We start from the raw sequence: 113,995 nt of genomic DNA on the forward strand, positions 1-113,995 counted from the left end.
CTGGAGTTGCTCCAAATATAGACTTTATAAGAGATTCTGGTATTGAAATAGGACGCGGTATAAAAGTGAATCGTTACCTAGAAACTAATGCAGAAGGTGTTTACGCTATTGGTGATTGTGCCGAGCAACATGAAGGTATTGATCAACGTCGCCCTATTGAAGCTGTTTGGTATACTGGCCGTATGATGGGAGAAACCTTAGCACAAACTATTTGCGATAATAAAACACAATATAAACCTGGCCATTGGTTTAACTCTGCCAAGTTTATCGATATAGAGTACCAAACCTATGGTTGGGTTTGGGCGCAAGCCAAAGACCATGAATCTCGTTTTTATTGGGAACATGAAGATGGAAAAAAATGTATTCATATTAATTACGATAAAACAACTCGAGAATTTATTGGTATTAACAATTTCGGAATACGAATGCGTCACGAATTTTTCGACAAGATTTTAAATGAAAAGCACACGGTAGATTATGTTTTAGAACATTTAGCCGATGCTAATTTCGATCCTGAATTTTATAAACTTCACGAAAAGGAAATCGTTGCAAAATTCAACCAAGAAAACAATACTAACATTCAATTAAAAAAGAAAAGCTGGAAACGTATTTTTAGCAAAGCATAAGATATGAAAGCAATAAAACAAACCGGTTTAGTCCTTTTTCTATTAGGACTTGCCATATTTATAGGATCTATTTTCACAGGTTCTTTCAGTTTAAAACAAGCTGAGCTTGATACTTTTTTAAAGGAGAAAAACTATAAAAGCAGCATTATTGGACCAGAATTACAAAAAGCACTTGTAACCTCCGAGGGTTTAAATATTTTTCAATTTTCTAGTCGTGTTATAAATGCATACAAGGTTTCTAATGCTCATTATGATGATCTTATTAAAAAATATGATGCTGAAAAAAATTGGGACGAAAAAGGAAAACAATTTCAATATAAAATTTCGGGTAAACCGCATAGCTTAAGTTTTTCTCTCGCAAAAACAGCAGGTAAAGGCCCTGTTCCAGATAACACAGGACTTATGTGGTTTTTAACGTTTGGGTTAGCCATTATTGGAGCTCTTATGTTTATGCTTCCTGATATTATTTTATTAGGAAAACCAGGCATTAAAAACAACGGTATCTTTTTAAACGCGGCTACAAACCGCGGCTGGATTGGTTGGTTTGCTTTTATCTTTTTAGTTACATTCTACATTCTACTTTATTTCTTTCCAGACTATATTGTAAACTGGGTATATTTAGTAGACCCTATTAGCAAATCTATAAGCGGAAATCCTGCAAGTCAATGGTTTTTATATGGCTTTTTATACTGTACAGTAATGTCGGTAATGGCTGTTAGAATGTACATAAAATACCGCCATAACAAATATCAAATATTAAGAACGACTTCGGTTTTATTCTTCCAAATTGTATTTGCTTTCTTAATTCCAGAAATTTTAGTTCGTTTCGAGAAACCTTGGTACGATTTTAAAAATGCTTTCCCTTTAGATTACGATTTTTTCTTCAGATGGAATTTAGACGAACTTCTTGCTAGTGGTGCCTTTGGTTTATTCATTTTAGTTTGGGGTGTTGTTTTAACTATTGTTGTTGTACCAGTTATGGTTTATTTCTTCGGAAAAAGATGGTATTGTTCTTGGGTTTGTGGTTGCGGTGGTTTGGCTGAAACTTTAGGAGATCCATACAGACAACTTTCTAGTAAAACATTACTTTCATGGAGAATGGAGCGTATTATAATTCACTCTGTACTTGTTTTTGTTCTCGTGATGACAGGTTTTGCTTTATACACTTTCTTTTCAGGCTCTGGAGAAGTGCTAGGTATTAAAACACAAACTATACAAGATATTTATGGCTTTTTAATAGGCTCTATTTTTGCCGGTGTTATTGGTACAGGCTTCTACCCTATTTTCGGTAACCGCGTTTGGTGTCGTTTTGGATGTCCGTTAGCTGCATATTTAGGTTTTGTACAACGTTTTAAATCTAGATTTAGAATTACTACAAATGGAGGACAATGTATTTCTTGTGGAAACTGTTCTACTTATTGCGAGCAAGGTATTGATGTTAGAGCTTATGCTCAAAAAGGAGAAAATATTGTACGCTCTAGTTGTGTAGGTTGTGGAGTTTGTTCTGCTGTTTGCCCAAGAGGTGTTTTAAAATTAGAAAACGGACCAGAAGAAGGACGTATTAACCCAACAGATGTTTTACTTGGTAACGATGTTGACTTAATGGATTTAGTAAATAAAAAATAATGAAATATATCTGCTACCTGCTTTTAGTTTCTATGTCTTTCAATAAGTCTGACAATGAAACTTATGTAAAAACATTTTACGAAAACGGAAGTTTAGAATCTGAAGGCTGGGTTAAGCAGGATAAAAAAGAAGATTATTGGAAGTTTTACTACGATAATGGTCAAATTAAAAAAGAAGGTCATTTTTCAAACAGTAATCCTATAGAATATTGGTATTTTTACGCCCCAAATGGATTAAAAGAAAGCGAAGGCCACTTTGTTAACGGAAAAAAAACAAATTGGTGGGTGTTTTATGACCATTCAGGACAGGTTAACCACAAGTGTCAACTTAAATTTAATCAGAAAAATGGGTATTGCTTAAAGTATAAAAACGGCGATATTATTTCTGCTAGCAAATACAATGCTGGTAAAAAAATTAAAGAATGGTACAACCTAAAAGATTTTAAAAAAGAAAACAACCTACTTAATTTAAGATGACCCAAATAAAAGTCATAATTCCTGCATACAACGAAGCAGATTCCATTACACACGTTATTAAAGCCATTCCTGAAATTGTTGACGAAATTATTGTGGTAAGCAATAACTCTACCGATGATACAGAAATTAATGCAAAAAATGCAGGTGCCACCGTTTTAAAAGAAACAAACAAAGGCTATGGATATGCTTGTTTAAAAGGCATGACGTATATTGCGAACCAAACTAATAAACCAGACATTATTGTGTTTTTAGATGGTGATTATAGCGATTACCCCGAAGAACTCACTAAAATAGTTACACCTATAATTAATGATAATTTAGATTTTGTTATTGGAGCACGTGTAAAAGAATTAAGAGAAGTTGGGTCTATGACTATGCCACAAGTTTTCGGAAATTGGCTCGCAACAACCTTAATGAGTTTGTTTTTCAATGCAAAATTTACTGACCTTGGTCCATTTAGAGCCATTAAATATGATAAGCTACTGGCGCTTAACATGGAAGACAAAACCTATGGCTGGACAGTAGAGATGCAATTAAAGGTTTTAAAGCAAAAACTATCATACATTGAAATACCTGTTAATTATAGAAACAGAATAGGCGTTTCAAAAGTGTCTGGCACGGTAAAAGGTGCTATATTTGCAGGCGTAAAAATCTTGGGATGGATTTTTAAATACAGTATAAAAAAATGATTTTAGAGAGCATAATAATTACAATTTACACCATTGCATTACTACTTATTTTAATGTACGCATTGGCACAACTCAACCTACTGTTCAATTACTTATCGGCGAAAAGAAAAACCGATACTTCTGTGAAATTCGATTTATCTAATCCAGATGAAATTCCGTTTGTTACTATACAACTTCCTGTTTACAATGAAATGTATGTTATGCAGCGCCTACTGGATAATATAGCAAAAATTGACTATCCAAATAATAAATTAGAAATTCAGGTTTTAGATGATTCTACAGATGAAACCATAGAAACCACTAGAGCACAAGTAGAAGCACTTAAAATAACAGGATTAGATATTAAGCACATTACCAGAACTAATAGAGTTGGGTTTAAGGCAGGTGCTTTAAAGGAAGGTCTAGAAATTGCTAAAGGTGAATTTATTGCCATTTTCGATTCTGATTTTCTTCCTAAAAAAGACTGGTTAAAACAAACTGTTCCCTATTTTAAAGACTCTGAAATTGGTGTTGTTCAAACCCGTTGGGGACATATCAACAGGAATTACTCTATACTTACAAAAATTCAAGCCTTTGCTCTAGATGCACATTTTACTCTAGAACAAGTTGGACGAAACAGTAAAGGACATTTTATAAATTTTAACGGTACTGCAGGTTTATGGCGTAAAGCTTGTATTCTCGATGCTGGAAACTGGGAAGGCGATACTCTAACCGAAGATCTAGATTTAAGCTACCGTGCGCAACTTAAAAACTGGAAATTTAAGTATTTAGAAGATGTAGAAACTCCTGCAGAACTTCCGGTTGTTATTAGTGCCGCACGTTCGCAACAATTTAGATGGAATAAAGGTGGTGCGGAAAATTTCAAAAAAATGAAATGGCGCGTTCTTAAAAACAAAAACATTTCAACTAAAACAAAAATACACGGCTTGTTGCATTTACTAAACAGCACCATGTTTTTAAATATTTTATTGGTTGCTATTTTAAGTATTCCAATGCTTTACATAAAGAATGAATACGCACACTTAAAAACGTATTTTATTGTAATGAGTTTCTTTGTAATAAGCACATTAATATTTTTTATCTGCTACTGGGTAATGTATAAAAACATCTATGGTGGTGGCGTAAAAAATTTCGTTAATTATATCGGGATGTTCTTTGTGTTTTTCTCAATAGCTATGGGCTTTTCGCTACATAATACTATTGCTGTAATTGAGGGACACATAGGTAAGAAAAGTGAATTTGTACGCACACCAAAATTCAACATTAGTAAGTTTAAAGATAACTTAAAAACAAACCAATACATCAAGAAAACAGTATCTATAAACGTGATTTTTGAAGGTTTACTGATGGCTTATTTCGCTTTTGGTATGTATAGCGCCTTTATTGTTGGAGACCAAGGTGGCGATTTCGGGCTCTTCCCGTTTCACCTTATGTTATTTTTAGGCTTCGGATTTGTATTTATAAAATCGTTAGTATCAAAAGTTTAATTTGAAGCTTTAGTTGAAATTTTATAGCAATAAACCTTTCCTATAAAAAGAAATTCCAAACTACACCAAAACGTATTGAGAAATCACGATACGGATAATTAGGTGCCGAATAATAATTGTATCCGGTAAAGGCTGCATTAAAATGCTCTGCTTTTAAGAAGATTCGCGTTTGACGTATTCTAGCATTTAAGAAGAAATCTAACCTAGGAAACTCCCCTATCTGTTGGTCGTTTTGGATATAAAACTCTGCTAAAACAGGATCGTAAGCATTCATGTTATACTTTGTGAAATAATTTAAAGTAATACCTGTTTGCAAATACATAGCCTTTTTAAACAAATGACTAGAATAATACAATGTGTTACGCATATTTAGTTCTGGTACATTTAAAACACCTTCCCCATTTGTTACGTTTTGATACATAAAAGTATTATTCAGTGCAAATTTCCCCACTCTAATTTCTTTATCAAGTTTAACTCTTAAATAGTTTATAGTCCCGCCGTATTGTGTTGGAGCAACTAGCTGAGATGTTTCATCTAAATGAAAATAAGCATAATCTGTAATTGTAGAATAATCGATACTTAGGTTTAATATTTTATCGGATTTTAATTCGAAGGCCAACTGTTGAGTTTCAGTATTATTAAAGTTATTCCTCCAATTGTAATTTAAATAATCACTTTGATACAGTAAGAAGTTAAAATTAGGTGCTTTTGAACTGTGATTAAGAGAAGCGATGGCTTGGATATCATCATTTAATTTGAAGCTAGCCTGTCCTTTTAAAAAGTTACCATCGAAATCACCTGAAACATTAAGTCCAAATTCACCAAGTAAATCGAAACCTCTGTATTGTTTATGATACTTTCCGCCAGCTGAAAGAACATCTCCTTTAATTCTGTTGATAATAGTAGTTCCTTCTAAAATTACAATTTTATCATAACCATAATTAAAATTATCGTATCCTAAATTAAACTGTAAATCACCAATAATATTATTACTGTAATTTAATTGAAATTGATTATAAAAATGCTCTAATGTAGCACGATCTTTTAAACTAGAACTTTTAAAAGCATCTCCAAAAATTTCTGTTTCAGCACTAGTTTGGCTGTATTCAAAATACTTATCTTCAAAAGAAATAACCTGACCTAAACTTAAATTATTTCGAGATAAAGAATCTTTTTGATTAATAAAAGCATAATTATGTTCCAAATGAAAACGTTTTGCTTTTAGAATACTTTCAGCATTTTCAAAATTTACATCTAGAATAGAGCGATCTATAAACTCTTCGTCACCAGACTCAAAAAACTCAACACTTTCATCTTCAAGTCCACCATTTTCTTCATTAAACAAATCTTGAGTTACAATATGGCCTCGTGCATGATATCTATTATTTTCTGAAGTATAGTTTGATGTAAGCCTAAAGTTTCCCGTACTCGTCACTATATGTTGATATTTACCAATAGAACGCATGCCTTTATAAGCAATTGATAAATTAAAACGCGGACTTGTATTTACAGTAAAAAAGGCATCGAGAAGTTGTCCTTGCTCAAAGGCCGTTTTGTACATTAACTCGGTTAACGGTGTTGGTACGCGGTAGTAATTAATATCTTCAATTTCCATGAAATTAAAATGCCTAGCACGTGCGCCTAAATTTGGCACTAAATCGGTGTTTTTAAAATTATAAGTTAAGCTATTATAGGTTTGACCTAAATTTGAAAAGGCTATTAAACCGAAATTATCTTTTCGTAAATAATTGAATTTATATTCTTTTTTTATAGATAGCGTTGTATCTACGAATGTTGTATCGTTTTCGTGAGAGATGATAAGATAGTCCTGAATTTTCGGTTTCTCTTCTTTTTCATCTTTTCCTTTTGTACGCTTTGTGTTTTTACCTTCAGAATTTAAACTGTCTTGTTTTTTTAAATTAACAGTTTGACCTTTCGGTAATTCACGTGGTGAATCTTGAGCGCTTACCATGTTAAACACGAGCAAAAAAAGGAATGACAGAATTATTTTATTCATAAATACAAAAATCTTGCTTTGGTTTTACTTTTACAAATATTACCGTTGCAAATGTAAAGACAAAATATGATAACGCTGAAAAATGCTGAGAATTATTTATTACTTCTTTTTTATTGGGTTTAGCAAAAAAAAACTCTAAGCTAAAATTTAGCTTAGAGTTTTTTGATTTGAAATTATATGGCTAATTAAAACGTCCAATAATCAATTTTGTAGGCAGGATTATCAGCATTTATTAAACCAAACGTTCTATTAGAAAAGTTTTGATAAGTTCCTGAATTAACGGTGTAATAACCTTTTTCAGAACCTACCATAACATCTAATAGCGGTTGGAGAATAGCGGTAAAGAAATCAGGGGCATTGGTATCTCCTGTAAAAGCAAACTTCACGATACCAGTGCTTTCATCATAAGTAAATGATAAATCATAAAAAACATTACCGTAATTAGTTCTAACATCAATGTATGGAATTCCTCCGGTATTCAGTTCCCATAATATAATGTTAGTAATTTCAAGCCCAGGCAAAGCACTATTAGCAATATCATTTGAAAAATTCTCATAAAAAGTATTAAATGGAGAACTATGCTTAAACATTTCGGCCAAATTAAATACACCAGCCTCATCTCGAATACCAAAAGCATAAGAATCTAATGGAGTAACAGGCTCATTTCCATAACCTATTTTTGCTGTAATCCCATTGCTTGTAGAAACATACTCGAAACCAGAAGTTTCGTCTAAAACAAAGGTTTCGAAAACAGCTCCATCAACTTCTAATGCAGGACTTATAATTAAACCTTCCTCTGTAAATGCAATCCCAAAATTTTCATCAGAAATAGAACCATCCTCATTTATTATTGTAGGATTAGCAAAAAGTGTAACGCTGTCATAATTTAAAGCGTATTCTTTTAAAGTAGTTCCGTCTATACTCATAAACGGGAATGATGTTACAGCATTACCATTTACAAAAGCCTCTCTACTAGCTAAAGATTTTTCAACACTAGCTGTACTTTCTGGTTCAAAATCAGAAAAACCAGTTGGAGTAAACACTAAATAACCAGTGTCTCTATTTCTAACATCTCTAAAAGAGAGTACGCCATCTTCATTACCGAAATATTGAAACACAGAGGTTCCTTTAAAACCTGTCCCAATGGCTCCTTCAAGCTCAGGATTACTTACTTTTTGAATATGATTACGCGTTGTAAATACCAATTCATTTGTTGTGCCATAACGTACATCATAGGACGAAGATTCTATAGCTGTATCAGAATCAAAATCTGAAGTCATATCTACGCTTCCATCTGCATTAAACTTCATGTAAAATGTAAATCCTCCAAACTCATCATTTTTGGTAAAATAAGTTCCTTTATAGCCGTTCTGTTCTGATGTTAACAAGTTTAACAACTCACTATTTTGTCCCGCAATTCTTTCAGCTGGCGATTCTGAAAACAATTCTCCTTCATCATCATTATTACATGAAACAATCGAGAAAAACACTAAACAGATTAGCCAATAATTTTTAAATATTTTTTTCATAATTTTTTAATTTACTAATTCTTGAGTTGCTGTATCCATTATAGCTTGTAATTCATAAATATCTATATCAAAATTAGTTTGATAATAATCTACAACCATAGCTTCCTTTTGTCTAATTATTGCTTTGGATTCCTCATTGGAAATACTTTCTACAATAGCATCAAAATCTTCCTTTGAGTTTGTTAACATTTCAGAAACCATTTCCACAAAATCTTCTCCCTCTTGACTTGAACCGTAGGCCGTAATATAACCTAACTCTCTAGCTTCAGCATCTGTTCTATTAAACCATTGCGCTGTGTAATCTGCAGGGTTTATTTGACCATAAGCTACATCAAACGGAATATTTTGATTTAAAATATGCCCGTATTCATGTTGTACTGTTTTTAGAGGTTGTTTAATGCTATTAATATCTGTGAAATCTAAAAAGTCGATATTAAACAATGTTATTTTTGTTCCAGCCTCTGCAACACCTAAGGTAATTGTTGGACTGTTAGGATTATAATTAAAACTACCTACCAAAGTAAACTGACGAGGTGCAATTTTCTTAATAAAATTTGTTCCTCCAACTTGTGTATAAGGCTCAATCCATGCTTTTTGCAAAGCTTCTGCAACTGGCCTAACACTAGCATCTAAAGGAGGGTGTAAATACCTATCAATATCAGTATCATTAATATCCCATTTATAAAGCACCTCTATATTATAAGGCGTTACAAAACTACTTCTAAGCCACACGTCTAAATCGTTTAAAATAGGCGTACTTGTATCTATTTGACTTGCTCCAACACCATCTGAACTCTCTGCACATGACGTTGAAAAAGTCAAACCTACAGATGCTAATGCTATATATATATATTTTTTCATTTCCGTATTATTATTTATAATTTATATAATTACCTTGGATTTTGTTGTATACCAAAAGATTGCGCCGCTTCTGGAATTTGTACAACTCTTCTATTATCTCCTTTTGGTAAAGTGTATACATTCCCAAATATATCTTCATGATCTACAACCATATTAAGTCTTTTTATATCAAACCAACGTAAACCTTCGTTATAAAAAACAGTTCTTTTAATACTTAATACACAGTTTACAAAGGCTAATGCATCTGTTGGTATGGTGTAAAACGGTGTAAATAAATCTGCATCGGTAACTTCAAATCGTTCTTGCACATTATCAACACTTAATTCATCAAAATCAGCTAAATAACCTGCTGTTTTTACTGAGTAAGACATATTTATATCTTCAGTAGCTTTTTCCAAATTACCCAACATAGCGTAAGCTTCTGCTCTATTTAACAATGCCTCGTCTGTAGATAATAAAACATACGCAACATAAGTATCTCCAGTTCCTGCTGCTTGATTTATAACTTTAAAATATTCTTGAAACTTTGGTATATTATAAAATAAATCACCACTTCCAAAAACACTATATGACCAAGGTTGTCCCGTACCATTCGTGCCAGGAAAAACCTCATCTCGCTTATCACTATTTAATTGATATCTAGCAGAAAAATGATACCTATTATAAAGTGATTCTGCAGAAACTAATAAAAGATTAGCTGGCTCGAAGTTTGAAGACGTGTATAATGCCGTTTGTTCCGAATAGGTTGCAGGTCTGTAATTATTTGGCCAATCTCTTAAGGCTCCTACTCCTCCAGAGCCAATAGCTATGGTACTTTGAGTAATTACTTTTTCCCATTCTCCTATTTGCAAATAAAATCTAGAAGCAAAAGCACTTGCTGCTTTTGTTGTAAAATGATATGCTGATATAGTATAATTATCCTCTATTAAAGGTAAACCTTCTTCAAGATCTTTCTTTATATTATCATATACGCTCTCAACCGTACCTCTTTCATATTCTCCTAAAAGTACATTTTCTGGTTCGGTAACATACGGAATACCTATACTAGAAGCCGCCGTTGTTGGATCATACGCTTTCGAAAATATATTAACTAACATATAATGCGCATAAGCTCTACAAACTAAAGCTTCTCCTTTTAAATAATTTAATTCGGCTCCACCACCAAGTTCTTCTATGGATAGTAAAGCTTGGTTTGCTTGCGCAATAGCTTTGTAAGCACTATTCCAATAATTAGTAGGCGAATCTATATCCGTATTATTTACATCATCCCAAAAGAACATACGTTCATTAAGTGTTGTAGCAAAATCGATACCAGTATCTGCACTTGGGCCTTTATCTCCAGCGTTATCAGACATAGGTTCTAAAAAAGGGACATATGCACCTTCAGGATAAGCTCCTACTAACAATTCCGAAATTTTCTCTGCAGAATTTATTGTTGTTCTATTGTCTGGCGATTCATCTAGAATATCACTACATGAAGTTACCATTAAAAGCGTCACAAAAACAACGCCTATATTATATTTTATATTTCTCATAGTATATTATTATTATTAAAATCCAACGTTAAGTGAAAAAGTAAACATTTTAGAAATTGGGTAAGCAACACCACCTGATCTAAAGAACTCAGGATCTTGACCCCCTAATTTTGAATCTGAATAAATTAAAAATGGATTTGTGCTTTGTAAACTCATTCTAACATTAGAAAGGCCTAAACGTTCTGTTACTGGTTTATCCAAAGTATATCCCAATGATATATTTTTCATTCTAATAAAACCACCATCTGCAACTCGTTCCGTAGAATAGTTATAAGCATTATATGCTCTTTCTAATTCATTACTACCGTAAGATTGTATTAAACTAGAAGACGCTATTGTTGGAACATTAGTAATATTCTCATCTCCAGGAGCAATCCATCTATTAACAAACTCTCTTGGAAATACATCTAAATCATCGTACTCTGAGTCATAAGCTGCGTTTAGTCTAACTTTATTACCGTCAGAAAAAGATACAAAGAAACTAAAATCCCAATTCTTATAAGTGAAGTTATTTGCTAAACCACCTGAAAGGTTTGGTTCTGTTCCACCTTCATATTGCAAATAATCTAAAACGTTATCAGTGTCTTGAAAGTCTATTAAATCGTAAGGTTTAGAAGGATCAAAATCTGGATCTTCCGTTAAAAATGTTGGCAACCCCCATTCGTTTAAACCTTCAAATTTAAAAGAAAACAATGAACCTTTTGGATATCCAACAGCATTCCCTCGTCCTGTTCCTGTTACTAAATCGAATACATTTGCTTCTTGTTTTAAAGAAGTAACTTCTTGATTAAATTTAGAGATATTAAACCCTGTTTTCCATCTAAAATTATCCGTATCAACATTCACCGTATTCAACTGAAATTCAACACCGTTGGTTGTCATTTCTGAATTATTCCCTAGCTTTATCGACTCTCCACCAATACCTGTTGTTCTAATTAAATCTATTAAATCTTTACCTTTTCTAAAATAGGCATCAAAATTCATCATGATTCTATTATTAAAGAAACCAATATCTAAACCTAAGTTTAGCTCTAAAGTTTTTTCCCAAGTTAACTCCGTATTTTGTAAATCTTCTATATTAATATAGTTTTCACGATCATCATTATAATTCCTATCTGTAATCTGATTTCTAAAAACAGCTAAATTATTGGTAGCATTATTAGCCAACAGAGCTACTAGACCATAACTAGGTCTAAACGCTAAACTAGAAATAACATCAGATTTTTTAATAAAATCTTCTTTATCAACATTCCATTTACCACCTATTGTATATGTTGGTAACCATCTAGAATCTGAAGATTTCCCTGCTCTATTAGACCCTTCGTAATTCCCGGTAAGATTTAATACATATTTTTTTTCAAAATCGTATGTTACATTAGCAAAAAATGAAACCTCACGCTGTCTTGTTTCTGAAGAAGAAAAGTATGGATTACCTTCTAAAATTGCTTTTTTCAAAATATCTGGATCTGTAAAAACAGTACCACCTCTATCAAACTGATAACCGTAACCTGTATTTTTACTTTCACTTCTATCTGCATAGCGATACTCTTGACCTCCATAAACTCTTAAACCATGAGCATCATCTTTAAATCTTTTTGTCCAATCCAAAGTATTTCTAAAAGTATAAGTAACTAAGGTGTTTTTTGAGGTTATTAAAAGCCCCCCAACCGGAAGAACAACTCTTGCTGGTTCATTTGGTGTGTCTGGATCTGAAAACAAGAATGTATTTTGATCTCGAACAATAGTAGTTTCGTCTGATCTATATGCTGCAGCAACATTTGAATTTTCCGTAATTGAATGTTCATTATTTGATGTAGCATAACGCGACGACCCTAAGAAATTATAGGTTAAATTATCATTGATTTTATACTCTGCCTGGCCTTGAAATTTAATATCGGAAACATTAATTTCAATACCATTGTTACCTAATTCATCAATAATATTAAATGGTGCCCAGTTATATCTTGAATACTCCAACTCACCATCGTCATTTCTGGGACGTAACGCTCTACTTGTATTTAAAGCATAACTAAATGGATTAATATCAAAATCTCTTGTATAAGAACCACTAACTAAATCTTCTTCTCTAGCAAAAGTACCCGGAGCCAATTGATTTCTAATAGAACCTTGTATTTGCGTTGTTATCTTTAACTTATCATCACTTAAGTAATACGTATTTCTTAAATTACCAGTAATTCTACGAACACGATCCGCTATAGACCACCCGCCATCTGTATAATATCCTAAAGAAGCATAAGTTGTTGAATTTTCTCCACCACCAGAAAAACTTAAACCATGAGTTTGAGTTGGTGCAGCATTAAACAATGTTTTAAACCAATCATGATTAGCTAATTCATATTGTTGTAAAAATTTTGCTCTCGCCTCAGGTGTGTTTTGTAATTGATACTGTCCTGTACTTTCGTCATAATTATTGATAGCTCTGTACATAATATTATATATACCACCATAACGACCTTGAAAAGAAGAAGGTAAGTCTAAAAACCCTTTAGATTCCATTTCTCTATAAACAGAAACAGTTTCTTGAGAATTTAATAAATCATAATTAGCATATTTAGGAACAGCTCTAACCGCATATTCTGACGTATAATTAAATGTAGGCTTTTGATTTTTTTTACCAGATTTAGTTGTAATTACAACAACTCCATTTAAAGCTCTTGCTCCATATAAAGCAGTTGCTGAAGCATCTTTTAAAATTTCAAAACTTTCTACATCTGATGCATTTAAACCAGCAACGGCAGAACTTAATAGTGTACTAGCATCTCCCGAAACTAAATCTGAGACACTCAAGCTAACAATTTCTTCTTGCAGAACACCATCAATAATCCAGATTGGCTTAGTATCTCCCAAAATAGAAGACGATCCACGAATAGTAATTCGAGGTGCAGCTCCAAAAGTACCAGTAACATTTTGCACACTTACACCTGCTGCTCTACCCTCTAAAGCTCTAGAAATATCGGCAACACCATCGAGCTTAATATCTTTCGCTTTAATAGTTTGTGAGGCCCCTGTAAAAAGCTCTCGCTTCACGTTTTGATATCCCGTGATAACCACTGTATCTAAACTTTCCACATCTTCTGTCATTACAACATTAATGATACTAGCATCTTGTACTGTAATAAACTTTGTTGTTAAGCCAACAAAGCTCATTTTTAATACTTCACCAGCTTTAGCCATAATAGCATAGTTCCCATCAAAATCCGAAACAACTCCACGACTACTACCTTTAACTATAACAGTAACTCCCGCTACAGGAACTCCATTTGTGTCAGTAATTAAACCTGAAATTGTTTTTTGTTGAGCATAAGAGAACTGATTTGAAAACACTATAAATAGCATTAGCAAACATGTCAATTTTAATTTCATAAAATAAATATTTGAGTTAGTCAATCACAAACATCTTAATATAATCTTAAAAAAACAAAGAAATATGTTAAAATCTTACCAAAAACTTAACGTTTAGTGTTATTTATAAATTAGATATCTATAATTTATGAAATATTGAAACCACTGCTCAAATAATAACAAAATATTATCAATGCCACAAAACCTAATTTTTTAGTGTTTTATTTCTCTATATCAATAAACAAAAGTTCATACTTTTGGAACAAAAAGAATATGCTTTTAGCAAATCACTCAAACATCATTTTAGAATGTGGCACAGACGAAGCTGGACGAGGCTGTTTAGCCGGGCCAGTTACTGCAGCCGCAGTAATTTTACCCAAGAATTTTAAAAACATCATTTTAAACGATTCTAAACAGCTTAGTGAGAGAAAGCGTGATATTTTAAAACCTATTATAGAAGCACAAGCGTTAACCTTTGCTGTTGCTCATGTTTTTCAAGAAGAAATTGATATTATTAATATATTGAATGCTTCCATTTTAGCCATGCACAAATCTATTAAACAACTTGAGCCACAGCCTGAATTTATAATTGTTGATGGTAATAGATTTAAACCTTTTAAAGATATTCCCTTTGAAACTATAATTAAAGGAGATGGTAAATATTTAAGCATTGCCGCTGCATCGGTATTAGCAAAAACCTCTCGCGATTTATATATGAACAAAATTCATGAAGAATTCCCAATGTATAATTGGAAACAAAATAAAGGCTACCCTACTAAAGAGCATCGACGAGCTATTAAGGAGTTTGGAATTACAAAATATCACAGAAAAACATTTCGTCTTTTACCAGAAGAGTTACAACCTAATACTTAACTTTATAACCACAAATAAATTCAATTTAACATTTCTAATTAGCACTTTTTTAATATTATAAAACCGAAAAATCGTAGGTTTGTAAAAATTAATTCATTCCATGCGATTTTTTTCAATAACCCTTTTACTATTTATAACCTTAAGCTGTACCAACACTAAAAAGAAGCGTACAGACTTAATAGATTTTATCCCAGAAAACAGTCAGGTTATTATAAAGGCGAGAAATGTGGAAAGTTTACAAAACAGCATAAATAATAATGAGTTAATCCAGCAGTTTTCAAAATCTAAATATTATCAGAATTTAGAAAGTAAATTCGAAAACTTGTCTGTTTTAAAATCAAACAGTCCTATACTAATTTGCTTTTCAAAAGAAAAAAACGATAGTTTAAACTATACGCTTATTACAAAATATCATGACAGTTTATTTATTACAGACTCTTTACCCAATTATAAAGAAGAGATACTTACTTTAAAAAACAATAGCATTTTACAAAGTACCCTTAATGAAAATGTATTTTTTAGTACCGTTATTGATAGTGTTTTTATTGCTTCTTCCTCTAAAAAAACAATTAAAAATACTTTTAACGACTTTACTCTAAATAAAGAACAACAAAGAATTTATAAAAGCACAGACGAGGAAAACTTATCAATAATTATAAAAGCTGACACAAACATCTTAAAGTCTTTATTTATTGAAGATTCAATTAAACTTAAAACCTTTACTAATTACTTAGCTTTAGACACCGAACTTAGCCAAAATTCACTATATTTTAATGGTATAACGAAAGCTACAGATTCTACTAAGAGTTTAATTAATGCTTTTAAAAATACGGTTCCGCAGGTGAATCAAATTCAAGACATCACCCCAAGTAATATTGATGCTTTTATTAGTTTTTCCTTTAATGATTTTAAAGTTTTTAAAAATAACTTAGCTCTTTTTAGAAAACAAGATTCTATTATTACTTCAACTCCTTTATTTGATGAAGTTAATGAAGTTGGAGTAATTTATGAAGAAAAAAATCGAGCTATAATATTAAATTCTTCTGATATTATAGCCACCAAAGATGCCCTGCTAGCAGAGCAAAATATAACAGAAACCTATCGAGATGTTTCTATTTACAACTTTAGTAACCCCGATTTATTTACAAAAATATTCTCGCCTTTAATTTCTACTAATCAAGCCAAATTATATTGCACTTTAGATCACTTTTTTATTTTTGCTGAAGACTCTGAAATGCTTCAAAATATTATTTCAAACTATCAAAACAAAACTACATTAAGCACTAGAAATTACTTCAAAGATATACAGAATGAATTAAGCGATGCAGCTTCCATTTTAATGGTTATTAATTCAAATAGTTTAGAAAATATTATAAAAAAGAATATAACCGAGGATTTAAATTTAAATCTAGAACCTTATAAAACATCGGCATTACAATTTATATATGATAATAATTTTGCACATGTAAACGGTATCATTAAAACAAACAAAGCTAAAGCTGCAGAACAATCGGTTTCCGAAGAATTCAACATAAAACTCGATGCAGATCTATTAAATACACCGCAATTTGTTACAAACCACATTACAAAACAAAAGGACATTGTAGTTCAGGATGTTAAAAATAATTTATATTTAATTTCTAACAGTGGAAAAATTCAGTGGAAAAAACAATTAAAAGGACCAGTCTTAGGTAAAATTGAACAAATTGATATTTATAAAAACGGAAGATTGCAACTAGCTTTTGCAACACCAAATCGTGTTTATCTTTTAGATAGAAAAGGAAAAGATGTTACTCAATTTCCAATAAAATTTAATGATGCTATTACGCAACCTCTTTCGGTTTTTGATTATGACAAAAACAAACGCTATCGCTTACTAGTTACTCAAAGTGAAAATGTTTTAATGTACGATACTAAAGGAAAAGTTGTAAAAGGGTTTAAATTTAAATCGGCACAAAACACCATCATTTCTCAGCCTCAACATTTTAGAATAGGAAACAAAGACTATATTACAATTAAAACTTTAGATAAACTTTTAATATTAGACAGAGTTGGAAAAACTCGTGTTACTCCAAAAACAAAACTGTCATTTTCTGCCAAACCTATTTACATGTATCTTAGTAAATTTACAACCACCACTAATAAAGGCGACCTAATAAGCATTGATACAAAAGGCAACACGACAACAAAAAACATAAACTTATCAGCCCAACACAATATAGCGACAACCAGTAAAACATTGGTTTATCAATCGGAAAATAAATTAACGATTAGAAATAAAACTATAAATTTAGATTACGGAAATTATGCCGATGCAGAAATATTTTATTTAAACAATAAAATCTACGTATCCGTAACCGATATACAATCTCAAAAAACATATTTATTTGATAGCCAGGCTAAATTATTACCTAACTTTCCTGTGTATGCAAATTCTAAAATAGACTTCGCGAACAGTGATAAAGACCAAAATTTAGAATTTGTAACTAAAGGAGATTCTAATTCTGTCTTACTTTATCAAATTAATTAGCCAATTCTTTTAGTTTAAGACTCAAACTATTCTACCTAAAAAACACACTCATGATTACAAGAAAAAATGCCGAAATTTCAAAATTCATCATACATAAAGTTGGTAATAAATTTAACGATACTAAAAACGCCTTTTCGGATAAAGTCGTTGAGTTTGACGAAGCAAGTTACGAGCTCATGTTACCATTTCTACTTCGACCCTTTGGAAGTCTAGTACAGAGTTACCGTTTTAACCACCATGCAAATATTACCTTAAACGAAATAAACAGTTACAGTTCTCAAATGTTTAATGATGAAGAAGCCTTTGTAGAAGTTTCTAAACACATTGTAACACACTTATACGAACAATCTAGTTCGGCACAAATAAAAACAGGGGACGTTCTAGTTGTGATGTTTGAAGGGATAGAATTTAGAGATATCACCACAAATGCTATTGGTATTTTTAAAATTGAAAGTAAAGTAAACTTCTTTCAAACCTATTTAGAAAACAATAATTATGACGTTTTAGTACAAAACGGAATAAGCTCCAAAAAGGTTGACAAAGGCTGCTTAATCTTAAATCAATCTGATGGTGAAGGCAATATTATTTTAACCGTAGACAACAACAGTTACGATGCTGCATATTGGCTTAATCACTTTTTAAACATTAAATATGCCGATGATGCTAACAACCATACCCAACAATATATTGAGCTTTGCAAAGAGTTTTCTACCGAGGTTTTAAAACCGAATTATGGTGCGAAAGAACAAAATAGTTTTATAGCAAAATCTATCGACTTTTTTAAAGAAAACGAAATAGTAAGTGTTGATCGTTTTAAAGATGAATTATTTGAAGAGGATAAACATAAAAAAGAATTCGATACCTTTAAAAAAGAATTTGAAGGCGAACAAAGTTATATTATAAGAAACCAATTTGATGTTGCCGAAGCAGTAGTTACCAAAGAAAAACGAAAAATAAAAACCGATATTAAACTAGATACTAACATACAAATTAAACTAGATATTGATGCGCCCGATGCCTCGGAAGAATATCTGGAACGTGGTTATGATGAAGAAAAAAAGATGCACTATTACAAAGTGTTTTTTAATGAAGAAACATAGATTACAGTTAAAATTAACCAATAAAAAAGTGGCTTTCCTAAAAAGAAAAGCCACTTTTTTATTGATATCAACTTAAGGTTTTAACGTTATTACATACGTTCTGGAACTTGAATTCCTAATAATAAGAATGCATTTTTTATAGTATTTGCAACAGTGTTTGATAGTTGTACTCTTAATTGCTTTTCGATATCATTATCCGCTCCTAAAATAGATACATTTTGGTAAAATGAATTAAATTCTTTCACCAAATCGTATGTGTAATTAGCAATTAAAGCAGGACTGTGTTGCTCTGCAGCATTTTGTATAATCTCTGGAAATAATTGTAATTGCTTAATTAATTCTTTTTCTTTTGGATGTAAATCTGTACTTTTTAAATCTGTTTTTTCTAAATCTGCTTTTCTTAGAATAGATTGAATTCTTGCATACGTATATTGAATAAATGGCCCTGTATTTCCTTGAAAATCAATAGATTCTTTTGGATCGAATAAAATACGTTTTTTTGGATCTACTTTTAAAATATGATATTTTAATGCACCCAGACCTATTATTTTATAAAGTTCTTCTTTTTCAGTTTCAGAATAACCATCAAGCTTTCCTAATTCTTCAGAAATTTCACCAGCCGTTTTAGCCATTTCTTCAACTAATTCATCAGCATCAACAACAGTTCCTTCACGGCTTTTCATTTTTCCGCTAGGTAAATCCACCATACCATAACTTAAATGATATAGATTATCTGCCCAATCGAATCCTAGTTTCTTCAGAATTAAAAACAACACTTTAAAATGATAATCTTGTTCGTTTCCTACGGTGTAAACCATACCTCCAACATCAGGAAAATCCTTTATACGTTGTATAGCTGTCCCGATATCTTGAGTCATGTAGACTGCTGTACCGTCCGATCGCTGTACTATTTTTTTATCAAGACCATCCTCGGTTAAATCACACCAAACCGATCCATCTTCCTCTTTTACAAAAACACCTGACTTAAGGCCTTGCTCTACAAATTCTTTCCCTAATAAATAGGTGTTACTTTCGTAATATAAGGTATCAAAATCGACGCCTAAGTTTTTATAGGTTACATTAAAACCTTCGTAAACCCAGCTATTCATTTCTTTCCAAAGCTCAACGACTTCCTCATCACCAGCTTCCCATTTTAAAAGCATACTTTGCGCTTCAATCAAAATTGGAGCATTCTTTTTTGCATCTTCTTCAGAGCTTCCGTTAGAAATTAACTCTTGAATTTCTTTTTTATATTCTTGGTCGAATTTAACGTAGTAGTTTCCTACCAATTTATCACCTTTTAACCCCGTAGATTGAGGAGTTTCACCTTCGCCAAACTTCTGCCAAGCCAACATACTTTTACAAATATGGATACCTCGATCGTTTATAATTTGAGTTTTATATACTTTTTTACCCGAAGCCTTTAAAATTTCGGCAACACTATACCCTAAAAGATTGTTTCTTACGTGACCTAAATGAAGTGGTTTATTTGTGTTAGGTGAAGAATACTCTACCATAACCGCTTTTTCATCTTCTTTTAAAGAAACCAAACCATAAGTTGTTTCCCCTTTTATATTATTGAAAAAATCGATGAAATACGAATCGCTAATTTCAATATTCAAAAAGCCTTTAACAACATTAAAAGCCTTTACATTACTAATATTATCTACCAAATAGTTACCGATAGTTTCACCTATTTGCACAGGATTTCCTTTTACAAAACGTAACATAGGAAATACAACAACCGTAATATCGCCAGCAAATTCTTTTCTTGTTGCTTGAAATTCTACGGTTTCTAATTCTACTTTATATGAAGATAAAACGGCTTGTTTTACTTGATTTGATAAGGTTTCTTGAAGATTCATGTATTGTAACTTTAAGTGCGCAAAGATAAAATTTTATTTATGCTTAATTATAAAAACTTAGCTTAATATATAAAAGTAAATACTCTGGTTTTTACAATTAAAAAATAGATTGTTTTGTAGCCATATACCTCTGTTAACAAGAGCTATACTATATCACGTTAGAATGTTACGATACCGTGCTAACATGTATTTCATCAGTCTTTATGGCTTTTTACCTATTCGTCGAATATTTGATAAAAAACAATACGTATTTCATCTAATATATCGGTAATAAACCCTGAAAATTAGATTATAAACACAGTTTTCACAAATTTAGCAACATAATGCTATTTGAAACAAAAAATAAATTAATTTTTAAGAACACCTAACTAACAGTTTACTAAAAGTTAAAACAAATATAACCACTCTCATTTCTATCAGGCTATATTGTTTATAACTCAAAGTGTTGTGACGTTTTATGAAAAAAATAATCACGTCTTTTCTATTTTTAACTATCTTTCTTGGTTACGCTCAAACTAAAGAAATAGACAGTCTGTTTATTGAACTCGCTTTTCAAAAACAAGACTCGACTAAAGTTGTACCATATTTACATTTAATTAAATCGCTGTATGCTTTAAAAGAGTATGATAGAGCAATGAAATATGTTCAAGCTAGTGAAAAGTTATCTTATTCCTTCAATTACAAAAAAGGTATTGCAGAAACAACATTTTACAAAGCACTTTACTATGCAGAAAAAAACGATTATATAAATGCGATAAGTGCTTTTGCAAAAGCAAAAAGTTTATTTACGGAACAACATGATGATATTGCCATTGCCAATATCAATAATAATATTGGGGTAATAGAAAGCGAGCGTGGTAACTTTACTAAAGGTATAGAACACTCCTTAGCAGCAATAAAAGTTCTAGAACAAAGTAACTTGAAAAAAGAACTTTGCTTAGCATACACTAATTTAGCCGATACTTACTACAAAATTAATAATCAAGAAGCAGCTATTAATTACAATTTAAAAGCTCTAACATTCCAAGAGCAATTAAAAGATTCAACAGAGATAAACAATACATATAAACGCCTTTCTAATCTTTATTATAATGAAAGCAACCATAAAAAATCTATTTATTATTTTGAAAAATCACTAAATATTAATAGTATCTCAGATACCTTACGCGCGTCGATATACCCTAAATTAGGTGGTGAATATTTAGCAACTAAAAACTACGCTAAAGCCACGAAATACTTAGTTAAAGGCTATAATTTAAACAGAAAAAGTAACAATAAAAAAAATTTACTAACTGTACTAAATAATCTTGGTGATTTAAATTTACAGAAAAACCGTTTAAAAACGGCCAAAAAACAACTTATTGAAGCTGGCGAAATCGCAAAAGAATTAAATAATAAACCAGAACTACTTAAGCAATACAAATTAATGAAAGCTGTTGATTCTACTCAACGGAATTTCTATAATGCTTTTATCTGGCAAGGTAAATATTATGAATTAAAATCAGAGTTAGAATTACCTATTGAAGTTATAAATGCTCCTGTAATCAATTCTGCCTCTATAGATTTAAATTCTGAGTTTAATAAATTAGAGAGTCCTAGTCTAGCAAAAGGAATAACAACACCTAATAATGAGGAAACTGGAAGTAGATTAAAATTTAATCACTATAATTTCATTGTTTATTTTTTAATATTTTCACTTTGTATCTCTATTTTTATTCTAGTAATTCTATACATTAAACGTAATAATAATATTAAAATAATTGCAGATCTAGAAGAAAAAAAGAGCTCACTTGAATTAGAAAACACAGCATTTTTAGAAGAAACGCAAAATCTTGAAAATGTAATCAATGTAAAAGATAAATTATTTTCTATTATCTCACACGATTTAAAAGATTCCCTTTCATCCATAACAGGTTTTATAAACTTACTTAAAGACGGTTCTTTAACAAAAGAAGAGTTCGATACTTTAATTCCTGAGCTAAGTGAGAATGCAAATAATGCATCACTATTGCTTTTTAATTTATTGAATTGGTCTAAATCTCAAATGCAATCACTAGAACCGAAGCCCTCTCTATTTGATGTCCAAGAAGTATTTAAAGATAAAGTACAACTTGTTGAACAACGAATGGAAAAGAAAGGTATTACTTTAATGAATAATTCACTCCGTGATTTTGCTTTTGCAGATAGAAGTATGTTTGAAATAGTGATACAAAACTTATTAGCAAACGCACTTAAATTTTGCAAAAAAGGCGATGTAATAAGCATAACAAACCATATAAACAATGGAAGTTGCATCGTGAGTATTGCTGATACAGGCATAGGCATACCAGAAGCAAACATCAATAAACTTTTTACAAGCACACCTTTTACAACCTCTGGAACAAATAATGAAAAAGGTACTGGTTTAGGCTTACCTATTTGTAAAGAGCTTATTGAACTTAACAATGGTAAAATTTGGGTAGAAAGTATGGTAAACGTAGGTAGTACTTTTTATATTCAGCTTCCTAAATCAAAACCTTTAGAATAAGCTTAAGCTTTTGGCAAAAATACTTCGGCCATCATACAGCGTGCACTTCCTCCTCCACAAAATTCAATAGTACTTAATGAGCTCGACAATATTTTATTATGCTGCTCTAAGCTCTTTATTTGCTGCTTTGTTAAACTATCATAAGCTGCTTGGCTCATAATTAAATAAGCTTCATTATTGTTACCTTTAACTTGCAGCATATTTCCAGCGAAATTATTAACCTGAGCTTCGGTAATATCTATAATGGCCTTCCCATCATCTTTTAAATGTTTAATTACATTTTTACGTTCCTTTTTATCATCAATACTGCTTAAACAAATTACAGCAAAAGTTTCTCCAACACACATCATAACGTTGGTATGATAAATAGCTTTCCTTTTTCCTTCAACAGTTTGATTCGCATTAAAAATAACAGGAAAAAACTCAAAGTCTTCACAGAATTCTATAAATAAATCTTCGTCGGCTCTTGGGGATAACGCACAATAAGCCTTACGATTTACACGATCTAGAATTACACTTCCTGTTCCTTCTAAAAAAACATCTTCATCTTCCGCTGTTGTATAATCTATAACGTTATTTATTACAAATCCATTTTCTTCGAGAGTTTCCAAAATATCTTCACGACGCTCTACACGACGATTTTCGGCAAACATAGGATATAAACCTACATTCCCATTTTCGTGAAATGACACCCAGTTATTAGGGAAAATAGAATCTGGTGTATCGGTATCCTCGGTATCATTAACTACGATTACGTTTACTCCAATGTTTGTTAATTTATCAACATAAATATCGAATTCCTGCTGAGCTTTTGCATTAACCGTTTTAGGTAAAGTATTTTCTAAATCCTTTTGGTAATAATTATTTACAGCCGTTTGTTCATTCATCCTAAAATTAATCGGACGAATCATTAAAATAGTATTTGTAGTCTGTTGCATTTAAACATTTATTTTAACACAAAATTACTTATTTTTAAGGTGAAGTATCATAACTTTAAATAAAATAATAAAAACACCTCTTTTTAAATTTAATAAAGACATGAAATATTGAATGCTCATATTATTATCAACCTACAGCTTATTTGGGCAAAACATGCAAGGAACAATTGTAGATTCTGATACTAATGCACCTTTAGAAAATGTAACTGTTTATTTTAAAAAAATAAAAAAAGGAACAAACACAAATACAAAAGGCGAGTTTATTTTAAAGTTAGACTCTAAATTAAATGCTTCAGATACCATTTTTATCTCAATGATTGGTTACCACTCCAAAACCACGACTTCTTCTGAATTAAAAAAAACTGATTTCAAAATTCGTATTTTAAAAAAAACTGAACAGCTCAACAAAATTGTTGTATCATCTAATCAAAAATTAAAAACCTACATTTCATATAAAAAATTAGCACCTTTAAAAAGAGGGATTCATTCTTTTGGTTCGGAATTAATTGATAATAAAATATACCTTATTGCTGGTGATGCATCATATATTGAAGATAATCAAAAAAAAGCCCTTCTTGAAATGCAAATGAGAGCGCAAGCAACATTTTCCGACCTATTAAGAAGGATAAGTTCAAGTCCTAATCCTACTTACGAAACTTATAAAGGTGAGCTGCAAGTTTATGATCTTAAAACAAATTCTTGGAAAAGAAAAGAATTAAAGTTCAAAAAGCGAGCCTACCATAATATCAACTATTTTAATAACAACATTTATGTTTTAGGAGGAAAAGGATTATCTGCAAACAAAAAGAAGGAGTATTTAAATAATATCATAGAGATTTACGATATTAAAAATGACAGTATAATTATTGATAAAACAAACCCACATCAAGCCATTAACTTTGCGTCTTTTAGTTATAATAATAACCTTATAGTTATGGGAGGTTCAGTTAAAATGAATAAAAGAGGTGAAAAGATTTATACTGATAAATCTCATATTTACAACGTAGATACTGGCTATTGGTATGAACTGAAAAATATGACCAAGGCTAAAGAAGTAAAAGGTGTTTTAATTGAAAATATAATTTACTTAATTGGTGGTTTTAACGGTAAACCACTAACAGAAATAGAAACCTATAATATTACCACTGGAACATGGACTACTGAAGGTGATTTATTTAGTGGCTTGAAGAATCCTGCATTAGCATACTCAAATAATATGATATATATTTTTGAAAAATCTAAGCTATTAACATACAATATTATTACAAAAACGCTGAATGAATATAATATCAACCTAAAATTAGAAGCTTCAAGAATTCATTATTACAAAAACAAACTATATGTTGTTGGTGGTTATATTATAAACGACTATTCTAAATCACCATCCTCAAATTTATACAGTATTGATATTAACGAGTTTGAAACAACTAAAATTATTAACTCGAAAATATTTAGCCAAAATTTAATCTCTAATTAATGGCATTGTAGTACAACGTAATAAGCCTTCTTGCTTACTTATTTCAGCATACGAAACCTCTTCTACTGTAAAACCCTCACTACGTAACCAAGCGTTTAAACGTGTGAAATTCTTATCAGAAATAATAACATCTTCTGAAATAGAGAACACATTACTATTCATTTGATACATTTCATCTTTCGTTATTTCGAAAACCTTGTCCTTTCCGAAGAAATCAACTAACCATTCGTATTCCTTTTCAACTAAAAAACCGTTTTTATGGATTATTGCTTTATCTTTTCCTATAGGTTGGAAGCAACAATCTAGATGAAGTGCATTTTCTTTAGCGACAGTGTTCGATTTTCGAAGCTCAAAAGACTTTACTATTTTCTCTGGAAACAATTCTTGAATGGCAATAACAGCGTCCATATTTGTACGCGCGGTTATTAAATCTGGATAATCTTCACCAGAGTATGTACCAATAAAAATATAATCGTTCCACGGCATCACATCACCACCCTCAACATGGCAATCTTCTGGTAGAATAATTCTATTATTTACATCTATTTGATCGCAGATATATTGAATAGCTTCTACCTCTTCTTCTCTATCTGGTAAAATATTAGCTCTAATTATCTTATCTTCAATTACAAAAGCGATGTCCCGAGAAAATATCTGGTTACAATCCTTAATAACTTTTGGCCGGTAAACCTTGACTTCATATTTCTTAAAAACTTCTGCAACTTCATCCAATTCAGAAATCATATCAACTTCTTTAGGATAAGTACCTGCCAATACATGTTCCACACTTTTAGGGTCGTAGCAATCTTCTACAGCCGGAACTGATCCATTACTTTCTGCTATACCTAAAATAACGGCACGCAGTCTTGACGTTTCGTTTTTAACATTTAATTTTATCATTCGGTAAATATAAAAAAAGCTCCATAACAATTAAGTTATGAAGCTTTTTTTATTTTTTAAAAGATGTTATTTTATCTTTTTTCTACAGGAACAAAACTTCTTAAAGTTTTACCTACATATAATTGTCTTGGACGTCCTATTGGCTCTTTGTTTAAACGCATTTCACGCCATTGAGCAATCCAACCTGGTAAGCGTCCTAAAGCGAACATTACAGTAAACATATCTGTTGGGATACCCATAGCTCTATAGATAATTCCTGAATAGAAATCAACGTTAGGATATAAATTTCTATCAACAAAGTACTTATCTTCTAAAGCTTCTTTTTCAAGACCTTTTGCAATAGACAAGATAGGATCATCGACACCTAAATCATCTAAAACTTCATCGGCAGCTATTTTAATAATTTTTGCACGTGGATCAAAGTTTTTATAAACACGATGCCCAAAGCCCATTAGACGAAAAGGATCATTTTTATCTTTAGCTTTTGCCATGTATTTTTTAGTATCTCCATCATCAGCTTTTATAGCTTCCAGCATTTCTAAAACGGCTTGATTAGCACCACCATGGAGTGGTCCCCATAATGCAGAAATACCAGCAGAAATTGATGCAAATAATCCGGCATGCGATGAACCAACAATTCTAACCGTAGATGTAGAACAGTTTTGCTCGTGATCTGCATGTAAAATTAATAGTTTATCTAAAGCATTAATTAAAACTTCATCATGTACATACTCTTCATTAGGTTGTTTAAACATCATTTTAAGAATGTTTTCCACGTACCCTAAATTCTTGTCACCATAATCAAGCGGTAAGCCACTCTTTTTACGCATGGTCCATGCTACTAATACAGGAAATTTACCTAATATTTTCACGATGGTATGATACAAATCTTCTTCGGAATCAACATTAACTGAACTTGGATTAAAAGCTGTTAACGCACTCGTTAAAGATGATAAAACACCCATTGGGTGTGCAGATTTTGGGAAAGCGTCTAAAATTTTATGAACGTCCTCATCAACTATTGAGTTTTTCTTGATATCATCATGAAACTTTTCAAGTTGCTCTTTATTTGGAAGTTCTCCAAAAATTAGAAGAAAAGCAACCTCTAAAAAATCAGCTTTTTCAGCTAATTCTTCGATAGAATAACCTCTGTAACGCAAAATACCTTTTTCGCCATCTAAAAATGTTATAGCACTTTCACACGATCCTGTATTCTTAAAACCTGGATCTAAGGTGGTTACACCACCTGTTACGCTTCTAAACGTTTTAATATCCATGGCTACTTCATCTTCCGTTCCTGTAATTAAAGGAAACTCGTGTTTTTTGCCGTTTATTTCTAGTATAGCTTTATTTGACATAGTTTTATAAAAAAATTTAATTTAAGTTGGGCTAATTTACAAAATATCTGCTTATTTATTTTAGAATATCGCAAACCATTTCGTCATTTTAAGAATTATTAACAACAATAGTCAATAAAAAAGCGATTATTAAAAAAATAATCGCTTTTGATATATAAACTTAAAAAATGTGGTTTATTTTACTTTGAATGCATTTTCTTGAGGAAAATGAGCTACTTCACCCAATTCTTCTTCAATACGAAGTAATTGATTGTATTTAGCCATACGATCACTACGTGAAGCAGATCCTGTTTTAATTTGACCACAATTAAGCGCTACTGCTAAATCTGCAATAGTTGTATCTTCAGTTTCTCCAGAACGGTGAGACATTACAGTTGTATAACCAGCATTTTTAGCCATGTTTACAGCAGCAATAGTTTCAGTTAAAGAACCAATTTGGTTTACTTTAATCAAGATTGAATTAGCAATACCTTCTTTGATACCACGAGCTAAACGCTCTACGTTAGTTACAAATAAATCATCACCAACTAATTGTACTTTATCTCCAATTAATTCAGTAAGGTATTTAGTTCCTTCCCAATCGTTTTCATCCATTCCGTCTTCAATAGAAATAATTGGATACTTAGCAGCCAATTCAGCTAAATATTCAGCTTGTTCTTTTGAAGTTCTAATCATACCTTTATCTCCTTCGAATTTAGTATAATCATATTTTCCATCAACAAAAAATTCTGCAGAAGCACAATCTAAAGCAATTTTTACTTCGTCACCAAATTTATAACCTGCATTTTCAACAGCTTTTGCAATAGTTTCTAAAGCATCTTCTGTTCCGCCTGGTAAATTAGGAGCAAAACCACCTTCATCACCAACAGCAGTACTTAAATCTCTATCGTGTAATACTTTTTTAAGGTTATGGAAAATTTCAGTTCCCATTTGCATAGCATGTGTAAAGTTTTTAGCTTTAACAGGCATGATCATAAATTCTTGAAACGCAATTGGAGCATCACTATGAGAACCACCGTTAATAATGTTCATCATTGGTAATGGTAACGTATTAGCAGAAACACCACCTACGTAACGGTATAAAGGTAAACCTAACTCACCAGCTGCAGCTTTAGCAACCGCTAAAGACACACCTAAAATAGCATTGGCACCTAATTTTGATTTGTTTGGAGTTCCGTCCAACTCAATCATCATCTTATCGATTAGATTTTGTTCGAATACAGAAACACCTAATAATTCTTGAGCAATAATAGAATTAACATTGTCAACGGCTTTTAAAACACCTTTGCCCATGTATGCATTACCACCATCTCTTAATTCAACGGCTTCATGCTCTCCTGTAGATGCGCCAGATGGCACAGCAGCTCTTCCTAAAACATCGTTTTCTGTTACAACATCTACTTCAACAGTAGGATTTCCTCTAGAATCAAAAATTTGTCTAGCATGGATATTAATTATTATGCTCATAATTTTGTTTTTTTAGTCTTATTATTACTTCAAATTTACGGTTTAATCTTGTGAATTTTTATATGTTTTTAAATAAATTTATAAAAACACTTCTACAACGTTTTAGTAAAAGAAAACCTCATATAACGTATAGATTATTTGAGGTTTTCTTTTATTTAAAATAATTATTTATTTTTTATATTTTCGATAAATTGATCGAATAAATATTCAGAATCATGAGGTCCTGGACTAGCTTCTGGATGATATTGAACTGAGAAACAATTCTTATCTTTCATTGCTAAACCTGCAACCGTATCATCGTTTAAATGAAGATGAGTAATCTCTAAATCTAGATTAGCTTCAGCTTCTTCTCTATTAACTGCAAAACCGTGATTTTGAGATGTAACTTCACCTTTACCAGTAATTAGATTTTTAACAGGATGATTTATGCCTCGGTGCCCGTTATGCATTTTATAGGTTGAAACCCCATTCGCCAATGCAATAACTTGATGCCCCAAACAAATACCGAATAAAGGCAAATTACGTTTTATAATTTCTTTTGCCACAGCTTGCGCATCTACCAATGGTTCTGGATCACCAGGGCCATTTGATAAGAAATATCCATCTGGATTGAAAGCTTGCAAATCTTCAAATTTAGCATTGTATGGAAACACTTTAATGTAAGCATCTCTTTTAGCAATATTTCTAAGGATATTCTTTTTAATTCCAATATCTAAAGCAGCTACTTTATATGTTGCATTTTCATCACCATAAAAGTATGGTTCCTTTGTAGAAACCTGTGATGCCAACTCTAAGCCTTCCATATTAGGTTGTTCTGCCAACTGTTTTTTTAAACCTTCAACATTATCTACTTCCGTAGAAATAACAGCATTCATAGCACCATTATCACGAATATAACTTACTAAAGCACGTGTATCGACATCCGAAATCGCAAGTAGATTATTTTTATCCAAAAATTCTTCTAATGAAGCATCAGAATCATCTCTAGAATATTCGTAACTAAAATTTTTAACGATAAGCCCTGCTATTTTAATAGAATCAGATTCTACTTCATTTGCGTTCGTTCCATAATTACCAATATGTGCATTGGTAGCTACCATTAACTGGCCATAATACGAAGGATCGGTAAAAATTTCTTGATAACCTGTCATTCCAGTGTTAAAACATACTTCTCCAAATGCAGTGCCTTGCTTGTTAGCTACTGCTTTACCGTAAAAAATGGTACCATCTGCTAATATGATGATAGCTTTTTGTCTTTTTTGATATTTCATATAGTTGAGATAAAATTCCTTGTATAAGGAACAAAAGTTTTACAAATTTGCACAAAAAAAAGGATAAACTAAAATAGTTTATCCTTAATATATTAAATGCTTATTAACATTTATTCTTCTTCGTTTGAAGTTTTAGTTTCAACAGGAGCAGCTGCTGGCTTAGCGCCACCTCTTCTACTTCTTCTTGTTGTTTTCTTCTTGCCTTTATCTGCGTTATAAATCTCGTTGTAATCAACAAGCTCTATCATTGCCATATCAGCATTATCACCTAAACGATTTCCAAGTTTAATAATTCTTGTATATCCACCTGGTCTGTCAGCTATTTTAGCAGCAACATCTCTAAATAATTCTGCTACAGCTTCCTTTTGTCTTAAACGAGCCATCACAATACGTCTGTTATGTGTTGTATCAACTTTAGACTTAGTAATCATTGGCTCAACAAATTGCTTTAAAGCTTTTGCTTTTGCAACTGTTGTGTTAATACGTTTGTGCTCTATTAAAGAACAAGCCATATTAGCTAACATTGATTTTCTGTGGGCAGTTTTTCTACCTAAGTGGTTTATTTTTTTTCCGTGTCTCATGACATTTGTTTTATCATCTTGCTACTAAACTCGACATCGAGGAGCAAAAAATGATTAATTAATCTTTATCTAATTTGTATTTACTTAAATCCATTCCGAAGTTTAAACCCTTAACATTTACAAGCTCTTCAAGCTCTGTTAAAGACTTTTTACCAAAGTTTCTGAATTTCATTAAATCGTTTTTATTGAAAGATACTAAATCACCTAAAGTATCTACTTCGGCAGCTTTTAAACAATTAAGAGCACGTACAGATAAATCCATATCGATTAACTTAGTTTTAAGTAACTGACGCATGTGAAGAGATTCTTCATCATAAGTTTCAGTTTGTGCAATTTCATCAGCTTCTAAAGTGATACGCTCATCAGAGAATAACATGAAGTGGTGAATTAATGTTTTAGCTCCTTCCGTTAAAGCGTCTTGTGGAGTAATAGATCCATCTGTAATGATTTCAAAAACTAATTTTTCGTAATCAGTTTTTTGTTCAACACGATAATTTTCTATACTATACTTAACATTCTTTATTGGTGTATATATTGAATCGGTAAAAATAGTGCCAACTGGTGCTGAAGCTTTTTTGTTCTCTTCTGCAGGAACATATCCTCTTCCTTTTTCAATTGTAATTTCCATATTGAAATTTACTTTTGGATCTAAGTTACAGATAACTAATTCTGTATTTAATACTTGGAAACCAGAGATAAACTTCTGAAAATCACCAGCTGTAATTTTATCTTGACCAGAAATTGAAATAGAGATAGACTCGTTATCAATATCTTCAATTTGTCTTTTAAAACGAGCTTGTTTTAAGTTTAAGATGATTTCTGTTACATCTTCCACTACTCCAGGAATTGCTGAAAACTCATGATCTACACCTTCTATCCTAACAGACGTTATAGCAAAACCTTCTAAAGAAGATAATAAAACTCTTCTTAGTGCATTACCAACTGTTAGACCGTAACCTGGTTCTAATGGTCTGAATTCGAATTTACCTTCGAAATCAGTAGAATCAATCATGATTACTTTATCAGGTTTCTGAAAATTAAATACTGCCATATTTTTCTTCGTTTTAATTGTTATTTAGTTGCGCGATTTAAAAGTATGAAGAAGACTAACAAATCCTTTGGCTAAATACCAATATAATTAATTATTATTTAGAATATAATTCGACGATGAATTGCTCGTTGATGTTTTCTGGAATTTGGATTCTAGCAGGAACAGAAACATAAGTACCTTGCATAGTAGCTGTATTCCAAGTAATCCATTCGAATACTTGACTTGAGTTTGAAAGTGATCTATCGATCGCTTCAAGTGATTTAGACTTTTCTCTAACAGCAACAACATCTCCAGATTTTAAAGAGTAAGAAGGTATGTTTACCAATTCACCATTAACTGTAATGTGTCTGTGAGATACTAATTGTCTAGCAGCACTTCTTGTTGGAGCAATTCCCATTCTAAATACTACGTTGTCTAATCTAGACTCGCAAAGTTGTAATAAAACTTCACCTGTAATACCTTGAGCAGCTCTTGCTTTCTTAAATAAACCTCTAAATTGACGTTCTAATATACCATAAGTATATTTAGCCTTTTGCTTTTCCATTAATTGGATTGCATATTCAGATTTTTTTCCACGACGTCTTGCGTTTCCGTGTTGTCCAGGAGGATAATTTCTTTTTTCAAAAGATTTATCTTCTCCAAAAATTGCCTCGCCAAATTTACGAGCTATTTTAGTTTTAGGACCAGTATATCTTGCCATAATAAATTGATTTTAAGAGTGATTATGAATTAAGGTCTTAATCTTATCCTTCGATAATCGTTGATCTCTTTTATTGATACTTGTTAATAATTTCAGTTTGCAAATTTACACAAAAAATTAATACCACCTACATACAAGGTGATATTAATTTTTTATACTTGCTTAATTTAAAGCACGCTATTTAAAACGTGATTAAACTCTTCTTCTTTTTGGAGGACGACATCCATTATGTGGTAATGGTGTAACATCAATAATTTCTGTTACTTCAATACCTGCATTATGAATAGAACGAATAGCAGATTCTCTACCATTTCCTGGTCCTTTAACATAAACTTTAACTTTCTTTAAGCCAGCTTCTGTTGCTACTCCTGCAGCATCTTCAGCAGCTAATTGAGCAGCATAAGGTGTGTTTTTCTTAGATCCTCTAAATCCCATTTTACCAGCTGAAGACCATGAAATTACGTCTCCTTTTTTGTTGGTAAGTGAAATAATGATGTTATTGAAAGAAGCTGTAACGTGTGCTTCTCCAACCGCATCAACAATAACTTTACGTTTTTTTGTGCTTGTTTTTGCCATTTTCTTTTAGCTTTTAGTTTTAGTGATAGTCGCTAGAATCCTAAACTATTATAATTTCAAACAGATTCCTTCCAACGTCTAAATACCAAAGACTAATTATTATTTAGTTGCTTTCTTCTTATTAGCAACAGTTTTTCTTCTACCTTTTCTGGTTCTAGAGTTGTTCTTAGTACGTTGTCCTCTTAAAGGAAGACCAGATCTATGACGAATACCTCTGTAACATCCAATATCCATTAATCGCTTAATGTTTAATTGTGTTTCAGAACGTAATTCACCTTCAATTGTAAACGTTCCAACAGCATCACGAATGGCTGCTATTTGGTCATCATTCCAATCTTGAACTTTAATACTTTCATCAACTTTAGCTTCAGCTAAAATTTCTTTTGATCTACTTCTACCTACTCCGTAGATATAAGTTAAGGAAATTACTCCTCTCTTGTTTTTCGGTATGTCTACACCTGCAATTCTTGCCATAATTACCCTTGTCTTTGTTTAAATCTAGGATTCTTTTTGTTTATCACGTAAAGTCTGCCTTTTCTGCGTACGATCTTGCAATCTACACTTCTTTTTTTAATTGATGCTCTTACTTTCATCGTATTCGTATTAGTATCTATAAGTTATTCGAGCCTTAGTTAAATCATAAGGACTCATTTCTAATTTCACTTTATCTCCTGGTAATAACTTAATGTAATGCATACGCATTTTACCTGAGATGTGTGCTGTCACAATGTGACCGTTTTCTAATTCCACTCGGAACATCGCATTAGATAATGCTTCAATAATTGTTCCGTCTTGCTCTATTGCTGCTTGTTTTGCCATAGTATATATTAAGCTACTGCTTTTCTATTTTTACCTGTCTTCATCAAACCATCATAATGTCTATTTAACAAATAAGAATTTATTTGTTGCATAGTATCAATCGCAACACCAACCATAATTAACAGTGATGTACCTCCGAAAAATAAAGCCCAACCTTGTTGCACACCCATTAGCTTAACAATAAAAGCTGGAAATACAGCTAGAACTGCTAAAAATATAGAACCCGGTAAAGTTATCTGAGACATTATTTTATCTAAATACTCCGATGTTTCTGATCCTGGACGTATACCGGGAATAAATCCACCGCTACGTTTTAAATCGTCTGCCATTTTGTTCGTTGGAACAGTAATTGCCGTATAAAAATATGTAAAAACAATAATTAATAAAGCAAAAGTCACGTTGTACCAAAAACCAAATATATCCGAATAGTTAGTCTGCATCCATATGCCGGTTGCTGTTTCCTTAAGGAATGAAGAACCACCAATTAAACTAGGAACAAACATAATAGCCTGAGCAAATATAATTGGCATTACACCAGATGCATTAAGCTTTAAAGGAATATACTGTCTTGATCCAGCCATAGCAGCTTTTTCATAACCACCAGTCGCAGTTCTCCTAGCGTATTGCACTGCAATCTTTCTAACCCCCATAACTAACATGATAGAGCCAAGAATAATTACAAACCAAATAACTAATTCAAAAAGAATAAGCATTACATTGTTTCCTTCTAATCTAGTAGCAGCATTCTGTAAAAACACTTGCGGTAATCTTGCGATAATACCAACCATAATTAAAAGAGAAATACCATTACCAATACCTTTATCCGTAATCTTTTCTCCTAACCACATAGCAAATATACAGCCAGTAACTAGAATTGATACAGATGAGAAATAAAATAATGGTCCTTGTCCTAATAAGAACGCTGCTTCAGGAATACCTAAAGCTGGTAAGCTAGCTAAATACCCTGGTGCTTGTAGTAAACAGATCGCTATAGTTAACCAACGTGTAATTTGAGTGATTTTCTTTTGACCACTTGCGCCTTCCTTTTGTAATTTCTGCAAATAAGGAATCGCAATTCCCATTAACTGAACAACAATAGAAGCCGAAATGTAAGGCATGATACCTAAAGCAAATACCGAAGCATTAGCAAAAGCACCACCTGTAAAGGCATTAAGAATCCCTAATATTCCACTATCAGTTTTATCTGCTAAACTACCTAATAGCGTAGCATCAATTCCTGGTAAAACTATTTGAGCTCCAAAACGATAAACTAATAACAGACTTAATGTAATAAGAATTCTGTTTCTTAGCTCCTCTATTTTCCAAACATTTTTTAACGATTCTATAAATTTCATACTTAAAATAAGTCTTATAACGTTACAGCTTCTCCTCCAGCAGCTTCAATAGCAGCTTTTGCTGAAGCAGTAAACTTATGAGCAGTTACTTTTAATTTTGCCTTTAATTCTCCTCGTCCTAAGATTTTAACTAAATCGTTTTTATCTACTAAACGGTTTGTGAATAAAGTTGCAAAATCAACTGTACCTTCAATTTTCTTGTCATCAACCAATTGTTGCAAAGTATCTAAATTGATACCTTGGTGTTCAATACGATTAATATTAGTAAAACCAAATTTAGGAACACGTCTTTGAAGAGGCATTTGACCACCTTCAAAACCTAATTTCTTAGAATAACCAGAACGAGATTTAGCTCCTTTGTGACCACGTGTAGCGGTACCACCTTTACCAGAACCTTGTCCACGACCTATTCTTTTTCCTTGATTTTTTACTGAACCTTCTGCAGGTTTTAAATTACTTAAATCCATTTTCAGTTATATTATTTTGTTTCTTCAACAGAAACTAAATGTGAAACTTTAGCAACCATACCAAGAATATTTGGTGTAGCCTCATGCTCTTTTACCTGACCAATCTTTTTAAGACCAAGAGCTTCTAAAGTTCTTTTTTGTCTTAGCGTACGATTGATTGCGCTTTTAACTTTTGTTACTTTAATTTTTGCCATCTCTGTCGTTATTAAGCGTTAAAAACTTGTTGAAGTGAAATACCTCTATCTCTTGCAATGGCATTCGCATCTCTTAATTGTAATAAAGCATCAAAAGTTGCTTTTACTACATTATGAGGGTTTGAAGAACCTTGAGATTTTGATAATACATCATGAATCCCAACAGCCTCTAATACTGTACGTACAGCACCACCAGCAATTACACCTGTACCAGGAGCAGCAGGAATAATATTTACTCTTGCTCCACCATATTTACCTTTTTGTTCGTGAGGTAAAGTTCCTTTAATGATAGGAATTCTAACTAGATTTTTCTTAGCATCTTCAACTGCTTTTGCGATTGCACTAGCAACATCTTTAGATTTACCTAAACCTTGTCCTACAACACCAGCTTCATCACCAACCACAACGATTGCCGAGAAACCAAATGCTCTACCACCTTTAGTTACTTTAGTAACCCTTTGTACACCAACTAAACGATCCTTAAGATCTAATCCACCTGGTTTTACTAATTCTGCACTTTTAAATTTTTTCAACATAATTTCTTAAAATTTAAGTCCTGCGGCTCTAGCGCCATCAGCTAATGATTTAATTCTTCCGTGGTATAAATATCCACCTCTATCAAAAGCAATAGTTTCAACACCCGCTTTTAAAGCTTTTTCTCCTACTGCCTTACCAACTAGTTCAGCTATTTCAGATTTATTACCTTTAGCAATTATGTCTTTATCTCTTGAAGATGAAGATGCTAAGGTTTTACCCGTTACATCGTCAACCACTTGAGCATAAATTTCTTTATTACTTCTATAAACAGCTAATCTAGGTCTAGCTTCTGTTCCAGAAACTACCTTGCGAATTCTGTTTTTTATTCTTAGTCGTCTTTCGTTCTTTGTCAATGCCATAACTAATTTATTAAGCTGATTTACCTGCTTTTCTTCTTAATACTTCACCAACAAACTTCACACCTTTTCCTTTATAAGGCTCTGGTGGTCTAAATCCGCGGATCTTTGCAGCTACTTGACCAACTAATTGTTTATCGAATGATGTTAATTTTATAATTGGGTTTTTTCCCTTTTCTGAAATTGTTTCTAACGTTACTTCTGGAGCAATATTTAAAACAATATTATGAGAAAATCCTAAGGCTAAATCTAATTTTTGTCCTTGATTTGATGCTCTATAACCAACACCAACCAATTCTAATTCTTTAGTCCACCCTTTTGATACACCTTCTACCATGTTATTCATTAAAGATCTATATAAACCATGTTTAGCTTTTTGATCTTTAGTATCTGAAGAACGTGCTACCATCACTTTACCATCTTCTACTTTAATTTCGATAGAATCGTAATTTTGTGATAACTCTCCTAATTTTCCTTTTACAGTTACTACGTTATCTTTAACGTCTACTGTTACACCTTCTGGAATGGCTACTGGATTATTTCCTATTCTTGACATTTCTTTCTGGTTTAAAAATTAGTGAACGTAACATAATACTTCGCCACCTACATTATCTCTTTTGGCTTGTTTACCTGTCATTACTCCGTGAGAAGTAGAAACAATAGCAACACCAAGTCCATTCAAGATTCTAGGCATATCATTAGAACCAGAATACTTACGTAAACCTGGCGTACTAATACGTTGAAGTTTTTTAATTACAGGCTCTTTCGTGTCCTTATTATACTTAAGTGCTATTTTAATAGAACCTTGTACAGAAGTGTCATCAAATTTGTAACTTAAAATATATCCTTGTTCGAATAATATTTTAGTAATGTCTTTCTTTAAATTAGATGCTGGGATCTCTACCACTCTGTGGTTAGCACGCACGGCATTTCTAATTCTTGTCAAATAATCCGCAATTGGATCTGAGTACATAATGAATTGATTTTGTGATCTTGGTTTTCAACGTTGGTGTTGAACCTAAAATCTGATTATTTAAATAATATTACCAACTAGCTTTTCTTACACCAGGGATAAGACCTTGATTGGCCATTTCTCTGAATGTTACACGTGAAAGTCCAAAAGTTCTCATGTAACCTTTTGGTCTACCCGTTAATTTACATCTATTATGTTGACGAACAGGAGATGCATTTTTTGGTAACTTTTGTAATGCTTCATAATCGCCAGCTTCTTTTAAAGCTTTACGTTTCTCTGCATATTTAGCTACCGTTTTTGATCTTTTTACCTCACGGGCTTTCATTGATTCTTTAGCCATATCTTAGTTCTTTTGAAAAGGTAATCCTAATTCGGTTAATAATGATTTTGCTTCTTTATCAGTATCAGCAGTCGTTACAAATGTAATATCCATACCTGAGATTTTGTTCACTTTATCAATGTTTATCTCTGGAAATATAATTTGTTCAGTAACTCCTAAATTGTAGTTACCACGTCCGTCAAATCCTGTAGCTTTTATTCCGTTGAAATCTCTAACACGTGGAAGTGCAGAAGTAACTAAACGATCTAAAAACTCATACATACGCTCACCACGTAAAGTAACTTTTGCCCCAATTGGCATACCTTTACGTAATTTAAACGATGCAACATCCTTTTTAGATAATGTTGAAATAGCTTTTTGTCCGGATATAGTACTTAACTCTTCTACTGCGTAGTCGATTAGTTTCTTATCTGCAACGGCCGCACCTACACCCTTAGATATTACTATCTTAGAAAGTTTAGGAACTTGCATTACATTTTTATATCCAAATTCGTCTGTAAGAGCTGCAATTACTTTGCTTTTATACTCTTCTTTAAGTCTTGGTGAATATGCCATAACTATATTACTTCATTAGATTTTAATGAAAATCTTACTTTTTTGTCGCCTTCTACTCGGTATCCAATTCTCGTTGCTTCTCCTTTCGAAGTTAGCAAAGATAAGTTAGAAATATGAATAGCTGCTTCTTTTTCTACGATTCCTCCTTGAGGATTTTGTGCACTTGGTTTAGTATGTTTCTTCACCATGTTTACACCCTCAACAATCGCTTTGTTCTTTTCAATCAATACTTTTTGAACTGTACCTTCAGATCCCTTGTGATCTCCAGCAATAACTCTTACAGTATCTCCTGTTTTTATTTTAAGCTTTCCCATCTTAATATTTTCTGTATTAAAGCACTTCTGGTGCTAATGATACAATCTTCATGAATGATTTATCACGAAGCTCTCTAGCAACAGGACCAAAAACACGAGTTCCTCTCATCTCACCCGTTGGGTTTAATAAAACACATGCATTATCGTCAAATCTTATATAAGATCCGTCTGGTCTTCTTACTTCCTTCTTTGTACGCACAACTACTGCTGTAGACACGGCTTTTCTCTTAATGTTTCCATTAGGAGTTGCATCTTTAACAGAAACAACTATTTTGTCTCCTACAGAAGCATATCTTCTTTTAGTACCTCCTAAAACACGGATAACTAAAACTTCTTTTGCTCCAGTGTTGTCTGCTACTTTTATTCTTGATTCTTGCTGTAACATAATTATTTAGCTCTTTCTAGGATTTCTACTAATCTCCAGCATTTAGACTTAGATAAAGGTCTTGTTTCCATGATCTTTACTTTATCACCAATGTTGCAGTCGTTTGTTTCGTCGTGTGCTACGTACTTTTTCGTTTTTAATACGAATTTTCCATACATAGGATGTTTTACTTTTTTAACCTCTGCAACAACTATTGATTTTTGCATTTTGTTACTAGTAACAACTCCTATACGTTCTTTTCTTAAATTTCTTGTTTCCATCTTTCAGCAGAATTATTGTAATTCTCTTTTAGTTAATTCGGTCGCAATTCTAGCTACACTTCTTCTTATAGAACGTAATTGAATTGGATTTTCTAAAGGAGATATTGCATGAGCCAATTTTAGGTCTGAATAACTCTTTTTTGTTTCACCAAGTTTCTCTTGTAACTCGGCTACAGATAATTCTTTAATTTCTGATTGTTTCATAATATCAAATAAATTATGCTTCGTAATCTCTAGCGATTAAAAACTTAGTTTGTACAGGTAGTTTCTGTGCTGCTAAACGTAATGCTTCTTTTGCAACGTCTAAAGGCACTCCACCTATTTCAAATAATACTCTTCCTGGCTTAACAACAGCTACCCAATATTCAACGGCACCTTTACCTTTACCCATACGTACTTCAAGAGGTTTCTTTGTAATAGGCTTATCTGGAAATATTTTTATCCAAAGTTGCCCTTCTCTTTTCATGTAACGTGTAGCGGCAATACGAGCTGCTTCAATTTGACGTGATGTTAAAAAATTCGAGTCTAACGATTTTATTCCAAAAGTTCCACTTGAAAGTTGGTGCCCTCTTCCGGCATTACCTTTCATACGTCCCTTTTGTTGCTTACGAAATTTTGTTCTTTTAGGCTGTAACATTTTTCTTTATTTATAAAAAATTACTTTCTACGACGAGGTTTGTTATCTCTGTTTCCGCCACGTCCTCCGGCTCCACCTTTTCCTTGCTTCTTAGATAATCCAACAAGCGGAGAAAGTTCTCTTTTACCATATACTTCACCTTTCATGATCCATACTTTTACACCCAATCTACCATAAGTAGTGTGTGCCTCAACTAAAGCATAATCAATATCGGCTCTAAAGGTTGATAAAGGAATACGTCCTTCTTTGTAGTGTTCTGAACGTGCCATTTCTGCCCCGTTTAAACGTCCACTAATTTGGATTTTAATTCCTTCAGCATTCATACGCATTGTAGCAGCAATAGCCATCTTAATTGCACGTCTGTATGAAATTCTATTTTCAATTTGACGAGCGATGCTTGATCCTACTAAAAATGCATCAAGTTCAGGTCTTTTAATTTCAAAGATATTAATCTGAACTTCTTTTTCAGTAATCTTCTTAAGCTCTTCTTTTAACTTGTCTACCTCTTGGCCACCTTTTCCGATAATAATACCAGGTCTAGCAGTAGTGATAGTAACGGTTACAAGTTTAAGAGTTCTTTCGATAATTACTCTACTTACACTAGCTTTAGATAAACGCGCGTGAACGTATTTTCTAATTTTATCGTCTTCGGCAAGCTTATCTCCATAATCATTACCTCCGTACCAGTTAGATTCCCATCCTCTGATAATACCTAAGCGATTTCCGATTGGATTTGTTTTTTGTCCCATATCTATCTTAGCTTTGTGTGTTGTTTTTTGCTCCTACTACGATTGTTACGTGGTTAGAACGTTTTCTGATTCTGTGTGCACGACCTTGAGGTGCTGGACGTAATCTCTTTAACATAGATCCGCTGTCAACAGTTATCTCTTTCACGATCAATTCAGCCTCTTCAATGTTAGCTTCTTCGTTTTTAGCTTGCCAGTTTGCAATTGCAGACAGTAACAATTTCTCTAAACGTCCAGAAGCTTCCTTTTGGTTGAATTTTAAAATATTAAGTGCATGTTCTACCTTTTCGCCTCTTACTAAATCGGCTACTAAGCGCATTTTTCTCGGTGATGTAGGACAGTTATTAAGTTTAGCAAAAGCAACGTGTTTTTTTGCTTCCTTAATAGCGTCTGCCATTTGTTTTTTACGACTTCCCATAGCTTACTACTTTTTACCTTTATTTTTAGCACCTGCATGTCCACGGAATGAACGTGTTGGTGAAAATTCTCCTAATTTATGACCTACCATGTTTTCAGTAACATATACTGGAACAAATTGACGGCCATTGTGTACTGCGATAGTTTGTCCAACAAAATCCGGAGTAATCATAGAGGCTCTAGACCATGTTTTGATTACCGTTTTCTTGTTAGCTTCAACATTTACAGCTACTTTCTTTTCTAATTTATAATGAACGTAAGGTCCTTTTTTTAGTGATCTTGCCATGTCTTATTTCTTTCTACGTTCTACAATATATTTATTACTTGCTTTAGTCTTAGAACGGGTTCTGTAACCTTTAGCTGGAATACCGTTTCTAGAACGAGGATGTCCACCAGAAGATTTACCTTCACCACCACCCATTGGGTGATCGACTGGATTCATAACTACTGGTCTAGTACGTGGTCTTCTACCTAACCATCTTGTTCTACCTGCTTTACCACCTACTAATAATTGGTGATCAGAATTAGATACAACACCGATAGTTGCCATACAGTTAGCAAGAATTAATCTTGTTTCACCAGAAGGTAATTTTACCGTAGCAAATTTACCATCTCTTGCCATTAATTGAGCAAATGCACCAGCACTACGAGCCATAACAGCACCTTGACCTGGACGTAACTCTAAACAAGAAATTATAGTTCCTAATGGAATTTCACTTAATGGCATTGCATTTCCAATTTCTGGAGCAACACCTTCTTGACCAGATACTACATTTTGCCCAACCTGAAGTCCATTTTGTGCAATAATGTATCTTTTTTCGCCATCTTGATAATTCAATAATGCAATAAAAGCTGTTCTGTTTGGATCGTATTGAATTGAAGCAACTTCACCAGGAATACCAGCTTTGTCTCTTTTAAAATCGATAATACGATACTTTCTTTTATGACCACCACCAATGTAGCGCATAGTCATTTTTCCTTCACTGTTTCTACCACCAGATCTTTTGTTCGGAACGAGTAAACTCTTTTCCGGCTTATCAGTAGTAATAGCATCATAGCCGTTTACTACTCTAAATCGCTGTCCTGGGGTGATTGGTTTTAATTTTCTTACTGACATTTGTCTTTAATTACATGTTACTGTATAAATCAATCATTTCACCTTCCGCCAGTTGTACAATTGCTTTTTTAACTGCATTTGTTTTACCATGTTGAATACCAGTTTTAGTAAACTTGGTACTACGATCTGGACGGACATTTATAGTACGAACTTTTTCAACAGAAACACCATAAGCAGCTTCCACCGCTTTTTTGATTTCTACCTTGTTCGCCTTAGTCTTCACCGAGAACGTATAGCAGTTTCTCAACTCGCTATTAGCTGTCGCTTTTTCTGTGATTATAGGTTTAATTAAGATACTCATTGTTTCTATTTACTTAAATTTGTTTCAATTCCTGCTAAAGCGCCTTCTAAAAGAATCACTTGATTTGCGTTCAGTATTTTATAAGTACTTATTTCTGAAGAAGTTATCACCTCAGAGCCTTTTAAATTACGTGACGACAAATATACGTTTTTATTAGCCTCACCCAACACAAACAGTGACTTTTTGTTCTCTAAATCTAGAGCTTTTAAAACAGCTGTAAAGTTTTTAGTTTTTGGAGACTCAAAACTAAAGTCTTCTAAAACTACAATAGACTTCTCTCCTGCCTTAATACTAAATGCTGATTTACGAGCTAGTCTCTTAAGGTTTTTATTAAGTTTGAAGCTGTAATTTCTTGGTCTTGGACCGAACATACGACCACCACCTCTAAACACACCAGACTTAATAGAACCTGCACGAGCTGTACCAGTACCTTTTTGCTTTTTAATCTTACGGGTAGATCCAGAAATCTCAGCTCTTTCTTTAGCCTTGTGAGTTCCTTGACGTTGGTTTGCTAAGTATTGTTTAACATCCAAGTATACCGCGTGATTATTAGGCTCAATAGCAAACACATCGCTAGAAAGGTCTGCCTTTCTACCTGTGTCTTTTCCGTTTATATCTAAAACTGCTACTTTCATTATTTTCTAATAATTACATAAGAGTTTTTATGGCCAGGAACACATCCTTTAACCACAAGTAGGTTCTTTTCAGCAACTACTTTTAAAACTTTTAAATTTTGAACTTTAACTGTGTCTCCACCCATTCTACCTGCCATTTTCATGCCTTTAAAAACACGAGCAGGGTAAGATGCAGCTCCAATAGACCCCGGCGCTCTTAAACGGTTATGTTGACCGTGAGTAGCTTGACCTACACCACCGAAACCATGACGTTTTACAACACCTTGAAATCCTTTACCTTTTGATGTACCAGCAACGTCAACAAATTCGCCTTCGGCGAAATGATCAACAGTGATTGCATCACCTAATTTGTACTCCGAATCAAAACTTTTGAATTCAACGATTTTGCGTTTCACAGAAGTACCCGCTTTTTTAGCATGACCTAAGTCTGCTTTAGTAGCGCTTTTTTCTGTCGCGTCATCGAAACCAAGTTGAATAGCTGCATAGCCGTCAACCTCTTCAGTTCTGACTTGGGTAACGATACATGGTCCAGCTTCGATTACTGTACAAGGAATGTTTTTCCCGTTTTCATCGAAGATGCTGGTCATACCGATTTTCTTTCCAATTAACCCAGACATATTTAATTATTTATTAATGATTTACTATTTATTAAAAACATTTAAGGCTGAAAATACGTTTCAGCCTTGAAGTGTATTTTTACCGTTTTTCCCGCAACCGCATTGGTGGGACATGTAAATATGGAGCAAAACTCCCTATTTTGAGCATGCAAATGTAGAGTTTTATTTCGGTTTAAAAAAATGATTTTCAATTAATTCTGTATAAAAACATCATAACCATATTATTAATCTATTTTGTCTCAAAATCCAATATTTCTATCACCCTCCAAAAACATAGTAAAACCTGATGAAATCAATGTAAAATTTCGATTTCAAAAAAAAAAAGCATCAGAATAAAATAATTATCCTGATGCCTCTAATTTTTATCTATACAAGTATAAACTTGTAATTAAACTATACTTTAATCTCTACTTCAACACCACTTGGCAACTCTAATTTCATTAAAGCGTCGATAGTTTTAGAAGATGAAGAGTAAATATCTAATAATCTCTTGTAAGAGCTTAATTGAAATTGTTCTCTCGACTTCTTGTTAACGTGAGGTGAACGTAATACAGTGAAAATTTTCTTGTGTGTTGGTAATGGAATTGGACCAGTTACAACAGCACCTGTACTTTTTACGGTTTTTACAATCTTATCAGCAGACTTGTCTACTAAGTTATGATCGTAAGACTTTAATTTTATTCTGATTTTTTGACTCATTTTCTTAACTTTTTAAGATTGTTCTCCTTTAGCAGCCTTAATAACTTCTTCAGATATATTAGAAGGTGTTTCAGCATAGTGTGAAAATTCCATAGTTGATGTTGCTCTACCAGAAGATAATGTTCTTAATGTAGTAACATAACCAAACATTTCTGATAATGGCACAGTAGCTTTTACAGTTTTTGCTCCAGCTCTATCACCCATATCACTCATTTGTCCACGTCTTCTGTTTAAATCTCCAACAATGTCACCCATATTTTCTTCAGGAGTAATTACCTCAAGTTTCATAATAGGTTCCATGATTACAGCTTTTGCAGCTTTAGCACAGTTTTTAAATCCTAATTTAGCTGCTAATTCGAAAGAAAGTTGATCCGAATCCACATCGTGGTAAGATCCATCTCTCAATGTTACTTTCATAGCATCTATTTCGTAACCTGCTAAAGGTCCGTTAACCATCGCCATTTTAAATCCTTTTTCAATTGAAGGTATAAATTCCTTAGGAACGTTACCACCTTTAATTACAGATTCAAATTGAAGTCCTACAACGCCTTCATCTGCTGGTCCAACCGTAAATACAATATCAGCAAATTTACCACGACCACCAGATTGTTTCTTATAAACTTCTCTATGATCCGCTACAGCTGTAATAGCCTCTTTATATTCAACTTGTGGTTGACCTTGATTAACTTCTACTTTAAACTCACGTCTTAAACGATCTACAATTACATCTAAGTGTAATTCACCCATTCCAGAAATAATAGTTTGTCCTGAAGCTTCGTCTGAACGTACAGTAAATGTAGGATCTTCTTCAGCTAATTTAGCTAAGCCCATTCCTAATTTATCAACATCAGCTTTAGTTTTAGGTTCCACTGCGATACCAATTACGGGATCAGGGAAGTCCATAGATTCTAAAACGATTGGGAATTTTTCAGCCGAAAGTGTATCTCCTGTTTTGATAGATTTAAATCCAACAGCAGCTCCAATATCTCCAGCTTCTATAAAATCAATTGCATTTTGCTTGTTAGCATGCATTTGGTAGATACGAGAAATACGCTCTTTTTTACCAGAACGGTTATTTAAAACGTAAGAACCCGCATCTAAACGACCAGAATACGCTCTAAAGAAAGCTAAACGACCTACGAAAGGATCGGTAGCAATTTTAAATGCTAATGCAGCGAAAGGTTCGTCTACACTTGGCTTACGCAATTCTTCTTTTTCTGTATCAGGATTCATCCCTACAATACCTTCTTTATCCATAGGAGAAGGTAAATAACGACATACAGCATCTAATAAGAATTGTACACCTTTATTTTTGAAAGCAGAACCACAAATCATTGGAATGATAGCCATATCCATTACAGCAGCTCTAAGTGCAGCATGCACTTCATCTTCTGTAATAGAATCTTCATCTTCCATGAATTTCTCTAGTAAGTCTTCATCATAACTAGCTACTTCTTCAATTAGCTTAGCACGTAGAATTTTTGCTTCTTCTTTAAGCTCTTCAGGAATATCAACAACATCAAATGTTGAACCCATTCCTTCTTCATGCCAAACAATAGCTCTGTTCTTAACTAAATCGACAATACCTTTAAAGTTTTCTTCGTCACCAATATTCAAAACAATAGGCACTGCATTAGAACCTAACATTTCTTTTACTTGGCCACAAACCATCATAAAATCAGATCCTTGACGGTCCATTTTATTAACGAATCCTATTCTTGGCACTTTATAGTTATCAGCAAGTCTCCAGTTAGTTTCAGATTGTGGTTCAACACCATCCACTGCACTAAATAAGAATACTAAACCATCAAGTACACGTAAAGATCTATTTACCTCTACAGTAAAATCTACGTGACCTGGTGTGTCAATAATATTAAAATGGTAGTCCTGAGCTTCCGCTGTTGGCTCACCATTTTCCATAGGGAATTTCCACTCACAAGTTGTAGCAGCAGACGTAATAGTAATACCACGTTCTTGCTCTTGCTCCATCCAGTCCATTGTTGCAGCACCATCATGTACTTCACCAATTTTATGAGAAACTCCTGTATAATAAAGAATACGTTCTGTAGTAGTGGTTTTTCCTGCATCAATATGTGCAGCAATACCAATATTTCTTGTTAATCTTAAATCTCTTGCCATGTTTTAGAATCTAAAGTGAGAGAATGCTTTATTTGCCTCTGCCATTTTGTGAGTATCTACTCTTTTCTTAACTGCTGACCCTTCTTCTTTAGCTGCTGCTAAAACTTCTGAAGCCAAACGTAAAGCCATAGATTTTTCGTTTCTTTTACGTGAATAGCTAATTAACCATTTCATTGCCGTAGATACTTTACGGTCTGGACGAATTTGCATTGGAATTTGGAATGTTGCTCCACCAACTCTACGACTACGTACTTCTACGTGAGGCATAACGTTAGATAAGGCATCTTTCCAGATCTCTAAAGCTGTTTTTTCTTCGTCTGTTTTCTTTTCTTCTACTATTGCAATTGCATCATAGAATACTTTAAAAGCTACCGACTTTTTTCCATCCCACATCATCATGTTAACGAAACGAGTTACTAACTGGTCGTTAAATTTAGGGTCTGGTAAAAGCGGTCTTTTTTTCGCTGCTCTTTTTCTCATTTCTTCTTCTTAAAGTTTTAATTACTTCTTAGGGCGTTTTGCTCCGTACTTAGATCTACGTTGTGTTCTACCTGCAACACCTGCTGTGTCTAAGGCACCACGAACGATGTGATATCTAACTCCTGGCAAATCTTTTACCCTTCCACCTCTAACCAATACTATCGAGTGCTCTTGTAAATTGTGTCCTTCACCACCGATGTATGCATTAACCTCGTTACCGTTTGTTAAACGAACCCTTGCTACCTTACGCATTGCTGAGTTAGGTTTTTTAGGTGTCGTTGTGTAAACACGAGTACACACACCACGTCTTTGTGGACACGAATTTAAAGCAGCCGATTTACTCTTCTTGGTTATTTTGGCTCTTCCTTTTCGTACTAATTGTGAAATTGTTGGCATATATTTCTATATAATATTTGTTAATCCTCTTCTTAGAGGGGTGCAAATGTAGTAATTAAAATTAATTATTCAAATCGTAATTCGTTAATTTTTAAGAGTTTTAGAAAAAAGAAGCCATCTAGATATTAAATTTGTACTTTTTCCGTTAGATTTACATGGAGATTAGTTTATAAAATTAAAAAAGAATACGACCATAATAGAAACAGTTTTAGTACATAAAACAAGAAACATTTCATTAAAATAAACCTAATAAATTATTTAGCTATTCAACAAAAAACATCAATTCTTTAAATCATTTTGCAAAAAACTTTTATTTCTTTTCTTATTATATTTTTATTCTTTTCTACGGAAGTGCTTTGCCAAACTTTATATTTAAATATTGATGGAAAAAATAAGAATGAAACCCAAGTAATAGATTCTTTAAACTATATAAAAACGCACAAAGATTTTTTTTCGATTAAATCGGAAGTTGAATTTATTCAAAATACACTCTTTAAAAAAGGATATATTGAAAATGAAGTTTCTGAAATTTCAAAAATTAACGATTCTGTCTTTGCTACCTCTATCAATTTAAAAACAAAATTCAGTTCGATAAACATCTATTATGATAACCGCTTAATTGAAACATCTATTTTAAATCAAATTTCGAATAAAGTTTTTGATGATTATTTTGAATTACCTTTTCAGCAAGTAGAAAATGCTTTAAATTTTATTAATTCAAAAATAACTAAAGATGGGTTTCCTTTTTCAAAATTAAATCTATCAAATATTTCAACTGAAAGCAAAACCATATTAAAGGCAGATTTGGTTATTAATTCTTCCGAAGAAAAAAGAACCATTAGTAATATCATTATTAAAGGTTACGAAAAATTTCCTCGCTCCTATTTAAAACACTATTTAAAAATAAAGAAAAATCAGGTTTTCGATTTAAACTCAATAAAAAATAAAACAAAACAGCTTAATGATTTACGTTTTGCTAACCAAATAAAATCGCCTGAGGTTCTGTTTTCAAAAGATTCAACATCATTATATTTATACCTCAAAAAATCTCAGAGTAATAATTTCGACGGTTTTTTAGGTTTTGGAACGAATGAAGACACCAATAACATTGAATTTGATGGCTATTTAAATCTAAGTCTAACAAATAATTTAAATTTTGGAGAATCTTTTCAGTTCCTTTATAAGAGCGACGAGAACGATCAAAAAACATTTGACATCAACGCGTCTCTACCTTATTTATTTAAAACACCGATTGGAGTCGATTTTCAATTACGCATTTTTAAACGAGATTCTTCCTTCACTACCGTAAATCAATCTGTAAAACTTCATTATCAAATAAATTCTAAACATAAAATTTACGTAGGTCTAACAAATTTAGAGTCCAACAATTTACTATCCTTAAATACCACACCCAACATTGTTGATTATAATACATCCTATTACACCTTGGCTTATGAATACATAAAGCCACAATCGGAAAATTTACTCTTTCCCGTGAACAGTAAATTATATTTTGAAACCGACTTTGGAACTCGAAAGCAAAGTAGTTTATCACAAAACCAAACACAATTTTTTATTGATGCGTCTAAAATTTTTAATTTAAACCATAAAAACAGTTTTTATACACGAATAAACGGGTCGCTACTATCATCTGATGATTATCTCGAAAACGAACTTTCTCGATTTGGAGGTATTAATTCCATTAGAGGTTTTGAAGAAAATAGTCTTTATGCTTCCTTATACGGATTACTTAACACAGAGTACCGTTACCAAGTAAGCAACTCAATCTACATTCACTCAATAACAGATGCTGCATATTTTGAGAACAAAATTTTAAAAACCAAAGAAAAACTGTTTGGATACGGCTTTGGATTTGGTATTTTAACTAAAGCTGGCATTTTTAAATTTAACTATGCAAACGGCAAATTGCAGAATCAAAAATTTAAACTATCCAATTCTAAGATTCACATAAGTTTGACTACAGTTTTTTAGTATTTTTTTGACATATCTATAAAACTGTAATATAATTCTTAATTTTTAACTCTTATTTATTGTTTTATCTGCATATTATGGCCACTTTTGACATTAACTAATTCAAATAACTATAAAATGAAAACAAAGCTTAGTGGAATGCTAACGCTATTACTAGCGTTTGTTGTGCAACTAACGTTTGCACAAGAAAAGACAATTTCAGGAGTAATCTCGGATAATGCTGGCTTACCCTTACCTGGAGCTACTGTCTTAGTAAAAGGAACCTCCTCAGGAACTTCAACAGATTTCGATGGTAAATATTCAATAACAGCTAATCAAGGAGCTACTCTTGTTATTAGTTTTGTTGGATACACCAAAACAGAAATAACTATTGGAGCTTCCAAAATTATTAATGTAACAATGGACGAAGATGCAGCAACTCTAGATGAAGTTGTTGTAACTGCTTTGGGTATTAAAAGAAGTAAAAAATCTTTAGGATACGCAACACAAGAAATTGGAAATGAAGAAATCGCTACTGTAAAGGAAGCAAATGTCCTTAATCAACTTTCTGGTAAAGTTTCAGGTCTTTCTATACAAAGAACGAACAACCTTGGTGGTTCTACCAATGTTGTAATTAGAGGCCAAACTTCGCTAACAGGTTCAAATCAAGCATTATTTGTTATTGATGGCGTGCCAATTTCTAACAGAAACACAAACACAGGAACACAATCTCAAGGATCTACTGGTTACGATTACGGTAATCCTGTATCAGATTTAAACCCTGATGATATTGAGTCTATGAATGTTCTAAAAGGATCTGCTGCGACAGCGTTATATGGTTCTAGAGCATCAAACGGTGTTATAGTAATTAATACTAAAAAAGGTAAAGGATCTAATTCTAAAGATTACTCGGTAACAATATCTTCTAATGTTAGTACTGGAAGTATAGACAAAAGTACTTTTCCCGAATTCCAAACAGGATACGGAGCTGGTTATGGCGGAAACGATTATAATTTCAAATCAGAAGATTTTAATGGAGATGGAACTATTGATAACTTTGCTAACGTAAACGACGATGCTTCTTTTGGACCTAAATTTGATTCTAGCTTATATTTAACTCAATGGGATGCATTATACCCACAATTAACAGATACCTATGGAGTAGCAAGACCTTGGGAAGCCACTAAAAATGGTCCTATTACATTTTTTCAAACTCCTACTTCTTTTACAAACTCAGTTTCTGTAGCTAAAAGATTCGATGCTGGGTCTTTTAGACTATCATACTCTAACTATGATGCTAGCGGCATACTACCAAATAGCTCACAAAACAAAAATACTTTTTCTTTAGCTGCAACTGCTAAATTAACAGAAAAATTAGAAGCTACTGGTTACGCCACTTATATAAACACAGCAACTGTAGGTAGAAACTCTACAGGATATAATGATAATATAGTTGGTTTTATGCGCCAATGGGGACAAAACAATGTAGATTTCAAAAAACAAAAAGATGCATACTTTTTAACACGTGAAAATATTACATGGAATCCTAAGTCTCCTACAAATCTAACACCTATATATTGGGATAACCCATATTGGACACGTTATGAAAACTACCAAAATGATGGTAGAAATAGATTTACAGGTTATGCTGAATTAAAATACGACATTATAGAAAACCTTAGCATAACAGGTAAAGCCTCTGTAGATCAATATAGCGAAATACAAGAAGAACGAAGAGCTGTTGGATCTGTAGCTACTGCCTTTGGTATTAATGAAGGAAGCGATGGTAGTTATAATAGAAATGATCAAACCTCAGGATACTTAAGAAGAAATATAAACTCAAGAGAAACAAACTTAGATGCATTAATGAACTACTCTAAAGACTTCTCTGATGATTTAAGTTTTAGCGCATTTTTAGGTGGAAATATCAGGAACAGTACTTTAAACATGGTAACAGCCGCAACTAATGGAGGCCTTAAAGTACCTGGTGTATATTCGCTTCAAAATTCAACGGATGCATTACCTAACCCTAAAGAAAGAGACGAAACTATAGAAGTTCAAAGTTTTTTTGCTGGAACAACTTTTGGGTATAAAAACTACCTGTTTTTGGAAGGTACTATACGTCGAGATAAAACGTCTACACTGCCTACTGAAAACAACTCATACTACTACCCTGCAGTTTCAGGATCTTATATCTTTTCTCAAAACTTAAACATTCCTTTTATCAAATTTGGTAAATTAAGAGCTAACTGGGCGCAAATTGGAAACGCTACTAGTTTTGATCAAATAAACGACACATACACCAGTTTAACATCTTTTCAAGGAAATGCTGCTGCTGCTGTTAGTAATTCAAAGAAAAATCCAGATTTAAAACCTGAGATTTCAAAATCTTACGAAGTAGGTTTAGAAATGAAGTTTTTAAAAAACGCAAACCTTGGTTTTGATATCGCTTTATATAAAACAAACACTACAGATCAAATTGTACCTGTTTCAGTAAGTGAGAGCACAGGATATGTTAGTAAAATTATAAACGCAGGAGAATTAGAAAATAAAGGTATCGAATTATCTGCTTTCTCTGAATTCGACATTACTAAAGATTTTAAATGGAAGTTGAATGTAAACTGGTCTAAAAACGAAAACACCGTAGTGTCTTTAGCGGATGGATTAGATGAATTATTATTAGGTTCTTTTAACGCACAAGTAGTTGCTAGAATAGGAGAATCTTACGGAGCTTTAAAAGGAAGTGATTATACATATAACGAAAACGGTGAAAAAATAATAGGTGCAAATGGTGTTCCTGTTGCTAGTAGCTCAGATCAGATTATCGGTAACGGTAATCCAGATTGGTTAGCTGGTGTAAGAAATACGTTTTCTTATAAAAACTTAACTTTTAGTTTCTTTATAGATATTAGACATGGTGGAGATATGTTCTCTTTAGATCAACGTTATGGGCAAGCTACGGGAGTTTTAGCTAGCTCAGATTTTATTAACGATTTAGGAAACCCTGTAAGAAACACACTTGCCAATGGTGGTGGATTTATTTATGATGGCGTTTTAGCCGATGGTACACCTAATACCACAAGATTAGACGCTAGTGGTTTCGGTAGCACGGGTTACCAAACACTTCCTTTAAGTGAATTTGTTTACGATGCTTCTTTCGTTAAATTACGAGAGGCTAGTTTATCTTATAATTTCCCTAAAGATGTTGCTTCTAAATTATCATTAGATAACCTATCTGTAACAGTTGTAGGTTCGAACTTATGGATTATCCACAAAAATATACCTGACGCAGATCCTGAAACAGGTTTTGGTGCAGGTAATATTCAAGGTCTTTCATCTGGATCACTGCCTACTACGAAGAATTATGCACTTAATGTTAAACTTCAATTTTAATACATAAGAAAAATGAAAAAAAATATAATAATAGCACTTATAGCTTTAGTCTCACTTTCTTGTACTAAAGATTTAGAAGAGCTTAACGTAAACAAAAAAGATTTTGCAGTAACGACTGATGCATCTCTTTTTACAAGCGCCCAGTACAAGTTATTTAATCAAATGACGGAAACGAGTGTTAATGAGAATATTTTCCGTCTCATTGTTCAAAACTGGACAGAAACAACCTATACAGATGAAGCAAACTATGATTTAAAAACAAGGAATATTGATGAGTATCATTGGGAAACATTATACCGAGATGTTCTAAAAAACTTTAAAGAATCTAAAAGCTTAGTTTCAGGTCTTCCAGATGTGCAAACAAATAAAACAGCGACTATAGAACTTTATGAGATTTACACTTACTACGTTCTAGTAACTTCATTTGGAGATATTCCATACACAGAAGCATTAGATATAGATATTTTAAATCCAGTTTTTGATAAACAAGAAACAATCTTTAATGATTTACTTGTTAGACTTGATGAAAATGTAATTTCAAAATTTATAACCGATGAAGTTGGTTTTTCAACATCTGAAGATATTGTTTATAATGGAGATATATCAGAATGGTTAAAATTCGCAAACTCTTTGAAACTTCAAATGGGTATGTTAATAGCCGATTCCGATCCTGCAAAAGCAGAAACTATAGTAAATGAAGCAATAACTGCTGGTGTTTTCACTTCCGCAGACGATGATATGAAAATTGCTTTTGAAAGTGCAGCACCATACACAAACCCAGTTTATGCAGCATTAGTATTATCTGGACGTGATGATTATGTTCCTACAAACACTATTGTAGACATGATGACAACTTTAAACGATCCCCGAAGAGATGATTATTTTACATTATATAACGGTGTTTACAAAGGAGGTATTTCAGGAGAACTAAACTCATTCAGTCAGTACTCACATGTATCTGATAAAATAGGTCAAGATCCAACATTAGAAGCACCATTAATGACTTATTATGAAGTTGAATTTTTATTAGCAGAAGCTATTGAAAGAGGTTTTATTACAGGAACTACAGAAACACATTACAACAATGCAATTGCTGCTTCTATCAAATATTGGGGAGGAACTGATGCGGAAGTTGATACTTACTTAGGACAAGGAAGTGTCGCATATAGCAGTGCAGCTGGTAATTACAAAGAAAAAATAGGAACTCAAAAATGGTTAGCACTCTACAATAGAGGTTTCGAATCTTGGACTGAATGGAGACGATTAGATTTTCCATTATTAACAGCACCAGAAGACGCGAAAACGACTAACAACCAACCTCCTTACAGGTTTACGTATCCAACGGTTGAACTTTCTTTAAACGGATCTAATTTAAACGATGCTAGTACAAGTATTGGTGGAGATGAATTAGAAACAAAACTATTTTTTGATAAACTTTAATTAAAAACAGTCATAAAAATATAAATTATGAAAAAACTTAAAATATTTTTTATTTTACCCATATGTGTTCTTTTTTCTTGTAACGAAGACGAAGGGGAAATCAGTTACACAGATTTAGGCGCTAATATAATTTTAAACACGTCTAGCATAAGTAATCTAGACGAAAACCATACTATGGAATTTTCGATTATTACTGCAGACGATGTAACTGTAACCGATATGGAAGTAGTAATAGGAACAACTACAGTTAATGCTTCTCTTTCTGGAGACACAGCTACCTTTAACTCTTCATTATTTGGGACACTAAACCGCTTTAAAGTAGATGATCCTGAAACAAGTCAAGATGAATCGAAAGAAAAAATTAGCAGTGTTGAAGCCAATACAATTTCTACACTTTCTAACGGAAAGCCTTATTCAAAAGATTTTACTGTAAAAATCAATAAAGCACTTTCTCTAGAAAAAGGTTTAGAAGCCATTATCTATAATACTACAGTAGAAGATACTTTAATATTTGAAGCTGCTACAAAATCTGCAATAATAGATAACATATCTTTAGAATGGAAAAAAGGTAAAGAAGGAACCTATGCTCCTACTATGCCTCTTGGATCAGCTTTAAATGTTGATGGTGACGAAATTATTTTCACTAATTTCACAGACGCATCTTACGGTTACAACCTAGCTGTAAAAGATACCCTTTACTATAGATTTATAGCTACTAGCGGAACTTTAACAGATTCATTAGAAACTTACATGCCAATAATCAGTCAAACGTTTGAAACCAGTAATAAATTAACTTTAAGCTCAGACCTTACTAAAAACAAATTGAATTTAGATACTGCTACTTTTTATACAGACTCTAATACTGATGATGGTGAAATTAAATTCAAAAGCCCAACAGGCTTTGAAAAAGAAGGAACTACAGATATTGATTTTGTGAAAGTTGGAGATTTATCTGGAGAAAGCGATTACTATAATACTGTAGAAAAACTTTATTCTGAAAAAGATTTACTAATAGCAAAAAGATTATACGACGCGGGAACAAAAGCTACAGAAGTTAGCGCCACAGCAAATGGTGATCTTTATATCTATAGAATAACTCGAGTTGTTACAAAAGAAGGAGAACCTGACACAAACGTTACTGAGTATGGTATGATTAAAATTGGTGATGTTCTTACCACTAATGGAGGAACAACCTTAACAGAAATCGATATTGAATTTGGCGAAGCTGAAGTAAAATAACAAACATAAAACTTAATAAGTTATATAAAAGGGACTATCTTTTCAGGTAGTCTCTTTTTTTTGTGATAGCTTAAATTATATTCGAAAACAGTTAAAACAAAGATATATCCTACAATAATTTATTGAAAAAAGAATACATTCTAACTCCTAAGCTAAAAGTTTAAGTAAAAAAGATCGATAATATATACTTCAAATAGAAAAATAATATCCCAAAATTTTTAATTCTAATAATAAAAAGATTAATAAAATAGCCGGAAAGATAATTAATGGGTATTAAAAAACTTACACAAACACCCCGTCAATCCTAACTTATAAAAGAAATCTCTCTTATTTAAAATAAATTATGCAAACGGCAAATTGCAGAATTGAAAATTTAAACTATCAAATTCTAAGATTAACATAAGTTTGACTACAATCTTTCAACTAAAACCGTAATTATCATTAAAATTCGCACTCAAAAAGCAAATTTTAACCATTATTTATTGTTTTATTAACTTTTTATTGTGATTTTTGGCATTGACTAATTCAAATAATTATAAAAATGAAAACAAAGTTTAGTGGAATACTAACGCTACTATTAGCGTTTGTTGTGCAACTAACGTTTGCACAAGAAAAGACAATTTCTGGAACAGTATCAGATGATTCTGGTTTACCGTTACCAGGAGCTACAGTCTTAGTTAAAGGTACTTCAACAGGTACTTCAACAGATTTCGATGGAAAATATGCAATTAAAGCAAAACAAGGTGCTACCTTAGTTTTTAGCTTTGTTGGGTATGCTAAGAAAGAAATTGCTGTTGGATCGTCCAAAACAGTTAACGCAACAATGGCAGAAGATGCCGCTGCTTTAGATGAAGTTGTTATTACAGCATTAGGAATTAAAAGAAATGCAAAAGAGCTTTCCTATTCTGTATCAACTTTAAAAAACGAAGACATTACAAAAACAAAAGCTGTCAACGTTGCTACCGCTATGGTTGGGAAAGTTGCAGGTTTACAAATTAACACAACTAATAATGGTGTTAACCCAAGTACTAGAGTTGTATTAAGGGGTAACAGATCTTTATTAGGAAACAATGAAGCACTTGTTGTTATTGATGGTTTTCCATCAGACAGAGGTGTTTTAGACCGTATTAATCCAAACGATATTGAAAGCATTAGTGTTTTAAAAGGAGCGAATTCGGCAGCACTTTATGGATCTGAAGCAACCAATGGTGTTGTTTTAGTGACAACAAAAGGTGGTAAAGGAAAACTAAAAGTGACTTATAATGGATCTTTTCAAGTAGAGAATGCTGCTTACTTACCTGAATTCCAAAATGAATTTGGTGTTGGTGGTTTTCCTGATGGAACTTTATTTCCTTTAGAAAATGTTGCTTGGGGACCTCGTTTTGATGGTCGTTTAGTAGATGCTAGTGAAACCTTAGATAATGGTGAAGTTTGGCAAGTACCTTACACCGCTATCGAAGACAATCATAAAGATTTCTTTAAACAAGGTAGCACTACTAGACATGGTGTAACAGTAAGTGGAGGTGATGAAACTAGCACTTTTTTAATGTCTATTGACCAAACAAATACAACAGGTATTGTACCTAACGACGCTTACAACAGAACAAACTTTAGATTAAAAGGAAGTAAAAAATACAACAAATTAAGTGTTGGTGGTAACTTATCATTCTTTAGATCTCATTCAAATGTTGTTGGTGCAGGTGGACGTCAAGATAGACCATTATACTGGAATATCATAAACACACCATTACACATACCAATTCAAGAATTAAAAAACTGGCAAACTGGTAAATTCACAAGAAACGAAACATCTTACTTTGCATTCTACGAAAACCCTTACTTTATAGTAGATACACAAAGACTAAAAAGCGATATCAATGAATTTAACGTTCTTGCTTTTGCAGATTACGAAATTACAGATTGGTTAACTGCATCTTTAAATGTTGGTTATACAGGATCTAATACAACTACAAAAAGAGAATACGGAGCATTTACATACGCTTTCGAATTAGAAAATACGTATGCAAGAATGGATGAGTATGGCGCGCGTACTGCAGATGCTATGCTAAATACCTCTAGATTGAACACAGATTTCTTATTAAGATTTGATAAAGATCTTTCAGAAAACTTTAATGTTAAGTTTACAACAGGTCAAAATACAAGAATTGAAGATAGCCAGGCGATTGCGGTTGCAGGTAACGATTTAATTATTCCTGATTTTTACAACATCTCTACAATAACAGGTAACATTCAAAGTGGTGATTTCCCTGATTTTGGTTCTGGAAACCAAAGAACTCGTAACTACAGAAGAATGAGTGTTTATGGTGATTTAACTTTAGGCTATAAAGACTATTTATTCTTAACTGGTACTGGTAGAAATGACTGGTCTTCAACTTTACCAAAAGACGGTAACTCATTCTTTTACTATGGTGTTGGTTTATCTTTTGCTGCTACCGATGCATTTGATATTACATCTGATAAAGGGTTAAGCTATTTAAAAGCTGCAGTTAACTTAACAAAAACTGGTAATGATCCAGGACTATATGCAACTCAAGGTACATTCTTTGCTCCAACAGGTTTCCCTTACGGAACTACAGTTGGTTTATCTCAAAGTAGTACAGTACCAAGTCCTTCTTTAAACCCAGAGTTTACAACTTCTTTAGAGGTAGGTTTAGAAACTGGTTTTTTCAAAAACAGACTTACAGCTAACTTTACAGGGTATAAAACAAACTCAACAGATCAAATCGTAAATGCTGATGTATCTTATGCATCTGGTGCATCTAGAGCAACAGTAAACGTAGGAGAAATTGAAAACTTAGGTATAGAAGTAGATTTAAACGGAGTTATTTTAAAGTCTGATAACTTTAAATGGGATGTTGGTTTAACTTGGACAGCAATTAAATCTGAAGTTATTTCTTTAGCTGATGGTGTTGATGAGTTAAGTCTTGGTGGTTTTGATTCTGCTCAAGTTATTGCTAAAGTAGGAGAGCCTTACCCACAATTAAGAACAACAGCTTATTTAAGAGATGATGAAGGAAGAGTTATTGTTGGTGACGATGGAGATCCAATTCAAGATCCAACTAACCAAATTCAAGGTAAAACAACTCCTGATTATATCTTAGGAATGAACACCAACATTAGCTACAAAAACTGGAATTTATATGCGGTTGCAGATTACAGAACTGGACACGTATTTTATAACGCTATTGTAGATGCTATTGAATTTACAGGTTTATCTCAACACAGTGCAACTGCAGGAAGACAAGCTTTCGTTTTCCCTAACTCTTCTTACTCTGATGGTAATGGAGGTTATGTAGCTAACGACAATAGATTAACAAGTGGAGGTGGTAACGCTTTCTGGGATGAGTACGGAGAAATTAAAGAAAACTACGTTTCTGATGCGACTACTTTAAAACTTAGAGAGATTTTATTGTCTTACACTTTCGATGGTGATGTTTTAAAAACTATTGGTGTGGATGATTTATCTATTGGTGTTTTTGGAAGAAACTTAGTGACTTGGAGACCAGCATCAAATGTTACTACAGATCCTGAATTCAACTTTACTACTGGAAATGCAGTTGGTGTAGGTGACCAAAATCAAACAGCTCCTACAAGACAGTTTGGTATGAGTGTAAACTTAACATTCTAAAAAAATAAAAATGAAAAATATAAAAATGAAAAAAGCAATTTTATCCCTTTTTGCACTAGCGATAGTTAGTGTAAGTTGCGATGACTTTTTAGATGTCAACGAAAACCCTAATGACCCGGCAATATCGACACCGAGTTTAACTTTACCTGTTGCTCTTGAAGACTTTGGCGAATTAAACGGTCGTACTATGACTTACTTAGGTAACTCATTAGTAGTTAACTGGGCAACACCATCTAACTGGTCTGCAAACTCTATATATAGCAGATACAACTTCAGTGCTGATGATTTTTCAAATATCTTTGAAACGTCTTATGCAACAATTTTCAAAAACCTTACATATATTGAAAATTACGAAGATCCTTCTGGTGCAGTTGATTATTCTAACTATAAAGCAATTTCTAAAATTGTAAAAGGTTTTCAATATCAATTATTAGTTGATTTATATGGAGACGTTCCTTACACAGAAGCTAACTTTAGAGGAGACAATGCAACTCCTGCTTATGATGATGCTGAAACTATTTACAAAAGTGTAATTGAAGATTTAGGAGCAGCTGTAGCTTTAATTAACAGCACTGACACAGCAGAAGACCCTGGAACACAAGATATTATATTTGAAGGCCACATGGATTACTGGGTTGAATTTGCTAACAGCATTAGATTAAGAATGCTTGTAAGAATGAGCAACACAGGTCAAGATGCTTATATTGCTACTCAAATAGCTGATATAAATGCTAATGGTGGTGGCTACATACATGCTACTGCGGGTGTTAACCCTGGCTACACAGCAAATGAAGATCAACAAAGTCCTTTCTACGATTATTTTGTACAACCAAATGGTGCTGAACAAAACAGAAAAGATTTTACGGTTGCTTCAGATTATACTCTTGCTTTTTTAACAAACGCAAATGACCCTAGACTTGAAAGACTTTATGAAGAAGCTGCTAATGGTGGTTATAAAGGAGCAGAACAGTCTACTATCTTACCTGGTGTAGGATTTACATCTGCTGATTTATCAAAAGTTGGACCTGGCCTTTTAGTAAGTGCAGATCAAGATCAAATTGTAATGTCTGAAGCTGAAGCTTTATTTGTACAAGCAGAAGCTACTGTAAGAGGATACTTATCAGGTGGGGATGCTGCTGCTCAAGCTTTATATGAAGCTGCAATTGAAGCATCATTTGTACAATTAGGAGTAGAACCAATTGAAGCCGTAGAGGCTGTAGAGGCAGACCCAACGGCTACACCTCCAATTGAAGCTGTAGAAGCTGTAGAGGCTGTCTCTGTTATTGGACGCGCTCAAAATTACTACAATCAAGATATTATAAATATTAGTTGGGATAATTCAACTGACAAAATTCAAGCTATCATGACTCAAAAATGGATAGCATTAAACGGAACGTCTTCTATAGAGTCTTGGATTGATTTAACAAGAACAGGTTTCCCTGCTAACTTACCTATTCCTGCAGAGTCTGATGGTGTTAGACCAGTAAGATTATTATATCCATCTTCAGAATATGCTAGAAACGTCAACAACGTACCTACACAAGCTGCAGGAGATGTATTTACTAACGCTCCATTTTGGAAATAAAAAAATATAAAAATGAAAAACATTAAATTTATCAGGACATTTTTCGTCCTAGCTTTAGGGAGTCTTATCACCCTAAGTTCTTGTGATGCGTTATTAGACGACACAAAAACTGATTTTGGACAAGGTCCAATATTGGCTCAATTTGAAAATACAACAGACGAACTAAATATTATTTTAGATCCAGCTGTAACATCAATAGATTATATGATTCCAATTACCTTTTTTGGAGGAAAAAATGTTCCTTTAGATAGAGATGTAACTGTAACCATTGCAACAAGTCCTGATTCGCAAGCGCAAGAAGGTGTTGAGTTTGAGTTAGGTGAAACTACATTTACAATTCCTGCAGGTCAAAAAACTGCAAATGCAGCAATTATTGTATTAACGGGTAACCTTGTACCTTTTGATTTTAAGGACATTGTTCTAGAAATTGTTGAATCATCAGAAGCTGTATCAGATGTTAATTCAATTGCTTTAACATTAAAAGCGCTTCCTGAAACTACTTTAGCAGGAACTTACGATGTTGAAATTGGACAGTATTGGAACTCAGGAAGTCGCCAAGGTGACTTCGGAGGTACCGTTTCTATCCAAGCAGTTTCTCCAGATTTATACAAGCATGTTGGAATTGGATTTTGGCCAGATGACAATGATTTTTACTTTACAGTAGATCCTGACACCAATGTTATCACTGTTTTAGATGTTGATCTTGCTGGAGAACCAACATTATTAAACGGATCTCCAATTATGACTTGTGCTAAAAGTGTATTTGAAATGATTATATGTGATGATACCACAAATAAGCAAACACTTATGTCTGATGGAAGTCATATTGTAGAATTAACTACAGGGTATGATAGAGGAACAGGTGCTACTAGAGAATTCTTAGAAAAACTAATTAGACAAAACTAAATTTTTAGTAAAGTTATACTTAGTACAAAAAACGGTCGGTTAAACATAATGTTTAACCGACCGTTTTATTTTATATCGTATTTTTCAAAAATAAACCATTAACAATTAATCTTTTACAACACCCCTACATCATTCACTATACCTACAAACAGTAATAAAGGAAAATTTACTATAGCCATAGCAGATTATTACCTTAAACTGCTTTAATGACGTAGCTCTTAAGTTAATGCCTACTAATGGTGTAAAACCAGGTAGCACATCAGTTTTAATTTAATATCCAAACCAAACAAACTTGCACCGTAGAAGTAAGTGGTACTCTTAATTTTACTTTTGATAGCTATGCAAGTGAAATATCTTATCCGATTCTTGACGTTGAAGGTCATAGTTGTTTCTGGTCCGAGTACAGGTTTTCTAGATTGAACTGCTTCAACTAGCATCCCTATAACTTTATGCTACGGTAGATGTTACAGCTATGTAGTATATGATGTATACGGAGATCGTTTAGCTAGTCCAGAAGCATTTACTCTAACTCTCAAAAATACAGACTGCACTTCAAGATAAGCGGATCTAGGAGGTTCACATTAACTTCATTTCAAGTTTTCAATTAAGTAAAATTAATCCATCTTAAAAAGGAGATTGATTTAAACTATTAATTAAAATTAAACATTATTATTCGTTATTAAAAATAACTACAAATAATGCTTACTATCATCTAAAACCATTTACTAATTATTTAATAACAAACAGAAAAACACTGAAACATTTCCTCTTTGAATTTGAATTTGAATTTGAATTTGAATTTGAATTTGAAAGAAAAATATTCGACATTAATAGTAGAAAAAAATATTCAAACAATTAATTATTAACGAATTACCAAATAAACCTCTTAAATATTAACTTCAATCAAACTACAGATTTCAACTCTTTCTCTAATACTTCTATAAAATCGTAACACAAAAAAGCAAATTTTAACCATTATTTATTGTTTTATTAACTTTTTATTGTGATTTTTGACGTTGACTAATACAAATAATTATAAAATGAAAACAAAGTTTAGTGGAATACTAACGCTACTATTAGCGTTTGTTGTGCAACTAACGTTTGCACAAGAAAAGACAATTTCAGGAACAGTATCAGATGATTCTGGTTTACCGTTACCTGGAGCTACAGTCTTAGTAAAAGGTACTTCAACAGGTACTTCAACAGATTTCGATGGAGCTTATACCATTAAAGCTAATCAAGGCGCAGTTCTTGTATACAGTTTTGTTGGATATTCAACAAAAGAGATTTCTATTGGATCAAATAAAACTATAAACGTTACAATGGCGGAAGATGCAGAATCTTTGCAAGAAGTTGTTATAACTGCTTTAGGTATTTCTAGAGAGAAAAAAACCGTTGGTTCATCAATACAAACAATTGGAGCTGAAGAACTTAATAGCAACAAGTCTATTAACCCAATAGATGCTATTCAAGGTAAAGCAGCTGGTGTTGAAATCACAGCAGCTCCTGCTCCTGGTTCCACACAAAATGTTATTATTCGTGGTGCTTCATCTTTTGGAAACAATCAACCATTATATGTTGTTGATGGTGTACCATTAACAAATGAACAAAACCGTTCTGGAAGTGATTTAAATTCACAAGTTGATTTTGGTTCTGGTATTAATGCCATTAACCCAAATGACATTGCTACAATGACAATTCTTAAAGGAGCCTCTGCTACTGCTCTATATGGTTCTCGAGCATCAAATGGTATTATAATGATTACTACCAAAAGCGGGTCAGAAGGAGCTTTACAAGTAAACTTCAATAGCTCATATAGTCTTAGTAGAATAAGCGCATTACCAACTAAACAATCTCAATTCGGACAAGGTTGGAGTGGAGATAGAGCATTAGATGAAAATGGTAACTGGGGCGCAGCTTACGACGGTGTTGACCGCGTTTGGGGTAATATTGTTGACAATAGCCAAAATATAAAACCTTATGTATTCTTAGAAGATAACATTAAAGATTTTTATGATTACGGAGAAAACATATCTAATTCACTTTCACTTTCAGGCGGTTCTGATGTTACAAATTACTACTTCTCTATATCTCACAATAAAGTAGATGGTGTTGTTCCTACAGATTCTGACTCTTACGAGAGGTTTACATTGTCAAGTAGAGGATCTCATAAATTTAAAAAATTACAAATAAGTTCTTCTATAAACTATAGTAATGAATTAACAAATTCTGTACCAACAGGGCAAGGTACTTCAATGCTAAGATCTTTATACGAAATAGCAAACGATATATCAATTGTTGATTTAAAGGATTACAATAATAAATTTAACAATCTAGATAATTACTTTACGCCATACGGTGTTAATCCTTATTATATTTTAGATAATGACGCAGCAAATCAAGTGAAAAATAAATTTTTTGGAAAATTCCAGATTGATTATGATATCCTTGACAATTTAAAATTAACATATAGACTTGGTGGAGATTTCGAAACTTCTGTCCTAGAAAGTCACACAGGTATTATCGCCTTTAGCGATGGAGCAATTAATGCCGGTTCTAGCGCAGCTAACCCTGGTAACTTTCGTGAAGAACGTATTACTAGAACACAAATGAATCATGATCTTACATTAGCTCTTGACAATACAGTTACAAAAGATATTAGCATAAACACATTATTTGGTTTTAATGCTAACGAACGTAAGTATAATGAATTATTCGGAGAGATTTCGTCAATTGATATTCCTGGTTTTTACAACTTAAATAATAGTTTAACACCTGCTACTTCTGGTCATGAACATGAAAAAAGAAGACTTTTAGGCCTTTACGTATCTTCAGATATTAGCTATAAAAACTTTTTATTCTTTAATTTCACAGCTAGAAATGATTGGTCTTCAACATTATCACTTGACAATAATTCTTTCTATTATGGAGGTGTAAACATGAGTTATATTCTTACAGATCATTTAAGATCTAAAGATATTGATACTGGCATTTTCGATTTCACAAAAATAAGAGTTGCATATGGTAGTACCGGTAACGATGCTGATGTTTACAAAGTATATGACAGATATGTTTCTGGTTATTCAACTAATCCAGGTTTCCCAAATGTAGATGATCTCACATTTCCATTAGGAGGGGTTAACTCATACACCAATTCTAATGTACTAGGTAATTCAGATCTTAAACCAGAAATAACAAAAGAGTTTGAAATAGGTATTGAAAATAGAATGTTCAAAGGGCGATTTGGATTTGAAATTTCTTATTACAACAAGTTAACGGAAGGTCTTATTGCATCTTTACCTTTAGATCCATCAACTGGTTATACATCAATCACCTCCAATCTAGGAGATGTTAGAAACAAAGGTTTAGAAGTAAGTGTAAATGTTAAACCAATTGTGACAGATAATTTTACATGGGATGTAAATTGGAATTACACAAAAAATAAAAACAAAGTAGAAAGCTTAGATGTTGAAGAGGTTTTTATTTCTGGTTTTGGAGATGCTGGTATCTATGCAATAGAAGGAATGGCATTAGGTCAGTTTAAAAGCTCTGTTCCTCAAACAACGATGGTTAATGGAGTTGAATCTACAATTGTTGATGGTAGTGGTAATCCACAACATACAACAGACCTAGAACTTCTTGGAAAAGATATAAACGAAAAGTATAGAATGGGTTTAACAAACAAATTCTCCTACAAAAACATTTCTTTAGCCGCTACTTTAGACTTTAGATATGGAGGTAGTATTTATTCAGGTACTAAAGATTACATGCACTGGACTGGTAGTTCTCCAGAAAGTGTATTAAACGACAGAAACTCTTTCATTATACCTAACTCTGTTGTAGATAATGGTGATGGAACATATTCTGAGAACACTACTCCTGTTGATGCAACAGCATTACATACTTTTTATAGTAACGGAGGATTAGATGCAGATGATTATGCTGTTATAGACAAATCTTTCCTTAAACTTAGAAATGTAACTTTAGCATATAATTTACCTAAATCACTTTGTGAAAAGGTTAATTTTAATAATGTTACTTTCTCATTTACTGCTAGTAACTTTATTCTTTGGAGACCAGCAGAGAATCCTTATATCGATCCAGAAAATACGACTTTCGGAACTGACCTTGACGCTAAGTTTGGTGAGTTTATGGGGAACCCAAGTCAAGAAACGTTTACATTAGGATTAAATATTAATTTATAAAAATTTAATGATGAAGAAATATATATTAAAAATATCGATGATAGTTTTAATAGCCTTCGCTTATAACTGCGAAAGTTATTTAGATGTTAATCAGGATCCTGATGTTTTAGGAGAAACAGACGCTCCCGAAATTCTTTTACCAACGGCACAAGTTAGCCTAGCTAACAATCTAATGGGATGGGATTTTGGATTTGCTGGAGGCTTTTATAGTGAGTATTGGACTCAATCATATACGGCATCACAGTTCAAAACTCTATGTGAATACCAAGAAGACTCTTTCAGTAACCAATATACTGGATTAACATCTGGCACTCTAAGTGATTTAAAAAGAATTAAGGAGTTATCTTCAGATGAAGCTAACCAAGGTTACTATTATATCGCAGAAGCCTTATCTATTTATACTTGGCAAATAATGACAGATGTATGGGGAGACCTTCCTTATACTGAAGCTTTACAAGGAGATGCTATAAAATCTCCCGTTTTCGATTCTAGCGAAAATATTTATACTGATTTAGAAAAACGTGTAGACGCTCTTTTAGCAATAGATAATTCGGAGTATGCTATAACTTCTACTTTCGATTTTATCTATGCAGGTGAAATGGCTCAATGGAGTAAATTCGTTGCCTCATTAAAATTAAAACTTATGTTACGTCAATCAGAAACGACGAACTATAGTAATGCCGATGTTCTGTCGTTCATACAAAACAATTCATTCTTAACGAGTCCTGCAAAAATAGCGGGAACTTATTGGGATGATTCTTTAGAAGGAAAAAGACATCCAATGCGTGAGTTCGAAGCAGGAGGAGCTCTTTACCTATCTACAAATGTAATTGGATGTAAAACATTCATTGACTATTTAAAAGTAAATGATGACCCTAGATTGGATGAATTATTTACAGCTCCAACAGATGGACATGAAGGTGCTTTCTTTGGTGATTTTGATTCTAAAAAAGATTCAGATGCAGATGGAATATTAGACGAAGATGAAGTTTATAGTGAACCAATTTTTTCAGGAGACATGGATATCATGTTAATGAGTGATTGGGAAGTAAACTTTTACATTGCAGAAGTTTATGCTAGAGCAAGTGAATTAGCAAATGCTAAAGCATACTATGATATGGCAATTACAGCCTCTTTAGCTCAAAACTCAATTCTTGATACTTCAATATTATCTTCTGGATATGCGCAATGGGTAGATGGAACACAAGAAGAAAACATAGAACAAATTTCAATGCAAAAATGGGTAGCAAACGCTAATTACCAACATATTGAATCATTTCTAGAACGTAACAGAACAAAGTATCCTTCAGTAAATGATATTGACATTAAAAGTGACAGAGAAGCTGCATTCTTAAACTTCCCTGTTGGTCAACTTACCATTTCTGTTAATGGACGAGAAAGAACAAACGGACTTCTACCTGCATCCCCTGTATATCCAACTTCTGTATTAAATAGAAATGTAAATGCTCCAAGCCAAAAACTAGATTTATTAGAAAAAATTTGGTGGAACAAAAAAGCTGGTAAATAATTTTAAAAAAAAGATCATGAAAAAAATATTAATAAAAATATTACCATTATTCTTTATTGCTGTAATCTCTTGTGAACAAGACGACAGTACTGAAGGGGTATCAAGAATAACATTCTATAATGATATCGAATTTGTTGGAGACGAAACAATGTATTTACCAGTAGGGTCAGCATTTAGCGACCCAGGAGTAACTGCTTTTGAAGGCGAAGAAGACGTTACTGCAAACGTTGTGGTATCAGGAAGTGTTGATACAAGCACAATAGGAACAAATTCCATAACTTATTCTATTGTTAACGCAGACGGGTTTTCGAAAGAAATAACTAGAACCGTTATAGTTCACCCAGTAGCCGATTCTGGTATAGACTACAGCGGTATCTATACAGGAGATAGTAGAGGTGAAATTATGGATTCAGGATGTGTGATAACAAAAGTAGCTCCTAGCACTTACTTAGCTACTGATTTTTTTGGCGGAGTATACTGCTGTGGTTCACGAGACTACGGATTAGCATATAGATTAAAAACCTATTTTTATGTTAGCTCAGACAATACAACCTACACATCAATCTCGACAGATTCACCATGGGGAGCATGGGACATACTCAATCCAAGTATATCTGGAACGACGTTGTCTCATAAAGTAAACCAAGGTACATTTGGTTTTGACGTTACCCTAATTAAAGAATAATTTAAAAAAATAGATATGAAAAAAAATATAATATACATATTACTTGTATTTGCATCTTTCACATTTAGCTCATGTGACGAAGATTTAGAAATTTGGGATAGTAACACATTAGATTATTCTGGTACCTATTTTTGGGAATTATATAATGAAGATATGTCTTCACTATATGTTGGTTACGACCACGACGTACAATTATTAATCTACAATACGGCTGATAATAATGAAAATGAAGTTTGGTTAGAAGACACTGATAACGTGTTCCCATTAAAGAGTAAATTCTTTTTTGATGGAACAGCAGAATCTTTTAGTTCTAAAAGCTCTGATTTCGTTGATTTAACTGATAATGCAGCAGCAATAGAAGATGCGTTACCAAGTACTAAACCAACAGGTTTAAACGAAGAGAGTATAGAAGACACTGATTATATTAGAAGTACTATTATGGAAGGTAAAATTCTAAAAAATGCAGGGACTACAATTAGTGGAAACCCCGTTGATAGTATTTATGTGAAAATCAAACTATATAGTGGTACCGTGAAATACACAAGTTATAGTGTTCCTGTAGACAAAAGAGCAGATCCTGAAGTTGAAGAGTTTGATTGGATCTATGATAGTGCTACTTATGATAATACACTTGACGAAATTTATGTTATTTCTGGTCACAGAAAAACTGGGTTTTCTGAAGATGATCACTAAGATTAGTAATTTAACAAACATATTTAAGAGACTGCCTTTAAAAGCAGTCTCTTTTATTTTGTACTAAATATTAAAAATATTTCAGATTAGATTTATATACAATTTTAAAATATAAAACCAAAATAATTAGGTTTTCTCCCCAAACTTATTATATTACCCATTAGTCTAACTTTAAAAACACTACATGAGGCAATTAAAGATTACGAAACAAGTTACCAACCGCGAGTCAAAATCATTAGACAAATACCTTCAAGATATTAGTAAAATACCACTAATTACAGCTGAAGAAGAGGTCGAATTAGCCCAGCTTATAAAAAATGGCGACCAAAAAGCTCTAGATACACTCACAACTGCTAACTTAAGGTTTGTAGTTTCTGTCTCAAAACAATATCAAAATCAAGGTCTAACTCTACCCGATTTAATCAATGAAGGCAACGCTGGCCTAGTGAAAGCGGCGAAACGCTTTGATGAAACTAGAGGGTTTAAATTTATTTCTTATGCTGTTTGGTGGATTCGTCAAGCAATTCTTCAAGCTTTAGCCGAACAATCTCGAATAGTTAGATTACCTTTGAACAAAATTGGCTCAATTAATAAAATTAATAAAGCCTACTCATTTTTAGAACAAGAGAACGAAAGACCTCCAAGTGCGCAAGAAATTGCAAACAAATTAGATCTTTCGCTTACTGATGTAAAACAGTCTATGAAAATTTCAGGACGCCATGTTTCTATGGATGCTCCATTTCAGGAAGGTGAAACATCAAACTTGTACGATGTTATGAATTCTAGCGAATCGCCACGGCCAGATTCTGGTTTAATGCAAGATGCATTGAATATAGAAGTTAACCGTGCTTTAAATTCCCTTTCGGAAAAAGAAGCAGAAGTTATTCGTCATTATTATGGCATTAGTAAAAAGCAACCTATGAGCCTCCAAGAAATTGGTGACTCTTTTGGTTTAACACGGGAACGTGTAAGACAAATAAAAGAAAAAGGGATTCGTCGATTGCGACAAAACTCAAAAAGTAAAGTACTAAAAACGTATTTAGGATAAGCCTAAAACTTAAAATCAATTAATTAAAAGAGTATCTATGTTAAAGATTATTGTAAAAGATGGTGAAAATATAGAGCGTGCCTTAAAACGCTACAAGAGAAAACACCGTAACATTAAAGTAATGCAAAATTTACGTGAAGGACAGTTTTTTACTAAACCATCGGTAAAAAGACGTCGTCAAGTTAAAAAAGCAGCTTACATTCAAAACTTAAGAGACCAAGAAGAAGTTTAGTCTTTAATAGTTTGAAGCTTATAAAAAATCCCATTCGATTTAATCGTAATGGGATTTTTTATTATATAGATATTTTTACCACCAAACCTTCGTTAGAACGTATATTAAAAACGGTATCATCCTCAAAAATGAGATACTGCCCTTTTATCCCTACTAATTTCCCGGTATATTTTAAATCTTTTTTAATATTTAAACTTTTTGGCTTCTCAGGGTATTTATTAACAGGAAACTCTAAATGTGTTTCACTATTATTTTCAATAAAGTAATCTCTAGCTTCATCTGGAATATATTGTTTTAAACGTTCACGCCATTCCATTAAATTTTCGTCCTCAATATCGTTTTTAAGCATTTTACGCCAGTTTGTTTTATCTGCAACGTAAGACTTTAACGCAACCTCTGTAACGCCCGCTAAATACCTATTTGGCACTTCAACAATTTCTAGTGCTTCGTGTGCTCCTTGATCTATCCAACGTGTTGGTACTTGTGTTTTTCTAGTAACACCAACTTTAACATTACTGGAATTTGCTAAATACACAATATGCGGTTGTAACTGAACCTTTTTTTCGTATCCTAAATCGCGATCTTCTATACCTAAATGCGCCGTACTTAGTTCGGGACGCATAATCCAGTCTCCTGTATGTGCAGTATTGTAAAAGCACTGTTTATCATAACCTTGACGAAATATAGGCTTATCTAATCCACAGTTTAAACATTGGAATTTTATAAACTCTATAGAAATAGTTTTTCCTAATAATTGATTCATATTTATAAAATCAGAATCAAAAACCAAATAATACTGAATCGGATTAGAAAATTCCGTTTCCATTTTTGTCAAAACACCTTGGTAAGTCATAAAAAAAAGTCTTATTTTTAAAAAATTAAAGATAAAAATAAATATGCCAATCCCTATAGTAAATTCAATTGCTTCTTGGTTTTTAAAAAAACGATTTCATCAAATTGAATTGTTTTTAAAATACCCTAACGAAGTACAAGATGAATTACTACAAAGCCTTATATATATGGCTAAAGACACTGAACTTGGTAAACAATACGATTTTAAGTCTATAAAAAACTACAAAACATTTGCCGAACGTGTACCTATAAAAAACTATGATGGCTGGCAGGACATCATTGACCGCTCTAGAAATGGAGAAAATAATTTATTTTGGCCTACACCAATAAAATGGTTTGCAAAATCTAGCGGTACCACCAGAGCAAAAAGCAAATTTATTCCAGTAAGCCAAGAATCTTTGGAAGATTGCCATTATGCGGCAAGCAAAGACTTATTGTGCATGTATTTAAATAACAATGAAGATTCGCAATTGTTTACAGGGAAAAGTTTACGTCTAGGTGGAAGTAAAGAGTTATACAGATCTAAAGGAACAGTTTTTGGTGATTTGTCGGCAATTTTAATTGACAACATGCCCTTTTGGGCCGAATATAGCAGCACACCAAGTAATAAAGTGTCGTTAATGAGCGATTGGGAACATAAAATGCAAGCGATAGTTAATGAAACTATAAACGAAAAAGTAACAAGTTTAGCGGGCGTACCATCTTGGATGTTAGTCCTTTTAAATAATGTTTTAGAAACTACCGGAAAACAAAGTTTACATGAGGTTTGGCCAGACTTAGAAGTTTATTTTCATGGTGGCGTGAGCTTTACTCCATACAAAGACCAATACCAGAAGATATTACCAAAATCGGACTTTAAGTATTATGAAATCTATAATGCTTCGGAAGGTTTCTTTGCTATTCAAGATCGAAATGATTCTGATGAATTACTATTGATGTTGGATTATGGTATTTTTTATGAATTTATACCTATGAATATCTATGCTACTTCCGAAGAAAAAGCAATTCCGTTAAGTGAAGTAGAAATGTTTAAAAACTATGCAGTTATTATTACTACAAATGCCGGATTGTGGCGATATAAAATTGGAGACACCATTAGATTCACCTCTTTAAGTCCTTACAGGATTAAAGTATCTGGACGTACAAAACATCATATTAATGTTTTTGGTGAAGAGCTTATTATTGAAAATGCTGAAGAAGCTTTAAAAAATGCTTGCCTTAAAACACAAGCCGAAATAGTAGATTATACGGCTGCTCCAATTTTTATGAAAGGAAAAGAAAAAGGTGCTCATGAATGGCTTATTGAGTTTAAAACACCACCAACAGATATTGATCATTTTAATGAATTGTTTGATAATGCTTTAAAAGCTCTAAACTCCGATTACGAAGCGAAACGCTATAACTGTATTACTTTAAATAAACCGAAAATTATTATTGCCAGAAAAGCCCTATTTCATGATTGGTTAAAACAAAATAATAAATTGGGCGGACAACATAAAGTTCCAAGGCTTTCGAATACTAGAGATTATATAACTGAATTATTAGAACTAAATGTTTTATGTGTTTAATTGAAGAAGAAATATGTTGTTATATTTAACACCTATACCCTATCGCAAACCAATATTATAAAATAAAACAGCAAGAAAACTTCTTGCTAAAAAGATTTTATTTTCTTCAAGTTATCAATTAAATCATTTGGATGAGATAAATAAATAATCCGTTTATCATCAACAATAGTTGCTAAATTTGTTGGGTTTCCAGAAACAAGTAGTGGCACATCACCTTGCTGTAGTATAGCTTCAACTTTAGAACCAGTAGGCTGTTCCGTTGGAGTTACAAACATAGTCAACATTAAATTAGGTTTAACCTCTTCAATAACCTGTTTAATATTTTCTGTAGGAACATCTTGCCCCAAGTAATACACACGCCATCCCATTTCTCTAGCTATATAATAAGCAAGCAGAAGTGCAATTTCGTGATATTCATCTTCCGTTAAAAACATTAATATGCTTGGTGCATTATTTTTAGGATAGGCAAGCAAATCAATAGAAGCAAACATTTTCCTTTTTATTAAATTGGAAATAAAATGCTCTTGTGCTGGCATCACTTTATTAATTCCCCAAAGTACACCAACCTGGTTTAAAAAAGGATATACAAGTTCTGTAACGGTAGCTAAAAGACCTTTTTTGACAATTTGAGTTCTTAAAATCTCATTAAACGATACTTCGTCCATATTTAGCATACTAATAACAAGCCCGCTAATTTCATCTTCATAATTACCCTCGATAATCCGATCTGAAATAGTTTCATGAATTTCAGTATCCGACATTTTATCAATTTTAGAAATCCGGTAACCATTTCTAGTTAACACACCTATATTTAATAATTTCTTTAATTGATCATCAGAATAATACCTAATATTTGTATCCGTACGCTCAGGGTCCAAGAAATTATATCGAGTTTCCCACTTTCGTAAAGTATGCGCTTTTATTCCTGTTAAGGCTACAATTTGTGCCATTGTATATTTACTCATGTCTAAATATTTACTAAACAAAGTTAAACAAAATAATATAAATTAATAAATCATAAAAAATAAATTGTCTAACCTTTATATGTGTATTGTTTGACAATTACAATATTTTATATATATTTGTCTAAAGAAAAACTAAATAAATTAGACATTATGAAAACGAAACTTTTTTTTATCACAATTTTTAGTCTATCACTATTAACAACATCATGCAGTAGTGATGATGATAATTCCAACAATGCAACACCAAACATTGTAGAATTAGCACAAACAACAACCGACTTAAGCTCATTAGTAGCAGCGCTTACTAGAGCAGATGGAAATCTAGCAACCGTTTTAAGCGGAAATGGTCCCTTTACAGTGTTAGCGCCAACAAATACCGCTTTTGCAAATTTTCTATCTGATAATGGGTTTGCTTCTCTTGAAGATGTGCCAACAGATGTATTATCACAAGTTCTTTTAAACCACGTAATCATGGCCGATGTAACTTCAAGTGATTTAATATCACTGGGTGCTGGTTACACACCAGGAAGTGCAAGCGGTCCCGACGACTTAAACATCAGTATTTATTTTGATACTTCTAATGGTGTTACATTTAATAATGTAGCAACAGTAACCACCGCTGATATAAATACTTCAAACGGAACTATACATATTATTGACGCTGTTTTGGACTTACCAAATATTGTAGATCTTGCTGCGGCAAATTCAGATTTCTCAAGTTTAGTAGCTGCTTTAGGCTCTGCAGATGGAGACTTAGTTAATGTACTTAGTGCCGATGGACCTTTTACAGTATTAGCACCAAACAATAGCGCTTTTAGTACGTTTTTAGACGGTACAGCTTTAGGCGATGTAGACACTGCCGCACTATCCCAAATACTACTTAACCATGTGATTATAAGTTCTACAGTAACATCGACTGCTTTAGTAGATGCAGGAGCGGGATACACTAATACAGGAGCAACAGGCCCAGGCGATAATGCCTTGAGTTTGTATTATAACACATCTAATGGTGTAATGTTTAATGGAATATCTACAGTAACGCAAGCAGATATAGTTGGAACAAATGGTATTATACACGCAATAGATACTGTGATAGACATACCAACTGTAGTTACTTTTGCTGTTGCAGATCCAACTTTTTCAACTTTAGTGCAAGCTTTAACATCTCTAACCCCTGCTACGGATTTTGCTGCTATTTTAGCTAGAACAGAAACTGGAAATTCAGATAATTTAGATCCAAGCTTTACTGTATTTGCGCCAACCAATGATGCTTTCTCTGCATTATCTGTAATTCCTGCAGAAGATGCATTAACGCAAATATTATTACACCATGTAATTAAAGAAGCCAACATTACGGCAAGTATGCTTAATAATCCTGGTGAAACTACAGCAGAAACTATTGAAGGTGATAATATTACTATTACACTTCCTGGAACTGGTAGTAACATTGCAAATATAACAGATGGATCTGGAGCTACGGATATTGGTATTATAGCTGTTGATGTTCAAGCTGGAAATGGAGTAATACACGTTATTAACAAAGTGATGATTAATAACTAAAACAAAACGACTCCCTAAGACTAGTTAATTTTGAAACCGACACCAACTTTTAGTTGTGTCGGTTTCTTATTTAAGAAGAGCCTCTTTAAACACTTTCACGAAAAACATAAAAGATAGGGGCCTTTTATAAAACAAAAAACCATTTGTAAATTTATTTACAAATGGTTTTTTATTATTATAACAAGTAACAGATTAAGAAACTGCTTTCAATTTCTTAATAGTTGTTTTTGTTAGTTTTCCTTCGGCGTAAGCCTTAGTTACATTTAATTTTTTATCATCGCTGCTTGGCAATTCAAACATAGCATCGGTTAAAATTTCTTCACATAAAGAACGTAACCCTCTAGCTCCTAATTTATATTCGATAGCTTTACCTACAATAAAATCTAAAGCACCATCGGTTATAACGAAATCTACTTCATCCATTTTAAACAGTTTTTTATACTGCTTAATAATAGCATTTTTAGGTTCAGTTAAAATAGCTCTTAATGTTTTAGCATCTAAAGGATCCATGTATGTTAATACAGGAAGACGGCCAATAATTTCTGGAATTAATCCAAAATCTTTTAAATCCTTCGGAATAATATATTGTAATAAGTGGTCTTTATCTACAACATCATCAGAAATTGATGCGCTATACCCTACCGCTTGCATATTTAATCTATTAGAAATTACACGATCAATACCATCGAAAGCACCACCAGCTATAAACAAAATATTTTCGGTGTTAACCTCTATAAATTTTTGATCTGGATGCTTACGTCCGCCTTTTGGTGGCACATTAACAACTGTACCTTCTAATAACTTTAATAAAGCTTGTTGAACACCTTCACCAGAAACATCTCTAGTTATTGATGGATTATCACTCTTTCGGGCAATTTTATCGATTTCATCAATAAAAACAATTCCCTTTTCAGCTTTTTCTAAATTATAATCCGCAGCTTGTAATAAACGCGTTAAAATACTTTCAACATCTTCACCTACATAACCAGCTTCTGTTAAAACAGTAGCATCTACAATAGCTAAAGGTACATTAAGCATTTTAGCAATGGTTTTTGCCATTAAGGTTTTACCTGTACCGGTTTGCCCAACCATAATGATATTACTTTTTTGTATTTCAATATCATCATTTGTTGGCGGCTGCAACAAACGCTTATAGTGATTATACACAGCAACAGACATTACTTTTTTAGTCATGTCTTGCCCGATAATATATTCATCTAAAAACCCCTTTATCTGTAAAGGCTTGCGTAACTTTAATTCTGCAGATAAATCGCTGCTATCGCTTTGTTTAGATTCTTCTATAACAATACCATGCGCTTGCTCTATACATCTATCACAGATGTGAGCATCTAATCCCGCTATTAATAGGTTTGTTTCAGGTTTTTTACGACCACAAAACGAACATTCTAATTCTTCTTTTGCCATTCAATCTTCCTTATTTTGACGCTCTAAAACCTCAAGCCTCTTTGTATCAATAATTTAAAGTTAGTGATTTTTTATTAATTACGTGCTAAAATCTCATCGATCATACCGTATTCTTTCGCTTTATCCGATTTCATCCAGTAGTCTCTATCACTATCTTCATATACTTTGTCGTAATCCTGACCAGAATGCTTACTTATAATTTTATAAAGTTCTTCTTTTAAAATTAAAATTTCTCTAGCCGTAATTTCAATATCACTCGCTTGCCCTTGAGCACCACCTAAAGGTTGATGAATCATAACACGAGAATGCGTTAATCCACTACGTTTTCCTTTTGTTCCTGCGCACAATAAAACAGCACCCATTGAAGCCGCCATACCTGTACAGATAGTTGCTACATCTGGTTTAATAAATTGCATAGTATCGTAAATACCTAAACCTGCATATACACTTCCTCCTGGAGAGTTGATGTACATTTGAATGTCTTTATTAGCATCTACACTTTCTAAAAACAAAAGCTGTGCTTGTATAATATTAGCAATATTATCGTCAATTCCTGTTCCTAAGAAAAGGATACGATCCATCATTAATCTTGAAAACACATCTAGTTGAGAGATGTTTAATTGACGTTCTTCTATAATATAAGGCGTCATGTTTTGAGGCATCATACTACTAACAATTTTATTGTAATATGTACTGCTTATTCCTTGATCCTTTATCGCGAATTTTTCAAATTCTTTTGCGTAATCCATATCTATTATATTATTTATTTCGATTAACACGTTATAGACAGATATATCTATGATGTGATAAAAAGTATGTTTTTAATAAAAAGGCGCTTAAATCTAATAGATTTAAGCGCCTAAAGATAAACATTATTTATTTATTTATTTGTCGCCGTAAACTTCTTTAACAAAGTTTTCGTAACTCAATTCTTTAACTTCAAGATTTGCTTTTTCTTTGTAAACAGATAATAATTTTTGACTTACTAATTGTTCTGAAATACGGCGTGCTTCTTTTTGATCTGATAACACACGAGCAGCAATATCATCCAATTCTTTATCTGAAGGATTCATTTGACCAAATTGAGCCATTTGCCCTTTAATCATCTCTCTTGCATGATTTTTAATATCGTCCATAGTAACTTGCACGTTATTTGCCTCAATTAATTTACCTTCTATTAATTGGTAACGTAAGCTTTTTTCAGACTTCTCATACTCTTCTTTAGCTTGATCCGCATCTATAGGTTGCTCACCTGCAGTTTGCATCCATTTAGTTAAAAACTCAGCTGGTAAATCGAATTTAGTATTTTCAACTAAATGTTCAGTTACATCGTTTAATAACTTCTGATCTGCTTGTTGCACGAATTGCTTTTCAGCATCTTCTTTTATTTTTTCTCTTACTTCTGAAACAGATTTAACTGTACCTTCTCCAAAAAGCTTATCGAATAACTCTTGGTCTAAATCGGCTAATTCTCTTTGGTTAACTTCAGTAATAGTAAAAGATACTTCAATATCTAAACCATGGATTTCATCGTGACCTAATTTTAATGCATGCATTAAATCATGATCATCCTCAAAAAGACCTTTTGTTTTTAATACAATAACATCTCCAGCTTTAGCTCCAACAAATTGCTTAGCAGTTGCTTTTCCTTTAAATTTATCTAAAGTTAAAGTTACTGTATTATTAACTTCTTTTTCTTCGTTTGTGTAAGTTCCAGTAATTTCGCTATCTGCATCAACAACATCTTGAGGAATTAATTTTCCATATTGTTTTTGAATACGCTCAATTTGCTCATCAATCATTTTATCATCAGCAATAATATTATATTGCGTGATTGCTTTTTTACCTTTTAACTCAACCTCAAATTCTGGAGCTAAGCCTAATTCGAATTCGAATGTAAATTTATCACCATCCCAATCAATTTCGTCTTGAGTTTTTGGTAAGGGTTGTCCAAGAACATCTAATTTCTCTTCAGTTAAATACTTATTTAAAGCATCTTGTAAAAGCTTGTTTACTTCATCAACTAAAACGGATTTACCGTATTGTTTTTTCACCATTCCCATTGGCACATGCCCTTTTCTAAATCCAGGAATATTTGCTGTTTTACGGTAATCAAGTAATATTTTTTCAACTTTATCGCTATAATCTTCTTTAGCGATATCTACTTTTACCACAGCATTTAATGCATCAACGTTTTCTCTTGTAATATTCATTTTTAATGATATAAGCCTGAAAAGGCATTTAACAATTAGGTTTAAAACCTTACATTTCTTTTAGTTTCCCTTATTTAATAGGAAAACCGAATTTTAATAAAAAAATAATCTGATTAATTATTAGATATTTTTGCAACTAAAATCGGCATGCAAAAGTACAATATTTTTACATCCCAACAAAGTTTTTAATTTGCTGATTTTATGACGTTTCCTTTACACACAAGACATTACCTCAAGCCATTTTCGATACTAGAGTTTTTATTCGTGCTTATTTTATTATTATCAAGGTTCTATTATGCCTTTTTATCGGTAGTAAAAAAGGATTGCAATATAGATTGAAGGATTGATAAAAGCACACTAAACAATATAGCCCACCAAATATTATCTACAGAAAAACCACTAATAAACTCATCGGCCAGAAGAATAATTAATCCATTAATCACTAACAAAAACAAGCCTAATGTTATAACGGTTACTGGCAGTGTAAAGATGACTAAAATAGGTTTTACTAAAAGGTTTAAAATCGATAATACTAAAGCTACAATTATAGCAGACATATAACCATCTACCTGAACGCCCGAAAGCACATTTGCTAACACAAATACAGCGATAGCATTTACTAAAAGTTTAATTATTGTGTTCATAGTATTTTTATTTTAAGATTCAACAAATTTTATCAAAGCTGCAAAAAAGTCTTTTGGATTTTCTGCATGCAACCAATGGCCTGCATTTGCAATAGTAACGATTTCAAAATCAGAAAAATGATTTTTAATTATTGCTTCATCACCAACACCAATATATTCAGAGCGATCACCACGCATAAACAATGTTGGTTTATTAAAATTAGAATAACTTGGTAAAGCTTCACCGACTTCTGCAACTTCTTCTTTTAAAACATCAAGATTTATTCTTAATGCTAATTTCCCTTTTTCAATCCAATATAGATTTTTCAATAAAAACTGTCGTGTCCCAACATCATCAACATAACCACTTAACATTTTATCGGCCTCGCCTCTACTTTTAATAACATCAAAATTTAAGGCACTTAATCCCTCTAAAATTCCATCGTGATGCACCGGATAAAAACGCGGAGAAATATCTGCTACTATTAATTTTGAAACCAATTCTGGATATTCGCAAGCAAAAAGCATAGCAGTTTTACCTCCCATAGAATGCCCAAGTAATATAATATCCTTTAAATTATGCGCTTCACAGTACTTATTTAAATCTTCCGCAAGCACTTCATAACTAAAATTAGCATCCCAAAAACTTCTACCGTGATTTCTTTGATCTACCAAATGAACCTCGAAACCCTGTTCGGAAAGATGTTTTCCGTGTGTTTTCCAATTATCACTCATACCCAAAAAACCATGTAGAATTACAAATGGCTTTCCTTCTCCTAATATATTTGAATATAACAACTCTTTTTCTTCCATAAACTACTATTAATCCTTAAAACAGAAAACTATTATTTCATTGCTTAACAAATTAAAAATAAACTGCGACTGTAAATAAACCCTATTTAAGCTTTCTTAAATACATCTGGATTACATTCTCTACACCCAAATATAAACTTTCGGCAATTAAAGCATGACCAATAGACACCTCTAATAATCCTGGGATATTTTGTTTAAAAAACTCAATATTCTCTAAAGATAAATCGTGACCAGCATTTATACCCATACCTAAATTATTAGCCAATTCGGCACTTTCAAAATAAGGTTTAATAGCTCCTTTATTTCCTAAACCATATTGGTGCGCAAAAGCTTCGGTGTATAGTTCTACTCGATCGGTCCCTGTGGCTTTCGCTCCTTCAATTTGTTCCAAAACAGGATCTACAAAAATGGAGGTTCTAATACCGTTATTTTGGAATTCCTTAATCATATCAACTAAAAAATCTTTATGTTTTATAGTATCCCAACCTGCGTTACTCGTTATAGCATCAACCGCATCGGGCACTAAGGTAACCTGTGTAGGTTTCACTTCTAAAACTAGTTTTAAAAATGATTCCACAGGATTGCCTTCAATATTATATTCCGTGTAAACTTCTGGTTTTAAATCACGTGCATCTTGATATCGAATATGGCGTTCATCTGGCCTTGGATGTATAGTAACACCCTCTGCACCAAATCGTTGTACATCTTTAGCAAACTCAACAACATTAGGCACATCACCACCTCTAGAGTTTCTTAATGTCGCTATCTTATTTATATTAACACTTAACTTTGTCATAAATACATTTTAAAAAACAAAAATACAAAGTAGAACAAGCATAATTGCTATTTTTTTGATTAATTTGCATACCTATTAAAAGGCGTTATGGAACTTTCAGAATATATTATAAACGATATAAAACCACTTAAAAACACTAGTAAAATTAGTGAACTACAATTACTGTTTAATCAGTTAACGTTTTCACATATTCCAGTGTCGGATGAAAACGGCACCTATTTAGGCTGTTTTTCAGAAACCGATGCCCATTGTTTCGATAGTGAAAAACCACTATCGGAATATCAATATACATTTGGAGATTTTTTTGTGCGAGACACTACTGTTTGGCTAGATGTTTTAGAAGCATTTGCTAAAAACTCAACCAACATCATGCCCATTTTAAGTGAACAAAACAAATACTTAGGCTATTACGAACTTAACGATGTTATCAACATGTTTAGCGAATCGCCTTTTTTCTCTGAACCTGGAGGTATTTTAGTAGTCGAAAAATTGATTAACGATTATTCTTTTAGCGAAATTAGCCAAATTGTAGAATCTAATGGCGGTAAACTACTTGGTGCTTTTGTTTCAAAAATGAATAGTGATTTAATTCAAGTTACACTAAAAGTAGGCAATACGGGACTAAACGATATCATTCAAACCTTTAGACGGTACAGCTACAATATTGTTTCTGGCCATGCGGAAGACAGTTATATTGAAAGCCTAAAAGAACGATCGGATTATTTAAACAAGTACTTAGACATATAATTTATGAAAGTTGCAATTTTTGGACGCTTTTACAACAAAACCACTACAACTTCAGTAGAAACACTGCTACATTATTTACTGAAAAAAGAATTCGATGCCTATATAGAAACCGAATTTTCGAACCTCGTTAAAAGTGAATCAGAAAACGAAAGCGACTATACATCTTTTAAAACCTTCGACAAACTCGATAACTCTTTCGATTTGCTAGTAAGCATTGGTGGCGATGGTACTATTTTACGTGCCATAACCTATGTTAAAAATCTGGATATACCTATAATAGGTATCAACACAGGACGTCTTGGTTTTCTAGCCACCATACAAGTAAACCAAATAGAAAACGCCATGCAAAATATTATTGATGGCAACTATAAAATTTCTGAGCGCACCTTATTATCTGTAGAAACATCCCCGGAAAACGACGATATACTGTCAATGAATTTCGCATTAAACGAAATTGCAGTAAGTCGAAAAAATACCACATCAATGATAACCGTAGAAACTTATTTAGACGGCGAACTCCTAACCTCCTATTGGAGCGACGGCCTCATTGTATCAACACCAACAGGTTCTACAGGCTACTCACTAAGTTGTGGTGGGCCAGTAATAACACCAGGAGCCAACAGTTTTGCACTAACACCTATTGCACCACATAATCTAAGTGCAAGACCTTTAATAATACCAGACTCTACAGAAATACGCCTAAAAGTAAACGGTCGCGAAGAGCAACATTTAGTATCCCTAGATTCTAGAATTGCAACCCTAGACAATGGCACGATAATCACCATAAAAAAAGCAGATTTCAGAATAAAAATGATTGATTTACCAAGCGAAAGTTTCCTCGTAACCCTTCGAAAAAAACTACTTTGGGGAGAAGACAAGCGGAATCAATAATTTTTTTTGGGCGTTACCACAAGGGTCGGGCTTTCCGCTATATCTTTGTTTGTGCCTCATTCATTTCTGCATACCATTAAAGCCTAGTCAACAAAATAAGTTAAGTCCATATTAATATGAATTAAGGCTAGCACAAAAAAAAATGCCGCATCAATCCCTAACGCACATATTTGCCATTGTTTGTTTTTTTTAAAAGTTATCGCAACTTTACAATAGCCACTTATTCTAAGCTTAAAATATATGTTTTTGTGCATAGCAGCAAAATGAATATCATCTCCAACCAAAACAATAATTTTAAATTAAAACAGTTTTACAACCATACTGTTAACCTCAAATTATAACAGTCCATACTTATTTATTATATTTGCAAACTTTTAAACATCTATGAGATATTTAATCATATTGACATTAAGCCTACTAAGCACCCAAATAAACTTCGCTCAAATTAACGAAATTGGCGTATTTGTTGGGGGCAGTAATTTAATAGGAGACGTTGGGCCAACCAAATTTATAGCACCAAACACACCTAGTTTAGGACTTCTATATAAATGGAACAGAAGTAGACGACACTCTTACAGGTTTTCCGTAATATATTCCGATTTAAAGGCAAAAGACAGTGATTCTGACGATCCTCGACGTATACAGCGTGATTATTCAATAGATTCAAACCTATTAGAAATTTCGGCAGGTATGGAATTTACTTTTATGGATTTCAACCTTCATTCTGGAGAAACAATAGGAACACCTTACTTATTTAGCGGTATAGCAGCTACACAATACAGCCTAACTTCTTTCTCAAACGGATCCCAAAGCGGTAAAGACTGGACCATGGCAATACCAATGGCAATAGGCTACAAAACAAATATACTAGGTAACTTTATCCTTGGTTTTGAAGTTGGAGCTCGGTACACCTTTACAGACAATATAGATGGTAGTTTCCCTGAAAGCTCTAACAACCAACAATATCAATTCGGAAATATTAATAATAACGATTGGTATACCTTTACAGGAATTACATTAACTTACACATTCGGGATTAAACCCTGCTATTGTTACGATTAAAATGGACTTAAAAGAAAACATACAACTCAAAAAATTACCTAAGCATATTGCCATAATTATGGATGGTAATGGGCGTTGGGCTAAACAACAAGGTATGCTTAGAGCATTTGGCCACGAAAATGGCACAAAATCTGTACGCACCACGGTAGAAGCTTGCGCAGAATTAGGTGTAGAAAACCTAACACTATATGCCTTTTCTACAGAAAACTGGAACCGACCAAAACTAGAAGTACAAACTTTAATGAAGCTTTTAGTTTCCGCATTAAGAAAAGAAATTAAAACACTTCAAGATAATAATATTAAGCTTACAGCAATTGGGAATTTAACTACATTACCGAAAAAAGCATACAAAGAATTGCATGAGGTAATAGATAAGACCAAGACCAACTCTCGCATGACCTTAACCTTAGCACTTAGCTACGGATCTCGCGAAGAAATCATAAATACTGTTAAGGAGATTAGTATTAAAGTTAAAAATAATATAATTTCGCCCGAAAATATTGAAGAATCAATTATTAATGAGCATCTTTACACGCAAAATTTACCCGACGTAGATTTGTTAATAAGAACCAGTGGGGAGCAACGCATAAGTAATTTTTTGCTTTGGCAAATTGCTTATGCCGAATTATATTTTACAAATGTACTTTGGCCCGATTTTACAAAGCAACATTTGTATGAAGCTATTATTGAATATCAAAAAAGAGAACGACGATTTGGGAAAACAAGTGAACAACTTAGTTAATTTATTAGCTTTTAAAACATCCGCCAAATGCTATTTAGCATTATTACTTTTAGTAAGTTGTTTTAATATCCAGGCTCAAGATTTAGATTACAAAAACGGTAAAACGTATACTTTAGGAAAAATTACCGTTTCCGGAAACACCAGCTTTAGTGAGCAAACTATTGTTGCCTATTCCGGTTTAAGTAAAGGAAAAGACATTAAAATTCCTGGTGAAGACATTCGTGACGCTATTAAAAAGCTTTGGAAATCTAACCTTTTTAGTGATATCGAGGTTTTTATAACCAATATTGAAGACGATGTAGCAACTTTAGAAATTCATCTATCTGATTTACCACAACTAAACGACCTAAAAATCAATGGCGTTAAAAACGGTAAAAAAGAAGGGATTATAGAAGACAACAAACTTAAAAGAGGTGTAAAAGTTACCGAAAACCTTTTAACGACTACAAAAAACTACCTAACAAGCAAATACAAAAAGGATGGTTTTTTAAACACCAAAGTGCATATTAACACCATTGATGTAAAAGATTCTATCCAAACGAGTAGAGTAAATATGGTACTTAATATTGATAAAGGTGAAAAAGTTAAAATTGACGATATTATTTTTAGTGGCGATTCTGTTTTAAGCGAAAAACAGCTTAGAAAAAGCATGAAAAACACGAAGAAGAAAAACCCAATTCGTTTATTAAAACGCTCAAAATATATTGAAGAAGATTATAAAGAAGATTTAGTTAGCTTAATCGATACTTATAAAGAGAACGGTTATAGAGATGCTCGTGTATTATCAGATAGTATTATTATTAAAAATGACAAAACGGTTTCTCTTAAAATCAATTTAGAAGAAGGAGAAAAATACACGTTTGGTGATATTACTTTTATTGGTAACACAATATACTCTAACCAACAATTAAGTCGTTTATTACGAATTGATAAAGGTGACACCTATGATGGTGTTACACTTGCAAAACGTATAGCAGATGATACAAAACCAGATGCTAACGATATTACAAACTTATACCAGAACAACGGTTATTTATTCTCAAATATTAACGCCGTAGAAGTTAGCGCCGATAACAACGTTATCGATATGGAAATTAGAATAACAGAAGGAAAACCTGCTTATTTTAATAGTGTATCTGTTGTTGGAAACGATAAAACAAACGATCACGTAGTATATCGTGAGATACGTACACGTCCTGGCCAATTATATAGTAAAGCCAACGTGGTGCGTACAGTAAGAGAGCTTGGGCAACTAGGGTTCTTTGATGCTCAAGAAATTACTCCAAATTTTAACAACCCTAATCCAAACGAAGGTACTATCGATATGGAATATGTAGTTAAAGAAACCGGATCTAGCCAAATTGAATTACAAGGTGGTTATGGTGGCGGAGGCTTTATTGGAACTTTAGGATTATCATTCAACAACTTTTCAATAAAAGATATCTTTAAGAAAGATGCATATAAACCAATACCAATGGGTGATGGTCAAAAATTAGCGTTACGTTTACAAGCCAGTCAATTTTATCAAACGTATAGTTTCTCATTCTCTGAGCCATGGTTAGGAGGAAAACGTCCGGTACAATTCTCGACATCTTTATCACATACTAAACAATTTTTATACGATAACTCTACCTTTAGAGCAGATAAAAGCAGAAGTTTCAATATTACAGGTATTACTTTTGGTTTAGCTAAACGTTTAACTGTTCCAGATGATTTCTTCGTATTATCTCAATCTGTATCTTACCAACGTTACGATTTAAATAATTACAACACAGGTTTATTTACCTTTGGAGATGGTTTTTCAAATAACTTATCTTATTCTATTGGTTTAAGTAGAAATAATACAAGTGTAGACCCTGTTTACCCTATAGAAGGGTCTAGCTTCTCTGTAACGGCAAAAGCATCTTTACCTTACTCTTTATTTAACGGAACAGATTACTCGGAGTTAAAAGAAGAATATGACGATTTAGACCTTACAGATGCTGACGACTTTGAAAGAGCTGGAGAAATAGACCAAGAACGTTATAACTGGTTAGAATTTTACAAAGTAAACTTTAAAGGAACTTGGTATACTCAAGTTGCTAAAGATTTAGTATTAAGACCTAATGTTGAATTCGGATTCTTAGGTGCTTATAACCAAGACAGAGGTGTCATTCCTTTCGAAAGATACTTTTTAGGTGGTGATGGATTAGCAAACTATAGCTTAGATGGTAGAGAAACTGTGCAACTACGTGGTTATCCTAACCAATCACTTTCTAGTGAAGATGGTGGTTCTATCTACAATAAATTCTCTTTAGAATTACGTTACCCAATTACATTAAAAGCATCTGCTAAAATTTATGCTTTAGGATTCGTAGAGGGTGGAGCATCATTTGATAACTTTAGAGATTATAACCCGTTCGATTTAAAACGTTCTGCAGGATTAGGTATCCGTATTTTTATGCCAGCATTTGGTTTATTAGGTATCGATTTTGGTCATGGATTTGATTCTATTGATGATAGCGGTGTTAAAAACGGATGGGAAACACACTTCATTATTGGTCAACAATTTTAACCCATAAATTATTTTGGCACGATATTTTCTATTAACACTTTAATGATTTGAATAAGAATTGAAATTTTTAAGATTAAATTTCGTTAATTTTGAAATGAGCAATTAAAAATTTTCCATAACGGCGAAAATGTTTATTTTGCGAGTTCCATCTGAACAATTAGAAATTAATCAGATAAAACAACAATTCAAGGAGTGACAGCAACAAAAGTAATAGTCTGTCGTTTTTAGAATTTATAACACATAAATGATAAAAATATTTTAAACAGATGAAAAACAACGTTCTTTTTTTATTGACCCTAGTTTTTATGTTGACTCTATCCGTACATGCGCAACGAGGTGTAAGTCTTGCCTATATCGATAGTGAATATATTTTAGAAAACGTACCGGAATATCAAGAAGCGACCACTCAATTAAATGAGAAAGCTGACAAGTGGAAAAATGAAATTCAAGCACAATTAGCTACTGTTGAACAAAAGCGAAAAGATTTGAGTAACGAGAAAGCCCTTTTAACAGCAGAATTAATTAAAGAGCGTGAAGAAGATATTTCGTTTGAAGAAAATGAAATTTTAGACTACCAGCAAAAAAGATTTGGACCTAATGGCGATTTATTTATTCAAAAAAGACAATTGATGCAGCCGGTTCAAGATCAAATATTTGCAGCAGTACAAACTATAGTTGCCGCAAGAAAATATCAATTGGTATTAGATAAAGCAAACGGTGGTATGCTATATGTCGCAAATTCTTTAGATATTAGCGACCAAGTATTAAGAAGTATAACTAGAACATCAAAACGAACACAAGCACAATCTAAAGCTGAGCGTAGAGCTGCAGAACAAGAAGATACTGTTCCAGAAGTGAATTTAGAACTGGAAGAGCGACAAAAAATATTAGACGAAAAAAAGGTTGAAAGAGAAAGTGCTCTTGAAGCCGCAAGAAAAAAGAAATTAGACGCTAGAGAAGCTAAAGTAAAAGCTGCCGCTGATAGACGACAAAAAATATTAGACGATCGAGAAAAAGCAAAACAAGCACGATCAGGAACTGAAGAAGAAACAGAAGCCACTACAGAAAGTATTCAAGGTGAAGCAAAAAGTACAGCTACAAAAGTTGTCGAGGGAGAAACAAAAACGAAAGCTGAATTACTTGAAGAAAACAGATTAAAAAAATTAAAAGACCGCGAGGAACGTAAAAAAGCATTAGAGGCGAAAAGACAAAAAATACTAGAAGATCGCCAAAAAGCAAAAGACAGTATAAACAAAAATTAATAATTTATAACACACAAATACTATTTACAAATGAAACATTTTAAAACACTTTTATTAGCAACTGCATTATGTATTGGAACAATAAGTTTCACACAAGCTCAAAGTAAAGTTGCCCATATAAATACGCAAGAATTAATTAAAGCGATGCCAGAGATGAAAACGGCTCAAGCAGAATTAGAAGCTTTAAGCAAAACATACCAAACAGATATGCAAGGTTCTGTTACTGAATTTCAAAATCTACAAAAGCAATACGAAGCTGAAGCTAAAACTAAAACGGACGAAGAAAACCAAAAACGTATTTTAGAGTTACAAGAAAAACAACAACGTTTACAAACTTTTCAACAAGATGCGCAAAAAGATTTGCAAGCAAAAGAAATAGCTTTGTTACAACCTATAACAGAAAAAGCTAAAGCAGCTATCTTAAAAGTGTCAAGAGCACAAGGATTTGATTATGTTTTAGACTCAGGAGTTGGCGTAACTATTCTTGCCGACGGTAAAGATTTATTAAACGACGTAAAGAAAGATTTAGGTATCTAATTTCTTTTTAAAACTATAAAAAAACCTGTAAATTAAATTTTACAGGTTTTTTTATGCTTAAGTTTTAATGGAACAATAATATTTTTAGGTCTAATTAAACCACACTGCATAGCCTTGGCGGCGCAATTCTAAAGCTAAAATACGCTCCATTTTTAAAGCATCACTTCTTGTAGTAATTGGATCTATATGATTATATAAACTCGGTCGTAAATAAGCGCCGTACTTCTCTACAATATTAGCAGACAGCTTGTGCCCTTTCTTATTTCTATAACCCGTTTTATGCTGTATAAAACGCTCTTTAGGTGTTTTACTTGTCATACCAACATACACACATTGCAACACCCCATTAAACTGAGGATTTGCCGCTCTAAATTTCGAGTTTTCTGTATAAGCACGTTTTGATAATTCGATAACATAAATTCTATAAGGCATAAAATTAAAACAGTTAATTGGATGAAATTAAAATTCTTGCATAGTCCAAAAGCAAAAAGTTCAGCTTAAATTTAAGCTGAACTTTTTAAATAAACACTATAAAACTAATGTTTAATGTTTATCCTCGTCATGATCACTATCTTCTTTCTCATCCTTATGTTCATCAATAACATCATTATCTCTATAGCGACAGCAAGGATGAACGGTTGCGTAAGCTTCGTCTGTTGCTTTAAGTTCCATAATATCATGGCCAACTCCTAAAACATGAGATTTAATAGAGTCTAAATTCGTTTTCCTCGCGTCATAAATTAAACTCAATTCGTGAGTTTTCACACTCCAAACTGCAGACTTAACACCCTTTGTTCTAATAGCTGCTTTTTCTATTCTAGCTTTACACATCGTACAAACTCCATCCACTTCTATAGAAGCTCTTTCATTTTTATTCTGTGAAAAGGTTAATGTTGTTGTTACCAGTAATGCAATAATTAGTAGTTTTTTCATAATATCTATTTTTAAAAAGTTGTTCTTTATTAAATTATTTTAAATCGTAATCCCATATAGTAATTAGAACCAAAAATTGGACCATAAACAAAAGTTGAATCAAAATTAGGTCCAAATGGATCGTCTGCCCCCAAAACAGGGTTATCTTGCCTAACATTAGTTATATTTTCGCCACCTAAATAAACTTCAAACCTTGGAGAAAACACATGTGTTATTTGTGCGTTTAAAGTTCCAACCGTTGGCGAGTATTCGGGTAACTGGTATTGCAAAGGATTTGATAATGTAGATGAAAAACGTTGCTGGCTTATCCAGTTAAAAGTAGCGTCGAATCTCCAATGCGAACTGTTTTCACCCTTCTTAAGTGTTTCGTATGATGCATTTGCAAAAAAACGATTTTTTGGAACTAGCGGTTTTTCTAACTCTCCAGCTTTATAAGCCGTTTTAACATCATAAAATTTGTAAGCCAAACGTAAATCAAAACTTTCAAATACGTTATAATTTAATTCTGCCTGAAAACTATTAGCATAACTTTTCCCTTCCAAATTATAAAAACTAATTTCCTGAGGATTTTCATAATCCACAACTACTTGGTTTTTAAAATCGGTTTTATAATAATCTAAAGTAATATCTGCTTTTCGTCCAAATAAATTAAACCCTTGAAGGTATGATACGCCGTAATTCCATGCCACTTCGGGATCCAAGCCGTATATATTTCCTCCCGAACTTAAAATATTTATATTTCTAGAAGTTGCAAACATTTGCTGATTTTCGGTAAAAATATTAGCACTTCGCTTGCCTCGTCCAAAAGAAGCTCGAAAAGCCGATTTCTCCCATGGTGTATAGCGCGCATGTACTCGTGGTGTTACAAAGTTACCTAAAAGATTATGATGATCAACACGCAAGCCAGCGGTTAAGTTCAATTTATCTAAATTGTCAAAATTATATTCAAAAAAAGCACCAACCGAATGTTCCTTGCGTCCATAATCTGTTAAATTAACCAGCTCATCATAATGATCATAAGTATAACTAACTCCTGTTTTTACCTTATGCCTAGAATCGCTAATAATAGTGTTATAAATAGCATTCGCATACAAACTATTGTGTGTAATATCATATTGATTCAATCCGAAATACGAATCCTGAACATGGTGACTAAATGCTGTTTGAACTCCAATACTTTGGTACGGGATTTCGGGGTTTACATACCCCAACTTTGCTGAAACCTCGTAACGTTTTGTATTAATTTCACTTCCCCAAACTTCATTACCCGTTAAAACGTGGCTTGATGCTAGCCTATCTGTATCGGGATTATAATTAATTTCCCCCATTTGCTTTTCATCGTTTAAAACCTTCAAGTTTATAAAACTAACAAATCCTTTTTCCAAATCTGTATACTGCCAACGATTCATCACGTTTATCTGGTTATAGAGTGGCATATCCAAAAAATTATCATGGTTAACATCATGTTTTTCGTTATGCGTATTTCCGTGTATATACAACCCTGTACTCCACTTATCGGACACTTGGGTGTTAATATGCGTATTCAATTCAAAACGCCCAGCAATATTTCCGAACAAGTTTACAAAAAGCTTACTATCTGTAGTTGGCTTAACCAATTCAGCATTAATCTGGCCTGCAATACTTTCGTAACCATTAACCACAGAACCGGCTCCTTTGGTAATTTGTATACTTTCTACCCAAGTTCCTGGAATAAAACTTAATCCAAAAGCTTGCGATGCTCCACGAATAGATGGTATATTTTCTGTTGCAATCAAAATATACGGACTTGTAAGTCCGAGCATTTTAATTTGTCGCGTACCAGAAACGGCATCTGCAAAATTAACATCTATAGACGGGTTGGTTTCAAAACTTTCAGCCAAATTACAGCAAGCCGCTTTTAAAAGCTCGTCGCTACTAACCGTAAACACATTCTGCGATTGCATATAAGATTTAGAAGTAGCCTGATTTCTAGATGTTAATGTAACCACATCTAAATCACTTGTTGGGTTTAACCAATGTTTAATAGGTTTAGCGGAATTCACTAAAATTGTATCCGTTTTAAAACCCACATAGCTTACCACCAATTTTTTATAATTAGTTTCATAAGGCAAACTAAATTCACCATCAATATTAGTAACCGCACCAATACTCGTATTAAGCCAATATACATTAGCTCCCGCTAAGCCTAGTGGCGAATTATTTTCGTTTGCTTCCAAAATAGTTCCTGTTAATTTTTCTTGCGAAAACAGAACTATCGGAAAGTATAACATGATATATATTATATTTTTCATATTTATTTTTATAAGAATTTGAAAACATCAATCCTTTAAACAGTCATAATTAGTATAACAATCACAATGCTGTTTTCAAGAAAAAAGGTTTTTTGTAGACAAAAAACACCCGCAACTTTATAAGTATGTGTTATTTTTTGAATTTATTTGAGTAATTCTAGCGCGTAATGAATTATACGCTTTCGCGGAAAAAACAATGATCCGGTTTATCAAATAATAAAAACTTGGTCTAATACCAGAATATCGGTAACCAAATTGGGTGGAGAATAATTTCTATGAGGAATAATTTGTTTTTCTAAACCATCAAAAAGATTAATAAACGAAAAACTTAGAGCTGTAATAAACTGCTGATGGCTAAAATCTAAATCATCGAAAGATGAAAATTTTAATTCTTTTTGCCCTTTTACAACATCAACCTCATCTTTACAACAGGATTTATTTTTCAGAATTACTCCGGAATCCATACCGCATTTTTGAGTATCAGAAAACAAAGACACATCAATTAAAACATCGCCACAAAAGTGCTTTTCAATGGTAAAAGATACCGTTGAAAATAATACTAAAAATGTCATTAGTATCGAAAAGCATTTATGTAAAAATAATTTTATCACTGCGCAAAATTACAAAAAACTAAAGTTCAATTTACCCGTTTCTCTTTCTTTAACATTTAAGATCAAGATTTTTCTATTATTTTGAAGAATGATTTATAAAACACACACCATTTAAGACGGCTTTTTTTATACCTTTGCATCATGCAAGAACAAACACAAATTTTTGGTATTAGAGCCATTATTGAAGCCATAAACGCTAACGAAACTATTGATAAAGTATTTCTTCAAAAAGGGTTGGACGGCGATTTATTTAATGAGTTAGAATCTTTATTGAATAAAAAATCGGTTAACAAATCTTATGTTCCTGTAGAAAAACTGAATAGATTAACCAAAGGAAATCACCAAGGTGCTGTTGCCCAAATATCTCCAATTGAATTCCATGATATGGAAACTTTAATTGAAGAAGTTAAGCAATCGGGAAAAACACCTCTCTTTTTATTGCTCGATCAAATAAGTGATGTGCGTAATTTTGGTGCTATTATCCGTACGGCTGAATGTACTGGGGTTAACGGTATAATTATTCAGAAAAAAGGTGGCGCACCAGTAAATGGCGACACTATTAAAACCAGTGCTGGCGCTGTGTTTAAAATTCCAATTTGTAAAGTAGACCATATTAAAGATGCTGTATTCTACATGCAAGCATCGGATATAAAAGTAATTGCTGCAACCGAAAAAACAAACGATACTATTTACGATGTTTCTTTTGTTGAACCTTGCGCCATTATTATGGGCTCGGAAGGTCGAGGAATTAACCCTTCAACTTTAAAAGTTGTTGATGCTAAAGCAAAATTACCTCTATTAGGTGAAATTGAATCGCTAAACGTTTCTGTGGCTTGTGGTGCTTTTTTATATGAAGCTGTTAGACAAAGAATGGTAAAATAAAGCTATTCTACTTTTAATGAGTTCGAAAACACCAATAATAAAACAAACCAACTGGATCGCATCGGTTATTCATTTTTTAATAATGGGTGTGATAATACTTCTTTGGTATCTATTAGATCCTAAAAACGGCATTTTTTATGGAGCTTTAACCTATTTATTAATTTCCTATTTATTAAGAAATTTTATACCTAGAGATCATAGAAAAGGTGTAAAGAAAACTAAATTAGAGAAATTTGAAGAAGCCATACCCTACTTTGAAAATAGTTATGCTTTTTTCAAAAAACATGAATGGATTGACAAGTATCGTATTATAATTCTATTAAGTCCTTCTAAAATGTCTTACCCAGAAATGGCATTAGCAAATATTGGTTTTTGCTATGGACAAATTGGTAATGGAAAAAAATCTAAAGTTTACTACGAAAAAACACTAATGGAATTTCCAGAAAGCGGGCTAGCTAAATCTGCATTAAAACTTATTAATGCAGCTGAAAAAAATGAACACTAAAAATATTGATAGTGGTTATTATTCTTTATTTTCTTTAAAAATATAAGTTATTGTTAGTGGCTCCTCCTCTGCTTCTAGTTCTTCTTGAGTTTCTACGAAATTTCCGTTTTCATCAAAATGTTGTAAAAACGGATCGTTTTCTTCGTTATAATTTTCTTGTTCCCAAGCGTATCCCTTTGGTTTTGCTATTTCTTTTCTAAAGAAAAGTGCAAAAGCTAAACCTGTTATTAATCCAGAAAGATGACCTTCCCAAGACACACCATCTTCTAAAGGAAAGGCATACCAAATCATGCTACCATAAAGAAAAATAACTAAAAGCGACAATGCAATAAGTCTATAATGTTTTGCAAATACGCCTTTAAAAAAGGTGAAACTCACTAAAACATAAATGAGTCCGCTCGCTCCAATATGGTATGAGGGTCTCCCAATACACCAAGTTAAAAATCCTGATATTAGAATACCTAACAATATAACACGCCAAGCTATTGGGCGATAAAAATAAAACAACGCTGTGGATAGCACAAAAAGCGGAATAGTGTTATGGTAAATATGTTCGATATTACCGTGTAAAAACGGGCTAAAAACAATACCTCGAAGTCCTTTTAAGGTTTGTGGATAGATGCCATATTTACTTAAATTGAATCCGAAACGGACTTCGAACCAGAATACGAGCCAAATAATAAGCACAAAAAACACCGGGTATGCAATAACTCCTGGTGAGAATTTAAAATGTTCGTGCTCTTTCATGATGATGAATATAGCAAATAATTGACCAACTTATGGTGATGTGCTAAATTGGCAGATTGCCTCGCGTGAGGGATTGAACGGTATGTTTGAGCTCCCGACCTTAGGAGGAGCGAGTAGTGAAAGCCCGACCCTTTTCGGGGGCACGCCCAAAAAATGTAAAAATTGGCTATTGAAGTATTCTAATTTGACGAGAATTTACTTTAATTTTACAGTTATGAACGCACCTTTAGCAGAACGATTACGCCCACATACTTTGGAAGACTACGTGAGTCAAGCACATTTGGTGGGCAAAAATGGAGCATTAACACAACATATAAAACAGGGATTAATTCCGTCGATGTTATTTTGGGGACCACCCGGTACGGGAAAAACCACGTTGGCGAACATAATTGCTGCCGAATCTGGGCGTCCATTTTACACATTGAGCGCCATAAACTCGGGCGTTAAAGATATTCGAGAGGTTATTGATAAAGCCAAACAAAGTGGTGGATTATTTACTACAAAAAATCCTATTTTGTTTATTGATGAAATCCATAGGTTTAGTAAATCTCAGCAAGATTCGTTGTTACAAGCGGTTGAAAAGGGATGGATTACACTTATTGGTGCCACTACTGAAAATCCAAGTTTTGAGGTGATTCCGGCACTTTTATCGCGTTGCCAAGTATATATTTTAAATGCTTTTAATAAAACGGATTTAGAAACGTTGCTGACGCGTGCTATTGAAAAAGACGCCTTTCTATCTAAAAAAGACATTACCTTAAAAGAAACAAGTGCTTTGTTACGCATTTCGGGTGGTGATGGACGGAAATTATTAAACGTTTTCGAGTTGCTTGTAAATAGTTTTGGCGAAGATAAAATTATCATTACAGATGAAGTGGTTTTAGACAGAGTGCAGAACAATACGGCGCGCTACGATAAAACGGGTGAGCAACATTATGATATTATTTCGGCCTTTATAAAATCTATTCGAGGTAGTGACCCAAACGGAGCTGTTTATTGGTTGGCTAGAATGATTGAAGGTGGTGAGGATGTGAAATTTATTGCTAGACGGTTGCTTATTTCGGCATCTGAAGATATTGGGAATGCCAACCCTACGGCATTGGTTATTGCTAATAATACCTTCCAAGCTGTGAGCACTATTGGGCATCCAGAATCGCGAATTATACTTAGCCAATGCGCTACTTATTTAGCCTGTTCGGCAAAAAGTAATGCGGCTTATATGGCTATTGGAAACGCCCAACAATTAGTAAAACAAACTGGAGATTTGGGTGTGCCTATTGAACTTAGGAATGCGCCAACCAAACTAATGAAAGAGCTTGGTTATGGCGATAATTATAAATACGCACACAACTACAAAAATAATTTTGCTGAGCAAGAATTTTTACCAAAAGAGATTGAAAACACCAAGTTTTATGAACCTGGAAACAATGCTCGAGAAAATGCACATCGCGAATTTTTAAAGCAACGTTGGAAGGATAAATACGGTTATTAAAAAAACTTCTCTAAACAAAAAATCCTGCCGGACTATAAAAGCCCAACAGGATTGTATATTATTAAAAGTATTACTTTACTTATTTCTTCTCGGCTAAACCACGTGTTAACCAGCCTCTTCTATTGGCTGTTGCTATGGCGTATGGTGTTATCCAGAACAAACCAAAAGTGTACAAAATACTATATGTATATGCCCAAAAACCTTGAGATGTTTTATACTGTTTTGTAAAGAATAACAACGAAAATGTTGATAAAATCAAAATACTTACTAGTGTAGACCCTAAAAATAATAAAGGATGAACTAGTACAAAAAACAGCATAAAAATTAATAATGGATAACTCATTAACAGTTTCGAAAATTGACTAATAAACAATAATCTTGTTCCAAATTTTGGTCCTTCTCTAAAATCTGTAAATACATATTTAGCCATTGCTAAGTTTTCGCGCACATTACTACGTCCCCATCTGATAAACATTTTATATAAGCCTAAATATTCCTCTGGTACATTGGTATAAGCTACTGCATTTTTTTGAAACAATACATGTTTACCTTGTTTTAAAATCATGTTGGTCATAGCTCGATCTTCCCCAATATCCGATGGTTGCCCCATAAACTGTTGGTTAATCCACTCTGGTAAACATTTAAAAACAGCTGTAGCTCTATAGGCTGCTAATGCGCCAGGTGTACATAAAACCGATTTTAAATTGCTTTCTGCAGAACGAACAAACTCGAAACTTAACACAAAGCTTACATCGAGCATTTTTGGTAATATTGCTTTTTTATTGTTTAAAACTCTAATATTACCAGCAACAGCTCCACAATCTTCATCTTCTAAAAACGGACTAACTAAGTTTCTAAGCGTATCCTCCGTTACAATAGAATCACTATCAACGGTTACAAATATTTCTCCTGTACCTAAATGAAAACCACGGTATAAAGCATGGCGTTTTCCTTTATTTTCTGGTTGCTTGCATATTTCAAGACGATCCCCAAGTTTTTCTTTGGATTTTTGCATCCAACTCCAAGTATCATCTAAGCTACCATCATCTATAGCTAAAAGTTGCATTTTATTTTCAGGATAGTCACTTTCTGCTAAACTCATTAAAGTATCCCAAACTTGTTTACCTTCATTGTAAGCTGGTACAATTACTGTAACCGTAGGGAGTTCATAATCTACAACAGATTCAACTGGTTTATATTTTAAATAATTATATCCGGTATAGATAAAAAACAAAGCCCTGTAAATAAATAATGCCATTGCAGTGAAAACAAAAGTAACACCTAGCGTAGACCCCATATTTACTAAGTTAAACTCTTCGAAATCGTTATGAAAAACAGAAAAAAACCAAACGCCTAAAAGTAACGTTAAAAACGTACTTGCTAATACAATTCGGTTTTGAGGGCTTCCTGTCTTTCCGTTACTATGGAATAGATTATTTAACTTACTAGTAAATGATTTATTTGAAGTATTAATTATAGTATTTGTGTCTGTTTTAAATTCCATATAATAAGTTGATATTAAATTGAAGTAATACCGGATTTACGCTACAAACAAAAGTTTAGACGTTTAAAAACTTATATTTAAGAAAAATTTAATTTTTTGCATGAAATTTAACACCACAAAACAAGGCTTTTAATATAGAAACTTTACTGAAACCTTATGATATTCTCATGAAGGTTATTGGAAGAATTAGTCTGGTAGATGTTGGTTTATTCCTAATTTTATAAGGTATCATTCTTGGGAATTTTTTAAATATTTTTTTGATGGCTTTAGTAATTTTCTTGTTATCAGAATTTGATTCTAATTTAGAAACCTTTCCGTTTTCGTCTATCGTAATAAATACTCTAACACGATGTCTACCTTTTAGCCCTTCCTTTACAGCAATTTCAGGATCAATATGCTTACTGATAAATTCATAAATCTTTTGATTTGTACACGCATCTCGTTTATAACCTAAACTAATTTTTTCACAACCAGTAAATATGGCCTTCTCTTCTTTTACAGAAAAACTAATCCCTCTTGGCTTAGCGTCTTGAGAAATAGCATTAAAACAATAGAGAAAAAGGAATGATGTAAATAATATTTTCATTGTTTTAGTTTGAAATTTTTAAATGAAATTGGTTTTAAAAATTAAAAGATATTATTAAATAAAAAAACAGCAACAATATTTTATAAAATATTGTTGCTGTTTTTTTATCACCGACTAATAATTAACCGGACTTGAATATAAATGTTTTAGATTTTTTAAAACTTAATATTTAAAAGATTGAGTTTTAATGTGCCATTTTCATGATGCTCAATGAACCATTTATTATCCTTCTTAAAGATAATAGCCGATTTATTTTCAACTAAAAACACATCACTTAATTGCGTGTTATACATACGGTAAAGTACCTTTGGAGAACTATCTACTAACTGGAATCCATTTTTAATAGCCTGTGCATATAAAACACCAGACGCTGAAACCTCAGTAATCGCTACTTGTTCCGTTATAGCAATTGGAGTTTCTACAAGAACTTCTTTTGTTTCAACAACCTCAACCACTTTTTCTTCTTTAAGCGTTTTAATTTCTTCTTTTAATTTTTCTATTTCATTTGATGTAGCAGGTGTTACGGTAACATTAGGTTCTGAAGCAGATAAGGCACCTGCTTTAGGCATATATTTATACCCTAAAGTTTCAAACGAAGAAAAGGCATCACGAATAGCTTCTGTATAAGATTTTTTGTATTCTTTTTCACGACTTTCACCAATTTTAGAAGTATAAACTATTTTGTCATTGCAGTTAGTTAGTTCTACTTTCAGCTTCGTTTTAAACATACCTGGCTCTTTCTGCACATCGGCATCTAGCGCTAAACATCGGTTTCTGGATAAATCTTCTGGATAAGCATCACCTTCAATTAATGCTTGAAAACCATATTTGTTAAGTAAAAATTTCGATAAATCATTCAATTGATATTGATTGGCAGATTTTAAAAAATCGAATTTCTTAGAAACTATAATGTACTTGTAATTATCTAATTCGGTTTGAGAGAATGCACTTGCTATAAATAAACAAGCAAAAATTGTGGTTAAAAATCTAGTTTTCATTTCTTATTAAATATATAATTAAATCCTAATTGTAAAGATACACTTTGCGCATCATATACATTTTTATATTGCAATAAATTATCGGCCATAACATAAAAATTGGCGCCCCAAATGTGTGCCGACATGCCAAGCCCGAGATTATTAAACGAATAAGAATCTACCGTATACGAAGCTTTTAAGCGCAAACCATTAAACACGCGTCTGTAATAATAAGCCGTTAAAGCCATTTGAGGTCTTTTAGGTCGTTTTATTCCGTAGAGTTGTACACCAACAGCGTTTTGGTAACCGGTATCGTCTATAGTGCAATTACAATCTTTACTTTGCTTTTCACCAAAGGCATAATTAAGGGATGCGTTAAATTTTACAGGTCGCCATTTGGTGTATTTTGTTTTAGTTGTATCTACTGTAAATATTTCGTCTAACTCATCTTCAATACCACTCCAGTACTCATCTGCCGTTTGTCCATTTTCCGCTTCAGAAAAAAGTGGATTTATTCCATTATAAGTGTACTTACCTTTAATAGCATAATTTTCAACATCTTTAGAATGGGTTATAAACCCAACGTCAAGTAAACTTGCTTCAACACTCCATTGGTCGGTTAATTGATAATTAAAACCTAAATCTACGCCCAAGCCTAAATTACCTCCTAATAAAATCCTTTTTTTAAATTCATCAATATCATTACTTACGTCAGAGTTCTCATCATCGGTTAAACTAGCTATTCCCGAAGTTTGAAGTTTTAAATCGAGATCGAATATATGATCGTAATAATTATTTTCGCCAGGAACGGTTACAAAACTACCTTTATTTTGGGTTGAATTTATATTTGCTAAACTTGAATAAATTTTTCCACGAACACCATAAGTAAACTGTTCATTCACCTTTTTGTTATAACCTACATGAAGCACAGTAACGGCTTCTGCGGAAACGCTTAAATCGCTAGCATCAAACAATCTATTTATATTACTTTTATTTCCTTCTATTGCAAGTGTAGCGTAATCTTTAGGGAAATACATAATAATATCAAATTCTTGATACATCCCAAAACTTATATATTTGTTTTTTTGATAACTACTACCGAAAGCAAAACCTCCCGAAAAAATTTCTAATTGTTGATTGATGTTAAAAAAATCGTTTGAATCCATGCTATTAACAGCATTTCTAAATTTTACATTAAAATCAACATTATTATCTACAAAAACATCATAAACCGTACTTCCTACTACTCCTGCATTAAAATGAATATGTGAAAGTAAAGGAATACCCACATACCAATCGTTAGTTACTTTACCCCCAGGGTTTTGTAGCAGGGATTGTGGAATTTCTGAAAATCCATAAAGCAATTGTTTGTTTTGAGAAAACGAAAACAAGCATAATTGTAATGTAAACACTAAAATTAGTTTCCGCATATCTCTATTTGCTTATGTTAAAATAAAATGACGCATACGATATATACTGAATTCTGCCAGGTGTGTTTTCGTCTATAGTTTCTCCTGGTAATAAACGTAATGAAAAATTGATAGTAACTGTTTGTTTTAAGGCAGTAAGTGAGCTACCCTCAAAAACTTCTATATAAGTAGTTGTGCTATCTGTATTATCGGGAGCAGCATCTTCATTTACTATAATAGTATGCCGTACCGTACCTGTATCATCTAAAAAATCTACTTGTAATTCAAAAATTCTATTTATTGTATTTTTAGTCTCAAAAACAAACTCTGCTTTTTCTAAATTATCAGCAATAAATTGGTCGTTAAAAAACTCTACAGATATAAAATCTTGAATAGTACTAGCATTCGCACCACTATCTATAAAACGACTTGCAGGTTCATCGAAATAAACTAAACTAGCTTCTACCGCTGGTGTTAAAACTAAATCATTAACTTGATCTAGATCTATAGCTTCCGTACAAGACATCACTATTAACCCCATAACGAGCAATAAACTTATTTTACTTTTTATATTTTTTATCATATTGAGTTAAAACGGTTTTAAAACGTTCCTTAGTGTATATGAGTATCATAAATAATGCCTTAAACTCAAAAGCTCACTTATTTGTTTTATATCTTCTTCTAAAACTATGTTATTTATATCAAAAAAAATAACATCCATACCTATGTTTTTTGCACCGATAATATCGGCTTCGAAACTATCACCAATCATAATACTATTTTCTGCTTTAGCATTAGCTAATTCCAAAGCATGTTTAAAAATTTTAGGATTGGGCTTTTTTACACCAACCATTTCAGAGTTTGTAACAGTTTCAAAATAGTGCAAAATATTCGATTTCGCCATTTTTTTATGCTGAACTTCGTCAAAACCATTGGTAATGACATGTAATCGATAATTTTCATTCAAATAATCAAGAATTTCTAAAGTATTATCGAACAGGTAATTGAAGCTTGATAAATATTCAATATAATCATCGGACAGCTTATTAATCAAACCGTGTTCTACCTCAACTCCTAAAACCGAAAAAGCTTCATTTAATCTACCAAAACGCAAAGATTCTTTAGATACTTTGTCTTCTCTATAAAGTTTCCAGTATTTTAAATTTATAGGAACATAGCTTTCCAAAAACTGATTTATTTCAACCTCTATTTTATTTATTTCGAATATTTTCTCGAATGTAAGTGCAGAGTTTCTATCGAAATCCCAAAGTGTATGATCTAAATCGAAAAATACATCTGTAATATTTTTAATTTTCATTATCTACTGAATCTAAAATAACATTAAACAATTCCTTAAAGCCGTTCCATATAGCAAGATCTCCCAAAGTATAATTATGAAAAACAGGAACAAACTCACCGTTAACTCTTTTAACTTCATTTATCATATTGTTCAAAACTCTCTTTTTATCTAATAAAGATTTATTTTTGAGCAAAGCAAAATCCATAACGTGATAAGGACAAATTTTAAGTGGTGTTTGTACTTCATGATCTAAATCGTAAAACAAAAAAGGTGTACACGAACCGGCTCTAAATCCTATTTCGTTTATATAACCCATGGTATAATCCTCCTTTATATTTAACTCAATTAAATTCCTATACGTTTCGGGTAAATTTAATTTAGAAAAAGATTGTCTCGAAGCTCTTAATGGCCTATTGATAATTTCTTCGATTTTTATTTTTTCCTTTTTCAAAATATCGGCATCATCAATAGCCAAAAAAGATATCTTCAACCCCACATCACTATAGTCTCCTATATGTTTTATTAGCGATATAAATGCCTTATTGTTAGGATTAGCTCCTTTATCGTAAGTAGAATACTCACCTAATAAGAAGAAGAAAACAAACTTAAACTTTGATTGTTTTTGCTTATTTATAAAATATTTAAAAGTATCGAACGGGTCGTGCTTAAAGTTCATGAGAACCATAAAACGCATATAAAGACTTTTTAATCTTAATTTTAAAACATCTTTTATTGTCCCTCCAAAAGTTCGCATAATACCGCTTAACTTATAGCAATACGGGTTAGGCACATCTATTACAGGCTTTATCCTGTATGCTTTTACAGGAAATTCGAAATCTGGAAATTGATTCTCTAAAGCTTCTTTAAATTTATAGGCCCAAATATCTACAACAGGTTGGTGGAGGAACTTATGTTTAAAACCTAAACTTTCCGATGCTGTAAACCTGCCAAACTCATCTTTTACATGTGGCAAATACTCTTCGTACCTAGACAGCAAATAAAATGAGGCTGCAAAAACATCAAAAGGAATCGCACTTTTATCTCCATTGAAAAAAAAGCATTTGCTATGTCCCCAATCCATAATATTAATATCGATATCGTTTAAACCTTGCTCAAATAATAAATCGTTACTTTTTATAAAAAACTCATTACCAAGTGGCTGTTTTGTGTACGACATTTTAATACTATCGTGCGCAATAAAACTTTCGATTTTAGTGGTAAAAGTGACCTCGACACCTAATACTCTTGTACATATATGTTTAAAAACATACTTTAATCGTGGTGATATTTTATGGGTATATACTAATAACATAACTTTTTAATCCTCATTTCAAATTGTTTCTAATTTCCGTTTTACTCCTGTGTTTTTTATACTTCGAACTTAAAACGCAAATATTTAATGAAAATCATTTTTTTAAAAATGACAATCTACAATATATTTTCATCTGCAAAACTAAAGTATGCTTTTTCGGTAATAATTAAGTGGTCTAGCACTTTTATATCTAAACTTTGTGCGGCAATTTTTAATTTTTCAGTGATATTTTTATCGGCTTCACTAGGCTTTAATGTACCAGATGGATGATTGTGAGAGAGAATTAGCCCCAAAGCACCTACTTCGAGAGCACTTTTAAGTACTAATCTCACATCTACTAAAGTGCCGGTAATCCCGCCCTTACTTAACTGATTTTTATGAATAACCTTGTTTGAATTATTTAAGTAAATAATCCAAAATTCTTCGTGCTCAAGTTCACCAATTATAGGTTGCATGAGCTCGAAAACAGATTTACTTGAAGTTATTTTCTTTTTCTCAAGAGCTTCTTCCCCTCTCCTTCTTCTCCCTAATTCTAGAGCAGCAATAATACTTATGGCTTTGGCTTCTCCTATTCCCTTAAATCCTGTAAGTTGCTTTATGGAAAGCCTACCTAAGGCACTTAAATTATTTTCGGTACTAGCCAAAATCCGTTTACATAAGGCAACGGCACTTTCTTCTCGATTTCCTGAACCTATTAAAATAGCAACCAATTCGGCATCACTTAAAGCAGATTTGCCTTTGTATAATAATTTTTCACGTGGTTGATCGTCTTGACTCCAATTTTTTATAGAAAACGTTTCTTTTTTATCCACCATTCGATAAATCTACATATTTTTTTTAAACTAGTTTTTTCGAATTTAAAAAAAACCTTTGTAAAACATAAAGTAACATGCTTTTTTAAACTAGGAAGAACGACTATATACTTCTAGAAGGGCATAGAGTTTGTTTGGTTCAAATGGTTTTCCCATAAACCCATTCATTTTATAAAGTTCTGTTTTTTCTTTCACATCGGTTTGTGCTAATGCGGTTAAAGCAATAATTGGAATATTAGCTTTTATAGGATCTTCTAATTTTCTAATACGCTTTGTAGCCTGATAACCATTTAAGATAGGCATTTGCAAGTCCATTAACACCAAATCGAAATCAAATTGGTCTTTTTTAAATAGCTTGAAAGCCTCTTCACCATTTTCAACAACAGTAAAATTCACATTCCAATTTAAAAAGAACTTCTTTAAGATAAGAACATTCATTTTATTATCCTCAGCAACCAATACATTTATATTTAATGATTTAAATACGGGTTTTAAATTTACTTTATTATTGACTAGAGAATAACTTTTACCATTTATCTTAAAAGCTATATTAAAGAAAAATGTGGACCCCTTACCCAATTTACTACTAAGCTGTAAATCACTATTTTTAAACCGCAATAATCGTCTACAAATGGAAAGCCCTAATCCCGTACCACCGTATTTAACAGCAATTTCTGAACTTGCTTGTACAAAACTTTCAAAAATAGTTTCTTGCCTACTTTTAGTTATCCCTATACCAGTATCTATAACCTTAAATCCAAGCGTTATTTTATCATCAATGACACCTTGATTTTTAACACTAAGAGTGATACTTCCTTTTTTGGTAAACTTAAACGAGTTGCTTAATAAATTTTGGATTATTTGAGTAAGCACAAGTTTATCACCTATAATATTTTCGGGTATTTCATTTTCCTTAATCAACTCAAAACGTATTCCTTTTTTAATAGCTTGTAAAGAAAACTGATCAACTATATGATCTAAAAAAGAAATTAAACTGAATTCTTTTTCAACAACATCAACCTTACCCGATTTAATTTTATTAAAATCTAATAAATCATTTATTAGACCAAGCAGATGTTCACTAGAATATTTTAAAGCCTTAAGCGTATCGACCTGTTCTGGCAAATAATCTTCCATTAACAAAATATTAGACAAGCCTGTAACGGCATTTAATGGTGTTCTAATCTCGTGAGACATGGTTGATAGAAACTCATCTTTAGAAATACTCGCTTTATGAAGCTCTATTTCTGTTTCTTTTAAATTAGTAATATCGGTTATAGTGCCTATAAACCCAGATGCTTTTTTTTCTGCGTTCTTAAAAAGCTTCGCTCTTAATTCAAACCACATGGTTTTATTATCTCGTAGTAATTTAAATATAAAAACGGTATTCTTTTTATTGAAAAAATTATAATGCTTTTTGTTTTCTTCTACATTTTTTTTCGGAATAAACTTTTTATAATTTCGTCCTAATGTCTCTTTTAAAGAATATCCTATATATTTCTCCCAAGCCGTATTTAAGTAAGTAAAGTTTCCTTCAAGATCAGTTTCAAATATTATTCCACCAATATGGTCTACAACATGTTCTAATTTAGATTTCGTGTTATCACGCTCCTTAGTTAATTCTTCATTTAGCGCAAAAAGCTCTGTAGAACTAAGTTCCAAAACATTTTCTAGGTGATAAATATCTTTATCAAAACTATTATATGCGGCATTTACGGTTTGTATAAAACTAACCATCTCGGGATTATCTATTGTGTTAAAACCTGCTTTTGTAAGCTGTCGCTTTAACAATCTATGGTAATCTTTATTCAACATTCCGAAAGCGTTGTTATAGTCATAGTTTGATGGTGTAGTTCACATAAAGACTCGCTTAATGGAGCAATTTCTCCGTAAGAATAAAACCCTGTTATTTTTGGATTATCGCCTACTATATGGCGAACCACATCAATTTCTTCCTCCACCAATTGCTTTAAGACCAAACGGCGGCCTATACAACTAATTAATATCACTAATTCTAAAGTTTCTTTTACACCTTGACTAACAGAAATGGCCGATTCCTCTGCCCCAGTAATCAATTTATCAATATTGCCTTTCATTAAGCGTAAATAGGCCCCTTCTGGAATATTAGCACCAAAAACTAAACTTTGATCATCTTCGCTAATACCAGAAATACCTCGAACTACAGCAATGGCACTTCCTCCTTGCCTCATACTTACAGGAAACAAAAGACCTGAACTTGGTAGTTTTTTGGCATCCTCACCTAATAAATGCTTATATATTTTTAATGCTGGCTTTCCATCCAATTCGTATAAAACATTTTTATCAGCTTTTGTTACCAACCGCTCAATTCCAAAACCATCCCATCCGCCTTTGGAACTATAATTAACTTTAAGACTATCACCATAAAAGCCTAAAGCTAAAACTGTTTTTTCTAACATCTCATTATTTCTAATTACAAAAGTATTCCCAAAATCCTCTCCGTCTGCAGCTAAACCTCCTGTAATACTAATATTTGGTAAATTAGATTTTAACCCCATTACCAAATCGGCACCATTAATATTTAATCCATCGCTTAAAACCATAACATGTTTTAAACCATCTTGATTAAGCATAATACCAATTTTTTCGCCTGCTTTTTGGCTATATTCCATTTGGTCTACTTTTACTGAAACCAATTTTAAGCATGTTTTGTTAAATTGAATAGCTGTTAGAGATATTGATTTATCTTTTACGGTAACATCCGAAATTTCTCCAGCCGTAGAGCAACCTATTATCGTGCTTTTTGGGTAATCTCTATTTAATTGCGATAAAACTTGTTGTTTTAAGGTGAAGTCTGGTGACACAAAAAGTAATATTAAATTTGGATCAACAGTTATTGAAGCCAAACCATGAGACCAATTGTTTTCGTTTAACGAAATTTGATTAACTTTCATGTATAGATTTTTAGTAATAGGCTCTTAAAAAAAGAAACACTTCCCCTTGTATGTAAGAAAAGATAGCCATTAAATTAAAGCGAAATTTTGTAATAAAAAACTTTTTGCAAACAATTCTTTCGTTAAGGCCTTAAAAACAGCTATACATCGATAAAGTAAAACGAAATCTTCTTTGGTTTTTATTAGTAATAAATGTACTATGCGAGAAACTCCAGTTTAAACAAATTTGTAATTCTAAAAGCATTAAAAAATTAGTCGCTATGTAAAAACAGTGCCATTTTATAATTATAAAATGGCACTGTTTTAAACGTATATAAATTTATATTTAAACTACAAAGCTACTCAATCAAAGCTTTTACAGCATCAAAATCTAAACCCCCATAATTCCCCGAACTCATTAAAAGCAATGCTTTATTCTCAAAATTCTGATCAAAAAGAAATGTTTTGAAATCATCTGGATTAGTATAAATAATTAAATCTTTTCGCTCAAAAGCCGCAGCTATTTGTTCTTGAGTTACTGCCGCAAGTTTTTTAATTTCTACGGCATGTGGAGAATAGAACACCACAGCAACATCTGCAGCATCGAGAGCGCCTTTATATTCCTTTAAAAACTCAGCATTTAAACTGCTATATGTATGTAGTTCTAAACAAGCAACCACAGTTCGGTTCGCATATTGTTCTTTTACCGCATTTGTAGTAGCTTCTACTTTACTCGGCGAATGCGCGAAGTCTTTAAATGCTACGCTATTTTTGCTTTCTGCTATTTTTTCTAAACGTTTGCTAGCTCCTTTGAAAGTAGCAATGGCTTCGTAAAAATCATCTTCATCAATACCCATGTGTTGGCAAATCCATTTTGCACCTGCCAAATTATTAAGATTGTGTTTACCAAAAACTTCTATTGGTAATGGCCCTTCGGGTGTTTCTAAAAAGGTTTCACCATTTTCCACAGTATATTCTGGAGTATGGTAAGCTATTTTTCTAATCGTATTTTCGCTGGCTTCTACTACCCGCTTTACTTCAAGATCTTCTTCATTGTAATTTACACTTCCACCATTTACAATAGAGTCTACAAATATGCTAAATTGCTCTACATAATTTTCATAGGTAGGAAACACGTTAATATGATCCCAAGCAATACCACTCAATAAAGCAATATTAGGTTTATATAAATGAAATTTTGGACGTCTATCTATTGGAGAACTTAAATACTCATCTCCTTCAAGAACAATAAAATCATTGTCTTCCGTAAGTTTCACCATGACGTCAAAACCTTCTAATTGTGCACCAACCATATAATCAACATCACGATCATGATAATGCATTACATGTAAAATCATGGAAGTAATGGTCGTTTTACCATGGCTTCCACCTATAACTACACGGGTTTTATTTTTAGATTGTTCGTATAAAAACTCTGGATAACTATATATTTTTAAGCCTAATTCTTGTGCTTTTAGTAACTCTGGATTATCGGCTTTCGCGTGCATTCCTAAAACAACAGCATCTAGATTTTCCGATATCTTTTCAGTAAACCAACCAAACATTTCTGGCAACAAACCTTTTGCTTCCAATCTAGATTTAGAAGGTTCGAAAATTGTATCGTCGCTCCCTGTTACTTGATATCCTTTATTATGAAGCGCTAAGGCTAAATTGTGCATGGCCGAGCCGCCAATGGCTATAAAATGTACGTTCATCTGTTGATTTTTGAATGTTTCAAAGATACTTTTTTGTACTGAATTGCTGAAGTGTTGATTAAGAAAATTGTTTGATTATTTAAATGTAACTATAATAAAAGAATACACTGCTGAGCCTAACAGTTTATTAAACAGAATAATTAACTTGAAGGTTGCTCTTTGTTAATTATATTTTCTTCTGAAAATTAGTAATTAATTCGATTTTAGATGAACTTGATTCGAGACTATATTAATATCATCTTTAACGTATTCCTCCTTTTTGATGATTTAAAAAGGAAGCTTTATTATTTTTATATAACCCTATCTCTTTCACATATCTCCATCTTAAATAAGCTTAAAACAAAACTAGAATTTTAATAAATCATTAATATAGATTAAAATATAATTATATTACCCTTATGGTGTGAATATGGCTATTCACTATATTCGATTGTTGTATGCAAGTCACTCACTCATACGACAAGAAGTATATAAAAGAGTTGTTGAAAAACAAAAACAACTATGACTGAACAGAATCTTGAATGTCTAACAGACTATCTAAATTATACAGCAAGAAAAAATCCAAAGATCTCTACAGTAAAACTACTAGAGGACGCTTTATTAATTGAAGTAATTAGAGAGAAGACAGATTCTCAGGAAGCCCCTTCAAAAATTCTTTATAAGCTTCCGAAAATTTCTTATGAATGGCTTGAACTTCCCTTTTTAAATAAAGACAAATAACGGTTTCGATATTAAATAAATATGTGTCACCAGAACTTCTTAATTCTGACTGAGGATATTTTTCATCAATATAGCCATAAATAGAATTTTTGGAATCAAAATAAAAGTCAAAAGCAGGTATAGTTTTATATTCACTAGTAATATTTAGACAAGTCAGTTTTAAAGTCAGCTAAAACTTTATCAGAATAATCTAATAGATTTTCTTTTGCGATTAGGTATTTTTTGTCAAATTCTTCTAAGTTGTATGTCATAATTATAAATTTTGAACAAGTTAATAAATAACACCTGAATTACAAGCAAAAGAAACTGTTACGTTGGACTGACAATCTAAACGTGAATTGCCAACTCAAAAACTGAATTAATAACTGTGCGGAATATAACGCACGAAATAAATATTAAAATTATGAAACTAACACACACAGACTATCTAATAGAAAAACTAAGAGAATTTAATATACCTTTTCCTAAATTTCCTATAGCAAAGTATGAAGTTAAAACAATAATTCACGAATTAAAATCTATAGAAGATTCCATAACCGAATTTAAGGATTATCTAAGTAAATATAAATCTAAAGAAGATTAACTATATTCAACAACTACTTCCTCATTATTGAAACTAGCTTCAATTACATTTATTGAAATACCTTCTTCTGAATGAATAGTATTATAGGCTATGTACATTACCTCCTTATGTGCTATATAATCACCTTTCAATGGTAAGATACTTAATTCTATTTCACCTATTAACATTTTAGTATTTTGTTCGATAAGTTTTATATTCATTTTTTATGTCTTTTAGATTGTTATATAAATATAAAAAGAATTAACTTACAATCGGAAAAAATAAAAAGACCAGACATACAACAAAGTATATAATCAATAAGGAGGTTGGTGTTTAATTTGAGAATTCGGCGCATTAAATAAAAACTGTAACTATCTGAAAATCAGTTTATTTTAAACTCCTTACTGAATTATATACATCAACGTTGGTAGCAATTCTACTCATTTCCAAAAAAAAATAATTACTTTTAGGAAACGTTTTACCAAAACCCAATCACTTGATAATCAATAAATTACGAAAACGTTACTCAGAATTTAAAAGCACACTGAATCAATATCCAAATGAATAATATTTTTGAAACATTCAAACCTATTAATCCTTTAATTTCTGAATATGTAGATTATTATTATTATCTAGATATAAAGCCCTACAATATAAAAACTGAATTTGAATGCTTTCCTCATTACAACACAACTATATCCTTATATAAATCAAATGTCAGTTCAAAAAAAGGAGAAGTGATATTTGAAAACAAGGCTAAACCTCTTCAAATTTTCACACCAATTAGAGAGAATATATTGCAGGTAAAACAATTAGGTAAAGTACACAGAATAGTAATCGTTTTTAAACCATTAGGAATTCAACAATTTTATAAGAACCTAAATTTTAATGAATTTATTAGAGACCATAACTTCTTTTCTAATTTAGAGCTTTCAAAACTTTTTTCTAATATTGATACGGATATAATTACAAAACTATTAGACGAGTACTTAGTTGAAAAACATAAAGAGTACCAAAACATTATTTTAGAGAAATCTATTTCCTTAATTTTTAGTAATTTTGGTTCTTTACCTATTCAAGAAATAGCAACAGAAATTAAAATAAGCCGAAGGCATTTAAATCGACTTTTCAATATTCATTTTGGCGTTTCAGTAAAAAAATTCAATGAAATTGTACTTTTTAGAAAAACTTTAGAAAAAAAACTTTTGGAGAATACAGAACAAAGTTTTACTGATTTAGCTTATGAATTTAACTATTGCGACCAATCACATCTCAATAAAGCTTTTCAAAACTTCACGTCAAACTCTCCCAAAAGTTTTTTAAAAAAGGGAACTCTTCTTGGAAGTGAAGATACATTTTGGCATTTAAAAAAATAAACTGTTGTCCCAATTATACAAGTTTTACAATTTTAAATCCAATAGATTTGTCAAAAAAAAGATAATGAAACAAATCTTACTATTTATTATTACTCTGTTCAGTTTAAATATTAATGCTCAAAATACATATACTGAACTAACAGAAAAAGCTATAAAAGTTGCTCAATCCCAAGACTCTATTAATTATAAAACCGCAATCGATATTTTCAAGAAGGCCTTTAAAAAATATCCAGATAGTATAAACGGAACTGGGTACTATCATGCATCTATTTTGGCTGCAAATTTAAAGCAAAAAGACTTAGCTTTTAAATACCTAACAACACTTGCCAAAATGGAAACTGATGAAGATGGTTTCCCAGGATGGAGTTTTGTTCTTGATGATTATGCAAAAGAAGATTATAAAAACTTGTTGAATGATAAACGTTGGAATATTTTAAAAACAAATGCCTTAACCGATAAAAAAGAGTTTTTTGAAAAATTAAATGCCTTTGAAAAAGAATTTTTTAAAACTTCTAACAATAATTTTAAAACTTCTAACAACGTAAAAAAGTTGTACCAAAATATAAAAACGTATAATCCATACTTGCCAAAACAAAAGCAAAATTATTCAATCTCTCTTAAAATAAATGATTCTATTAATTCTTCTTATCTAGTTCATTTACCAAAAAATTATAATCCAAAAAACAAGTATCCAACATTAATATTTCTTCACGGAGCTGTCAGGTTTAGTTTTTTAGAAGATTACCAAATTGCTCAACAAGTTTTAAGTGGTTGGAATAGATATTATACTAAATATGCTTCATTAAATGATGTTATTTTAATTTTTCCAAGCGCTAATAAAAAATACAATTGGATGACATCGGATGATGGGTTTTTTATGATACCGAAAATAGTTAAACAGCTGAAAACATCAATCAACATAGATGATAATAAAGTTTTTATTTCGGGACATTCTAACGGTTCTACAGGTTCGTTTTCCTATGCAATGAAACAACCAACTCAGTTTGCAGGCTTTTACGGATTTAACACACAGCCAAGATTATATACTGGTGGAACTTTTATAGAAAACATTCTTAATCGCTCATATATTAATTTTTCTACAGACCAAGATTATTATTATCCACCAAATGCAAATGATAGTTTAACCAAGTTAATGCGATTTATAAATGCTGATTATAAAGATTACCGCTATAATGGTTTTCCACATTGGTTTCCTAAATTTGACGAATCAGAGCCTGCTTATAAAATTCTTTTTTCAGATTTAAAAGAAAGAGAAAGAAATCCATTCCCTAAAAAAATAACTTGGGAATTTGACGATGACAACTATGGAAACATAGATTGGTTAACCGATATTAAATTAGACACTTTAACACCTAAGAAAGGTTGGCATAAAAATTTAAACTTTAAAATTAATAAGGAATTAAAATATAATAAAAATGATAGTTTAGTAGTAGTAAATGTTGATAAAAAAGCTTTTAATTTTCCTAGAAAATCAGGGAAAGTAATTGCAAACTATACAAATAATGAGTTTAGAATTGAAACATCTTGCATTGAATCTTTTAAGATTATGATTTCACCAGAAATGGTAAACACAAAAAAGAAAATAAAAATCTATGTCAATGATAAATTATACTTCGACCAAAAAGTAAAATATAATAATGATTTTATGCTTAAAAACTTTGAAGAAACAAAAGATAGAATACAAATTTGGGTAAACGAGATAATATTGAAAGTATAAAAAAACTGCTACCAACATTGTATATAAAAAATTGCTATTTTGTGCTTAACCAATGTTAGTTGCTTTGTTTGCTAGCTTCTGATTTTCCTTCGGAAAATCCTCGCACACAAACAACGCACTATTCTTATACGTAACCGTCAGACTGTCTAATAACTATTTATATTTTTAGAATCAATTAGGAAGTAACTTTTCAGCTCATTTTTGTATCTTTTAGTTATGAAATTTATCCTTGGAAAAGACCGAAAACAGACCTACCTTTTTCCTG

108 protein-coding genes (1 of these 108 only partly in view) are annotated in these 113,995 nt (G+C 32.4%); 39 read left to right on the forward strand and 69 right to left on the reverse strand.

Annotation, left to right across the window (positions count from 1 at the left end):
• The 5 genes in view from M4I23_RS11215 to M4I23_RS11235 are tightly spaced (at most 3 nt apart) and all read left to right on the forward strand, a layout consistent with a single transcriptional unit that may run on beyond the window.
• A protein-coding gene (locus M4I23_RS11215) for an NAD(P)/FAD-dependent oxidoreductase (RefSeq protein ID WP_249754447.1) crosses the window boundary here: on the forward strand, positions 1-626 show its 3' end. It extends 718 nt beyond the left edge of the window; 626 of the gene's 1,344 nt are visible here — the last part of the coding sequence; its start codon lies off the left edge, out of view; the stop codon is at positions 624-626.
• A gap of 3 nt (positions 627-629) precedes the next feature.
• Positions 630-2,252 carry a 4Fe-4S dicluster domain-containing protein gene (locus tag M4I23_RS11220; protein WP_249754448.1) on the forward strand — a complete coding sequence of 541 codons (1,623 nt, stop codon included), beginning with the start codon at positions 630-632 and terminating at the stop codon, positions 2,250-2,252.
• Positions 2,252-2,728, forward strand: coding sequence for a toxin-antitoxin system YwqK family antitoxin (locus M4I23_RS11225; RefSeq protein WP_249754449.1), 477 nt, complete (start codon positions 2,252-2,254; stop codon positions 2,726-2,728). Before M4I23_RS11220 ends, M4I23_RS11225 begins: the two co-directional genes overlap by 1 nt.
• A complete protein-coding gene (locus tag M4I23_RS11230) occupies positions 2,725-3,417 on the forward strand; it encodes a glycosyltransferase family 2 protein (protein ID WP_249754450.1) in 693 nt (230 codons plus the stop codon). Before M4I23_RS11225 ends, M4I23_RS11230 begins: the two co-directional genes overlap by 4 nt.
• The gene (locus M4I23_RS11235) at positions 3,414-4,904 is read left to right on the forward strand and encodes a cellulose synthase family protein (protein ID WP_158844828.1); all 1,491 of its coding nucleotides are present in this window, start codon (positions 3,414-3,416) and stop codon (positions 4,902-4,904) included. The genes M4I23_RS11230 and M4I23_RS11235 overlap by 4 nt, the downstream gene beginning before the upstream one ends.
• 40 nt (positions 4,905-4,944) lie before the next feature.
• On the opposite strand, the gene M4I23_RS11240 is transcribed toward M4I23_RS11235, so the two are convergent.
• The 5 genes from M4I23_RS11240 to M4I23_RS11260 form a co-directional block, all read right to left on the reverse strand.
• Entirely contained in the window at positions 4,945-6,876 is a 1,932-nt protein-coding gene (locus M4I23_RS11240) for a putative porin (protein WP_249754451.1), read from the reverse strand.
• Positions 6,877-7,106: 230 nt separating this feature from the next.
• Positions 7,107-8,450 carry a DUF4302 domain-containing protein gene (locus tag M4I23_RS11245; protein WP_158844833.1) on the reverse strand — a complete coding sequence of 448 codons (1,344 nt, stop codon included), beginning with the start codon at positions 8,448-8,450 and terminating at the stop codon, positions 7,107-7,109.
• Positions 8,451-8,456: 6 nt separating this feature from the next.
• Complete coding sequence (locus M4I23_RS11250; RefSeq protein WP_249754452.1) at positions 8,457-9,311, reverse strand: putative zinc-binding metallopeptidase; 855 nt, start codon at positions 9,309-9,311, stop codon at positions 8,457-8,459.
• A gap of 29 nt (positions 9,312-9,340) precedes the next feature.
• Complete coding sequence (locus M4I23_RS11255) at positions 9,341-10,846, reverse strand: RagB/SusD family nutrient uptake outer membrane protein (RefSeq protein WP_158844839.1); 1,506 nt, start codon at positions 10,844-10,846, stop codon at positions 9,341-9,343.
• A 15-nt stretch (positions 10,847-10,861) separates the two neighbouring features.
• Positions 10,862-14,230, reverse strand: coding sequence for a SusC/RagA family TonB-linked outer membrane protein (locus tag M4I23_RS11260; protein WP_249754453.1), 3,369 nt, complete (start codon positions 14,228-14,230; stop codon positions 10,862-10,864).
• Between the two features lie 252 nt (positions 14,231-14,482).
• Here M4I23_RS11260 and M4I23_RS11265 point away from each other — a divergent pair, with 252 nt between their 5' ends.
• The 3 genes from M4I23_RS11265 to M4I23_RS11275 all read left to right on the forward strand — a co-directional run bounded on the left by M4I23_RS11265 (position 14,483) and on the right by M4I23_RS11275 (position 18,712).
• Positions 14,483-15,082 carry a ribonuclease HII gene (locus M4I23_RS11265; protein WP_249754454.1) on the forward strand — a complete coding sequence of 200 codons (600 nt, stop codon included), beginning with the start codon at positions 14,483-14,485 and terminating at the stop codon, positions 15,080-15,082.
• A 100-nt stretch (positions 15,083-15,182) separates the two neighbouring features.
• Positions 15,183-17,612 carry a ribonuclease HII gene (locus tag M4I23_RS11270; RefSeq protein ID WP_249754455.1) on the forward strand — a complete coding sequence of 810 codons (2,430 nt, stop codon included), beginning with the start codon at positions 15,183-15,185 and terminating at the stop codon, positions 17,610-17,612.
• Positions 17,613-17,662: 50 nt separating this feature from the next.
• Complete coding sequence (locus tag M4I23_RS11275) at positions 17,663-18,712, forward strand: nucleoid-associated protein (protein WP_158844851.1); 1,050 nt, start codon at positions 17,663-17,665, stop codon at positions 18,710-18,712.
• A gap of 89 nt (positions 18,713-18,801) precedes the next feature.
• Here the strand turns inward: M4I23_RS11275 and argS are convergent, their stop codons facing one another.
• Positions 18,802-20,577, reverse strand: a complete 1,776-nt coding sequence (gene argS, locus M4I23_RS11280) for an arginine--tRNA ligase (protein WP_249754456.1) — start codon at positions 20,575-20,577, stop codon at positions 18,802-18,804.
• A 457-nt stretch (positions 20,578-21,034) separates the two neighbouring features.
• Here argS and M4I23_RS11285 point away from each other — a divergent pair, with 457 nt between their 5' ends.
• Positions 21,035-23,104 carry an ATP-binding protein gene (locus M4I23_RS11285; RefSeq protein WP_249754457.1) on the forward strand — a complete coding sequence of 690 codons (2,070 nt, stop codon included), beginning with the start codon at positions 21,035-21,037 and terminating at the stop codon, positions 23,102-23,104.
• 2 nt (positions 23,105-23,106) lie between these two features.
• Here M4I23_RS11285 and ctlX read toward each other — a convergent pair whose 3' ends face one another.
• The gene (gene ctlX, locus M4I23_RS11290; protein WP_249754458.1) at positions 23,107-24,042 is read right to left on the reverse strand and encodes a citrulline utilization hydrolase CtlX; all 936 of its coding nucleotides are present in this window, start codon (positions 24,040-24,042) and stop codon (positions 23,107-23,109) included.
• Positions 24,043-24,154: 112 nt separating this feature from the next.
• On the opposite strand from ctlX, the gene M4I23_RS11295 reads away from it, so the two are divergent.
• Entirely contained in the window at positions 24,155-25,519 is a 1,365-nt protein-coding gene (locus tag M4I23_RS11295) for a carboxypeptidase-like regulatory domain-containing protein (protein WP_249754459.1), read from the forward strand.
• Here the strand turns inward: M4I23_RS11295 and M4I23_RS11300 are convergent.
• The 36 genes from M4I23_RS11300 to rpsL form a co-directional block, all read right to left on the reverse strand.
• Positions 25,505-26,419, reverse strand: coding sequence for a dimethylarginine dimethylaminohydrolase family protein (locus tag M4I23_RS11300; RefSeq protein ID WP_249754460.1), 915 nt, complete (start codon positions 26,417-26,419; stop codon positions 25,505-25,507). The genes M4I23_RS11295 and M4I23_RS11300 overlap by 15 nt on opposite strands.
• Before the next feature lie 71 nt (positions 26,420-26,490).
• Complete coding sequence (locus M4I23_RS11305; RefSeq protein WP_158844876.1) at positions 26,491-27,777, reverse strand: citrate synthase; 1,287 nt, start codon at positions 27,775-27,777, stop codon at positions 26,491-26,493.
• A gap of 174 nt (positions 27,778-27,951) precedes the next feature.
• A complete protein-coding gene (gene eno / locus M4I23_RS11310) occupies positions 27,952-29,244 on the reverse strand; it encodes a phosphopyruvate hydratase (protein ID WP_249754461.1) in 1,293 nt (430 codons plus the stop codon).
• A 164-nt stretch (positions 29,245-29,408) separates the two neighbouring features.
• Positions 29,409-30,515 (reverse strand): glutamine-hydrolyzing carbamoyl-phosphate synthase small subunit, encoded by a 1,107-nt coding sequence (gene carA / locus M4I23_RS11315; protein WP_158844882.1) that lies wholly within the window; start codon positions 30,513-30,515, stop codon positions 29,409-29,411.
• A gap of 110 nt (positions 30,516-30,625) precedes the next feature.
• Positions 30,626-31,096, reverse strand: coding sequence for a 50S ribosomal protein L17 (gene rplQ / locus M4I23_RS11320; protein ID WP_249754462.1), 471 nt, complete (start codon positions 31,094-31,096; stop codon positions 30,626-30,628).
• Positions 31,097-31,154: 58 nt separating this feature from the next.
• Positions 31,155-32,147 (reverse strand): DNA-directed RNA polymerase subunit alpha, encoded by a 993-nt coding sequence (locus M4I23_RS11325; protein ID WP_249754463.1) that lies wholly within the window; start codon positions 32,145-32,147, stop codon positions 31,155-31,157.
• 94 nt (positions 32,148-32,241) lie between these two features.
• Positions 32,242-32,847, reverse strand: a complete 606-nt coding sequence (rpsD, locus tag M4I23_RS11330; RefSeq protein WP_249754464.1) for a 30S ribosomal protein S4 — start codon at positions 32,845-32,847, stop codon at positions 32,242-32,244.
• 192 nt (positions 32,848-33,039) lie between these two features.
• The gene (rpsK, locus tag M4I23_RS11335) at positions 33,040-33,423 is read right to left on the reverse strand and encodes a 30S ribosomal protein S11 (RefSeq protein ID WP_042499157.1); all 384 of its coding nucleotides are present in this window, start codon (positions 33,421-33,423) and stop codon (positions 33,040-33,042) included.
• A gap of 99 nt (positions 33,424-33,522) precedes the next feature.
• Positions 33,523-33,897, reverse strand: coding sequence for a 30S ribosomal protein S13 (gene rpsM / locus M4I23_RS11340; protein WP_042499155.1), 375 nt, complete (start codon positions 33,895-33,897; stop codon positions 33,523-33,525).
• Positions 33,898-33,899: 2 nt separating this feature from the next.
• Complete coding sequence (gene ykgO, locus M4I23_RS11345; protein WP_083243899.1) at positions 33,900-34,016, reverse strand: type B 50S ribosomal protein L36; 117 nt, start codon at positions 34,014-34,016, stop codon at positions 33,900-33,902.
• 10 nt (positions 34,017-34,026) lie between these two features.
• Positions 34,027-34,242: a translation initiation factor IF-1 gene (infA, locus tag M4I23_RS11350; protein ID WP_007094967.1), complete on the reverse strand. Its 216-nt coding sequence runs from the start codon at positions 34,240-34,242 to the stop codon at positions 34,027-34,029.
• A gap of 8 nt (positions 34,243-34,250) precedes the next feature.
• Complete coding sequence (gene secY / locus M4I23_RS11355) at positions 34,251-35,597, reverse strand: preprotein translocase subunit SecY (protein ID WP_158844888.1); 1,347 nt, start codon at positions 35,595-35,597, stop codon at positions 34,251-34,253.
• 14 nt (positions 35,598-35,611) lie between these two features.
• A complete protein-coding gene (rplO, locus tag M4I23_RS11360; protein WP_158844891.1) occupies positions 35,612-36,064 on the reverse strand; it encodes a 50S ribosomal protein L15 in 453 nt (150 codons plus the stop codon).
• Positions 36,065-36,075: 11 nt separating this feature from the next.
• Positions 36,076-36,258: a 50S ribosomal protein L30 gene (rpmD, locus tag M4I23_RS11365; RefSeq protein ID WP_042499151.1), complete on the reverse strand. Its 183-nt coding sequence runs from the start codon at positions 36,256-36,258 to the stop codon at positions 36,076-36,078.
• 11 nt (positions 36,259-36,269) lie between these two features.
• Positions 36,270-36,794 (reverse strand): 30S ribosomal protein S5, encoded by a 525-nt coding sequence (gene rpsE / locus M4I23_RS11370; protein ID WP_158844894.1) that lies wholly within the window; start codon positions 36,792-36,794, stop codon positions 36,270-36,272.
• A 6-nt stretch (positions 36,795-36,800) separates the two neighbouring features.
• On the reverse strand, positions 36,801-37,154 hold the full coding sequence (rplR, locus tag M4I23_RS11375) for a 50S ribosomal protein L18 (protein WP_158844897.1): 354 nt from the start codon (positions 37,152-37,154) through the stop codon (positions 36,801-36,803).
• 10 nt (positions 37,155-37,164) lie between these two features.
• Complete coding sequence (gene rplF, locus M4I23_RS11380) at positions 37,165-37,707, reverse strand: 50S ribosomal protein L6 (protein ID WP_158844899.1); 543 nt, start codon at positions 37,705-37,707, stop codon at positions 37,165-37,167.
• A gap of 18 nt (positions 37,708-37,725) precedes the next feature.
• On the reverse strand, positions 37,726-38,124 hold the full coding sequence (gene rpsH, locus M4I23_RS11385) for a 30S ribosomal protein S8 (RefSeq protein ID WP_158844902.1): 399 nt from the start codon (positions 38,122-38,124) through the stop codon (positions 37,726-37,728).
• Positions 38,125-38,194: 70 nt separating this feature from the next.
• Positions 38,195-38,464, reverse strand: coding sequence for a 30S ribosomal protein S14 (gene rpsN / locus M4I23_RS11390; RefSeq protein WP_158844905.1), 270 nt, complete (start codon positions 38,462-38,464; stop codon positions 38,195-38,197).
• 3 nt (positions 38,465-38,467) lie between these two features.
• Positions 38,468-39,019: a 50S ribosomal protein L5 gene (rplE, locus tag M4I23_RS11395; protein ID WP_158844908.1), complete on the reverse strand. Its 552-nt coding sequence runs from the start codon at positions 39,017-39,019 to the stop codon at positions 38,468-38,470.
• A gap of 2 nt (positions 39,020-39,021) precedes the next feature.
• Complete coding sequence (gene rplX, locus M4I23_RS11400) at positions 39,022-39,333, reverse strand: 50S ribosomal protein L24 (protein WP_158844911.1); 312 nt, start codon at positions 39,331-39,333, stop codon at positions 39,022-39,024.
• 16 nt (positions 39,334-39,349) lie between these two features.
• Positions 39,350-39,718, reverse strand: coding sequence for a 50S ribosomal protein L14 (gene rplN / locus M4I23_RS11405; RefSeq protein ID WP_158844913.1), 369 nt, complete (start codon positions 39,716-39,718; stop codon positions 39,350-39,352).
• A gap of 2 nt (positions 39,719-39,720) precedes the next feature.
• Complete coding sequence (gene rpsQ, locus M4I23_RS11410; protein WP_034043311.1) at positions 39,721-39,978, reverse strand: 30S ribosomal protein S17; 258 nt, start codon at positions 39,976-39,978, stop codon at positions 39,721-39,723.
• A 12-nt stretch (positions 39,979-39,990) separates the two neighbouring features.
• On the reverse strand, positions 39,991-40,182 hold the full coding sequence (gene rpmC, locus M4I23_RS11415) for a 50S ribosomal protein L29 (RefSeq protein ID WP_069831954.1): 192 nt from the start codon (positions 40,180-40,182) through the stop codon (positions 39,991-39,993).
• 13 nt (positions 40,183-40,195) lie between these two features.
• Positions 40,196-40,615, reverse strand: a complete 420-nt coding sequence (gene rplP, locus M4I23_RS11420; protein ID WP_158844916.1) for a 50S ribosomal protein L16 — start codon at positions 40,613-40,615, stop codon at positions 40,196-40,198.
• Positions 40,616-40,635: 20 nt separating this feature from the next.
• The gene (gene rpsC / locus M4I23_RS11425) at positions 40,636-41,364 is read right to left on the reverse strand and encodes a 30S ribosomal protein S3 (RefSeq protein ID WP_042499130.1); all 729 of its coding nucleotides are present in this window, start codon (positions 41,362-41,364) and stop codon (positions 40,636-40,638) included.
• Positions 41,365-41,371: 7 nt separating this feature from the next.
• Positions 41,372-41,779, reverse strand: coding sequence for a 50S ribosomal protein L22 (gene rplV, locus M4I23_RS11430; protein WP_158844918.1), 408 nt, complete (start codon positions 41,777-41,779; stop codon positions 41,372-41,374).
• Positions 41,780-41,785: 6 nt separating this feature from the next.
• Positions 41,786-42,064, reverse strand: a complete 279-nt coding sequence (rpsS, locus tag M4I23_RS11435) for a 30S ribosomal protein S19 (RefSeq protein ID WP_044399704.1) — start codon at positions 42,062-42,064, stop codon at positions 41,786-41,788.
• 3 nt (positions 42,065-42,067) lie between these two features.
• Positions 42,068-42,895: a 50S ribosomal protein L2 gene (rplB, locus tag M4I23_RS11440; RefSeq protein WP_158844921.1), complete on the reverse strand. Its 828-nt coding sequence runs from the start codon at positions 42,893-42,895 to the stop codon at positions 42,068-42,070.
• 10 nt (positions 42,896-42,905) lie between these two features.
• Positions 42,906-43,196, reverse strand: coding sequence for a 50S ribosomal protein L23 (gene rplW, locus M4I23_RS11445; protein ID WP_042499124.1), 291 nt, complete (start codon positions 43,194-43,196; stop codon positions 42,906-42,908).
• A 5-nt stretch (positions 43,197-43,201) separates the two neighbouring features.
• Entirely contained in the window at positions 43,202-43,831 is a 630-nt protein-coding gene (rplD, locus tag M4I23_RS11450; protein WP_158844923.1) for a 50S ribosomal protein L4, read from the reverse strand.
• Positions 43,831-44,448, reverse strand: a complete 618-nt coding sequence (rplC, locus tag M4I23_RS11455; protein WP_158844926.1) for a 50S ribosomal protein L3 — start codon at positions 44,446-44,448, stop codon at positions 43,831-43,833. The genes rplD and rplC overlap by 1 nt, the downstream gene beginning before the upstream one ends.
• A 393-nt stretch (positions 44,449-44,841) precedes the next feature.
• Positions 44,842-45,147 (reverse strand): 30S ribosomal protein S10, encoded by a 306-nt coding sequence (rpsJ, locus tag M4I23_RS11460; protein ID WP_007650482.1) that lies wholly within the window; start codon positions 45,145-45,147, stop codon positions 44,842-44,844.
• A 12-nt stretch (positions 45,148-45,159) separates the two neighbouring features.
• Positions 45,160-47,286 carry an elongation factor G gene (gene fusA, locus M4I23_RS11465; protein WP_158844929.1) on the reverse strand — a complete coding sequence of 709 codons (2,127 nt, stop codon included), beginning with the start codon at positions 47,284-47,286 and terminating at the stop codon, positions 45,160-45,162.
• Positions 47,287-47,289: 3 nt separating this feature from the next.
• Positions 47,290-47,766 carry a 30S ribosomal protein S7 gene (gene rpsG / locus M4I23_RS11470; protein WP_042499115.1) on the reverse strand — a complete coding sequence of 159 codons (477 nt, stop codon included), beginning with the start codon at positions 47,764-47,766 and terminating at the stop codon, positions 47,290-47,292.
• Between the two features lie 21 nt (positions 47,767-47,787).
• Positions 47,788-48,162 carry a 30S ribosomal protein S12 gene (gene rpsL / locus M4I23_RS11475; RefSeq protein ID WP_042499114.1) on the reverse strand — a complete coding sequence of 125 codons (375 nt, stop codon included), beginning with the start codon at positions 48,160-48,162 and terminating at the stop codon, positions 47,788-47,790.
• A gap of 297 nt (positions 48,163-48,459) precedes the next feature.
• On the opposite strand from rpsL, the gene M4I23_RS11480 reads away from it, so the two are divergent.
• The 13 genes from M4I23_RS11480 (at position 48,460) to rpsU (ending at position 70,736) form a co-directional block, all read left to right on the forward strand.
• Positions 48,460-50,154 (forward strand): POTRA domain-containing protein, encoded by a 1,695-nt coding sequence (locus M4I23_RS11480; protein WP_249754465.1) that lies wholly within the window; start codon positions 48,460-48,462, stop codon positions 50,152-50,154.
• A gap of 117 nt (positions 50,155-50,271) precedes the next feature.
• Positions 50,272-53,526, forward strand: a complete 3,255-nt coding sequence (locus tag M4I23_RS11485; protein ID WP_249754466.1) for a SusC/RagA family TonB-linked outer membrane protein — start codon at positions 50,272-50,274, stop codon at positions 53,524-53,526.
• A gap of 12 nt (positions 53,527-53,538) precedes the next feature.
• Positions 53,539-54,966: a SusD/RagB family nutrient-binding outer membrane lipoprotein gene (locus M4I23_RS11490; RefSeq protein WP_249754467.1), complete on the forward strand. Its 1,428-nt coding sequence runs from the start codon at positions 53,539-53,541 to the stop codon at positions 54,964-54,966.
• A 27-nt stretch (positions 54,967-54,993) separates the two neighbouring features.
• Positions 54,994-56,205, forward strand: a complete 1,212-nt coding sequence (locus tag M4I23_RS11495) for a hypothetical protein (RefSeq protein WP_249754468.1) — start codon at positions 54,994-54,996, stop codon at positions 56,203-56,205.
• A 541-nt stretch (positions 56,206-56,746) separates the two neighbouring features.
• On the forward strand, positions 56,747-59,854 hold the full coding sequence (locus tag M4I23_RS11500; protein ID WP_158844943.1) for a SusC/RagA family TonB-linked outer membrane protein: 3,108 nt from the start codon (positions 56,747-56,749) through the stop codon (positions 59,852-59,854).
• A 10-nt stretch (positions 59,855-59,864) separates the two neighbouring features.
• Positions 59,865-61,439, forward strand: a complete 1,575-nt coding sequence (locus M4I23_RS11505) for a SusD/RagB family nutrient-binding outer membrane lipoprotein (RefSeq protein ID WP_249754469.1) — start codon at positions 59,865-59,867, stop codon at positions 61,437-61,439.
• Between the two features lie 12 nt (positions 61,440-61,451).
• Positions 61,452-62,345 (forward strand): hypothetical protein, encoded by an 894-nt coding sequence (locus M4I23_RS11510; protein WP_249754470.1) that lies wholly within the window; start codon positions 61,452-61,454, stop codon positions 62,343-62,345.
• Positions 62,346-63,385: 1,040 nt separating this feature from the next.
• Positions 63,386-66,550 (forward strand): SusC/RagA family TonB-linked outer membrane protein, encoded by a 3,165-nt coding sequence (locus tag M4I23_RS11515; RefSeq protein WP_158844952.1) that lies wholly within the window; start codon positions 63,386-63,388, stop codon positions 66,548-66,550.
• Positions 66,551-66,557: 7 nt separating this feature from the next.
• Positions 66,558-68,078 (forward strand): SusD/RagB family nutrient-binding outer membrane lipoprotein, encoded by a 1,521-nt coding sequence (locus M4I23_RS11520; protein ID WP_249754471.1) that lies wholly within the window; start codon positions 66,558-66,560, stop codon positions 68,076-68,078.
• Between the two features lie 16 nt (positions 68,079-68,094).
• Positions 68,095-68,763, forward strand: a complete 669-nt coding sequence (locus M4I23_RS11525; protein WP_262922259.1) for an immunoglobulin-like domain-containing protein — start codon at positions 68,095-68,097, stop codon at positions 68,761-68,763.
• Between the two features lie 15 nt (positions 68,764-68,778).
• A complete protein-coding gene (locus M4I23_RS11530; RefSeq protein WP_158844961.1) occupies positions 68,779-69,456 on the forward strand; it encodes a lipid-binding protein in 678 nt (225 codons plus the stop codon).
• A gap of 184 nt (positions 69,457-69,640) precedes the next feature.
• Entirely contained in the window at positions 69,641-70,504 is an 864-nt protein-coding gene (locus M4I23_RS11535) for an RNA polymerase sigma factor RpoD/SigA (protein ID WP_158844964.1), read from the forward strand.
• 37 nt (positions 70,505-70,541) lie between these two features.
• Positions 70,542-70,736, forward strand: a complete 195-nt coding sequence (gene rpsU / locus M4I23_RS11540) for a 30S ribosomal protein S21 (protein ID WP_158844967.1) — start codon at positions 70,542-70,544, stop codon at positions 70,734-70,736.
• Between the two features lie 61 nt (positions 70,737-70,797).
• Here rpsU and M4I23_RS11545 read toward each other — a convergent pair whose 3' ends face one another.
• Complete coding sequence (locus M4I23_RS11545; protein WP_249754472.1) at positions 70,798-71,589, reverse strand: DUF2797 domain-containing protein; 792 nt, start codon at positions 71,587-71,589, stop codon at positions 70,798-70,800.
• A gap of 43 nt (positions 71,590-71,632) precedes the next feature.
• On the opposite strand from M4I23_RS11545, the gene M4I23_RS11550 reads away from it, so the two are divergent.
• Positions 71,633-73,156 (forward strand): GH3 auxin-responsive promoter family protein, encoded by a 1,524-nt coding sequence (locus tag M4I23_RS11550; RefSeq protein ID WP_249754473.1) that lies wholly within the window; start codon positions 71,633-71,635, stop codon positions 73,154-73,156.
• A gap of 86 nt (positions 73,157-73,242) precedes the next feature.
• On the opposite strand, the gene M4I23_RS11555 is transcribed toward M4I23_RS11550, so the two are convergent.
• A complete protein-coding gene (locus tag M4I23_RS11555) occupies positions 73,243-74,121 on the reverse strand; it encodes a MerR family transcriptional regulator (protein ID WP_249754474.1) in 879 nt (292 codons plus the stop codon).
• A gap of 150 nt (positions 74,122-74,271) precedes the next feature.
• Between M4I23_RS11555 and M4I23_RS11560 the strand changes: the two genes are divergently transcribed.
• The gene (locus M4I23_RS11560) at positions 74,272-75,681 is read left to right on the forward strand and encodes a fasciclin domain-containing protein (RefSeq protein ID WP_249754475.1); all 1,410 of its coding nucleotides are present in this window, start codon (positions 74,272-74,274) and stop codon (positions 75,679-75,681) included.
• Between the two features lie 192 nt (positions 75,682-75,873).
• Here M4I23_RS11560 and clpX read toward each other — a convergent pair whose 3' ends face one another.
• The 6 genes from clpX to M4I23_RS11590 all read right to left on the reverse strand — a co-directional run bounded on the left by clpX (position 75,874) and on the right by M4I23_RS11590 (position 81,551).
• Complete coding sequence (clpX, locus tag M4I23_RS11565; protein ID WP_158844981.1) at positions 75,874-77,106, reverse strand: ATP-dependent Clp protease ATP-binding subunit ClpX; 1,233 nt, start codon at positions 77,104-77,106, stop codon at positions 75,874-75,876.
• A 74-nt stretch (positions 77,107-77,180) separates the two neighbouring features.
• Positions 77,181-77,855, reverse strand: coding sequence for an ATP-dependent Clp endopeptidase proteolytic subunit ClpP (gene clpP / locus M4I23_RS11570; protein WP_158844984.1), 675 nt, complete (start codon positions 77,853-77,855; stop codon positions 77,181-77,183).
• Positions 77,856-77,990: 135 nt separating this feature from the next.
• Positions 77,991-79,319, reverse strand: coding sequence for a trigger factor (gene tig / locus M4I23_RS11575; RefSeq protein WP_158844987.1), 1,329 nt, complete (start codon positions 79,317-79,319; stop codon positions 77,991-77,993).
• Between the two features lie 293 nt (positions 79,320-79,612).
• Positions 79,613-79,963 (reverse strand): phage holin family protein, encoded by a 351-nt coding sequence (locus M4I23_RS11580; protein WP_158844989.1) that lies wholly within the window; start codon positions 79,961-79,963, stop codon positions 79,613-79,615.
• Positions 79,964-79,975: 12 nt separating this feature from the next.
• Positions 79,976-80,755, reverse strand: a complete 780-nt coding sequence (locus M4I23_RS11585) for an alpha/beta fold hydrolase (protein ID WP_158844992.1) — start codon at positions 80,753-80,755, stop codon at positions 79,976-79,978.
• Positions 80,756-80,837: 82 nt separating this feature from the next.
• Positions 80,838-81,551: a pyridoxine 5'-phosphate synthase gene (locus M4I23_RS11590; RefSeq protein ID WP_249754476.1), complete on the reverse strand. Its 714-nt coding sequence runs from the start codon at positions 81,549-81,551 to the stop codon at positions 80,838-80,840.
• An 87-nt stretch (positions 81,552-81,638) separates the two neighbouring features.
• Between M4I23_RS11590 and M4I23_RS11595 the strand changes: the two genes are divergently transcribed.
• Together M4I23_RS11595 and M4I23_RS11600 are read left to right on the forward strand one after the other, a co-directional pair.
• Positions 81,639-82,298, forward strand: a complete 660-nt coding sequence (locus M4I23_RS11595) for an acetoin utilization protein acuB (protein ID WP_249754477.1) — start codon at positions 81,639-81,641, stop codon at positions 82,296-82,298.
• A 3-nt stretch (positions 82,299-82,301) separates the two neighbouring features.
• Positions 82,302-83,189, forward strand: a complete 888-nt coding sequence (locus M4I23_RS11600; protein WP_249754478.1) for an NAD kinase — start codon at positions 82,302-82,304, stop codon at positions 83,187-83,189.
• A gap of 83 nt (positions 83,190-83,272) precedes the next feature.
• On the opposite strand, the gene M4I23_RS11605 is transcribed toward M4I23_RS11600, so the two are convergent.
• On the reverse strand, positions 83,273-83,473 hold the full coding sequence (locus M4I23_RS11605) for a hypothetical protein (protein ID WP_249754479.1): 201 nt from the start codon (positions 83,471-83,473) through the stop codon (positions 83,273-83,275).
• 100 nt (positions 83,474-83,573) lie between these two features.
• Between M4I23_RS11605 and M4I23_RS11610 the strand changes: the two genes are divergently transcribed.
• The 5 genes from M4I23_RS11610 (at position 83,574) to M4I23_RS11630 (ending at position 89,346) form a co-directional block, all read left to right on the forward strand.
• Entirely contained in the window at positions 83,574-84,251 is a 678-nt protein-coding gene (locus M4I23_RS11610) for a DUF6089 family protein (protein ID WP_158845004.1), read from the forward strand.
• A gap of 1 nt (position 84,252) precedes the next feature.
• Positions 84,253-84,993: an isoprenyl transferase gene (locus tag M4I23_RS11615; RefSeq protein WP_158845007.1), complete on the forward strand. Its 741-nt coding sequence runs from the start codon at positions 84,253-84,255 to the stop codon at positions 84,991-84,993.
• Positions 84,926-87,547: an outer membrane protein assembly factor BamA gene (gene bamA, locus M4I23_RS11620; protein WP_158845010.1), complete on the forward strand. Its 2,622-nt coding sequence runs from the start codon at positions 84,926-84,928 to the stop codon at positions 87,545-87,547. Before M4I23_RS11615 ends, bamA begins: the two co-directional genes overlap by 68 nt.
• Before the next feature lie 266 nt (positions 87,548-87,813).
• Positions 87,814-88,809, forward strand: a complete 996-nt coding sequence (locus tag M4I23_RS11625) for an OmpH family outer membrane protein (RefSeq protein WP_249754480.1) — start codon at positions 87,814-87,816, stop codon at positions 88,807-88,809.
• A 30-nt stretch (positions 88,810-88,839) separates the two neighbouring features.
• On the forward strand, positions 88,840-89,346 hold the full coding sequence (locus M4I23_RS11630) for an OmpH family outer membrane protein (protein WP_158845016.1): 507 nt from the start codon (positions 88,840-88,842) through the stop codon (positions 89,344-89,346).
• Positions 89,347-89,436: 90 nt separating this feature from the next.
• Here the strand turns inward: M4I23_RS11630 and M4I23_RS11635 are convergent, their stop codons facing one another.
• The 4 genes from M4I23_RS11635 to M4I23_RS11650 form a co-directional block, all read right to left on the reverse strand.
• Positions 89,437-89,778 carry a ribose-5-phosphate isomerase gene (locus M4I23_RS11635; RefSeq protein WP_249754481.1) on the reverse strand — a complete coding sequence of 114 codons (342 nt, stop codon included), beginning with the start codon at positions 89,776-89,778 and terminating at the stop codon, positions 89,437-89,439.
• A 111-nt stretch (positions 89,779-89,889) separates the two neighbouring features.
• Positions 89,890-90,279 carry a heavy-metal-associated domain-containing protein gene (locus M4I23_RS11640; RefSeq protein WP_158845021.1) on the reverse strand — a complete coding sequence of 130 codons (390 nt, stop codon included), beginning with the start codon at positions 90,277-90,279 and terminating at the stop codon, positions 89,890-89,892.
• 29 nt (positions 90,280-90,308) lie between these two features.
• The gene (locus M4I23_RS11645) at positions 90,309-92,570 is read right to left on the reverse strand and encodes a TonB-dependent receptor (protein WP_249754482.1); all 2,262 of its coding nucleotides are present in this window, start codon (positions 92,568-92,570) and stop codon (positions 90,309-90,311) included.
• Between the two features lie 209 nt (positions 92,571-92,779).
• On the reverse strand, positions 92,780-93,142 hold the full coding sequence (locus M4I23_RS11650; protein ID WP_249754483.1) for a hypothetical protein: 363 nt from the start codon (positions 93,140-93,142) through the stop codon (positions 92,780-92,782).
• A gap of 180 nt (positions 93,143-93,322) precedes the next feature.
• Here M4I23_RS11650 and rlmB point away from each other — a divergent pair, with 180 nt between their 5' ends.
• Both rlmB and M4I23_RS11660 read left to right on the forward strand, forming a co-directional pair.
• On the forward strand, positions 93,323-94,063 hold the full coding sequence (rlmB, locus tag M4I23_RS11655; RefSeq protein WP_158845030.1) for a 23S rRNA (guanosine(2251)-2'-O)-methyltransferase RlmB: 741 nt from the start codon (positions 93,323-93,325) through the stop codon (positions 94,061-94,063).
• Between the two features lie 16 nt (positions 94,064-94,079).
• Positions 94,080-94,568 carry a tol-pal system YbgF family protein gene (locus M4I23_RS11660; RefSeq protein WP_249754484.1) on the forward strand — a complete coding sequence of 163 codons (489 nt, stop codon included), beginning with the start codon at positions 94,080-94,082 and terminating at the stop codon, positions 94,566-94,568.
• An 18-nt stretch (positions 94,569-94,586) separates the two neighbouring features.
• Here the strand turns inward: M4I23_RS11660 and M4I23_RS11665 are convergent, their stop codons facing one another.
• The gene (locus M4I23_RS11665) at positions 94,587-95,315 is read right to left on the reverse strand and encodes a rhomboid family intramembrane serine protease (RefSeq protein WP_249754485.1); all 729 of its coding nucleotides are present in this window, start codon (positions 95,313-95,315) and stop codon (positions 94,587-94,589) included.
• A 214-nt stretch (positions 95,316-95,529) separates the two neighbouring features.
• Here M4I23_RS11665 and M4I23_RS11670 point away from each other — a divergent pair, with 214 nt between their 5' ends.
• Positions 95,530-96,807, forward strand: a complete 1,278-nt coding sequence (locus M4I23_RS11670) for a replication-associated recombination protein A (protein ID WP_249754486.1) — start codon at positions 95,530-95,532, stop codon at positions 96,805-96,807.
• A gap of 79 nt (positions 96,808-96,886) precedes the next feature.
• Here M4I23_RS11670 and M4I23_RS11675 read toward each other — a convergent pair whose 3' ends face one another.
• From M4I23_RS11675 to murC, 11 genes are all read right to left on the reverse strand, one after another.
• The gene (locus M4I23_RS11675; protein WP_249754487.1) at positions 96,887-98,311 is read right to left on the reverse strand and encodes a glycosyltransferase family 2 protein; all 1,425 of its coding nucleotides are present in this window, start codon (positions 98,309-98,311) and stop codon (positions 96,887-96,889) included.
• A gap of 154 nt (positions 98,312-98,465) precedes the next feature.
• A complete protein-coding gene (locus M4I23_RS11680; RefSeq protein ID WP_249754488.1) occupies positions 98,466-98,897 on the reverse strand; it encodes an energy transducer TonB in 432 nt (143 codons plus the stop codon).
• 155 nt (positions 98,898-99,052) lie between these two features.
• Complete coding sequence (locus M4I23_RS11685) at positions 99,053-99,895, reverse strand: hypothetical protein (protein ID WP_249754489.1); 843 nt, start codon at positions 99,893-99,895, stop codon at positions 99,053-99,055.
• Positions 99,892-101,304, reverse strand: coding sequence for a DUF5723 family protein (locus tag M4I23_RS11690; RefSeq protein WP_249754490.1), 1,413 nt, complete (start codon positions 101,302-101,304; stop codon positions 99,892-99,894). Before M4I23_RS11690 ends, M4I23_RS11685 begins: the two co-directional genes overlap by 4 nt.
• Before the next feature lie 4 nt (positions 101,305-101,308).
• Entirely contained in the window at positions 101,309-101,866 is a 558-nt protein-coding gene (locus tag M4I23_RS11695; protein WP_249754491.1) for a hypothetical protein, read from the reverse strand.
• 45 nt (positions 101,867-101,911) lie between these two features.
• Positions 101,912-102,601 carry a YjjG family noncanonical pyrimidine nucleotidase gene (locus M4I23_RS11700; protein ID WP_158845052.1) on the reverse strand — a complete coding sequence of 230 codons (690 nt, stop codon included), beginning with the start codon at positions 102,599-102,601 and terminating at the stop codon, positions 101,912-101,914.
• The gene (locus M4I23_RS11705; RefSeq protein ID WP_249754492.1) at positions 102,591-103,895 is read right to left on the reverse strand and encodes a polysaccharide deacetylase family protein; all 1,305 of its coding nucleotides are present in this window, start codon (positions 103,893-103,895) and stop codon (positions 102,591-102,593) included. Before M4I23_RS11705 ends, M4I23_RS11700 begins: the two co-directional genes overlap by 11 nt.
• 116 nt (positions 103,896-104,011) lie before the next feature.
• Positions 104,012-104,710, reverse strand: a complete 699-nt coding sequence (gene radC, locus M4I23_RS11710) for a DNA repair protein RadC (RefSeq protein WP_249754493.1) — start codon at positions 104,708-104,710, stop codon at positions 104,012-104,014.
• A gap of 87 nt (positions 104,711-104,797) precedes the next feature.
• Positions 104,798-106,522 (reverse strand): PAS domain-containing hybrid sensor histidine kinase/response regulator, encoded by a 1,725-nt coding sequence (locus M4I23_RS11715; RefSeq protein WP_249754494.1) that lies wholly within the window; start codon positions 106,520-106,522, stop codon positions 104,798-104,800.
• Positions 106,516-107,640, reverse strand: coding sequence for an FIST signal transduction protein (locus M4I23_RS11720; RefSeq protein ID WP_249754495.1), 1,125 nt, complete (start codon positions 107,638-107,640; stop codon positions 106,516-106,518). Before M4I23_RS11720 ends, M4I23_RS11715 begins: the two co-directional genes overlap by 7 nt.
• Before the next feature lie 338 nt (positions 107,641-107,978).
• Complete coding sequence (gene murC, locus M4I23_RS11725; protein ID WP_158845067.1) at positions 107,979-109,334, reverse strand: UDP-N-acetylmuramate--L-alanine ligase; 1,356 nt, start codon at positions 109,332-109,334, stop codon at positions 107,979-107,981.
• Between the two features lie 501 nt (positions 109,335-109,835).
• Between murC and M4I23_RS11730 the strand changes: the two genes are divergently transcribed.
• Entirely contained in the window at positions 109,836-110,054 is a 219-nt protein-coding gene (locus M4I23_RS11730; protein ID WP_249754496.1) for a hypothetical protein, read from the forward strand.
• Between the two features lie 403 nt (positions 110,055-110,457).
• Positions 110,458-110,637 carry a hypothetical protein gene (locus M4I23_RS11735; RefSeq protein ID WP_249754497.1) on the forward strand — a complete coding sequence of 60 codons (180 nt, stop codon included), beginning with the start codon at positions 110,458-110,460 and terminating at the stop codon, positions 110,635-110,637.
• Here M4I23_RS11735 and M4I23_RS11740 read toward each other — a convergent pair.
• On the reverse strand, positions 110,634-110,837 hold the full coding sequence (locus M4I23_RS11740; protein WP_249754498.1) for a hypothetical protein: 204 nt from the start codon (positions 110,835-110,837) through the stop codon (positions 110,634-110,636). The two genes, M4I23_RS11735 and M4I23_RS11740, sit on opposite strands and share 4 nt — an antisense overlap.
• Before the next feature lie 339 nt (positions 110,838-111,176).
• Between M4I23_RS11740 and M4I23_RS11745 the strand changes: the two genes are divergently transcribed.
• Both M4I23_RS11745 and M4I23_RS11750 read left to right on the forward strand, forming a co-directional pair.
• Complete coding sequence (locus tag M4I23_RS11745; protein WP_249754499.1) at positions 111,177-111,992, forward strand: AraC family transcriptional regulator; 816 nt, start codon at positions 111,177-111,179, stop codon at positions 111,990-111,992.
• A gap of 64 nt (positions 111,993-112,056) precedes the next feature.
• On the forward strand, positions 112,057-113,730 hold the full coding sequence (locus M4I23_RS11750; protein ID WP_249754500.1) for an alpha/beta hydrolase-fold protein: 1,674 nt from the start codon (positions 112,057-112,059) through the stop codon (positions 113,728-113,730).
• Positions 113,731-113,995 lie beyond the last annotated feature (265 nt).

The organism is Algibacter sp. L4_22, assembly GCF_023473045.1.
In the GTDB taxonomy this organism is placed as follows: Bacteria; Bacteroidota; Bacteroidia; order Flavobacteriales; family Flavobacteriaceae; genus Algibacter.

Coding starts and splice junctions, on each gene's coding strand:
- M4I23_RS11220 (WP_249754448.1), top strand. CDS start 630: ATGAAAGCAATAAAACAAACCGGTTTAGTCCTTTTTCTATTAGGACTT.
- M4I23_RS11225 (WP_249754449.1), top strand. CDS start 2,252: ATGAAATATATCTGCTACCTGCTTTTAGTTTCTATGTCTTTCAATAAG.
- M4I23_RS11230 (WP_249754450.1), top strand. CDS start 2,725: ATGACCCAAATAAAAGTCATAATTCCTGCATACAACGAAGCAGATTCC.
- M4I23_RS11235 (WP_158844828.1), top strand. CDS start 3,414: ATGATTTTAGAGAGCATAATAATTACAATTTACACCATTGCATTACTA.
- M4I23_RS11240 (WP_249754451.1), bottom strand. CDS start 6,876: ATGGTAAGCGCTCAAGATTCACCACGTGAATTACCGAAAGGTCAAACT.
- M4I23_RS11245 (WP_158844833.1), bottom strand. CDS start 8,450: ATGAAAAAAATATTTAAAAATTATTGGCTAATCTGTTTAGTGTTTTTC.
- M4I23_RS11250 (WP_249754452.1), bottom strand. CDS start 9,311: ATGAAAAAATATATATATATAGCATTAGCATCTGTAGGTTTGACTTTT.
- M4I23_RS11255 (WP_158844839.1), bottom strand. CDS start 10,846: ATGAGAAATATAAAATATAATATAGGCGTTGTTTTTGTGACGCTTTTA.
- M4I23_RS11260 (WP_249754453.1), bottom strand. CDS start 14,230: ATGAAATTAAAATTGACATGTTTGCTAATGCTATTTATAGTGTTTTCA.
- M4I23_RS11265 (WP_249754454.1), top strand. CDS start 14,483: ATGCTTTTAGCAAATCACTCAAACATCATTTTAGAATGTGGCACAGAC.
- M4I23_RS11270 (WP_249754455.1), top strand. CDS start 15,183: ATGCGATTTTTTTCAATAACCCTTTTACTATTTATAACCTTAAGCTGT.
- M4I23_RS11275 (WP_158844851.1), top strand. CDS start 17,663: ATGATTACAAGAAAAAATGCCGAAATTTCAAAATTCATCATACATAAA.
- argS (WP_249754456.1), bottom strand. CDS start 20,577: ATGAATCTTCAAGAAACCTTATCAAATCAAGTAAAACAAGCCGTTTTA.
- M4I23_RS11285 (WP_249754457.1), top strand. CDS start 21,035: ATGAAAAAAATAATCACGTCTTTTCTATTTTTAACTATCTTTCTTGGT.
- ctlX (WP_249754458.1), bottom strand. CDS start 24,042: ATGCAACAGACTACAAATACTATTTTAATGATTCGTCCGATTAATTTT.
- M4I23_RS11295 (WP_249754459.1), top strand. CDS start 24,155: ATGCTCATATTATTATCAACCTACAGCTTATTTGGGCAAAACATGCAA.
- M4I23_RS11300 (WP_249754460.1), bottom strand. CDS start 26,419: ATGATAAAATTAAATGTTAAAAACGAAACGTCAAGACTGCGTGCCGTT.
- M4I23_RS11305 (WP_158844876.1), bottom strand. CDS start 27,777: ATGTCAAATAAAGCTATACTAGAAATAAACGGCAAAAAACACGAGTTT.
- eno (WP_249754461.1), bottom strand. CDS start 29,244: ATGAGCATAATAATTAATATCCATGCTAGACAAATTTTTGATTCTAGA.
- carA (WP_158844882.1), bottom strand. CDS start 30,515: ATGAAATATCAAAAAAGACAAAAAGCTATCATCATATTAGCAGATGGT.
- rplQ (WP_249754462.1), bottom strand. CDS start 31,096: ATGAGACACGGAAAAAAAATAAACCACTTAGGTAGAAAAACTGCCCAC.
- M4I23_RS11325 (WP_249754463.1), bottom strand. CDS start 32,147: ATGGCAGTATTTAATTTTCAGAAACCTGATAAAGTAATCATGATTGAT.
- rpsD (WP_249754464.1), bottom strand. CDS start 32,847: ATGGCAAGATATACTGGTCCTAAAACTAAAATAGCTCGTAAATTTGGC.
- rpsK (WP_042499157.1), bottom strand. CDS start 33,423: ATGGCAAAAACAAGCACAAAAAAACGTAAAGTTATTGTTGATGCGGTT.
- rpsM (WP_042499155.1), bottom strand. CDS start 33,897: ATGGCAAGAATTGCAGGTGTAGACATACCGAAAAACAAGAGAGGAGTA.
- ykgO (WP_083243899.1), bottom strand. CDS start 34,016: ATGAAAGTAAGAGCATCAATTAAAAAAAGAAGTGTAGATTGCAAGATC.
- infA (WP_007094967.1), bottom strand. CDS start 34,242: ATGGCAAAACAAGCAGCAATAGAGCAAGACGGAACAATTATTGAAGCA.
- secY (WP_158844888.1), bottom strand. CDS start 35,597: ATGAAATTTATAGAATCGTTAAAAAATGTTTGGAAAATAGAGGAGCTA.
- rplO (WP_158844891.1), bottom strand. CDS start 36,064: ATGGATTTAAGTAATTTAAAACCTGCAGAAGGTTCAGTAAAAAATCAA.
- rpmD (WP_042499151.1), bottom strand. CDS start 36,258: ATGGCAAAAATTAAAGTAACAAAAGTTAAAAGCGCAATCAATCGTACG.
- rpsE (WP_158844894.1), bottom strand. CDS start 36,794: ATGTTGAAAAAATTTAAAAGTGCAGAATTAGTAAAACCAGGTGGATTA.
- rplR (WP_158844897.1), bottom strand. CDS start 37,154: ATGGCATTGACAAAGAACGAAAGACGACTAAGAATAAAAAACAGAATT.
- rplF (WP_158844899.1), bottom strand. CDS start 37,707: ATGTCAAGAATAGGAAATAATCCAGTAGCCATTCCAGAAGGTGTAACA.
- rpsH (WP_158844902.1), bottom strand. CDS start 38,124: ATGTACTCAGATCCAATTGCGGATTATTTGACAAGAATTAGAAATGCC.
- rpsN (WP_158844905.1), bottom strand. CDS start 38,464: ATGGCTAAAGAATCAATGAAAGCCCGTGAGGTAAAAAGATCAAAAACG.
- rplE (WP_158844908.1), bottom strand. CDS start 39,019: ATGGCATATTCACCAAGACTTAAAGAAGAGTATAAAAGCAAAGTAATT.
- rplX (WP_158844911.1), bottom strand. CDS start 39,333: ATGGGAAAGCTTAAAATAAAAACAGGAGATACTGTAAGAGTTATTGCT.
- rplN (WP_158844913.1), bottom strand. CDS start 39,718: ATGTTACAGCAAGAATCAAGAATAAAAGTAGCAGACAACACTGGAGCA.
- rpsQ (WP_034043311.1), bottom strand. CDS start 39,978: ATGGAAACAAGAAATTTAAGAAAAGAACGTATAGGAGTTGTTACTAGT.
- rpmC (WP_069831954.1), bottom strand. CDS start 40,182: ATGAAACAATCAGAAATTAAAGAATTATCTGTAGCCGAGTTACAAGAG.
- rplP (WP_158844916.1), bottom strand. CDS start 40,615: ATGTTACAGCCTAAAAGAACAAAATTTCGTAAGCAACAAAAGGGACGT.
- rpsC (WP_042499130.1), bottom strand. CDS start 41,364: ATGGGACAAAAAACAAATCCAATCGGAAATCGCTTAGGTATTATCAGA.
- rplV (WP_158844918.1), bottom strand. CDS start 41,779: ATGGGAAGTCGTAAAAAACAAATGGCAGACGCTATTAAGGAAGCAAAA.
- rpsS (WP_044399704.1), bottom strand. CDS start 42,064: ATGGCAAGATCACTAAAAAAAGGACCTTACGTTCATTATAAATTAGAA.
- rplB (WP_158844921.1), bottom strand. CDS start 42,895: ATGTCAGTAAGAAAATTAAAACCAATCACCCCAGGACAGCGATTTAGA.
- rplW (WP_042499124.1), bottom strand. CDS start 43,196: ATGAGTATCTTAATTAAACCTATAATCACAGAAAAAGCGACAGCTAAT.
- rplD (WP_158844923.1), bottom strand. CDS start 43,831: ATGAAAGTAGCAGTTTTAGATATAAACGGAAAAGACACAGGTAGAAAG.
- rplC (WP_158844926.1), bottom strand. CDS start 44,448: ATGTCTGGGTTAATTGGAAAGAAAATCGGTATGACCAGCATCTTCGAT.
- rpsJ (WP_007650482.1), bottom strand. CDS start 45,147: ATGAGTCAAAAAATCAGAATAAAATTAAAGTCTTACGATCATAACTTA.
- fusA (WP_158844929.1), bottom strand. CDS start 47,286: ATGGCAAGAGATTTAAGATTAACAAGAAATATTGGTATTGCTGCACAT.
- rpsG (WP_042499115.1), bottom strand. CDS start 47,766: ATGAGAAAAAGAGCAGCGAAAAAAAGACCGCTTTTACCAGACCCTAAA.
- rpsL (WP_042499114.1), bottom strand. CDS start 48,162: ATGCCAACAATTTCACAATTAGTACGAAAAGGAAGAGCCAAAATAACC.
- M4I23_RS11485 (WP_249754466.1), top strand. CDS start 50,272: ATGAAAACAAAGCTTAGTGGAATGCTAACGCTATTACTAGCGTTTGTT.
- M4I23_RS11490 (WP_249754467.1), top strand. CDS start 53,539: ATGAAAAAAAATATAATAATAGCACTTATAGCTTTAGTCTCACTTTCT.
- M4I23_RS11495 (WP_249754468.1), top strand. CDS start 54,994: ATGAAAAAACTTAAAATATTTTTTATTTTACCCATATGTGTTCTTTTT.
- M4I23_RS11500 (WP_158844943.1), top strand. CDS start 56,747: ATGAAAACAAAGTTTAGTGGAATACTAACGCTACTATTAGCGTTTGTT.
- M4I23_RS11505 (WP_249754469.1), top strand. CDS start 59,865: ATGAAAAATATAAAAATGAAAAAAGCAATTTTATCCCTTTTTGCACTA.
- M4I23_RS11510 (WP_249754470.1), top strand. CDS start 61,452: ATGAAAAACATTAAATTTATCAGGACATTTTTCGTCCTAGCTTTAGGG.
- M4I23_RS11515 (WP_158844952.1), top strand. CDS start 63,386: ATGAAAACAAAGTTTAGTGGAATACTAACGCTACTATTAGCGTTTGTT.
- M4I23_RS11520 (WP_249754471.1), top strand. CDS start 66,558: ATGATGAAGAAATATATATTAAAAATATCGATGATAGTTTTAATAGCC.
- M4I23_RS11525 (WP_262922259.1), top strand. CDS start 68,095: ATGAAAAAAATATTAATAAAAATATTACCATTATTCTTTATTGCTGTA.
- M4I23_RS11530 (WP_158844961.1), top strand. CDS start 68,779: ATGAAAAAAAATATAATATACATATTACTTGTATTTGCATCTTTCACA.
- M4I23_RS11535 (WP_158844964.1), top strand. CDS start 69,641: ATGAGGCAATTAAAGATTACGAAACAAGTTACCAACCGCGAGTCAAAA.
- rpsU (WP_158844967.1), top strand. CDS start 70,542: ATGTTAAAGATTATTGTAAAAGATGGTGAAAATATAGAGCGTGCCTTA.
- M4I23_RS11545 (WP_249754472.1), bottom strand. CDS start 71,589: ATGACTTACCAAGGTGTTTTGACAAAAATGGAAACGGAATTTTCTAAT.
- M4I23_RS11550 (WP_249754473.1), top strand. CDS start 71,633: ATGCCAATCCCTATAGTAAATTCAATTGCTTCTTGGTTTTTAAAAAAA.
- M4I23_RS11555 (WP_249754474.1), bottom strand. CDS start 74,121: ATGAGTAAATATACAATGGCACAAATTGTAGCCTTAACAGGAATAAAA.
- M4I23_RS11560 (WP_249754475.1), top strand. CDS start 74,272: ATGAAAACGAAACTTTTTTTTATCACAATTTTTAGTCTATCACTATTA.
- clpX (WP_158844981.1), bottom strand. CDS start 77,106: ATGGCAAAAGAAGAATTAGAATGTTCGTTTTGTGGTCGTAAAAAACCT.
- clpP (WP_158844984.1), bottom strand. CDS start 77,855: ATGGATTACGCAAAAGAATTTGAAAAATTCGCGATAAAGGATCAAGGA.
- tig (WP_158844987.1), bottom strand. CDS start 79,319: ATGAATATTACAAGAGAAAACGTTGATGCATTAAATGCTGTGGTAAAA.
- M4I23_RS11580 (WP_158844989.1), bottom strand. CDS start 79,963: ATGAACACAATAATTAAACTTTTAGTAAATGCTATCGCTGTATTTGTG.
- M4I23_RS11585 (WP_158844992.1), bottom strand. CDS start 80,755: ATGGAAGAAAAAGAGTTGTTATATTCAAATATATTAGGAGAAGGAAAG.
- M4I23_RS11590 (WP_249754476.1), bottom strand. CDS start 81,551: ATGACAAAGTTAAGTGTTAATATAAATAAGATAGCGACATTAAGAAAC.
- M4I23_RS11595 (WP_249754477.1), top strand. CDS start 81,639: ATGGAACTTTCAGAATATATTATAAACGATATAAAACCACTTAAAAAC.
- M4I23_RS11600 (WP_249754478.1), top strand. CDS start 82,302: ATGAAAGTTGCAATTTTTGGACGCTTTTACAACAAAACCACTACAACT.
- M4I23_RS11610 (WP_158845004.1), top strand. CDS start 83,574: ATGAGATATTTAATCATATTGACATTAAGCCTACTAAGCACCCAAATA.
- M4I23_RS11615 (WP_158845007.1), top strand. CDS start 84,253: ATGGACTTAAAAGAAAACATACAACTCAAAAAATTACCTAAGCATATT.
- bamA (WP_158845010.1), top strand. CDS start 84,926: ATGAAGCTATTATTGAATATCAAAAAAGAGAACGACGATTTGGGAAAA.
- M4I23_RS11625 (WP_249754480.1), top strand. CDS start 87,814: ATGAAAAACAACGTTCTTTTTTTATTGACCCTAGTTTTTATGTTGACT.
- M4I23_RS11630 (WP_158845016.1), top strand. CDS start 88,840: ATGAAACATTTTAAAACACTTTTATTAGCAACTGCATTATGTATTGGA.
- M4I23_RS11635 (WP_249754481.1), bottom strand. CDS start 89,778: ATGCCTTATAGAATTTATGTTATCGAATTATCAAAACGTGCTTATACA.
- M4I23_RS11640 (WP_158845021.1), bottom strand. CDS start 90,279: ATGAAAAAACTACTAATTATTGCATTACTGGTAACAACAACATTAACC.
- M4I23_RS11645 (WP_249754482.1), bottom strand. CDS start 92,570: ATGAAAAATATAATATATATCATGTTATACTTTCCGATAGTTCTGTTT.
- M4I23_RS11650 (WP_249754483.1), bottom strand. CDS start 93,142: ATGACATTTTTAGTATTATTTTCAACGGTATCTTTTACCATTGAAAAG.
- rlmB (WP_158845030.1), top strand. CDS start 93,323: ATGCAAGAACAAACACAAATTTTTGGTATTAGAGCCATTATTGAAGCC.
- M4I23_RS11660 (WP_249754484.1), top strand. CDS start 94,080: ATGAGTTCGAAAACACCAATAATAAAACAAACCAACTGGATCGCATCG.
- M4I23_RS11665 (WP_249754485.1), bottom strand. CDS start 95,315: ATGAAAGAGCACGAACATTTTAAATTCTCACCAGGAGTTATTGCATAC.
- M4I23_RS11670 (WP_249754486.1), top strand. CDS start 95,530: ATGAACGCACCTTTAGCAGAACGATTACGCCCACATACTTTGGAAGAC.
- M4I23_RS11675 (WP_249754487.1), bottom strand. CDS start 98,311: ATGGAATTTAAAACAGACACAAATACTATAATTAATACTTCAAATAAA.
- M4I23_RS11680 (WP_249754488.1), bottom strand. CDS start 98,897: ATGAAAATATTATTTACATCATTCCTTTTTCTCTATTGTTTTAATGCT.
- M4I23_RS11685 (WP_249754489.1), bottom strand. CDS start 99,895: ATGAAAACTAGATTTTTAACCACAATTTTTGCTTGTTTATTTATAGCA.
- M4I23_RS11690 (WP_249754490.1), bottom strand. CDS start 101,304: ATGCGGAAACTAATTTTAGTGTTTACATTACAATTATGCTTGTTTTCG.
- M4I23_RS11695 (WP_249754491.1), bottom strand. CDS start 101,866: ATGATAAAAAATATAAAAAGTAAAATAAGTTTATTGCTCGTTATGGGG.
- M4I23_RS11700 (WP_158845052.1), bottom strand. CDS start 102,601: ATGAAAATTAAAAATATTACAGATGTATTTTTCGATTTAGATCATACA.
- M4I23_RS11705 (WP_249754492.1), bottom strand. CDS start 103,895: ATGTTATTAGTATATACCCATAAAATATCACCACGATTAAAGTATGTT.
- radC (WP_249754493.1), bottom strand. CDS start 104,710: ATGGTGGATAAAAAAGAAACGTTTTCTATAAAAAATTGGAGTCAAGAC.
- M4I23_RS11715 (WP_249754494.1), bottom strand. CDS start 106,522: ATGTTGAATAAAGATTACCATAGATTGTTAAAGCGACAGCTTACAAAA.
- M4I23_RS11720 (WP_249754495.1), bottom strand. CDS start 107,640: ATGAAAGTTAATCAAATTTCGTTAAACGAAAACAATTGGTCTCATGGT.
- murC (WP_158845067.1), bottom strand. CDS start 109,334: ATGAACGTACATTTTATAGCCATTGGCGGCTCGGCCATGCACAATTTA.
- M4I23_RS11730 (WP_249754496.1), top strand. CDS start 109,836: ATGACTGAACAGAATCTTGAATGTCTAACAGACTATCTAAATTATACA.
- M4I23_RS11735 (WP_249754497.1), top strand. CDS start 110,458: ATGAAACTAACACACACAGACTATCTAATAGAAAAACTAAGAGAATTT.
- M4I23_RS11740 (WP_249754498.1), bottom strand. CDS start 110,837: ATGAATATAAAACTTATCGAACAAAATACTAAAATGTTAATAGGTGAA.
- M4I23_RS11745 (WP_249754499.1), top strand. CDS start 111,177: ATGAATAATATTTTTGAAACATTCAAACCTATTAATCCTTTAATTTCT.
- M4I23_RS11750 (WP_249754500.1), top strand. CDS start 112,057: ATGAAACAAATCTTACTATTTATTATTACTCTGTTCAGTTTAAATATT.